The sequence below is a fragment of the Cryobacterium sp. PAMC25264 genome (assembly GCF_019443325.1).
GTDB lineage: Bacteria > Actinomycetota > Actinomycetes > Actinomycetales > Microbacteriaceae > Cryobacterium.
Map to the genome: position 1 here is coordinate 1,546,068 of NZ_CP080383.1, position 115,343 is coordinate 1,661,410.

Genomic DNA, 115,343 nt, shown 5'->3' on the forward strand with positions numbered 1-115,343 from the left:
GTTGACGGCGCTGGCCCTGCCCACCTACCTCCTGTTCTCCCAGGCCGGGCTCACGGACACCCCGTGGGCGGTCATCATTCCGTCGTTGGTGAGCCCGTTCGGGGTCTACCTCATGCGGGTCTACGCCGCCGACGCGATCCCCGACGGGCTGATCGAGGCTGCACGGGTGGACGGCGCGGGCGAGTTCCGGATCTTCTGGCAGGTGGGCCTGCGCCTGCTGGGCCCCGGCCTCGTGACGGTGTTCCTGTTCTCCCTCGTGGCGACCTGGAACAACTACTTCCTGCCGCTGATCATGCTGAACAGTTCCAGCCTGTACCCCATCACCGTGGGGCTGGCCCAGTTGCAGTCCGCGGCCTCGGCCGGCGGCGGGTCCCAGGCGTTGTTCTCCACCGTGATCACCGGGTCGTTCGTCTCGATCCTCCCGCTGGTCATCGCGTTCCTGTTCCTCCAGCGGTACTGGCAATCCGGACTCGCCAGCGGCGGGGTGAAAGGCTGATCATGACAATTTGGTATGGCGGGGACTACAACCCCGAGCAGTGGCCGACGGACATCTGGGACGAAGACGTGCGGCTGATGAACCGGGCGGGTGTCTCCCTCGCGACGGTGGGAGTGTTCTCCTGGGCCCGCCTCGAGCCCCGTCAGGGAGAGTACGACTTCGCCTGGCTTGACGGGGTGCTGGACCTCCTGCACGCCCACGGCGTGCGGGTCGACCTGGCCACCGCGACGGCCTCGCCGCCGCCCTGGCTTGCCCTGCGGCATCCGGAGACCCTGCCGGTGACCGAGGAGGGCGTGCGGATGTCGGTGGGCAGCCGGCAGCAGTACTGCCCGAGCTCGCCGGTGTATCGGGAGCGAGCCCGAGAACTCGTGCGGCGCCTGGTCGAGCGGTACGCCGACCACCCCGCCTTGGAGTTGTGGCACGTCAACAATGAGTACGGCTGCCACATCAGCCACTGCTACTGCGACGTGTCCGCTGCGGCGTTCCGTGACTGGCTGCGCGCGAAGTACGTCCGGATCGAGGAGCTGAACCGGGTCTGGGGAACGGCGTTCTGGTCGCAACGGTACGACTCGTTCGACGAGGTCTCTCCGCCGCGCGCGGCGCCAACTTTCCGCAATCCCACGCAACTGCTCGACTTCGACAGGTTCTCCAACGACGAGCTCCTCGCCTGCTACCGATCGGAGGTGGCGATCATCCGGGCCGGCTCGACGGTGCCCCTCACCACGAACTTCATGGGGTTCTTCAAGGCCGTGGACTACTGGGCCTGGGCGCGCGAGGTGGACATCGTCAGCGACGACACCTACCCCGACCCCGCCGACCCCGATTCGCCGGCCTACGCCGCCATGGTCCGCGACCTCATGCGCTCCCTCGGCGACGGGGCGCCGTGGCTGCTGATGGAGCAGGCGCCGAGCGCCGTCAACTGGCGGCGTCGGAATGCCGCCAAGTCCCCCGGGCAGATGCGGGCCTGGTCGTACCAGTGCGTGGCCAGGGGCGCCGACGGCATCCTCTTCTTCCAGTGGCGGCAGTCAGCGGTGGGCTCCGAGAAATTCCATTCCGGCCTCGTGCCGCACGGCGGAACCGACACCCGCGTGTGGCGGGAGGTCGAACAGCTGGGCCAGGAACTGGCGGCGTTGTCCGGTCGTACGGGAGACGCGGCCATCGCCGGGACCCGGGTGCCGTCCAGCGTGGCCATCGCCCTGGACTGGGACAGCTGGTGGGCCATCGAACAACCGGCCTCCCCCACCGAGGTGTCCTATGTCCGGACCCTGTTCGCCTGGCACAGCGCCCTGACCTCGGTGGGGCTGACGGTGGACTTCGTCAGGGCGGATGCCGACCTGTCCGGTTACCGCCTGGTCGTCGTTCCGGCTCACTTCACCGCCACCGACAGTCAGGTGCGGAACCTGGCTGCTGTCGCCGAAACGGGTGCCCTGGTCGTGGGGTTCGGCACCGCGATCACGGACGAGAACCTGCACGTACGACTGGGCGGCTACCTGGGCGAACCGCTTCGGCGGACACTGGGCGTGTGGATCGAGGAGTTCGCCCCGCCGGCCGCCCCTGATCTGAGCAATCTGGGCGCCGGTGCGCCTCCCGAGCTCGTCCTCGACGGTGAGGTCTTCGGCGGCCCGGCGGCCGGCGGGGTATGGGCCGAGTACGTACGGGTCGAGGATGCCGAAACCATAGCGACCTTCGCCGAGGGGGCGTTGAGCGGCTGGCCGGCCGTGACCCGGCGGGGAACGGGCTCCGGAGCCGCCTGGTATGTCGCCACCCTCCCCGACCCCGGGGCCCTGCGCCGCCTGGCCGAACGAATCGTCCGGGACGCTGGTCTTGACCTGCCGGCCCCGGTGGCCCGAGGCAACGGGGTGGAAACCGTGCGCCGAGGCGGCTATGTCTTCGTGATCAACCACGGTGCCCATGAGGCCGAAGTCCTGGTCGACGGCACCGACGCCCTCACGGGTGCGCCCGCGCTCGGGCTGAAGCTGGCCCCTCAGGGCGTGGCCGTCATCGGCGTTGAGTGAGCCGCAGCAGGAGGCTTGGTGGCTCCGGCATCCTGCTGCTAGAGTCGACGCAAGCGGTCGTGAGAGCGCTCTCATTTAGACTAGGTCCGGCTGCGACGGAGCATTCACGATAGTGGTGCAGCGCTGCAGGCGGTCCGGGATACCGAAAAGGTGCACGCATGAAGTTCGGCCACTTCGACGACGAAGCCAGGGAATATGTCATCGAGACCCCGTTGACCCCCTACCCGTGGATCAACTATCTCGGCAGCGAGGATTTCTTCTCGCTGGTCTCCCACACGGCGGGTGGTTACACCTTCTACAAGGACGCCAAGATGCGGCGCCTCACCCGTTACCGCTACAACGACATCCCCACCGACTCGGGCGGACGCTACTTCTTCATCAAGGACGGCGACGACGTGTGGACGTCCAGCTGGCTACCGATGAAGAAGGATCTCGACTTCTTCGAGACCCGACACGGCATGGGCTACACCCGCATCACGGGTGAGCGCGGCGGCCTGCGCGTCTCGACCCTCTACTTCGTTCCACTGGGCGAGACCGCGGAGGTGCAGAAAGTCACGATCACGAACACCTCCGACACGGTCAAGACCTTCTCGCTGTTCTCCTACCTCGAGTTCTGCCTGTGGAACGCCCAGGACGACCAGACCAACTACCAGCGCAACCTCTCCATCGGCGAGGTCGAGGTAGACGGCAGTGCGATTTACCACAAGACCGAGTACCGCGAACGTCGCGACCACTACGCCGTTTACGGCGTCAACGCCGAGATCGCCGGGTTCGACACCGACCGGGAGACCTTCGTGGGCCTCTACGAGACCCTCGCCGAGGCGAAGGTGCCGCACGCCGGGAAGGCCGCGAACTCGATGGCCTCCGGCTGGTACCCGATCGGCTCCCACCAGGTCGACTCCACCCTGCAGCCCGGCGAGAGCCGTGACCTGGTCTTCGTGCTCGGCTATGTCGAGAACACGCCGGAGAACGGCCAGGAGAAGTGGGCCGACGACGCCAAGCAGGTCATCAACAAGACCCGCGCCCACGAACTGCTGGCCCGGTTGTCCACGACCGAGGCCGCCGACGCCGCCTTCGACGCGCTCGGCGTGTACTGGACCGACCTGCTGAGCGCCTATACCGTCACCTCCCCCGACGACAAGCTCAACCGCATGGTCAACATCTGGAACCAATACCAGTGCATGGTGACGTTCAATATGAGCCGCTCGGCCTCGTACTTCGAGACCGGCATCGGCCGGGGTATGGGGTTCCGCGACTCCACCCAGGATCTGCTCGGCTTCGTGCACCTGATCCCGGACCGCGCCCGCGAACGCATCCTCGACATCGCCGCCACCCAGCTGCCGGACGGATCGGCGTACCACCAGTACCAGCCGCTCACCAAGCGCGGAAACAACGAACTCGGCTCAGGCTTCAACGACGACCCGGCCTGGCTGATCATCGGGGTGGATGCCTACCTCAAGGAGACTGGCGACTACACGATCCTTGACGAGATCGTGCCGTTCGACAACAACGACGCCCTGGCCGAGACCCTGTACACCCACCTGACCCGGTCGTTCGAGTTCACCCTGAACAACCTGGGCCCGCACGGGCTGCCGCTGATCGGCCGGGCCGACTGGAACGACTGCCTCAACCTCAACTGCTTCTCCACCACCCCCGGCGAGTCCTTCCAGACCACCGAGAACCAGGCCGGCGGGGTGGCGGAGTCGACCTTCATCGCCGCCCAGTTCGTGCTGGCGGCCGGGCAGTACGCCACTATCGCCGAACGCGGCGGCGACACCGTGCAGGCCGGCAAGGCCCGTCAGGCCGCCGCCGACATGACCCAAGCGCTGCTGACCGACGGATGGGACGGCGACTGGTTCCTGCGCGCATACGACTTCTACGGGAACAAGGTCGGCACATCCGAAGATACCGAGGGCCGGATCTGGATCGAACCGCAGGGCTTCGCCGTTCTGGCCGGCGTCGGCGTGGAGCACAACGCGGACGGCACGCCGGTACAGACCAGCCCGGCGTTCAGGGCCCTCGATTCGGTGGACCGGCTGCTCGGTTCCGAACACGGTCTGGTGCTTCAGTACCCTGCCTACCGGAGCTATCGCATCGAACTCGGCGAGGTATCGACCTATCCCCCGGGCTACAAGGAGAACGGTGGCATCTTCTGCCATAACAACCCCTGGGTGATCATCGGCGAGACGGTGCTGGGCCGCGGCGCCAAGGCGTTCGACCACTACCGCAAGATCACGCCGGCGTACCGGGAGGAGATCTCCGAGGTGCACCGTACCGAGCCGTACGTCTACGCGCAGATGATCGCGGGCAAGGAAGCTGTCCGGCACGGCGAGGCCAAGAACTCCTGGCTCACGGGCACTGCTGCGTGGAACTTCGTGACCGTCTCGCAGTACCTGCTGGGCGTGCGCACGGACTACGACGGCCTCGTCGTGGACCCGCAGATCGGTCCCGACGTCACCGAGTTCACCGTCACCCGCCAGGCGCGCGGCGCGACCTACGTGATCACGGTGGCCAATTCCGGCCGAGAGGGATCCCGCGCGAGTCTGACGGTCGACGGAGTCCCCATCGAGGGTCGTACCGTGCCGTACGCCCCGGCCGGCGCCACCGTGCAGGTGCACGCCACTCTCTAGCAGCCGCGCACGCCGAGGGCCGGGTCGGAAGACCCGGCCCTCCCGCGAACCTGGCGCGACCCATCCGGTGGTTGAGCCTGTCGAAACCTGGCGGGGTCAGGCGACGGCGACCTCGACCTCGCCCGGCTCGGCACCCGCACTACCGAAGATCAGGCGGCGGTTGGCGATCTTGTCGGTGAAGAACCTGTCGTGGCTGACCACGACGACAGCCCCCGGGAAGTGCAGCAGCGCGCGCTCCATCACCTGCGTGCTCGACATGTCGAGGTGGTTGGTGGGTTCGTCGAGCAGCAGCACCGAGGCGCCGGAGAGCAGGCACTGGGCCATGGCGACCCGGGCCTTCTGGCCGCCGGAGAGGTTGCCGATCTTCTGCTTGAGGTCGGCCTCGGAGAACTGGAACATGGTGAGGAACCGGTTGACCGACTTCTTGGTGGCGGTGAACGCGAGGCTGCCCTCGAGCGCGTTGACGGCATGGCTGACGGTGTCGGCGTCGTCGAGTTCGGCCAGCACCTGGTTGTACGACACCATGCCGGCGCCCTTGGCCCAGTCGACCTCGCCGTGATCCGCGGCCTCTTCCCCCGTGAGCACCCGCAGCAGAGTGGTCTTGCCGCTGCCGTTGGCGCCGAGCACCACGATGCGGTTGCCGCGACGGATCTCGAAGCTCAGGTCGTTGAAGAGCACCTTCTCGCCATAGGCCTTGCTGAGCATCTCGACCCGACAAAGCACATCCTTCACGTGCAGGCCGCCGTAGATCTCGGTGATGATCTTGTCGACCGGCCGCGGAGTGCGGGACTTCTTGATGGTCGCCAGCTGGGTGCCGAGCTTCCGGCTCGCGGCCTTCTGCGCCTCCCGCCGGTCGGCGATGCCCTCGGACTCGAACGCGAGCAGTTCGGACTCGTGCACGAACTGCGCCTCGAGGGTCTTGAGCCGGAACTGCTTCTGCACGACGTACTCGCCGAAGTTGCCCGGGTACTCGTGCAGATGAAAGTTCTCCAGCTCGATGATGCGGGTCACGACGGCGTCGAGGAAGGTGCGGTCGTGGGAGACGATGACGGCCGCGCCCCTGAAGTCGCGGAACCAGTTCTCGAGCCATTCCACCCCGGCGACGTCGAGGTAGTTGGTCGGTTCGTCCAGCAGCAGCACGTCCGGTGCCTCGAGCAGGATCTTGGCCAGGGCGGCGCGGTTGCGCCAGCCGCCGGAGAGCTCATCGATCGCGCACGTGCGGTGGGCCTCGTCGAAGCCCAGGATGGTGAGGGCCGCGTCGATGCGGCGCGGGTAGTCCCAGCCGTCCAGTCGGTCCATGTCCGCGAAGAGCTCTGACTGCCGGTGGATCAGGCGGTCCAGCTCCGCGCTGGCCGAGGAGTCGGCGGCGATGGCCGCGTCGATCGAGGCGAGCTCGGCCTCGACGGCCTTGATCTCGACGAACAGGGCGTCGAGCACCTCGGTGATCGTCGACGTGCCGTTCAGCTCGGAGAACTGGGAGAAGTAGCCGATCTTCACGCCGTCGTCGACCGTGACCGTGCCGGTGTCCGGCGTCACCTGGCCGAGGATCAGCTTGATCAGGGTGGTCTTGCCCGAGCCGTTGCGGCCGATCATGCCGACCCGGTCCCCCGGTTCGAGCCTGAAGAAGGTCTCGCGAAGCACCTGGGTGTTCTCGAAACGCACGGTCACGTCGTTCAGCCGGATCAAACTCATGAGAGCTGCTCTCCGCTGTCCGTGGCGTCGACGATGCCGATGAACCGGCTGCCGATGCCATCGACCTCGCGGCGGCTGAGACCAGGCTCAACCTCGGGGAGTTCGTCGTAGCCATGGTGGTCGCAACTCATGTAGGTGAACTCCGGCCACCACTTCTTGGGCCGGACCGCCTCGGTGAAGCCGCAGACGCTGCAGGTCAGGGAGACCCAGACGGGCTTCTTGCCGGTGCGGTTCGATCGTGACTGCACCAGCCAGGCCGGCGGGTTCGCCTCGATCTCGGCGAGCTGGGCCTCGGTCATGCGGCTGGGAAGGTCGTGGCGCTGCGCCATCTCGAGGGGTATGTCGAGGCGAAGCGCTGCTTCTCGTCTGGTAATCATCAGGTTCAACGATAGGTGCTGGGCGCCGTCACCGGGCACAGCAGTCGGCGCAGCGAGTGAGGAACTGGTTCAATGAACCATGCCTGAAACCGTTTCTCCCCTCGGCCTGCTCCTGGATGTCGACGGTCCGATCGCCAGCCCGGACACCCGCACCATCAGCACTCCGAGCATCATCACCGACCTCATCGCCCTCGCCGGCGCCAATGTGCCGATCGGCTTCATCACCGGGCGCTCGGCTCAGTTCATCAGCGAACAGGTCGTGACGCCGCTGGTCGCGGCAGGCCTTCCTCAGGAGATGCGCATGTATGGCGTGTGCGAGAAGGGCGCGGTCTGGTTCCCGATCACCGCAGCGGGGATGGGCGACATCGTCGTTGATGCCAGCGTGGCGCTACCCGAGGTCGTGGCCGGCCGCATCCGGGATCTCGTGGCCTCGGACTACGCCGACAGCATGTTCTTCGACGAGACCAAACTCGCCATGATCTCCGTCGAACAGCGCACGGATGTGGACCGGTCCCGCTACCACGTCGCCCAGGCGTCCTTCGAGGCGGCGGCCTATGCGATCCTGGTCGAGCATGGCCTCGGCGTGCGGTTCGGGGATCTGGTCTCACCCGATGCCACCGGCGCGGTGCCGTTCCGCATCGACACCACCATCATCTCCACCGATATCGAATCGGTCGACCTCGACAAGGACCACGCCGCCGAACGGGCCGTGGCGTTCTTCGCCCAGGGCGGGCCACTCCCCCGGGTGTGGCGCTCGGTGGGCGACTCGCGCAGCGACTACAAGATGGCCGACCACCTGCATGCGGCCGGCTTCGATGTCGCGCACGTGGATGTGCGGCCCGCAGACGGCATTCTCGACCGGGGGTACCCCGTGATCGTGGAAGGCGACCTCGTCCACGACGAGGCGGGGGCGGCCTTCCTCGGCTACTGGGTGCAGAAGCTCGGCCTGGCTGAGCCGGTGTCCGACTAGTCTTCGACGAACCGGATACCGTTCTGCAGGGTGCTGCGCAGCTCGAAGACCTTCTCGAAGCTGCCGCGGTCCATGCCTGCGATGCCGTCCCGAAGCACGCCGACCAGGCGAGACCGCGGGATGACGACGATCATGGCCCGACGGCCGCGGCTCGGCAGCGAGAACGGCTCGGTCACGGCTTCGTCGGGAGCGACCACGATGAGGGCCGTGAAGCGTACCCGCAGGGACTTGGCCAGGATGCGCGCGGCCGCCGCGAAGTCGGCCAGTGGCTCCTCCCCGGGTTCGAGGGCGTCGCCCACGAGCTCACCGCGGCGCAGCTGCACGGGCGCACCCCAGTCCTCCGAGAGGATCGCGAACAGGCCGGCCGGGCCGAGCACGACGTGGTCGATCTTCTCCACGTCGTCCCGGGTGGCCACATCATGCCAGGCCGTGTAACCGATGCCGAGACCCGCGATGAGCTGCGCGGTGGACTCCTCGGCGAGGGCCTTGGCGAGGCGATGCCGGATCTCCCGCGGAGCGGAGCGGATCAGGTCACTGGCGTAGGGGTCGTCGATGGTGGTGCCGCGCCCGGCCCACTCGCGAAGCAAGGATAGGTACCGTTGCCGGGAATGCCCGCCCGGGTGTCCGTACATGCGAGCCTTCACGCCGCTGGACGCCGAACGCGCGGTGGCCGGTCCTGCGGCTCGCCCGGATCCCCCGGCATCCGTGGCGCCGGGGTACCGGGCGCCGTCGTACGCGGCCCGGCTCGCCGGGCTACCGATGCGTTCCCAGGCCAGCTGCACGGCGTGGAAAGAGGCCGCGGAGCCACCGACGTCGGGGTGGGATTGGCGTAGCTTTCGCCGGTAGGCGCGCCGGAGTTCTTCGTCGGTCGCCGACGGGGTCACGCCCAGCACCTCGTACGGGCTGGCCGCAGCCGGGCTCTCTGACATTCGTGCGGTCTCTTTCGGCCTGGATCGGGTGAAACGGTTCTGCTTCAGCCTAGCCAGCGTTTCTGGCATCTCGCCGACACGGTGGGAGCAGCCGCCCTGACGCGGATTCCGTGCAACGATCAGCGGGTGAAGACTTCAGCTCTCGTTCCGCGGGTGCGCCGCTCCAGCACCCGACTCATCGCCATGGTCGTGGTCGGCGCAGCCGCCGGCCTCGTGACGGGTTTGACCGGTGCCTGGCTCCTGGCCCCGGCGATCGGCTGGTGCGCCGCCGCCGTGTTCTACATCGGCTGGGTCTGGCTTGTCGTGGCGCGGATGGACGCGCCGACGACGGCGGCGCATGCCACCAGGGAAGACCCGTCGCGCGGTATCACCGACGTCCTGCTGATCCTGGCCAGCCTGGCGAGTCTGGGCAGCATCCTCATCGTGCTCCTGCAGGCCCGCGCGGCCCAGGGGGCGGGTCAGGCCCTGCTCGCCGCCCTCGCTGTGGTGAGTGTCGGGCTGTCCTGGGTGCTTGTGCACACCCTCTTCACCCTGCGTTATGCCTCGCTCTATTACGCCGAGGAGGACGGCGGGGTGGATTTCAACCAGGCCGAACCGCCGCGCTACTCGGACTTCGCGTACCTGTCGTTCACGCTGGGGATGACTTTCCAGGTCTCCGACACGTCGCTCACGACCACGGTCATGCGCGCGGCGGCCCTCCGCCACGCACTGATGTCGTTCCTGTTCGGCTCGATCATCCTGGCAACCCTGATCAACCTGGTCGCGGGTCTCTGAAGCCGGACCGGCCGCGGACCGGCGGAAGGATCAGCCGGCGAAGGTCCTGACCGGCAGGCCGGTGACGCCAGGGACGGCCGTGAAGACCGACCCAGCGAGGAGGTCCTCACCGTCGGCGACGCCTTCGCGAGAGGTGGTGATGTAGAGCCGGTCGAGGGCCTCACCACCGAACGTGCAGGCCGTGACCCGGTCGGCGTCCACTTCGATGACGGTGTCGAGAACGCCGGCTGCGGTGTACCGGTGCACGGCTCCCCCGGCGTACAGGGCGACCCACACGCCGCCGTCGCTGTCGACGGTGAGACCGTCGGGGTACCCGGTCTCCTCGGGGATGGTGACGAACGGCCGGAGATTCGTCAGGCCGGTTTCCGGGGACCAATCGAAGACGCCGACCTGCCCGGTGGGCGTGTCGTTGTAATAGGCGAGCGACCCGTCGGGGCTCCACTCGAGGCCATTGGAGATCGTCACCCCGCTCAGCGCGACGGTGACCGACAGATCGGCGGCCAGACGGTACAGTGACCCGGCGCCGGTGCGCTGGTCGTAGCCCATGGACCCGCAGTAGAACGATCCGTCCGGAGCGCAGCCGCCATCATTCATCCGCACGGACTCGTCCTGCCAGACCGGGGGCAGCGCCCGCAGGGTGCCGTCCGCGGCTTCCAGGGTGAACCCGCGCTCCGTGGCGATCACGGCGCCGCCGGCCGCGCGCGGCCGGAGTGCTGCGGCGATGGCGTCGACGTGCCGGCGCGAGACGGTTCCGTCCTCCGCCAGGGTGAGGACGTCACCGCCGAACAGGTCCACCAGGCGGAGTCCCTCCCAGGCGGGAGACCAGACCGGTCCTTCGCCGTGGAAGGTGATCGGGTCGGTGAGCTGGTCCGCGCGCACGATCGTGGCCTAGTCGCGCAGCACGTGCACCGGAATGGCGATGGCGGCGCTGACAGCCAGGATGCCGCCGAAGAAGATCGGACCCTGCCATGCCGTGACCGTGAAGGCGAGGCCGAACAGCCACAGGCCGACGACGAAGGCGGCCATCGCGATGACGAAGGAAAGAATGTGCATGGGAGGGTTCCTCTCAAGGGGGCGCCGCGAAGGCGTTCCGGGCTCGCTTCGAGAGTACTAGCTCGCGCAGCCGGTGTCGCCTCGGCTACGCGCTGTAGCCGACCTCGGTCTCCGGCCCGACGGCGTCGATTAGCTCCGGGGCGTCGCCAGTGATCGGCGCGACCTCGTAGAAGGCCAGTCCGGCGGCGGCCTCTGCGGATGCCGCGACCGCCGCGTCGACGAGGGCCTGGTCGCCGTCGGCGTGCGGGTCCAACCACCGGTCCCAGGTCTCCTCGGGCAGCACCACGGGCATCCGGTCGTGGATGCCGGCCAGGGCGCCCTGCGCCGGTCCGGTGAGGACGGTGGCCGTGAGGACCCAGCGGGCGGGATCGTCGTTGGCGAGGGCCGGGTTGCGCCACCAGGAGTACAGGCCGGCCAGGGCGAGCGGCAGTCCGTCGTCGGAGTGCACGAAGTATGGCGTTTTCATGGTGCCCACGGTGTGCCACTCGTAATAGCCGGTGGCCGGGATGATCGCGCGCGTCTTCGCCAGCGCGGTGCGGAAGGTGGGCTTCTCCGCCACGGTCTCTGCCCGGGCGTTGAAGGTGGCGAAGGCCGCGTTGAGTTCTGGAGAGAACGTGGGAACGAGCGACCAGCGCGCCGACTCCAGGCGCCGCACCGCCGGATCGGTCTTCATCGACTCGAGCACGATGGGAATCTGCTCGGTCGGTTTGACGTTCCAGGACGGCTCAGGCAGGTTGTCGCCCTCGTGCTCCACGTCGAACATGGCGGCGAGGTCAGGCGCCGAATCGGTCATGATGAATCGCCCACACATAGCCTCAGGGTACAGGGCGGCGCCGGGACCATCCGGTTATCCACACCGGTTGACTATTTCGAATCTCTGTTCGAAACTTAGAGGATGTCCATCCCGTTGATTTCGCACTCCCCGGAGGAGTCGACCGCGCCAGACCGGCCCGGCGACCGGCTGGGTGAGCGGGTCAGCGAGCTGCAAGCGCGGATCCAGGGCATGCAGCGCGACCGCTGGGAGGCCCCGGGCCGACCCGTCAGCGCGGGACTTGCCAGGCTCCTGCCGCAGGGCCGCCTGCGCACCGGAGCGGTCTACACGGTCGACAATTCCACGTCGCTCCTGATGTCCTTGCTCGGTGCGGCTGCAGCCGACGGGGGCTGGGCCGGCGTGGTGGGGCTGCCCGACTTCGGGGCGGAGGCCGCCACCGGCTTCGGGATCGACCTCGCCCGGCTCGTGCTGGTGCCTGCGCCCGGTGACCAGTGGCTGGCCGTGACCGCCGCACTGGTCGACGTGCTCCCGTTCGTGGTCGTGCAGCCGGCCCGGCCCGTGGGTGACGCCGAGGCGGGCCGCCTCGGCGCGCGCCTGCGCCAGACCGGGTGCACTCTCCTCGTCGCCGGCACCTGGCCGCAGGCCGAGGCATCCCTGCATGTCACCCGCACCCGCTGGCAGGGGGTGGGAGCCGGGCACGGCTACCTCTCCGGTCGGGACCTCACCGTGGAGACGGCCGCGCGCGCGGGCAGCGGTCGCCGGACGCCGGCGCTCCTGCACCTCCCGGAGGGCCCCGCCGCTCCGGAGCGCGCGGGCTCACGTCGCGGGCCGGTCGCCGTACCCGTTCGCGTCACGGATACCCCGACGCCGCATGGAGCAGCACGGCATCCGGTGGCGGGGTGAGGCCGTGAACCGGGAACGAACCATCGTGCTCTGGATCCCGGACTGGCCGGTCGTTGCGGCCAGGTCCGCCGCGGCGCTGGGAATCGACATTCCCCTCGCCCTGCTGCAGGGCAGTCTCGTCTTCGCCGCCTCCGCAGCGGCCCGCCACCAGGGCGTGCGCCGCGGCCTGACCGTGCGGGAGGCGCAGTTCCGCTGCCCAGACCTCGTCGTGCAGCCCTACAACCCGGTGCTCGACCGCCGCGCCTTCGACCCGGTTCTCGACGGCATAGAGGCCGTCACTCCGGGTGTCGCCGTGCTGCGCCCGGGTACCTGTGCCATCCGTGCTCGCGGGCCGGTGCGCTACTACGGCAGCGAGAACGCCGCCGTCCAGGCCCTCCTGTCTCACCTGCAGGGCGTCGGATTCCGCGACGCCCGGGCGGGCATCGCCGACGGTCCCTTCGCCGCAGAACAGGCCGCCCGCCACGGCGCGCCGGCCGAGCCGATCCACACCATCGCGCCCGGCGGTGCGGCCGCGTTCCTGGCCCCACTCCCGGTATCCACGGTGGCCGATGCCGTGCTCGGTACCCTGCTCGCCCGGCTCGGCGTGCACACGCTCGGCCAGTTCGCCGCCCTACCGGCCCAGGATGTGCACCGGCGGTTCGGAGCGGCTGCAGCCCAGGCCCACGCCAGGGCCGGTGGGCAGGAGCGCGAGGAGATCGTGCCCCGCACCCCCGCTCCGGTGTTCGACCAAGCGAGGGAGTTCGAACCGGCGCTGGAGCGCATCGACCAGCTCGCTTTCGCCCTGCGCGAGACCGCGGACCGTTTCGTCCGCATCCTGCGGGAACACACCCTGGTCTGCACCGTCGTCACGATCCTGGTCGGCACCGATGACGGCCTGCTCACCGAACGCACCTGGCGGCATCCGCGGTGGTTCACGGTGACCGACCTCATCGACCGGGTGCGGTGGCAGCTGCAGGGCGAGGGGCGGGCCAGCTCCGGCCTGTCGGCCGGGGTCGTGCGAGTGGTGTTCTCCCCCGACCGGCTGGACGACGTGGCCAACCACGAGGCGGGCCTGTGGGGAACCGGCCCCGACGAACGCATCCACCATGCCCTCACCCGGGTGCAGGGGCTCGTCGGGCACGAGGGCGTCGTGACGGCCTCGCTCGGCGGCGGGCGAATGCTCACGGACCGGCAACGCTGGGTGCCCTGGGGCGACGACGCGCCGGCGCCCGCACCCGGTGGCGCCGGCGTCCGGCCCTGGTCGGGAAGCCTCGGCGGACTGCTTCCATCGACGGTGTTCACGCGGCGGGTCCCCGTCAGCCTGGTGGCCGCCGACGGGCAGGACGTCGCCGTGGACGAGCGGGGGGCGGTCGCCCACGTCCCGGTCCGGTTCAGCGACCGGCCCGACGGCGGCGACCCGCGCCGGGTGGTCGCGTGGGCCGGGCCTTGGCCCGTCGAGGAGCGCTGGTGGCACGCCGGGTCCTCCCGGCGGGTGCAGCGGATGCAGATCGTCGAGGACACCGGGGAGGCCTGGCTGCTGGCGCTCGATGACGACGGATGGCGTGCGGAGGCCCGATATGACTGAGCCTCGCCCGACCAGCCCCGCCGCAGCGAAGGAGACCCACCGTGGGATTCGATAATCCGCCCATTCCCTGGTCTGAGCTGGAGCGCAAGCTCTCCGACCGGCGCCCAGGTGGTCCTCCGCCGGCCGCCGACGGCGGCGACAGCCCGGCCTGGTCCCGGCATCGTCAGCCCTACGTTCCGGTGGGCCCCGTGCGGTCCAGCGAGCCGGTAGTCCCCTACGCGGAGCTGCACGCACACTCCAACTTCAGTTTTCTCGACGGCGGCAGCTCCCCGGAGCAGCTGCTCGAGGAGGCCGCAGGGCTGGGCCTTGGCGGCCTGGCGCTCACCGACCACGATGGCCTCTACGGGGCGGTGCGCCTGGCGGAGACAGCCGAGAGCTACCCCCAGATCCGGACCGTCTTCGGTGCCGAACTCTCGATCGACCTCACCCGGCGGCAGAACGGAGTTCCAGAGCCCGAGGGCACCCACCTGGTGGTGCTGGCCCGCGGCCAGGAGGGCTACCACCGGCTGGCCGCGGCCCTCACCGAGGGCCAGCTGGCCGGCGGCGAAAAGGGACGACCCCGCTACGACCTGGAAGACCTTGCGGCACGGTCGGCCGGGAACTGGACGATTCTCACCGGTTCCCGGTCGGGAGCGGTGCGGCGAGCCCTCGCCCACGACGGGGAGAGAGCCGCCGCCCGGGAGCTAGACCGCCTGGCCGCGCTCTTCGGACGGGACAGCGTGCAGGTGGAACTGGTCGACCACGGGCAGCCGCAGGACACCGTGACCAACGACATCCTGGCCGGCCTCGCCGAGCGCGCCGGGCTGCCGGTGCTCGCGACCAACAACGTGCGCTACGCCCGTCCGTCGGATTTCCGACTGTTCTCGGCGCTGTCGGCCGTGCGCGCCCAGCGCAGCCTCGACGACATGGACGGCTGGCTGCCCGCCGGACCCACCCGGCACCTGCGGAGCGGTTCCGAAATGGCCGAACGGTTCCGCCGCTACCCGAATGCCGTGGCGGGCACAGTTCCCCTAGCCGACGAACTCGCCTTCTCCCTGCGCCGGGCCAAGCCCCGGCTGCCCCAGCAGCACGTCCCGGACGGGCACACCCCGATGAGTTGGCTGCGCGAACTCGTCTGGGCCGGCGCCGAGCGGGCCTATCCGGGCTACAACGCCAATGTGCGGGATCGCCTGGAGAAGGAACTGGCCGTGATCGAGGCCAAAGACTTCCCCGGCTACTTCCTCATCGTGCACGACATCGTCCAGTTCGCCCGCGGGCGCGGCATCCTCTGCCAGGGGCGAGGCTCCGCCGCGAACTCGGCGGTCTGTTTTGTCATCGGGATCACCGCCGTCGACTCGATCTTCTACCGCCTTCCTTTTGAAAGGTTCCTGTCCAGCCTGCGCGAAGAGGAACCCGACATCGACGTCGACTTCGACTCCGACCGGCGCGAAGAGGTGATCCAGTACGTGTACGAACGCTACGGACGGCTGAACGCCGCCCAGGTCGCCAACGTCATCACGTACCGGCCCAAGTTCGCCGTGCGCGACATGGCCAAGGCGCTGGGTTACAGCACCGGCCAACAGGATGCCTGGTCCAAACAGGTGGAACGCTGGGGCGGCACCGTCAGCAGCGCCGACCACGACATCCCGGAGCAGGTCACCGACCTGGCCGGGCAGGTGCTGGGCTTCCCCCGCCACCTCGGCATCCACTCCGGGGGCATGGTGCTCACCGACCGCCCGGTCGGCGAGGTGTGTCCGATCGAACACGCCCGCAAGTCCATGCGCACCGTTCTGCAATGGGACAAGGACGACTGCGCGTGGATGGGTCTGGTGAAGTTCGACCTGCTCGGTCTGGGGATGCTCGCCGCCCTGCAGTACACCTTCGACCTCGTCACCGAGTCCCTGGGCGAGACCTGGACGCTGGGCAGCATCCCCCGCGAAGAGGCGGGTGTGTACGACATGCTCTGCCGCGCCGACTCCATCGGCGTGTTCCAGGTCGAGAGCCGGGCCCAGATGGGCACTCTCCCCCGCCTGCAACCGCGCCGGTTCTACGATCTGGTCGTCGAGATCGCCCTCATCCGGCCGGGCCCCATCCAGGGCGGTGCGGTGCATCCGTACATCCGGCGGAAGCTCGGCCAGGAACCGGTCACCTACCTGCACCCCAAGCTCGAACCCGTGCTGGAGCGCACGCTCGGGGTGCCTCTGTTCCAGGAACAGCTCATGCAGATGGCCATGGCCGTTGGTGGATGCAGCGGCGAGGACGCCGACCTGCTGCGCCGGGCCATGGGGTCCAAGCGCGGTGTCGAGAAGATCTCCACCTTGCGCGCCACCCTTTACGAGGGCATGGCCGGAAACGGCATCACGGGCGACCTGGCCGACGAGATCTACGAGAAGATCGAGGCCTTCGCCAACTTCGGCTTCGCCGAGAGCCATTCCATCAGCTTCGCCCTGTTGGTCTATGCCAGCGCCTGGCTCAAGCTGCACTACCCCGGAGCGTTCCTGGCCGCCCTCTTGCGCGCCCAACCGATGGGTTTCTACTCGCCTCAATCCCTCGTGGCGGATGCCCGCCGGCACGGCGTGCAAGTGCTTCGACCGGATGTGCAGCTCTCGGGTGTGTCCGCCGGCCTGGAGCGGGCGGCCGATCTCCCGGCCGGCGGCGGCCGGGAGGCGTGCCTGGACCCCGAGCAACCGCCGGTTCCCGAATACGACCGCGGCCGACCGGTCGAGGACCTGGCCCACCGGCGGGACGGCGGCTGGGCGGTGCGGCTCGGCCTGGCCGAGGTCCGCTCCATCGGCACGAAGGTCGCCGAGCGGATCGTGGCGGAGCGGGAACGTTTCGGTCCGTACCGGTCGATAAACGATCTGGCCCGGCGGGCCGGCCTGTCCGCAGAACAGCTCGAATCCCTGGCCACCGCCGGCGCGTTCGAGGGTCTGGGGCTCGAGCGCCGGCAGGCACTGTGGAGCGCAGGCGAGGCCGCTCACGACACCGACGCGCACCTCGCCGGTTCGGTCGAAATGGTGCAGCCACCGCTTCTGGCCCTGATGACCCCCGTTGAACAGGTCGCCTACGACCTGTGGGCCACCGGGGTCTTCACGGACGACCATCCGATCCGCCACGCCCGGGCCGCGCTCGACGCCCGCGGCGCCGTGCCCGCCGACCGGCTGGCCCGCGCCGAGAACGGCCGGCGGATCGAGGTCGGCGGCATCGTCACGCACCGCCAGCGTCCCGCGACGGCCAACGGGGTCACCTTCATCAACCTCGAAGACGAGACCGGCAATGTCAACGTCGTGGTCAGCGTGGGCGTCTGGAACCGTTTCCGGGTGATCGCCCGGGAATCTCCGGCCCTGATGATCCGGGGAATCCTGGAGCGCTCCCCCGAGGGCGTCGTCAACCTGATCGCCGACCGGTTCGAAACGCTCACCGTGGCGGCCCACACGTCGTCGCGAGACTTCCGCTAGCGTCGATCCAGTGACTGATGACCGCTACTCGAATGACGTGCTCGCCGACGGATGGCGGGAGGCCGGCCGCCGGGTCGTGCCGCAGCAGGAGGCCGTGCGCGACCTCGTCGTGGAGGAAGTCGCCACGGGGTTCTGCGGCGCAGTGATCCGGGTGGAGAAGAAGGTCGTCACCCTGGAGGACAGGTTCGGCAAGCTCCGCCTCTTCCCCTCGGCGCCGGCTTCCTGCTCGACGGAGAACCCGTGGTCCTCGTGGCGCGCCGCGCGAGCGCTCCGGCCGGCCGCGGCCGCACAGCGTCGGGTTCCCTTGCGGTGGCCGATGCCCCGGCGCGGGTGGCCAGGGCCAGTCGGATCTTCGTGGAGGGCCGGCACGATGCTGAGCTCGTGGAGAAGGTCTGGGGCGCTGACCTGCGCATCGAGGGTGTCGTCGTCGAGTACATCGAGGGCGTGGACAACCTCGCCGAACTGCTCGCCGAGTTCAAGCCGGGCCCGACACGCCGAGTGGGCGTTCTCGTCGACCACCTGGTCCCGGGTTCAAAGGAGAGCCGGATCGCCGAGGCCGTCGCCCGTGGACCGCACGGGCGACACGTTCTTGTGGTCGGCCATCCGTACGTGGACGTGTGGCAGTCGGTCAAGCCCGCACGGCTGAATCTGACGGCCTGGCCGCAGATCCCCCGCAGCATCGAATGGAAGCACGGTATCTGTCAGGCACTGGGCTGGCCGCACGAGGACCAGGCCGACATCGCCCGTGCGTGGCAGCGGATCCTGGGCCAGGTCCGCACCTACGCCGACCTCGAACCGGCGCTGTTGGGCCGGGTGGAGCAGCTCATTGATTTCGTCACCGTCGATTGATCCGGCGCATCCGTAACATTTGGGCATTTCGGCCAGAATTCGTAACACTTTGATCCTTTTTTGGCACAGAACTCCACGGGGACCGAGCGATGTGGGCTAGTGTGGACGAAGTAGTTGTAGTGCTTGCACGTCTAAAAAACGTATCGACTTCGGTCGGTACGGGCTTATTCCTTTCGGAAGCGGACGACGAATACCGCGACGAACGGCCTCGAAAGTCGGGGCCTTTCTAACACTCCTGGAGGAGTTTCATAATGGCAACAGGTACCGTGAAATGGTTCAACGCTGAAAAGGGCTTCGGATTCATCGCTCCCGACGACGGAAGCGCCGATGTCTTCGCGCACTACTCTGCGATCGCTTCGAACGGCTACAAGTCGCTCGACGAGAACCAGAAGGTCGAATTCGAGGTCACCCAGGGCCCCAAGGGTCCCCAGGCTGAGAACATCCGCGCCCTCTAAATAGAGCCGCGTCAGCTCAACATAAGCTGCGATAACGCCCCCGCTTCGGCGGGGGCGTTATTTTTTAACTCCCAACGCACACAACTGGTCCCCGTTCGGACATCTGCTCCCGGTGTGCCGGGTGCAAATGTCCGAACGGGGACCAGTTGGAGTGCAGTGCGCGCGTGCGGGTGCCCTGGGGACGCTACTTGACCAGGTCCTGCCAGCCGTCGCCGTCCACGTACTCGAAGATCAGGTTTGTCTCCGTGTGGGCCACAGCCGGGTGCTCCGCCAAATGCTCAAGCACGAAGTCCCTCAGGTCGGAGGCATCCGCCGCTGCCACGTGCAGCAGGTAGTCGTCGGCGCCGGCTGTGTGGAACAGGCCGATCACTCCGGGCCAGTGCGGGGCAGCACTGCGGAAGTCGTCGATCTGTTCGCGGGCGTGCTTGGCCAGACGCACCGAGATCAGCGCCTGCAGCGACGCGCCGAGCGCGGCCAGATCGATGTTCGCCCGATAGCCGCGGATGTGGCCAAGCTGCTGCAGTCGGCGCAGCCGCAGCGACACCGTCGACTCGGCCACGCCGATCTCGGCGGCTAGGGCGGCACCCGATGCCCGGGCGTTGACCGAGAGTGCGCGGAGCAGCGCCCGATCCACTCGGTCCAGGTCGGCTTTCTTGGAATCCATACACGCCCTCTTTCGTTGCGCGCCAGTTTATCGACCATTCTTCGACGCCAACAGCTCCCCCTGCATCAACTGCGTCACAACTGGGTTTCGGTCGGATTTCGCCGCCCCTTCTGCGATCCGGCCCGCCGGCCGGCAGGTCAGCTGCGGCCGAGGCGCTGCCGGAGCAGATCGATGCGCTTCTGGATCTGGGTGACGCTGGCCTGGGCCACGGCCGGACCCCCGCACAGGCGGCGCAGTTCCGCGTGCACCATGGCGTGCGGCTCCCCCGAGAGCTTCGACCACATGCCCACGAGGCTGCCGAGCAGCGTCCGCTGCTCCTTGAGGGTGCGATAGAGCGGAATGGGCTCCGGAGGGGCTCCTTCCACCGCGGCGGCGGCGGTGCGGCGCTCGGAGCCTCGCTTGGACTGCTTCTGCTGGCGCTGACGCAGGAGCTCGGATACCTGCTCGGGTTCGAGCAGGCCGGGGATGCCGATGAAGTCGAATTCCTCGTCGGTGCCGGGCTCGGCGAGCTCGCCGTACTCGTCGCCGTTGAACATCACCATGTCGAAGGTGGCCTGGGAGTCCAGCGCCTGCCAGGTGAATTCCTCGCCGAGTTCGTCGGAGGCCTTCTCCGTCTTGTTCGCGGCCGCCACCATGGCGTCCTCGGGGTTGTACATGCCGTCGTCGCCGTCGTCCCGGTTGCTGCGGTCGAGCGCGTGGTCGCGCTCCAGCTCCATGGCATTAGCCAGGCTCAACAGACCGGGCACATTGGGCAGGAAGATCGACGCCGTCTCGCCGCGGCGGCGGGCGCGCACGAAACGGCCGATGGCCTGCGCGAAGAACAGCGGGGTCGAAGCGCTCGTGGCGTAGACGCCCACGGCAAGCCGCGGCACGTCCACACCTTCGGACACCATCCGCACCGCGACCATCCAACGCCGGGTGTTGTGCGAGAACTCGTCGATCCGGTCGCTGGACTCCTTCTCGTCGGAGAGCACCACGGTGGCCGGCTCTCCGGAGATCTCCTCGAGGATCGCGGCGTAGGCGCGTGCGGTGGTCTGGTCGGTCGCTATGACCAGGCCGCCGGCATCCGGGATGCCGTGCCGCACCTCGGTGAGGCGGCTGTCGGCGGCCCGCAACACGGCGGGGATCCACTGCCCACTGGGCTCGAGGGCTGTGCGCCAGGCCTGAGAGGTGATGTCCTTGGTGTTGCCCTCGCCGAGCTTGGCTTCCATCTCGTCGCCGGCCCTGGTGCGCCACTTCATGTGACCGGCGTAGACCATGAACATGACGGGGCGCACGACGCCGTCCTCCAGGGCGCGACCGTACCCGTAGTTGTAGTCGCTCTGGGAGAGACGGATGCCGTGCTTGTCGGGCAGGTAGGTCACGAACGGGATGGGCGAGGTGTCCGAGCGGAACGGGGTTCCGGTCAACGAGAGGCGCCGGGTGGCCGGATCGAAGGCTTCCCGGATCGCGTCCCCCCAGCTCAGGGCGTCCCCGCCGTGATGCACCTCGTCGAGGATCACAAGCGTGCGACTGGCCTGGGTGAGTTCGCGGTGCAGCGCGGCGCGGGTGGCGACCTGCGCGTAGGTGACGGCGATGCCGTGGAAGTGGCTGCCGTAGCGGCCATGTGCGTTCTTGAAGCCGGGGTCAAGTCGGATGCCGGCGCGGGCTGCGGCGTCCGCCCACTGGCGTTTGAGGTGCTCGGTGGGCGCGACGACAGTGATCCGGTCGATGACCCGGCGCGCCCGGAGCTCGGCGGCCAGGCGCAGGGCGAAGGTGGTCTTGCCTGCCCCGGGGGTGGCGGCGGCGAGGAAGTCGCGCGGCTGGTGCTGGAAGTACGCCTCGAGGGCCTCGGCCTGCCAGGCCCGCAGCTTGCTGGCGGTACCCCAGGCGGCTCGTTCGGGGAAGGACGGCGAGAGATGCTCGGCGGCGCTCGTGCCGGCCGGGCCGCGGGCCGGCCCGTAAACGGGCGGCGTGTCGACGACCTCGGCCAGGAAACTGCCGGCCGGGGCGCTGCCGGCCCACTGGGGATCTGAGGAGGGGGGCAGGAACAATCCGGGTTCAGTGGTCTCCCGATGCGAGGGTTCCCGGAAAGCGGATCCGAAGTCAGGTGGAGTAGTCACTTCATAAGAACTTACCAACTCGCGCCGACATTCGCCCGACGGGGCAGAATGAATGCATGACGAAGCAGCAGCATCCGTGGTCCCGCTACGTCGCGCTCGGCGACTCGTTCACGGAGGGGGTCGGCGATCCCGAACCGGCCAGCCCGGGCGGTAACCGCGGCTGGGCGGACCGGGTCGCCGAGATGCTCAGCCTGGGCTCCGACGACTTCGCCTACGGCAACCTCGCCGTACGCGGCAAGCTGATGAACCAGATCCTCGCCGAGCAGGTGCGCCCGGCCCTCGCCCTGCACCCGGACCTCATCACTATTTCCGCCGGCGGCAATGACGTGCTCCGGCCGGGCAGCGACCCGGATGCGATCGCGGCGCGGTTCGACGAGGCCGTCACCTTGCTCCGCTCGGAGGGAGCCACGGTTGTGGTCTTCACCGGCATCGACGTGCGCTTCTCCCCCGTGCTCAAGGGGCTGCGTGGAAAGGTGGCCATCTACAACGAGAACATCCGGGCTGTCGCGGCCGCGCACGACGCCATCGTGGCGGACATGTGGTCGTTGACCGAGACCCAGGATGCCCGCATGTGGGCGCCGGACCGGCTGCACCTCAACCCGCTCGGGCATCACACCGTGGCCCGGATGGTGCTGGACGTGCTGAACGTCGCGAACCCGCTCGAGCCCCTCGTGCCCGAGCCCATGCCGGGCATCACCTGGCGCCGGGCCCGCACCGAAGATCTCGCCTGGGCGCGGGAGTACCTGGTGCCGTGGGTGCTGCGCCGGGTGCGGCACCAATCCTCCGGCGACCACATCCTGCCCAAGCGTCCGGCCGTGGAACCGGTCACCCGGTTGGACGAGCCGGAGGAACCCGTGCGAAAGACCGGTTAGACCCGGGCGCCAGGGCGGACGCGACAGGCTGAGGTCAGACCTGGCCGGGGTGGGTCCAGCGCCAGAACGGGCCGGGGTCGGTGATCGTGCTGTCCAGGACCAGTGGGACCGAGACGGTGGCGCTGCCGACGGTCACGTCGACGCTGCCGACGGTGTCGCCCTCGGAGCCCACGGTGAGGGGCTCGACCTCGACGTCGGTGTTCACCGGGGTGTCGGACCACAGCACGGCAGACTGGGAGCTCTCGGCCACGGCCTGCCCTGACTGGCCCCACGGCGTCGTGTAGCTGCCGTAGACGGTTCCCTCCTCCACCAGGGTGACCTGCCGGAATCCGGGACTCACACTGGCGATGAGGGTGCGGACGGTCTTGTTCAGCTCGGGGTGCGTGTCCCCGCCGAGCACGACGCCCACGAGGGTGACCGTCGTGTCCCCCACCGGGACCTCGACGGCGAAGAGCAAACAGGCGCCGGCCTCATCGGTGGTCCCGGTCTTGATGCCGTCGACGCCGTCGACGCCGAGCAGCTTGTTCGTGTTCGTGACGGTTCCCACGGTGGGGATCTCCGCGGAGGGCATGGCCACGATCGAGGGCAGCACGGGGTCGGCCATGACCAGCTTGCCGATCGCCACCAGATCGGCGGGACTGCTCACGCTCTGGGCGGAGATGCCGCTGGTGTCGGCGACGGTGGTGCCCGTCAGGCCGTGTTCGCTGAGGTAGGCGGAGGCCGCGGCTAGGTAGGCGTCGACGGAACCGAATGCCCACACGGCCAGCGAGACACTGTAGTTGTTCGCGGACGGGATGAGCATTGTCTCCATGGCCTGACGTTGCGTGAGCACCATTCCGGCGGAAACCGGGGCCACTGAGCCGTTCTCGGCGACGGCGTCGTAGTAGATGTCGACGTCGGTGTCGGTGAAGGCGATGTCGGGTCCTTCCTCGTCGCCGGTGAGAGGCTTGGCGTCGAGGACGACCAGCGCGGTGACCATCTTGGTGATGCTGGCGATGGGCACAGAGGACTGGTCTCCGCTGCTGCCCAGCACGCCGTCGAAACCGACGGCTCCGATCGCTCCGGCACCCTGCGACGGCCAGGTGGGTGTCGCCGCCGCCTGCGTGAGGGCAGCGGGTTCGCTGACGCTCGCGTCCAGTGCGGACACCGGGGCGAGGCCCGTGCTGGTGAGGTAAACGGCGGACGCGAGCACCACGGCGAGAGCACCGAAGAAAGCGAGTCGCCGACGGCGGTAGACCTGGCGTCGGGTGGGAGACATCCGTCGATTCTAACGACGAGAAGTGTCCGGGCCGCGCAGCGGGGCCGCGCGCCCCGAAGCGGCCTACACGCGCAGGGCGTATAGGGCGACGGCGCTGGCGGAGGCCACGTTGAGCGAATCCACGCCGTGCAGCATCGGGATCGTCACGATGGTGTCCGCCGCGGCCAGGGCGTGACGGCTCAGCCCGTCACCCTCGGTACCGAGGACGATGGCGACCCGTTCCGGCGCCTGCCGGGCGAAGACGTCGAGGGAGACGGCGTCGTCGGCCAGGGCGAGGGCGGCCAGGTGGAAGCCGTTCTCGTGCAGCACCGGCGTCGCCTCGGACCATTCCGGAAGTCGTGTCCACGGCACCTGCAGCACCGTTCCCATACTCACGCGAACGCTCCGACGGTAGAGCGGGTCGGCGCACCGGGGAGTGATCAGCACAGCGTCGGCGCCCAACCCGGCCACTGACCTGAAGATCGCCCCCACGTTGGTGTGGTCGACGATGTCCTCGAGGATCACTATGCGACGGGCGTCCCGGATGATGTCGGCCACCGACTGCAGGTCGGGGCGGTGCATGGCCGCGAGGGCGCCACGGTGCAGGTTGTACCCGGTGAGCTGTTCGAGCAGGGCGGCGGTCCCCACGTAGATGGGCACGTCGGGCCAGTCCTTCAGGAGCCGGGTGGCGTCGGGCAGCCACTGCTCCTGCACGAGAACCGAGCGCGGGCGGTGCCCGGCGTCGAGGGCGCGGCCGATCACCTTGGCCGATTCGGCGATGTACAGGCCGTTCGCCGGTTCGCTCACCCGGCGCAGGGCGACATCGGTCAGCCGGGAGTAGTCGGCGAGTCCCGGCTGGTCGAGGTCGGTAATCGGGACGATCTGCACGGCGGAGGCCGCCTTTCCGGGAGTGTTCTGCTGTGTGGGAGGTTCTCATCGGGCCGTTGTGCGGGCCGCGCCTCCGCGAACCGTAACACAGTCGAAAACTGACCAGTTTAGACTCAGAGGACATCTCTGCCGCGCCAGGGCCCCTCCGGGCGCCGGTGGTGACGCCGTGATGAGGATGGAGCACGATGACGGCCGAGACTGTCCTGACGACACCGGCGGTAGCCGGAAAAGACCTCGACGCGATTGCCGCGATCCTGCGCGGTCGCCGCACCGCCGTCCTGACCGGCGCCGGCGTGAGCACGGACTCGGGCATCCCGGACTACCGGGGTGCCGGCGCACCCGTGCGGGTGCCGATGACCTTCCAGACCTTCCTGGCCGACGAGCGGGCCCGCAAACGGTACTGGGCCGGCAGCCACCTCGGCTGGCACCGCTTCCGGGCGGCCGAGCCGAACCTCGGCCACCGCTCCCTCGTGACCCTGGAGGGCGCCGGACTCGTCAGCGGGGTCGTCACCCAGAACGTCGACGGCCTGCACACCAGAGCCGGGTCCCGGCACGTCGTCGACCTGCACGGCTCCATGGACCTGGTGGTGTGTCTCTCCTGCGGGCAGGCCTTCGGCCGGGACAGCATCGCCGCCCGGCTCGAGGCGCACAACCCGGTTCTCGCCGACCCCGACCAGGTGGAGATCGCCCCGGACGGCGACGCGATCGTGGTCGATATCGACGACTTCGTCGTTCCGGACTGTTCCGTCTGCGGCGGCCTGCTCAAGCCCAATGTGGTCTTCTTCGGCGAGCTCGTCCCGACGGGCAAGTTCACGGCTGCGTCGGCGCTGGTGAGGGCTGCGGATGCCCTGATCATCGCCGGTTCGTCGCTGGCGGTGAACTCCGGGATCCGGCTGCTCGAATTGGCCAGGCGCCGCAAGCTGCCCATCGTGGTGATCAACCGCGGTGTGACCAAGGGCGACGGCCGTGCGCAGATCAAACTGGAGGCGGGCACGTCGGAGACCTTCGCGGGACTGGTGACCAGGCTGATCGAGTCATGACCAGGCTCACGATCGTACGCCACGGCCAAACCGACTGGAACCTGCAGACCCGCATCCAGGGCAGCACCGACATCCCGTTGAACTCCACAGGCCGCGCGCAGGCCGCGGAGACCGGCCTGCGGCTCAGCGCCGCACGCTGGGATGCCATCGTCACCAGTCCGCTGCTCCGGGCGCACGAGACCGCCCGGATCATCGCGGGTGAGCTGGACCACGCCGCCCCCGTGGTCGTCCCCGAGCTCACCGAACGCCACCACGGGGAGATCGAGGGGCTCACGTTCTCCGAGCGCCAGCTCCGGTTCCCGGACGGCTCCCGGGTACCCGGGCTGGAGAGCCGGCAGGCCGTGCTGGACCGGGTACTGCCCGCGCTTGAGCGCGTGGCCCTGGCCTACGCCGGCCAGGAGGTGATCGTGGTCTGCCACGGCGGGGTCATCGGCACGCTGGTGCGCTACGTGACCAACGGGGAACGCCCGGCGGCCGGTGAGCTGATCCCGAACGGTTCGGTGCACGACTTCCGTTGGCAGGACGGCCGCCTGGTTCTCGAACGCTTCGTGTCGGTACGCTGAGCTTGCTGCCGCCGGGTACGGCGGGCTCTATCAGTCGCGCCGGCTCGCTGCCCTGGTGCCGTGCAGCACCCGGAGGAGACGCTCGGCCGATCCGGCCCAGGTGAAGCGCGCGGCCTGCTGGACCGAGAGCCCCGAGAGCCGGGCCCACTCCCCCGGCCGTTCGAGGGCGAGCACCGCAGCCGCCACGGCGTCGGGGTCCCGCGGGGCCACGTAGCTCGCCGCGTCTCCGCCGATCTCCCGGAAAATGGGGATGTCGCTGACCACGACGGGGATGCCGAGGCCCATGGCCTCCACCAGCGGGATACCGAACCCTTCGTCGAGGGAGGTGCTCACCAGCGCGGTCGCGCCGGCCAACAACTCCACGTACTCGTCGTCGCTGACCCCGTTGTGGAACACCAGGGTCGCCTGCGGGGCGAGGGCGCTGAGCCGGGCCCGCTCGTCGTCGCTCACCCGGCTGAGCAGGTGCAGCTCGTAGCCGGGCAACGCCGCCGCGGCGCGCACCAGGGTGTCCACGTTCTTGTACGGCATGAACGAACCCATGTAGATCAGCCGCTTCGCGGCGGGTTCGGTCCGGGCTGCCAGGGCGTCGGGTTGCGCCACGGCATCCGCCGCATTGGGCACCACGGACACAGGCCGTCGGGTGAGGCGGTGCCGGGCGATCAACGCACCGGTGGTCTCCGACACCGTCACCACGCCGTCTGCCCGGTTCAGGAGCATCCGCTGCGGCGCCCAGGACAGGTGGTACAGCCGCCAGAGCAGGCGGATGGCGGCGGAGAATTCCCGCGGAGGTGTGCGGTTGCTGTAGTAGATCAGGTCGTGCACCGTGAGCACCAGGCGGTACCGGCGACCCCACGAGCCCATGGTCTGCATGGGGCTGAAGACGATATCGGGCTTCAGCCGGTTCACGGTCAGGGCGACGAGGGGCTCAAGCGCACTGGTGGGCGAACGCACCAGCTGCCAGGGCAGGTCGGGCAGCAGGGCCAGCTGACGGTGGTCGCTGATCAGCATCGTGACCGGGTGCAGACGGCCGAGTTCGGTGACCAGGCCCGCCGTGTAGCGGCTGATGCCATCGTGCCGGTCGGTCCGCGTGTAGCGGCAGTCGAAGACGATGCGCAGGGAACGCTCGGGTGTGGCGGTCATGCCGGCGTCACCGCCAGGAAACGGCGCAGCGCGCGCGCGGCGGCCTCCGGGACCTCGTAGTGGATGAGGTGGCCTACGCCCGGCAGCACTTCGAGCTGCGCGTCGGCGAACTGGGTGACCAGCCGCTCCTGGGCGGCCACGGGGGTGATGTCATCCTTGTCGGCAGCGATCAGCAGCGTGCGGGTGGGGATGGCAGACGCATATTCGCTGACATCGTGGCTCACCGACGCCCGGAACGCCTCGAGTACCACGGTGCGGTCGGCGAAGGCGGAGAAGTAGCGGTCGTGCTGATTGTGGATCCAGCGTCGTCGTTCCCGGTTGCGGGTCTTGGCCATGGTGATGCTCATCACCCGCACGATCACCCGGTTCCGCAGCAGGCCGAAGCCGAGGCGCTCGGGCAACCGGGCGGCCAGCCAGTAGTAGAACACGGCGAGCCGGGTCAGGATGCCGCGCGGTCCTGAGAGTGCCGGTGCGGCGATCGGGTTCACCAGGACCAGGTCCTGGGCGGGGAGCCCGGACGGGGCCGCCGCGGCGGCCGCGACGACGATCGACCCGAAGGAATGGCCGAGCACCACGAGCCGGCCGGGCACCGCCAGGACGCGCAGGAACTCCGCCAACCAGGCGGAGTAGCTCTCGATGGTGTGCGGCAGGTCTCTGAAGGCTGAGGATTCGCCGAAACCGGGCAGGTCGGGTGAGACGATCCGCAGGCCGTCCAGCTGCGCGACCACGGCTTCGAGGCCGTGGTGGTCTCCCCGGAAGCCATGCACCAGCACGATCGTCGTCGGGGATTCGGGGTCGCCGTACTCCCAGTACCGGGTGTCGCTGCCGAGTACCGTGACGGTGGCGGCGCGGGCGTCCATCTGGCTGAGCAGGTCGGCGAAAGGCGAGGGAACGATCATCCGTCCCAGTTTAGGGCGGCGACGTGCACGGGGCTGGACAGAACCCGTGCCGATCGACTTAGACTCGGTCACATCTGCACCATCCACAGCCGCCGCTGAACGGAAGGAACGCCGTGAGCTTCGCGCGCGGTGTTCTTCGAGGTCATGGTGCGCTCCTTCGTAGACAGCAACGCGGACGGCGCCGGCGACCTGTCCGGGCTCATCTCGAAGCTGGACTACCTGCAGTGGCTGGGCATCGACGCGCTGTGGATCCCGCCGTTCTTCACGTCACCGTTGAGCCGAACGCGTTAAACAACACAGGGCGACCAGCCGAAGCCGGTCGCCCTGAAGCGTGGTGGAAGGGTCGGACTACTTGCCGAAGCCCTTGTACCGCGAGTTGAACTTCTCGACGCGTCCGGCGGAGTCCATGATGCGCTGCTTGCCCGTGTAGAAGGGGTGCGACTCGGAGGAGATTTCCACGTCGATGACCGGGTACGTGGTGCCGTCTTCCCACTCGATGGTCTTCGAGCTGGAGACCGTCGAACGGGTAAGGAACGTCGCACCCGACGCGAGGTCGCGGAAGACCACGGGAGCGTATGTGGGGTGAATGTCAGACTTCATGGAGACTTCCTTGTTGCGTGTCGATGGGTGGGTTCTGGCTCGCCGGTTGCGGCAGAAAAGTATTCCGGTCTTAAGGACCAGCTATGGAGTTTAGCAGAATCTGAGGGCCTCGGGTGGCCGGCGGCCTGGAGGGCTCAGATTGCCCGGGCGGAGAAGCGTCCATCGGTCTCGGTCAGCTCGATGGGCAGGCCGAAGGCGCGGGTCAGGGTGTCCGAGGTGAGGGACTCCGCCAGCGGGCCGGCGCTGACGACGCTACCGCCGGACAACAGCAGCACGTGGGTGAATCCGCGCGGGATCTCTTCCACGTGGTGGGTGACCATGATGATGGCCGGGGAGTTCGGTTCGCTCGCGAAGCCGCTCAGTAGGCGGAGCAGTTCTTCCCGGGCGCCAAGGTCGAGGCTCGCGGCGGGTTCGTCGAGAAGCAGGATCTCGGGGTCTGTCATGATCGACCGGGCGATCTGCACGCGCTTCTGTTCGCCGTCACTCAGGCTGCCGAACTTGCGGTCGGCCAGGTGGTCGAGCTTCCATTCGGTGAGCACCCGCTGCGCGCGGCGCTCGTCGATCTCTTCGTACTCCTCGTTCCAGCGGCCGGTGACCGAGTAGGCCGCCGTCATCACGACGTTGAGCACGGTCTCGTTGGCCGGCACCCGGCGGGCCATGGCGGTGGAGGCGAAGCCGATCCGCGGACGCAGCTCGAACAGGTCGCTGCCGCCGATGGGCTCCTCGAGCACCTCGGCGGTCCCGGAGGACGGGTGCATGAGCGCGGCGGCGATCTGCAGTGTCGTGGTCTTCCCCGCACCGTTCGGTCCAAGGATGACCCAGCGCTGATCGCTGTCTACACTCCAATCCACTGAGTCGAGGATGGTTGTGCCACCCCGGACGACGGAGACTCCGGTGAAGTGAAGAACGTTGACCATGCACCCATGTTATCGGGCGGCGCTGGGCCCCTCGGTCACGCTAGAGCAGTGCGGCGTAAATCTCTCGCGTGCTCGCGGCGATCTGGCCCCAGCTGAACATCTCTTCGGCCCGGACCCGGCCGGCGCGGCCCATCCGGGCGGCCAGATCGCGGTCGGCGAGCACCTCGGTGAGTGTGCGGGCCAGATCGGCGACGAAAACCTCGGGGTCGGTCGGGGTGCCTGTCCCGTCGCTGAGCTGGTCGATGGGGACCAGCCGGCCGGTGACGCCATCCGCAACGACCTCGGGGATGCCGCCGGTCGCGGTGCCCACCACGGGCAGGCCGCAGGCCATGGCTTCGAGGTTGACAATGCCGAGCGGCTCGTAGACCGAAGGGCAGACGAAGACCGTGCCGGCCGTGAGCACGGCGGAGAGCTCGTGCTGCGGCAGCAGCCGGTCGATCCAGACGACACCGGATCGTTCCTTCTGGAGTTCTTCGACCAGGCCGGTGACCTCGGCGAGGATGCCGGGCGTGTCAGGGGCGCCCGCGCAGAGCACCAGCTGAACCTCAGGCGGAAGCATCGCGGCTGCGCGCAGGAGGTACGGGAGGCCCTTCTGTCGGGTGATCCGGCCGACGAACACCACCGACGGCCGGTGGGGATCGATGCCGAGCGCGCGCACCACGTCGGTGTCTGTCGTGGGCTTCCACCGGTCAAGGTCGATGCCGTTGTACACCACGTGCACGCGGGACTCGTCCAGGGCGGGGTAGCTGCGCAGGATGTCGGCACGCATGCCTCCGCTCACGGCGATGACGGCGTCGGCGGCTTCGAAGGCGGTCTTCTCGATCCAGCTCGACACGCGGTAGCCGCCGCCCAGCTGCTCGGCCTTCCACGGGCGCAACGGCTCGAGGCTGTGGGCGGTGACCACGTGCGGCACACCGTGCAGCAGCTTGGCGATGTGCCCGGCTCCGTTGGCGTACCAGGTGTGCGAGTGCACCACATCGGCGCCCTGCACGTCCTGGGCCATCTGCAGGTCGACTCCGAGAGTGGTGAGTGTCGCGTTAGCCTCGGTCAGTTCGGCGGGCACGCCGTACGCAAACGTGTCGGCCTCCGTCCGGGGGGCGCCGAAGCACCGCACCGTGACATCGATGTCGGTGCGGAGGGCCTTCACGAGCTCGGCGACGTGAACGCCGGCCCCTCCATAGATCTCGGGCGGGTATTCCTTGGTGAGCAGATCGACGCGCATGCAGTAAAACTAGCGCAGGGCGATGGGCTGACACACCCCCGCACGCTGGTCCGAAGCACCGGATGGCCCTAATCTAAAGTTATGAAGGCCCAGAAGATCTTTGGAATCGTTCTCGCAGGCGGCGAGGGAAAACGGCTGATGCCGTTGACCGAAGACCGCGCCAAACCAGCAGTGCCGTTTGGAGGGCATTACCGGTTGATCGACTTCGCATTGTCGAATCTGATCAACTCCGGTGTCACCCAGATCGTCGTCCTGACCCAGTACAAGTCCCACAGCCTCGACCGTCACGTGTCCCAGACCTGGCACGTGTCCGGTGGGCTGTTCAACTCCTACATCGCCTCCGTGCCCGCGCAGCAGCGGCTCGGCAAGCGTTGGTTCAGCGGGTCGGCGGATGCCATCCTGCAGAGCCTCAACCTCATCCACGATGAGAAGCCCGACATCGTCGTCGTGGTCGGTGCCGATCACGTCTACCGCATGGACTTCAGCCAGATGATCCAGGCGCACATTGATTCCGGTGCGCAGGCCACCGTGGCGGCCATCCGGCAGCCCATCGGCCTGGCGGACCAGTTCGGGGTCATCGAAGTGGATGCCGCAACGCCGGACCGGATCAGCGATTTCCGGGAGAAGCCCAAGGACGCCATCGGCCTGGCCGACGCGCCGCACGAGGTGTTCGCCTCGATGGGCAACTACGTCTTCAACGCTGACGCGCTGATTGAGGCCGTTCGCCGTGACGGCGAACGCACCGACTCCAGCCACGACATGGGCGGCGACATCGTCCCCGACTTCGTCTCCCGCGGCGAAGCCGGCGTCTACGACCTGCAGCGCAACGAGGTGCCGGGGTCCACCGACCGCGACCGGTACTACTGGCGCGATGTGGGAACCATCGACTCGTTCTTCGAGGCTCACCAGGACCTGATCAGCGCCCTGCCGGTGTTCAACCTGTACAACCAGAGCTGGCCGATCTTCAGCCAGCAGCTGAACTCGCCGCCGGCCAAGTTCGTGCGTGACGCCAAGGGTTCGCTGGGCACCGTGATCGATTCGATCGTCTCGCTCGGCTGCGTCATTTCCGGCGCCCACCTCGAGCGCAGTGTCGTGGGCCCTTGGGCCGTCATCGACTCTGGCGCCCACGTGGTCGACTCGATCGTCTTCGACCGGGTGCAGATCCGGCCGGGAGCCGTGGTGCACCGCGCCATCCTCGACAAGGACGTCATCGTCGCGGAGGGCGCCAACATCGGCGTCGACCGTGACCGTGACCTCGCCCGCGGTTTCAGTGTCACCGAGTCCGGGATCACCGTGGTGGGCAAGGGCGTGCACGTACACCCGTGAACGCCCCAGCTAGGTTCCTCGTCGTCCTGGATGCCGACTCCACCCTGATCGAGAACGAGGTCATCGAGCTCCTCGCTGACGCGGCCGGTTCTCTCGCCCTTGTGGCCGAGGTGACCGACCGCGCCATGCGCGGCGAACTCGATTTCGCGGAGAGCCTCCGGCAACGGGTTGCCACCCTGGCCGGGTTGTCCACTGACGTCTTCGCCCAGGTCGGCGCCCTGATTCGTCCTACCGCCGGCGTGCACGACCTCATCAATGGTCTGCATGCCGGCGGCAGCAGGATCGGCGTCGTCTCCGGCGGCTTCCACGAGCTCCTCGACCCGCTGGCCGCCAGCCTGGGCCTCGATCACTGGCGGGCCAACCGGCTCGAGGTCGAGGACGGCCACCTCACCGGCAGGCTGTCCGGACCGATCATCGACGCGTCGGCGAAAGCGGCCGCCCTGACCGAATGGGCGGCGGTGGACGGCGTTGACCTCTGCTCCACGGTGGCGGTGGGTGACGGGGCCAACGACCTCACCATGATGCGCATTGCCGGTCTCGGAGTGGCGTTCAATGCCAAGCCCGTCGTGCGCCGCTCGGCCGACCTGGTGATCGGCACGACCGACCTCAGCCAGGTACTGCCCCTCCTGGGCCTGCGCGGCTGACCCCGGGCGCTTGCGGCGAACGCACAGAAGAACCGAAGAAGCCCGGCGGGACCACTGGTCCGGCCGGGCTTCCGTTTGTGCGGTGGGGCTGCCTAGTGGCCCATTCCCAGTCCGCCGTCGACAGGGATGACGGCGCCCGAGATGTAGGACGCGTCGTCGCCCGCGATCCAGGTGACCACCCGTGCGACCTCGGCCGGGGAGGCGAAGCGTCCGGCCGGGATGTTCCGCTTGTACTCGGCCTGCTGCGCCTCGGGGAGCGCTGCGGTCATGTCGGTCTCGATGAAGCCGGGGGCGACGACGTTCGCCGTGATGCCCCTGGCACCGAGCTCGCGGGTGACCGAACGGGCCAGGCCCACAAGTCCGCTCTTCGAGGAGGAGTAGTTGACCTGGCCGGCCGACCCGTAGAGGCCGACAACGCTGGAGATCAGGACGATCCGGCCGAAGCGGGCCTTGAGCATGCCCTTAGAGGCGCGCTTGACCACGCGGAAGGCTCCGCTGAGGTTCGTGTCGATCACGGACGTGAAGTCCTCTTCGCTCATGCGCATCAGGAGGGTGTCCTTGGTGATGCCGGCGTTGGCCACGACGACCTCGACGGGCCCGTAGGCGGCTTCGATCTCGGTGAATGCCGCATCGATCGAGGCGTAGTCGGTGACGTCGGCGCGCACGGTGAGGCTGCCGGCGGGGCCCTGGCCTGAGCGGGCCGTGATGGCGACCCGGTGCCCCTGGGCGATGAATTCCTCGGCGATGGCGTAGCCGATGCCGCGGTTGCCTCCCGTTACCAGAACTGTTCGAGCGGTCGCCATGGCGCGGTCCTTTCGGTGAGCATGCCCGCATTCAGCGCGGGCACAGATTCATTTAGCTTAGAGCGTTCCGGGATGTGACCCACGGGGCGGGCCGGGGACGTAGGCTTGTTTCAGAGCGTGGACAGGCGTATTTGGATCCCTGAGCGATGGGCACGATGAAGCAGCAGCAGTCGATCACGACGCTCCCCCCGTCACCGGACGAGGAGCGGCGCAGCCGCATGATCAAGTACACGGTCACCATGGGCATCCGCATGGTGTGCATCGTGTTGATGCTCTTCGTGCACGGATGGTGGCTGCTGGTGTGCGCCCTCGGCGCCATCCTGCTGCCGTACTTCGCCGTCATCGCCGCGAACGTGCACGGTGAGCAACGGACGACGCCCGTCCTGCGGCCGGGCGCCATCGTACGCTCCCGTGCGGAGGCGCCGGACGACACGTCGGCGCGGCCTCACACCGTCACGCCCGACGACACCCGCCCAGCGGCCGGCGGCGAGGACGCCCGGTGATCGGATTCGGTGCCGCCCCCGAGACCACCAACTGCTCGCGAGCGGGATGCCGGGAACTGGCCTCTTGGCGCCTGGACTGGCGGAATCCGCGTATCCACGCCGAAGACCGGGTGAAGACCTGGCTGGCCTGTGACGAGCACGTCGACTTCCTCCGGGACTTCCTGTCCACCCGGGACTTCCCGCTGCGCGTGAGCCACCTGGAGGCCACTGAGGCTACCGGCACTGCGCTGACCGGGACGGAGCTCACGTGAGCGGCTGGCGTTTCCTGATCTCCCGGCAGTGGGCCGGCTACCTCGCCCTCACCATCGTGTTCGCCGTCATCTGTTCCGGCCTCGGGGTGTGGCAGCTCGCCCGACGCGCCGAGGCTCAGGCCGAGATCAGCCGGGTGGAGACGAACTTCGACGCAGAGGCCGTGCCGGTCACCGAGGCCCTTCCGAACCTGGATTCCTTCGAGGAGTCGCAGAAGTGGCTGCCGGTCGAGCTCACGGGAACCTACCTCAGGGACGAGGAGATCCTGGTGCGCAACCGCCCATTGAACATCAACCCCGGTTTCGAGGTGCTCACTCCCCTGCTTTTGAGCAACGGGGATGTGTTCATCGTGAACCGCGGCTGGGTTCCCACCGGTGAAGACCAGAACGCACCGGACTCCGTTCCGGCCGCTCCCGCCGGGGAGGTCACCGTGATCGCCCGGCTCAAGCAGGGCGAACCGTCACTGGCCGGGCGCAGCGCCACCGGCAACCAGATTGCCACAATCAACCTGACCGAGATCGCCGAACGGCTCGGTACCGACACCTACACCGGCGCCTACGGCCTGATGAAGTCAGAGGACCCGGCGACAGCCGACCGGCCGACGGCCGTGACCCGGCCGGTCCGCGACGAGGGACCGCACCTGTCGTACGCGTTCCAGTGGTTCGTGTTCGCTCTGATGGGCTTCATCGGCCTGGGCTGGGCAGCCCGCCAGGAGTACCGCACCATCAACGCGGAGGACCCCGACGAGCGCGTCAGGGCCGCAGACCGGGCTCGCCGCCAAGCGGCCAAACCGCGCAGCGACGCCGACATCGAGGACGAGCTGGTCGACCAACACTCCTGACCGGCACCGGCCGGCGTGAAACGCCGGCACGCACCGGCGGGGCGTGCCGGCCGGGCGTACCGGCCGGGCGTACCGGCCGGGCGGCTAGGCCAGCGTGATCAGATCCAGGTAGTCCTTGTTCCAGTGGTCCTCAGTGCCGTCGGGCATGATGAGCACCCGCTCGGGGTTGAGCGCCTCGACGGCGCCCTCATCGTGGCTGACCAGGACCACGGCGCCGGTGAAGTGAGCCAGGGCGTCGAGGATCTCTTCACGGCTGGCCGGGTCGAGGTTGTTGGTCGGTTCGTCGAGCAGCAGCACGTTGGCTCCGGAGACCACGATCATGGCCAGAGCCAGACGGGTCTTCTCGCCGCCGGAGAGGACCCCGGCGGGCTTGTGCGAGTCGTCGCCGGTGAACAGGAACGAACCGAGGACCCGGCGGGCCTCCATCTCGGTGATGTTCGGCGAGGAGGAGATCATGTTCTGCAACACGCTGCGCTTCACGTCGATCGTCTCGTGCTCCTGGGCGAAGTAGCCGATCCGCAGGCCGTGACCGGCCACGATCTCCCCGGTGTCCGGCTTGTCGACTCCGGCCAGCATCCGCAGCAGGGTGGTCTTACCGGCACCGTTGAGGCCCAGGATGACGACCTTGGAGCCGCGGTCGATTGCGAGATCTACGGCGGCGAAGATCTCGAGCGAACCGTAGCTCTTGGACAGGTCACTGGCCATCAGCGGGGTGCGGCCGCATGGAGCGGGCTCGGGGAAGCGCAGTTTGGCGACCCGGTCGACGACACGCACGGCATCCAGGCCGGACAGGAGCTTCTCGGCGCGCGCGACCATCTGGTGCGCGGCAGCGGCCTTGCTGGCCTTGGCGCCGAATTTGGCGGCCTGCAGCTGCAGGGTCGACGCCTTCTTCTCAGCGTTGGCGCGTTCCTTCTTGCGACGGTCGGCGTCGGCGACGCGCTGGCGCTGATAGTTCTTCCAGTTCATGTTGTAGATGTCGATGACCATGCGGTTGGCATCCAGGTAGAACACCCGGTTGACCGTATCGCCGACCAGCTCGATGTCGTGACTGATGATGATGCAACCGCCGCGGTAGTTCTTCACGAACTCCCGCAGCCACACGACTGAATCGGCGTCGAGGTGGTTGGTGGGCTCGTCGAGGATCATGGTCTCGGCGGCGGAGAACAGGATGCGGGCCAGTTCGATGCGGCGACGCTGGCCACCGGAGAGGGTGCGCAGGGGCTGGTCGAGGATCCGGTCGGGCAGGTTGAGGTTGCTCGCGATCGACGCGGCCTCGGCCTCGGCGGCGTATCCGCCCAGCGCGTTGAACTCGTCGGTGAGGGTGCCGTAGCGTTTCATGGCACGTTCGCTGATCTTGCTGTCGGAGCTGCCCATCTCGATACCGGCCTGGGTGAGACCGAGCGAAATGGTGCCGAGACCGCGGGCATCCAGGATGCGGGTGCGGGCCAGCATGTCCGGGTCACCGGAGCGCGGGTCCTGCGGCAGGTAGCCGATCTCGCCGGAGCTTTCGATCTTTCCCTTGGTGGGGAGCGTCTCCCTGGCCAGGGTCTTCGTCAGCGTCGTTTTGCCGGCACCGTTCCGGCCGACCAGGCCGATCTTGTCGCCGGCGGACACGCGGAAGTTGACGTCCTCCATGAGCACGCGCGCCCCAACTCGGATTTCGAGATCTTGCACACTGAGCACAGCAATAGTCCATTCGAGGGAGTCGTGGGAGGTCGGCCGAACATGGCCAATTACCCAGTATATTTGCTCGCGCCGCCTTTCCGACCCGAAGTGCTGGAATGAGCACTGCCGGGCCGGTTCTACGGGGCTGGAAAACGATCCGGTGAGAGCACCCCGGCAAGGCCGGCCCCGAGCCAGTCGGTGTAGGTCTCCCGCGACCAGCCGAGGTCGACCACCAGTGTCTGGAATGCTTGGGGGTGGGCCAGAGCCCAGATCGACGCGGCAGCTTCGTGGTCACTGAGTCCGGCGCGCAGACCGAATCGGGACCGGAGCGCCTCGACGGCCTCGCTGCATGCATGCAGGCTCCGCGCAGCCCCTGAGCGCTCCAGTTCCCGGATCTCCGGGTCGATGCCGGCGGCCTCAGTGAGCACCCGCCGGATCGGGGCTGCGCGCTCGTTGCCGTCGGCCAGCCAGCCGGCGAGGAGCTCGAGCGCAGTCGCACCGGACGTGGCCTCGGTGAGCCGTGACACGAGCTCGGCTACCGCCCGGCCGGAGCCCGAGCGCTGGTCGACGGCGGCGAGCACCGCGGCCAGGACCTCAGCCTTCGACCCGACGGTGTTGTAAATCGTCTGCACGGCCACGCCGCCGTGGTCGGCGATGGCGGCGATCGAGGTGCCCACATAACCGCGTTCGCGCATGAGCGCCGCCGCGGCCGCGATGATCTCGGCGCGGGTGCCAGCGGTGTGGGCGTCACGGCGGGCCTGGCTGCGGGAACGGGGCGTATCCATCCGCTTAGAATACCGGTCCAATCGATGGACGGGGATTACATCGGGCCCAGATGACCATTAACGCAGACCGCGCCGGCTGCGGATGCGTGTGCATCCGGAGCCGGCGCGGATCGGTCGTGCCGAGCGATCGGTCAGATGGAGAAGCCCAGGGCCCGCATCATGTCCCGACCGTCGTCGGTGATCTTCTCCGGGCCCCACGGCGGCATCCAGACCCAGTTGATCCTGAACTGCTCGACAACGCCATCCAGAGCCTCGGCGGTCTGCTCCTCGAGAACGTCGGTGAGGGGACAGCCGGCACTGGTCAGAGTCATGTGGATGATCAGAGCGTCGTTCTCGTCGTCCCAGCCGAGGTCGTAGATGAGGCCGAGGTCGACGACGTTGATGCCGAGCTCGGGGTCCATGACGTCCTTGAGCGCCTCTTCGATCTCGTCGAAGCGCGCCGGAGTGAGTGTCGAAACCATGGTTCTAGCCTACGGGCGTCTCGGCGAGGAAGCGATCGTAGCCTTCGTCTTCCAGACGGTCGGCGAGCTCGGGTCCACCCTGCTCGGCGATGCGGCCGTCGACGAACACGTGCACGAAGTCCGGCTTGATGTAGCGGAGGATTCGCGTGTAGTGCGTGATCAGGAGCAGGCCGAGCCCGGTGTTCTCCTTGGCACGGTTGACACCCTCTGAGACGATCTTCAGGGCGTCGACGTCGAGACCGGAGTCGGTCTCGTCCAGCACGGCGAACTTCGGCTTGAGCAGTTCGAGCTGCAGGATCTCGTTGCGCTTCTTCTCGCCGCCGGAGAAGCCCTCGTTGACGTTGCGCTCGGCGAAGCTCTTGTCCATGCGCAGCTTGGTCATGGACTCGCGAACGTCCTTGATCCAGGTACGGATGGGCGGTGCCTCACCCTCGATGGCGGTCTTGGCGGTGCGGAGGAAGTTGGTGACCGTGACCCCGGGGATCTCTACCGGGTACTGCATGGCCAGGAAGAGACCGGCGCGGGCGCGCTCGTCGACGGTCATGGTGAGCACCTCGGCACCGTCGAGAAGGATGGAGCCGCTGTCGACGTGATACTTCGGGTGGCCGGCGATGGTGTAAGCCAGGGTGGACTTGCCGGAGCCGTTGGGCCCATGATGGCGTGGATCTCACCTTCGTTGATGGTGAGGTCGACGCCGCGCAGGATCTGCTTGGTGCCCTGGTCGGTCTCGACGCTGACGTGCAGGTCTTTGATCTCAAGAACAGACATTATTCGGTATCTCTTTCGTTGTCCGCGATGTCGCGGGCGTTCAGTATGTGGGGCCGGCTGGTGCGTACGTGCCGAAGGCGACGCGTCAGACGGCGATGGTGACCAGAGGATCGATGAACACGTCACCGTCGATCAGGTCGACCTGGTAGACGGGGACGGGCTCGTAGGCCGGCAGCGTGAGCGGCCGGCCGGTCTTCAGGGAGAACTTGGAACCGTGCGCCCAGCATTCCAGGGTGTCTCCTTCGACAAAACCTTCCGACAGCGAGATATCGCCGTGGGTGCAGGTGTCGCCGATAGCGAAGACAGCACCGTGGGAGTCGCGGACGACGGCGATGTTCACGCCGCCGATCTCAACCTTGATGGCCTCGTTGGGTTCGAGGTCGTCGAGCGCGCAAATCTTGGTGGACGCCATGTTCAGTTGCCTTCTGTTCCGCGGAGCTCGTCTTCGATGGCGCCCTGCAGGCGTTCTTCGAGCGGCTTCGATCCGATGTGTTGCACAATTTCGCTGAGGAATCCGCGCACGACGAGACGTCGCGCCTCGAGCTCGCCGATGCCGCGCGACTGCAGGTAGAACAGCTGCTCGTCGTCGAAGCGACCCGTGGCGCTGGCGTGGCCGGCCCCGAGGATGTCGCCGGTCTCGATCTCGAGGTTCGGGATCGAGTCGGCGCGGGTCCCCTCGGTGAGGACCAGGTTGCGGTTCTGCTCGTAGCTGTCGGTCCCGGGAGCGTCGTGGCCGATGAGCACGTCACCGATCCATACGGTGCGGGCGCCGGCGCCCTGCAGGGCGCCCTTGTAGTTGACCCGGCTTCGGGTGTTGGCCGCGTCGTGGTTGACGTAGACCTGCTGCTCGAGGTGCTGGCCGGCATCGGCGAAGTAGAGCCCGTACAGTTCGGTGTCGCTGCCCGGACCGGCCAGCTGCACCGACGGGTTGACCCGGACGATGCTGCCGCCGAGGGAGACGACGACGTGCTTGAGGCGGGCATCACGGCCGATGGTGGCGAAGTGGTTGGCGAGCTGCACAGCATCCGCGTCCCACTCCTGCAGCGTCACCACGGTGAGGTTCGCGGATTCCCCGACGATGATCTCGACATTCTCCGAGAGCCGGGCGGTGCCGGTGTTCCGCAGGATCACGACGGCCTGGCTGAACGGCCGGGCCTCGATGAGGGTGTGCGCGGCGCGCGGGGTGGAGCCCAGCCCTGAGCGGGTGATCGTGATCTCCTTGGCCTCCTCACCGCTGACGGTGATGGCGAGGGCCTTGTCGAAGCTGCTCCAGGCATTGGCGGCGGCGCGCTCCTCTGGGGCGCCCGCAGTGCCGATGCGGGCATCCGTGCGGTCGACCCAGGACACGTCGACGTCGGCGAGCGGCGTCGAGTCGATCTCATAGGCCGCACCGTCAAGGGTGCCTGCGGTGAGGTCCGTGAACTTGGCGACGGGCGAGAGCTTCCACACCGCTTCCCGGCCGGTGACGGCGGGGAAGTCGGCGACGTCGAAGCTCTTGAACCTGGCGGACCGGGTCTGCACGGGGACGAAGCCGAAGCGTCCGTCCGAGTGCTCCTTGATGCCGTGCTGTTCGGCAGTGGGCAGGGCCTCCGACGATGATGCGGATGTGGGTGCTGTTGAAGTCGAGGCGGCGGACATTTAGCCGACGGATCCTTCCATGCCCATTTCAATGAGCTTGTTGAGTTCGAGGGCGTACTCCATCGGGAGCTCCCTGGCGATGGGTTCGATGAACCCGCGCACGATCATGGCCATGGCCTCGTCTTCGGGCATACCGCGGCTCATCAGGTAGAAGAGCTGCTCTTCGCTGACCCGGGAGACGGTGGCCTCGTGGCCGAGCTGCACGTCATCGACACGGATGTCGATGGCCGGGTAAGTGTCCGAACGCGACTGGGTGTCGACGAGGAGGGCATCGCAACGCACGGTGTTGGCGGAGTGGTGCGCGGTGGCATCCACCCGTACCTCACCGCGGTACCCGGCGCGGCCGCCGCCGCGGGCGATCGACTTGGAGACGATCGAGGACTGCGTGTACGGGGCCATGTGGATCATCTTGGCGCCGGCGTCCTGGTGCTGGCCGGGGCCGGCGAACGCGACGGACAGGGTCTCACCCTTGGCGTGTTCCCCCATCAGGTAGATCGATGGGTACTTCATGGTGACCTTGGAGCCGATGTTGCCGTCGATCCACTCCATGGTTGCGCCCTCGGCGGCCGTGGCGCGCTTGGTGACCAGGTTGTAGACGTTGTTCGACCAGTTCTGGATGGTCGTGTAGCGAACGCGGGCATTCTTCTTCACGATGATCTCGACGACCGCGGAGTGCAGCGAGTCGGACTTGTAGATCGGGGCGGTGCAGCCCTCGATGTAGTGCACGTAGCTGCCCTCGTCGGCGATGATCAGCGTGCGCTCGAACTGGCCCATGTTCTCGGTGTTGATCCGGAAGTAGGCCTGCAGCGGGATCTCGACGTGCACGCCGGGCGGTACGTAGACGAACGAGCCGCCGGACCAGACCGAGGTGTTCAGGGCGGCGAACTTGTTGTCGCCGGAGGGGATGACACTGCCGAAGTACTCTTCGAAAAACTCCGGGTGCTCGCGGAGCGCCGTGTCGGTGTCCATGAAGATGACGCCCTGGGCTTCGAGTTCCTCGTTGATCTGGTGGTAGACCACTTCGGATTCGTACTGGGCGGCGACGCCGGAGACGAGGCGCTGACGCTCCGCCTCGGGGATGCCCAGCTTCTCGTAGGTGTTCTTGATGTCGTCGGGCAGGTCTTCCCAGGTCTGGGCCTGCTTCTCCGTTGAGCGCACGAAGTACTTGATGTTGTCGAAGTCGATCTCTGAGAGATCGGCGCCCCAGGTGGGCATGGGCTTGCGCTCGAAGAGGGCCAGCGCCTTCAGACGGCGCTCCAGCATCCAGGCCGGTTCCTTTTTCAGGTTCGAGATATCGGTGACGACCTCGGGTGAGATTCCGCGGCGAGCGGAGGCCCCAGCGGCGTCGGAATCGGACCAGCCGAATTCATAGACCCCCAGCCCCTCGAGCTCGGGTCGGTCCAGTAGAACGTCAGACATCTTTACCTCTTCTCCTACCCACATCAACCCGGATATCAGTCCGGTCATTCCCGCCACGCGTGCGTGTCCGACCGACTGGTCGAACGTGCAGCGCCTGGTGAGGCTGAGTTGTGTGGATGGCTACGTTGCGTACCTAAGATGATCACGGGCCGGTCATGCCGCGTAGTGCGAATGCACGTGGCGGGCACTGGGCCCGTGAAACACCTGATTCTACAGGCTAGAGATGTTATTAGTAGTGCGACCCGGCGTATTCACATGCGCACGCACCAGCAGGGAGCAGAACCCGTGAACCGGATAGTCCAGTGGTTGCCCACGAACGTGGACCGACGCCTCATCGTGCTCGGCTGGGTGTACCTGGCGGCACAGATCTTCCTGGTCGGCACCGGAGGCCTCGTCCGGCTCACCAGCTCGGGCCTCGGCTGCCCGACCTGGCCCAAGTGCACCGCCGATTCGCTCGTGAACACGCCCGAGATGGGTATCCACGGCGTGATCGAGTTCGGCAACCGCCTGCTCGGCGTTCTGCTCGGACTGGTCGCCATAGTCGCCTTTGTGGCGGTGCTGCGGATGCGTCGCAGCCGCCCCGACCTCTTCCGCCTCACCCTGCTGGCCGGCCTGGGCATCCCGGCTCAGGCCGTGATCGGCGGCATCAGCGTACTCACCCAGCTGAACCCCTACGTCGTGGGGCTGCACTTCGTGATCTCGGTGATCCTGGTCGGGCTCTGCACAGCGTTCCTCTACCGGCTGTACACCGTCCCCGGGTCCCGGGAGCGTGTGGTTCCGCTCTGGTACCTCATCGTCACCCACCTCACCACCTTCGCCGTGGCCGTGACCATCGCCGTGGGTATCCTCACGACCGGCTCCGGGCCGCACGCCGGTGACGCTGATGCTCCCCGCAACGGTCTGGACTCCGAGTTCCTCCAGCACGTGCACAGCTGGCCGGCCTACGTGACCCTGGCCTTGACACTGATCCTGGTGGTCGGCGCCGTGTCGCTCCACCTGCCCGTGCGCCGTTGGGTCCTCCTGCTCCTGGCCGTCGAGCTGGCGCAGACCGTCGTTGGGCTCACCCAGGCGAACCTCGGCTTGCCGGCGGTGCTCGTGGGCATCCACATGGTGCTCGCCTGCGTGCTCGCCGCTGCCATGACCGCCGTGGTCCTGAACCTCAAGCAACCCGTCCTCGTGGCCGCTCCCCCGGCCGAGCGCACCACCACCGAGACCCTGGCGCGCTGACCCGGACCAGCGTCGGGGTCGCACCCATCCGTTGGTCGAGCGCTGAGCCGAACCGGCGTCGGGGTCGCACCCATCCCGTTGGTCGAGCGCTGAGCCGAACCGGCGTCGGGGTCGCACCCATCCCGTTGGTCGAGCTCGTCGAGACCCCGTGAGTCGATACGGGAACGGGAGGCGCTTGCCCGCAGTGCCTCACCAGGTTTCGACAGGCCCAACCAGCGTCGGTTTCGACAGGCTCAACCAGCGTCGGTTCCGACAGGCGCGACTAGCGTCGGGACTGTGAACGAGGCCGCGGCCGGCCGGCGATGCGAGTCAGCTAGAAGGGAAGCAGCGGGTCGACGCCGACGGCCACGAACACCAGCGTGAGGTACGCGATCGAGCCGTGGAAGACGCGCATCGGCGACACGTGCTCGTGCCGGATGGTGAGGTTGTACAGGCGGTGGGTCTCGTAGATGAACCAGGCGCCGGATGCGATGGCCACGACGCTGTAGACAATCCCCATGTTTGCGATCGGGATGAGCAGCAGTGAGCAGGCCACGGTCGCCCACGCGTAGAGGATGACCTGCAGTCCCACCTGGGCGCGGCCGCGCACCACGGCGAGCATCGGAACGCCGGCCGCCTGGTAGTCGTCGCGGTACTTCATCGACAACGGCCAGTAGTGCGGCGGGGTCCAGAGGAAGATGATCAGGAACAGGATGAACGGGGGCCAGGACAGGTCCCCGGTCACGGCGGCCCATCCGATCAGCACCGGCATGCAGCCGGCCACGCCGCCCCAGACGATGTTCTGCGCCGTGCGGCGCTTGAGGATCATCGTGTAGAACACCACGTAGAGCAGGATGGCGCCGAGCGAGAGGAGCGCGGCCACCCAGTTCGTGAAGATCCACAGCCACGCGATGGACACGGCGCCCAGAACCCAGGCGAACACCAGCGCCTGCCGGTCCGAGAGTTCCCCGGTGACCAGGGGGCGCCCCTGGGTGCGGTTCATCAGCCGGTCGATGTCGCGATCGAGGTAGCAGTTGAACGCGCCGGCCGATCCGGCACTGAAGGCACCGCCGATCAGGGTGGCCAGCACCAGCCACAGGCTGGGGATACCGCGCTCGGCCAGGATCATCGTCGGGGCAGTGACAACAAGCAGTAATTCGACCACTCGAGGCTTCGTGAGCGACAGATAGGCGCGGAAGGTGTTGCCCGCCCGCTGGAATCGGTCAGGCCGGTTGAGGGTGGGCGTCTGTTCGGCGGTATCCATAACTCCTCGTGCGCTTCGCATATTGCCCTAATTCTAGATCATTCCGCCACCTCTCACTCCCGGCCCGCCCGTGCGAGCCTGGCGCAATGCCGGCGAAACAACACCGGCAATTCGGGTTCCCTATACTGGAATGGCTCGCCAATCTAAGGTGCATGCATCCGTGAGCCACCTGATACGGGCACTCTCTTGCGCATCTTGATGCCGATAACGATGTCGGCGGGCAAACACTCTCCAGCGGCGCGGGATAAAGACGTGCCGCCTTTGACGGATTCAGAAGGGTCAGTTCACGTGGCAGCATTGCAGTGGGATTCCATCGACAACCGAGCGGTAGACACCGCTCGCATCCTCGCGGCGGACGCCGTGGAAAAGGTCGGCAACGGCCACCCGGGAACGGCCATGAGTCTCGCACCCGCGGCTTACCTGCTGTTCCAAAAAGTGATGCGTCGCGATCCCGCTGACAACGAGTGGATCGGCCGCGACCGGTTCATCCTCTCGGTGGGCCACAGCTCGCTCACCCAGTACGTGCAGTTGTACCTCGGCGGCGACGGCCTCGAGCTCGACGACCTCAAGGCCCTGCGCACCTGGGGCTCAAAGACCCCCGGCCACCCGAGTACGGACACACCGACGGCGTCGAGATCACCACCGGCCCGCTCGGCCAGGGCCTCGCCTCCGCCGTGGGCTTCGCCTACGCCTCCCGCTTCGAGCGTGGCCTGTTCGACCCTGAAGCCGAAGCGGGCACCAGCCCGTTCGACCAGTTCGTCTATGTCATCGCCGGAGACGGCGACCTGCAGGAGGGCATCACCTCCGAGGCCTCTTCGCTCGCCGGACACCAGCAGCTCGGCAACCTGATCGCGATCTACGACTCCAACCAGATCTCGATCGAGGACGACACCAACATTGCTTTCACCGAGGATGTCGCGGCACGCTACGACGCGTACCACTGGCACGTGCAGACCGTCGACTGGAAGAAGACCGGCGAATACGTTGAGGACGTCGCTGCCCTCAACGACGCCATCGAGGCAGCCAAGGCCGTCACCGACAAGCCGTCGCTGATCATCCTGAAGACCATCATCGGCTGGCCGAGCCCGAAGAAGCAGAACACCGGAAAGATCCACGGCTCCGCCCTCGGCGCCGAGGAACTCGCCGGAGTGAAGGAAATTCTCGGTTTCGACCCCGAGAAGACCTTCGAGGTCGCCGACGACGTCATCGCACACACCCGTAAGGCACTGGACCGCGGCGCTGAGGCCCACGCAGAGTGGAACGTGCGCTTCGACGCCTGGGCCGCCGCGAACCCCGAGCGCAAGGTCCTGCTGGATCGCATCCTCTCCGGCGACTTGCCCGACGGCGTCGAGGAGGCCCTCCCGGTCTTCCCCGCCGGCACCGAGGTCTCCACCCGTGCGTCCTCCGGCAAGGTGCTCAATGCCCTCGGCCCGGTCATCCCTGAACTGTGGGGCGGCTCCGCAGACCTCGCCGAGTCGAACAACACCACGATCAGCAACTCCGCTTCGTTCATCCCGAGCGAGCACTCCACTCACGAGTGGACCGGCAACGAGTATGGCCGCGTGCTGCACTTCGGTATCCGCGAGCACGCCATGGCCGCGATCCTCAACGGCATCGTCCTGCACGGAAACACCCGCCCGTTCGGCGGCACGTTCCTGATCTTCAGCGACTACATGCGTCCGGCGGTGCGACTCGCCGCCCTGATGAAGGCCCCGTCGATCTTCGTCTGGACCCACGACTCCGTGGCCCTCGGCGAAGACGGACCGACCCACCAGCCGATCGAGCAGCTCGCGACGCTCCGCGCGATCCCCGGACTCGACGTCGTGCGCCCCGGCGACGCCAACGAGGTGTCCTGGGCCTGGAAGACCATCCTTACGCGCCGCAACGGCCCGGCCGGAATCGTGCTGACCCGCCAGAACATCCCCGTCTTCGAACGTGGCGACGGTGACGCGATCGGCGAGACCTTCGCGTCGGCCAAGAACGTCGCCAAGGGCGCCTATGTTCTCGCCGAGGCCCCGAACGGAACGCCCGACGTGATCCTCATCGCCACCGGCTCCGAGGTGCAGCTGGCCGTCAACGCCCGCGAGGCCCTCAAGGCGGATGGCATCAACGCTCGCGTGGTGTCGGTGCCGAGCCTTGAGTGGTTCGAAGAGCAGTCCGCTGAATACCGTGAGGCAGTTCTGCCGAGAGCGATCACCGCTCGGGTATCGGTTGAGGCCGGAATCGCGTTGACCTGGACTAAGTACGTTGGCGACCGCGGCCGCAGCGTCTCGATCGAGCACTTCGGTGCATCGGCCGACTACAAGACTCTGTTCCGCGAATTCGGCATCACCACGGAGGCCGTCGTCGCCGCCGCCAAAGAATCCCTCGCCGCGCTCTAAGCGCGACACCTACAAGCGCAGCATTCAAGGAGATTTGATTTTCATGACTGAAACAACCCCCACCGCCGCACTGTCCGCCGCGGGCGTCAGCATCTGGCTCGACGACCTGTCGCGTCAGCGCATCCAGTCCGGCGGGCTGACGACCCTCATCGAGGAGAAGAACGTCGTCGGCGTCACCACCAACCCCACGATCTTCGCCGGTGCGCTCAGCAAGGGCGAGGCATACGCCTCCCAGGTGGCCACGCTGGCCGCCGCCGGCACCACCGTCACCGATGCGGTCTTCGAGATCACCACCGACGACGTCGCCTCCGCCTGCGACATCTTCCGCCCGATCTACGACGCCACGAAGGGCTTCGACGGCCGCGTGTCGATCGAGGTCGAGCCCGGCTTCGCCCACGACGCCGAGAAGACCCTCGCCCAGGCCCAGCAGCTCTGGAACAAGGTCAACCGGCCCAACGCGATGATCAAGATCCCGGCGACCATCGAGGGCCTCGAGGCGATCACCGAGACCATTGCGCTGGGCATCAGCGTCAACGTCACCCTGATCTTCAGCCTCGAGCGCTACCGCGCCGTGATCAACGCGTACCTGAGCGGTCTGGAGAAGGCCAAGGCCGCTGGGATCGACCTGTCGACCATCCACTCGGTCGCCTCGTTCTTCGTGTCGCGTGTCGACACCGAGATCGACAAGCGCCTCGCCGAGGTCGGAACCGACGAAGCCCTCGCCCTGCAGAGCAAGGCCGGCGTCGCCAACGCGCAGCTCGCCTACCAGGTCTTCGAGCAGTCCTTCACGACCGAGCGCGCGTCCGTGCTGCTCGCAGCCGGCGCCAACAAGCAGCGTCCACTCTGGGCCTCCACCGGGGTCAAGTCTGCCGACCTGCCCGACACCCTCTACGTGACCGAACTGGTCGCCCCCGAGGTCGTCAACACCATGCCGGAGAAGACCCTCGAGGCCACCTTCGACCACGGAGTCATCGTCGAAGGCGCCGTCACGGGCTCCTACGACGCCGCGAACGCCGTGCTCGACGCCATCGCTGCGCAGGGCGTTTCCTACGACGACGTCACCCGCGTGCTCGAAGAGGAGGGCGTTTCGAAGTTCATCATCTCCTGGAACGAACTCCTGGACACCGTGACGGCTGCGCTCGAGTCCGCCAAGTGAGTTTCCGGATCTCGGTGAGCGGTGCGGCGGCAGAAGCCGTCCGCACCGTGGTTCCCACATTGGTCGCCGACCTGATCGCCTCCGGCATCACGTCTCTCGACCCTGCCCTGTGGGGACCCGAGGCGGAGGAAGAGGCAGGCACGCGACTCGGCTGGACCGAGTCAGTGGCCACCTCCCGTCCCCTCGTCGCCGAGATCTCGGCCCTGCGCGAGGAACTCCACGCGCGGGGCGTCACCCACATCGTCCTGGCCGGTATGGGCGGTTCGTCGCTCGCCCCCGAGGTCATCACGCTCACCAGCGGTGTCGACCTCACGGTGCTCGACACGACCGACCCCGGCCAGGTGCGGGCGGCGCTCAGCGACCGGATCGAGTCCACCGCCCTGGTGGTGTCGTCGAAGTCGGGCGGCACCGTGGAGACCGACAGCCAGCGTCGTGTCTTCGAACGTGCCTTCCAGGACAGCGGAATCGACCCCGCCGAACGCATCATCGTGGTCACCGACCCCGGCTCACCGCTCGAGGCGTCGGCCAGGGAAGCCGGCTACCGGGTGTTCACCGCCGACCCCACCGTTGGCGGACGCTTCTCGGCCCTGACCGCCTTCGGCCTCGTGCCGTCCGGCCTGGCCGGGGTGGACGTCGGACAGCTCCTCGACGAGGCCGAGGCCGTGGCACTGAGCCTTGCCGTCGACTCCGAGGACAACCCCGGTCTGATCCTTGGCGCGGCGATCGCCGCAGCTGCTCCGCGGCGCGACAAGCTGGCCATCGTCTCCGACGGCACCCACATCGTGGGTTTCGCCGACTGGGCCGAGCAACTCATCGCCGAGTCCACGGGCAAACGCGGCACCGGTATCCTGCCCGTCGTGCTTGACGCGGATGCGCCTGAGCTCACGACGTCGCTACCCGACCTGCAAATCCTGCGCGTGGTGGCGGATGCCGGCGACGAGGTCTTCGGAGCCCTCGACGGCACGGACCGTGACAGTGGCGACGAGATCCGGGTCAGTGGCACCCTCGGAGCCCAGTTCCTGGTGTGGGAGTATGCCACCGTCGTCGCCGGACGGCTGCTCGGTATCAACCCGTTCGACCAGCCCGACGTCGAATCAGCCAAGAACGCCACCCGCGGCCTGCTCGATGCCCGTCCGGCTCCCGAACCCGCTGCGTTCATCGCTGACGGCATCGAGATCCGCGGTACGCCGCATGTCATCGGCGCGGCCAGCGACCTCGCCGGCGCCGTCGACGCGTTGCTCGAAGAACTCGGCCCGGACGGGTACGTCGCCATCCAGGCGTATGTCGACCGTGTGGCACTCCCCCAGCTCGCCGAGCTGCGTGCGCTCCTGGCGACGCTGTCACGTCGTCCGGTCACCTTCGGCTGGGGCCCCCGGTTCCTGCACTCGACCGGCCAGTACCACAAGGGTGGCACCCCCACCGGCGTGTTCCTGCAGATCCTCAGCTCCCCCGCTGAAGACCTTGAGATCCCGGGCCGTCCGTTCACCTTCGGTGAGCTCATCCAGGCCCAGGCCGCCGGCGACGCCGGCGTCCTCGCCGAGCACGGTCGTCCGGTCCTCACCCTCACGTTGACCGACCCGACTGCGAACATCAGTACTCTGTTCGCCGCAGTCCGGTAAGTCACGCCCCCGCTTCTGTTCACTGTCACCCTCTAAGGAGCCGCATGTCCCCGGTGGAAATCACCCCGGAGTTCAATCCGTTGCGTTCACCCTCCGATTACCGCCTGAATCGAATTGCAGGGCCCTCGAGCCTCGTGATCTTCGGCGTCACCGGAGACCTGTCGCGGAAGAAACTCATGCCCGCCGTCTATGACCTCGCCAACCGGGGCCTGTTGCCGCCTGGATTCGCTCTCGTCGGGTTCGCCCGCCGGGACTGGGACAACCAGGACTTCATGCAGGTTGTGCACGACTCCGTCAAGGAGTACGCCCGTACCGAGTTCCACGAAGATGTCTGGGCGCAGCTGGCCGAGGGAATCCGGTTCGTCCCGGGAACCTTCGACGACGACGCGGCCTTTGAGCTCCTCAAGGAGACCATCGAGGAACTGGACCGGGAGCGGGGAACGATGGGCAACCATGCGTTCTACCTGTCGATCCCACCCAAGGCGTTCCCCCAGGTCACGGAGCAGCTGCGCCGGTCCGGCCTGGCAGAGCAGAAGAACGGCCAGTGGCGCCGCGTCGTCATCGAGAAGCCCTTCGGCAGCGACCTGAAGACGGCCCGCGAGCTCAACGACGTCGTCGAATCGGTCTTCCCGGCCGACTCCGTCTTCCGCATCGACCACTACCTGGGTAAGGAGACGGTGCAGAACATCCTCGCGCTGCGCTTCGCGAACCAGTTGTACGAACCGATCTGGAACGCCAACTACGTCGACCACGTGCAGATCACCATGGCCGAGGACATCGGTGTCGGCGGCCGGGCCGGGTACTACGACGGCATCGGCGCGGCGCGCGACGTGATCCAGAACCACCTCCTGCAGCTCCTCGCGCTCACCGCCATGGAGGAGCCGATCTCCTTCGACGCCGCGGACCTCCGCACCGAGAAGGAGAAGGTGCTCGCTTCCGTACGGTTGCCGGAGGACCTGGCCACGGGCACCGCCCGCGGACAGTACGCCGGTGGCTGGCAGGGTGGCGAGAAGATCCTCGGTTTCCTGGAGGAAGACGGCATGAACCCGGAGTCCCTGACGGAGACGTACGCGGCCCTGCGCTTGGAGATCGATACCCGGCGCTGGTCCGGGGTGCCGTTCTACCTGCGCGCCGGCAAGCGCCTGGGCCGGCGCGTCACGGAGATCGCTGTGGTGTTCAAGCGGGCACCCCAGTACCTCTTCGAGAAGAGCCAGACGGCCGCTCTCGGTGAGAACGCCCTGGTGATCCGGGTGCAGCCTGACGAGGGCGTCACTATCCGGTTCGGATCCAAGGTTCCCGGTGTCGGCATGCAGGTGCGCGACGTGACCATGGACTTCGGTTACGGCCACGCGTTCACCGAGGCCAGCCCCGAGGCCTACGAACGCCTGATCTTGGACGTCCTGCTGGGCGACCCGCCGCTTTTCCCCCGCCACGAAGAGGTCGAGCTATCGTGGAAGATCCTCGACCCCATCGAAGAATTCTGGGCAACCCAGGGTCAACCGGAACAGTACCGACCCGGAACCTGGGGGCCCGCATCAGCCGACGAACTGCTGTCACGAGACGGCCGGAACTGGAGACGCCCATGATCGTCGATCTGCCGGACACCACCACGTCCAAGATTTCCAAGGCGCTCGTGCGCATCCGGGAAGAGGGCGGCGCAGTCGCCCTCGGCCGGGTGCTCACCCTCATCATCGCCGCCGAACTGGGCCATGAGGAAGAGGCCATCGAAGCGGCCAACGACGCGTCCAGGGAACACCCCATGCGCGTGATTGTCCTGTCGACCCAGCCCGACGGCGCCGCTGCCTGCGACCCGCGTGTCGACGCGGAGATCCGGGTCGGCGGAGACGCCGGCGCCAGCGAGGTCATCGTGCTGCGCGCCTACGGTGACGCCGCCAGCGACCCGGAGAGCCTGGTCACCGGTCTGCTCCTGCCCGACGCTCCCGTTGTGGCCTGGTGGCCCGGTGAGGCGCCAGAGGTGCCGGCTGAGTCGCCCCTGGGTCGCATCGCGTACCGTCGCATCACGGATGCGTCCGCGCAGGACGACCCGCAGGCCGCCCTCACCCGGATCTGCTCGACGTACCGCCCGGGCGACACCGACTTCGCCTGGACGCGTCTGACCCTCTGGCGGGCCCAGCTCGCCGCGGTGCTCGACCAGCCTCCCTACGAATCCATCACCGCCGTATCCGTGACCGGGGCGGCTGACTCCCCCTCCACGACCCTGCTCGCGGCCTGGCTGCAGCTGCAGTTGCAGGTACCCGTGGACTACGATCTCACCACAGGTGAGAACTCGAACGGGATCCGCGGCGTGCACCTCACCCGCGCATCCGGTGTCATCTCCCTGGAGCGCGAGGTCCCCGGAATCGCCACGCTGACCCAGCCGGGCCAGCCGGTGCAGGATCTGACGCTCAAGCGCCGTAGCCTGCGGGATTGCCTGAGCGACGAACTCCGTCGCCTCGATCCCGACGAACTGTACGGGGAGGTCATCACGCGTGGCCTGCCGCAGCTGACGGACGCCACCACACCGACCGGAGGTCACTCATGACACACGACAGGCGTGTACTCGTACACGACGACAAGGCGGCGCTCATCGAGTCCGTCGCCACGCGCTTCCTCACCAAGATGGCCGACATCCTGCACGAACAGGGCCACGCCCATGTGGTGCTCACCGGAGGAAGCGTCGGGACGGGTGTGCTGGAGGCCATCAACGCCTCCCCCGACCGCGACAGTGTGAACTGGTCCAAGATCGACGTCTGGTGGGGCGACGAGCGTTGGGTCCCCCGGGGCCACGCCGACCGCAACGAGGGGCAGGCCCGCGCAGCCCTGCTCGACCACATCGATATTCCGGCCGCTAACGTTCACGCGTACCCCGCGTCCGACGAAGGCCTCGACATCGATGCGGCCGCGGATCGGTATGCGGCCGAGCTCCAGTCGATGGCCGCCCCTGAGTCCACGGTGCCGCAGTTCGACGTCACGTTCCTCGGCGTCGGTCCGGACGGTCACATCGCTTCCCTGTTCCCGCACATGCAGGGTATCCGGGAGAACGACCTCACGGTCATCGCGGTGCTGAACTCACCCAAGCCGCCGCCCGAACGTCTGAGCCTCACCCGCTGGGTGATCAACTCGTCCGAGCGCATCTGGCTGGTGGTCTCCGGTTCCGACAAGGCGTCTGCCCTTGGCCTCGCCCTCGCCGGTGCCAGCCGTGACGAGGTGCCCGTCGCGGGCATCCGTGGTCGGCATTACACGGACTTCTTCGTGGACGGTGAGGCGGCCGCGGAGGTCCCGGAGAACCTGATCGAGCAGCCGCAGTAGGCGACTCCAGGCAGAGCAAAAGCGCATCGGTTCCGAGGAACCGATGCGCTTTTTGTGTTGCCTGTGCGCTGTGCGCTGTGCGATAGGCCGTGGCCTACCTCAGTCAGTTGGTGGCGCTGAGCTTTCCGCGACGCACCCTGAGCTGCTGGAGGGCTTCCTCGAGGAGGGACTCGGCCTCTTCCTCGGTGCGACGCTCCTTGACGTAAGCCAGGTGGGTCTTGTACGGCTCGAGCTTCACCACCGACGGCGGGTTCTCCTTGTCCCGGCCAGCGGGCAGACCCGAGGACGGGCAGTCGATGGTGTCGGGAATTTCCTCGTCGGGCAGGTTCGCGGCGAAGTATCGCACCGTCTCGTTGCCGAGGGCGTCCCAGTAGGAGACCCGGATGCGATCGGCGTGGAAACCACGGTCCTGCTCGCCCATGGGGCCCGCTCCGACTCGCGAGCCGCGAATAGCGCTTCCGCCAGATGCCATTGTGTTCCTCCGCTTGAAAACTGTTCGGCTGGTTCAGGTTGTCTGCTGCTGGTCCGGTCGCGCCGTGGTTGACCGAATGCGACGGTGTCGCGAGCTGGTGCCGTAGCCCCGGTTGCCGGCCCGGTCCGCTGGTGAGCGGGCGGGCGGCAGCCGTCAGGCTACGCGCCGGTATCGAATTTGGTGATCAGGCCGAGCACGACGATGCAGGAGATCCACAACACGGCCAGGATGATGGTGATGCGGTTGAGGTTCCGTTCGGCGACGCCGGAGGCGCCGAGGTTGGAGGTGACGCCGCCGCCGAACATGTCGGACAGCCCGCCGCCGCGCCCCTTGTGGAGCAAAATGAGCATAGTGAGCAGGAGGCTCGTGATACCGAGCAGAACCTGCAATACAACCTGGAGAATCTCCACGCGAAACCTTTCACAAAACGATGGGCGCTAGAGCTCCACCAAGACCACTGGCAATTATAGCCTGACGGCAAAACGAAACCCGCCGCACCCCCGAGTAGGGGATGTGGCGGGCGATCGTTACAGTCCGACGTGCTTCTGGAATCGGACGATGCTCGAGAACTCGGTGATGTCGAGGCTCGCACCGCCAACCAGGGCGCCGTCGACGTTCGGTTCCTTCATGAAACCGGCGATGTTGACTCCCTTGACCGAACCACCGTAGAGGATCCGGGTCTTGTCTGCGACGTCCTGTCCGAGCACCTCGGCGAGGGTCGTCCGGAGCGCTGCAGCGACCTGTTCGGCCTGCTCGGGCGTTGCGGCCTGGCCGGAGCCGATGGCCCAGACCGGCTCGTACGCCACGACGATGTCAGCGGCGTTGTCGACACCCGCGAGGGCTGCCTTCAACTGTGCGACGGGAACGGCGCTGGGGCCGTGCAGCTCGAGGTCCGCGGCGGTTTCGCCGACGCAGATGATCGGAACCAGGTTGTGCTTCAACGCTGCGGTCACCTTGGCGGCGACGACCTCGTCGGTCTCGTTGTGCAGGGTGCGTCGCTCGGAGTGACCGATGAGCACGTACTGGCACTCGAGTGCGGCGAGGAACGCCGCCGAGATCTCACCCGTGTAGGCGCCGGACTCCTGGGTGGAGACGTCCTGTCCGCCGTACGCCAGCGGCAGTTTGTCGGCCGCCACGAGCGTCTGCACGCTGCGGAGGTCGGTGAAGGGCGGGAACACGGCAACCTCGGTGGAGGTGAAGTCGTGGCCGGCGTCCTTGAGGCTCCAGGCCAGCTTCTGGACGAACGCGATGGCCTGGAGGTGGTCCAGGTTCATCTTCCAGTTGCCCGCAATCAGTGGGACACGCGTGTTTACTGCCATCCGAGGACCTCCAGTCCTGGCAGTCGCTTGCCCTCGAGGAACTCGAGGCTGGCGCCACCGCCGGTAGAAATATGACCGAACTGGTCATCGTTGAAACCGAGGATGCGAACTGCGGCGGCGGAGTCTCCTCCACCGACGACGCTGAGTCCGTTGACCTCGGTCAGAGCGGCGGCAACCGTGCGGGTGCCGTCGGCGAAGGGTGCCAGCTCGAACACGCCCATGGGGCCGTTCCAGAAGACGGTCTTCGACTCACGGATGATCGCTGCGAACGCAGCGGCCGTGTCCGGTCCGATGTCCAGGCCCAGGCCGGCAGCGCCGAACGGGGTGTCCTCGATCTGATCGGCCGGCGTGGTGACGTATTCGGCGTCTGCCCCGAACTTGGAGGCGACGACGACATCCGTCGGCAGCACGATCTTGACGCCGAGGCGCTCTGCCTCGGCAAGGTAACCGCGCACGGTTTCGATCTGGTCGACCTCGAGCAGGCTCGCGCCGACCTTGTGGCCCTGGGCCGCGAGGAAGGTGAAGAGCATGCCGCCGCCGATGAGCAGCGAGTTCACCCGCGGAAGCAGGTGGCCGATGACTCCGAGCTTGTCCGATACCTTCGAGCCGCCGAGGATCACCGTGTACGGCGCCTCCGGCTTCTCGGTGAGGCGGTCGAGCACGTCGAGCTCTGCAGCGATGAGCAGTCCGGCGGCGCTCGGCAGGATCTGGGCCAGGTCGAAGACGCTGGCCTGCTTGCGGTGCACGACGCCGAAGCCGTCGGAGACGAGAGCATCACCGAGGGCGGAGAGCTCGGTGGCGAACGCCACCCGCTCTGCGTCGACCTTGCTGGTCTCCCCGCGTTGAAACGGAGGTTCTCCAGAACGACGATGTCGCCGTCGGCCAGGGCCGCGACTGCGGCCTGGGCGGATTCGCCGACGGTGTCCGTGGCGAATGCCACGGGGGAACCGATCAGTTCAGCCAGGCGTGCCGCTACCGGCGCGAGGCTGTACTTGGGGTTGACCTGGCCGTCGGGGCGCCCGAGGTGAGAAACGATCACCAGACGGGCGCCCTGTTCGACCAAGGCCTTGAGGGTGGGCAGGGACGCCCGCACACGGCCATCGTCGGTGATCTGGCCGTCTTTCAACGGAACGTTCAGATCACACCGAACGATGACGCGCTTGCCGTGGAGCGATCCCAGCGATTCGATAGTGCGAAGCGTCACTGCGAGTCCCCTAGTTAGAGACGCTCGGCGACGAACTCGGTGAGGTCAACCATGCGGTTGGAGTAGCCCCACTCGTTGTCGTACCAGGAGGACAGCTTGACCTGGTCGCCCAGGACGCGCAGCAGGCCGGCGTCGAAGATCGAGGAGTGCGGGTCGGTGACGATGTCGCTGGAGACGATCTCGTCTTCGGTGTACATCAGGATGCCCTTGAGGGGGCCCTCTGCTGCTGCCTTGTAGGCGGCCTTGATGGCCTCGACCGTGACCGGCTTCTCGGCGACGACGGTGAGGTCGGTGATAGAACCGGTGGGCACGGGTACGCGCAGGGCGAAGCCGTCAAGCTTGCCGGCGAGCTCGGGGAGCACGATGCCGAGGGCCTTGGCGGCACCGGTCGACGTCGGGATGATGTTGACGGCGGCGGCGCGGGCACGACGGAGGTCGCTGTGCGGGCCGTCCTGCAGGTTCTGGTCTGCGGTGTAGGCGTGGATGGTGGTCATCAGGCCGCTCTTGATGCCGAAGTTGTCGTTGAAGACCTTGGCCAGCGGTGCGAGGCAGTTGGTGGTGCAGGAGGCGTTCGAGATGATGTCGAACTTCGCGGAGTCGTACGTCTCCTCGTTGACGCCCATGACGATCGTCGCAACATCGCCGGTGGCGGGAGCGGAGACGATGACCTTCTTGGCGCCGGCGGTGATGTGCTTGCGTGCGTCGTCGGCCTTGGTGAAGCGACCAGTGGACTCGATCACGATGTCGACGCCCAGGGCGCCCCAGGGCAGGTTGGCCGGGTCGCGCTCGGCGAGAACCTTGATCGGCTTGCCGTTGACGAGGATCGAGTCGCCCTCGACGGAGACGGTGGCGTCCAGACGACCCGTGATGGAGTCGTATTTGAGGAGGTGGGCCAGCGTCTTGGTGTCGGTGAGGTCGTTGACTGCAACGATCTCGATGTCGCTGCCCTGGGCCAGTGCGGCGCGCAGGTAGTTGCGGCCGATGCGGCCAAATCCGTTAATGCCAATCTTTACAGACACGAATGACTCCTGTTATTGATGGCGCATGTGGCGCCGGTGGTGGGATGAAAAAAGCGAAAGTGGTGGGTGCGGCCGGTGGGCCGATGAGCGCTACGAGAGTAGCAGCAGGCCGTTGGTCTTCTCCCGGGCGGCGACGAAGCGGGCCTGCACGTTGTCCCAGTCGACGATGTTCCAGAACGCTTTCACGTAGTCGGCACGCACGTTCTGGTAGTCGAGGTAATAGGCGTGCTCCCAGACGTCGAGCATGAGCACGGGAACGGTTCCAGCAGCGAAGTTGGCCTGCTGGTCGAAGAATTGCTGGATGATCAGGCGCTGCCCGATCGAGTCCCACGCGAGCACCGCCCAGCCTGAGCCCTGTACGCCCATCGCGGTCGCCGCGAAGTGCGCCTGGAACTTGTCGAAGGAACCGAAGAAGTCATCGATGGCGCTGGCGAGTTCGCCGATGGGCTTGTCGCCGCCGTTCGGGGACATGTTGGTCCAGAAGATCGAGTGGTTTACATGTCCGCCGAGGTTGAACGCGAGGTCCTTCTCCAGCTTGTTGACGTAGCCGAGGCTGCCGGAATCGCGGGCCTCCGCCAGTTGGGCCAAGGCAGTGTTCGCGCCGGTGACGTATGCCTGGTGGTGCTTGCTGTGGTGGAGTTCCATGATGGTGCCGCTGATGCTCGGCGCGAGAGCCGAGTAGTCGTAAGCCAGTTCAGGCAGGGTGTATTCGGCCATAGCTCATATCTCCTCATTTGTGTGGCGGCGGCAGGATTTCTCCCGCCACCTGCACTGTAAGTGACCTTTTTAGTCTACTCAGGTGGATAGGGGACGTTAGTCCCTCACACGTCGTCGAGGTCAGCGGGCAGGTTCGCGTCGGTGCCGGGGATCCCGAGGTCGACGGCCTTCTTATCGGCCATCGCGAGCAGCCGGCGGATGCGTCCGGCGACGGCATCCTTGGTCATGGGCGGGTCGGCGTGGTGACCGAGTTCGTCGAGGCTGGAGTCGCGGAACGACAGCCGCAGCTCCCCCGCATACCGCAGGTGCTCCGGGATATCGTCACCGAGGATCTCCATGGCCCGGTCCACGCGGGCGCAGGCGGCGACGGCGGCCTGCGCGGAGCGGCGGAGGTTGGCGTCGTCGAAGTTGACCAGGCGATTGGCGGTGGCGCGCACCTCGCGGCGCTGCCGCAGGGCCTCCCAGTTGAGCACGGTCTCCTGGGCGCCCATCTGCACGAGCATGGCACCGATGGCGTCACCGTCACGGATGACGACGCGGTGCACACCGCGCACCTCGCGCGCCTTCGCGACGATGCCGAGGCGTCCGGCCGCGCCGACGATGGCCATGGCGGCCTCGTTTCCCGGGCACACGACCTCGAGCGCGGCCGAGCGGCCGGGATCGGTCAGTGAGCCGGCGGCGAGGAACGCGCCGCGCCAGACGGCCGCGATCTCGTCCTTGGACCCGGTGGTCAGCCGGTTGGGCAGGCCGCGGATCGGGCGGCGTCGGGCATCGAGTAGGCCGGTCTGTCGCGCGAGGGTCTCGCCGCCCTCGAGCACCCTGACCAGGTAGTGGTTGGTGCGGCGCAGGCCTGAGGCCGTGATCACGGAGACGTCACTGCGGACGCCGTAGAGCTCGGCGAGGTCCTTGCGTACCCGCCGGGCCAGCAGGGCGGTATCGAGTTCCGACTCGATGGCGATGCGGCCGGAGATCATGTGCAGACCACCGGAGAATCGCAGGATCGTGGCCAGTTCGGCCGCCCGGACCGTGGTCTTCGAAACCTCGACGCGTGCTAGTTCATCTTTGACGTCGATGGTGAGTGCCAATCGTCATTTCCATTCTGTTGTTCGGGCCTGCCGTCGTGGTCGACGGCTGGCCTGCCGTTATTCTCGTCCGAGGTCGCGGTGCTTGAGGCTCACCGCTACGCCGGGAAATTCTTGGAGCAGCCCGGCCAGTTCCCGTGCCATGGCCACCGAGCGGTGCTTGCCGCCCGTGCAACCGATCGCGATGGTGGCGTGACGCTTGTTCTCCCGCTGGTATCCGGCCAGGACCGGGCGCACGGCGGTGGCATACGCGTCGATGAATTCCCGCGCGCCTTCCTGGCCGAGCACGTAGTCGCTGACCTCGGGGTCGAGCCCGGTGTGCGGGCGCAGTTCGGGGATCCAGAAGGGGTTGGGCAGGAAGCGGGCGTCGGCGACCATGTCGACGTCGGTGGGGAGGCCGTACTTGAAACCGAAGCTCATCACGGTGAGGTGCAGCCCGGCCGCGTTCTCCGCGGCGAAGCGTTCGGTGATGGTGGTGGCCAGCTGGTGGATATTGAGATCGGAGGTGTCGATGACGATGTCGCAGGACTCCCGAACGACGGCCAGGCGGGTGCGTTCGGCGGAGATCCCGTCGAGGATCGTCCCCTCCCCCTGCAGCGGGTGTGGGCGTCGCACGGCCTCGAACCTGCGCACGAGCACGTCGTCGCGAGCCTCGAGGAAGATCACCCTGACCTGGGTGCCGCTGCGCAACGCTTGGACGAGTTCTTGGAAATCGCCGAAGAAGTCGCGGCCGCGGATGTCGACGACGGCGGCGATCTTAGGCAGGTTGGTGCCGGCCCGGCCGACGAGCTCGACGAGTGGTCTGAGCATCTGCGGAGGCAGGTTGTCGACGACGTACCAGCCCAGGTCTTCGAGCGCGTTTGCCACGGTCGATCGTCCGGCGCCTGACATGCCCGTGACAATGAGCATCTCCTGCTTCTGGGTCTCCGTGCTCATGCTGGATTGCGCCTTCGGTCGAAGTGAGTGAATGTCCAGCTTATCGACCGGTGGCCTGCTCAGGCGCGCAGGTGCCGGTGGATACCCGCCGCGAGGGCCGGTCCGATCCCGCGGATCTCGGCAATGGAGTCCACCGAGGCCTCCCTGAGCTTGGCGACCGAACCGAAGTGAGCCAGCAGGACCTTGATGCGGGCGGGGCCGAGGCCGGGGATTTCGCCCAGAATGGTGTTGATGTCCCGTTTGCGCCTGGCCCGTTGGTGGGTGATCGCGAACCGGTGCGCTTCGTCCCGGATCCGCTGGATGAGGAACAGGGCGTCGCTGTTGCGGGGCAGGATGACCGGGTAGTCGGAGTCCGGCAGCCAGATCTCCTCCAGCCGCTTGGCGATGCCGCACAGGGTGATGCCTTCGACCCCGGATTCCCGGAGGGCGCGAGCGGCCGCGGCGACCTGCGGCTGGCCGCCGTCGACAATGAGCAGGTTCGGCTGGTAGCGGAATTTCTTCCGTTTCGCGGCGCCGCCGTTGCCGGCCGCGTCCTCTGCCTCATCAGGGGACGCAGCTTCGGCGGGAGGGGTGAGGCCTGCCGCCTCGCCGTCGACCGTGATGACCCCGCCCGTCGGCAAAGCCTCCGGGGTGCTGCCGTCGGGCACCAGGTAGGCCAGTCGCCTGGTGAGTACCCGGTAGAGCGAGTCGGTGTCGTCGGTCGACTCCGGCACCCCGAACCGGCGGTACTCGTCCTTGCGCGGCAGGCCGTCTTCGAACACCACCATGGACGCGACGATGTTCGTGCCGCCGAGGTGGGAGACGTCGTAGCACTCCATGCGCAACGGCGCCGACTCCATGCCGAGGGCCTCCTGCAGGTCTTCGAGCGCCTTCGACCTGGCCACGAAGTCCGAGCTGCGCCGCGTCTTGTAGAGCATCAGCGCCTGCTTGGCGTTCTGGGTCGCCGTGGCCAGCAGCGCCGCCTTCTCGCCACGCTGGGCGGCCACGAGCCGCACCTTGCGGTCCGCGATACCGCCCAGCCAGCCCTCGAGGGCGTCGGCGTCGTCGGGCAGCTCCGGCACCACGATCTCCCGGGGCGGCCGGGCGTCGCCCGTGTAGGCGGTCTGCATGATCGAGTCGATCAACTCGCTCATGCTCAGGTCGAGTTCCTTGTCGACGACCCAGCCGCGCACACCGCGGATGCGTCCGCGGCGCACGATGAACAGCTGCACGGCCGCGGCCAGTTCGTCCTGCTCGATCGCGAACAGGTCGATGTCGACGTTGTCGCGCAGCACGACAGCGCTCTTTTCGAGCACGGCGTCGAGCGCCTTGACCTGATCGCGACGCCGGGCGGCCAGTTCGTAATCCTGGGCGAGCGAGGCCTCCTTCATCTGCGCTGTCAGGCTGTTGATGAGTTTGCGGTCCTGGCTGCCCATGAAGCTGACGAAGCCGTTGACGATCGTACGGTGTTCTTCGATGCTGACCGTGCCAGAGCAGGGGCCGAAACAGCGACCGATCTGACCGGCGAAGCAGGGCTTGCCCGACTGCATGGCGCGTTTGTAGTTGGCGTTGTTGCAGGTGCGGATCGGGAACGCCTTGAGCATCAGGTCGATCGTCTCGTGCACGGCCCAGACCTTGGGGTACGGACCGAAGTAGCGTGCACCCTTGATGCCCGTGGTGCGGGTCACCAGGGCCCTCGGGGCCTCGTCGGCCAGCGTGACCGCTAGGTACGGGTAGGACTTGTCGTCCTTGAACTGCACGTTGAACGGCGGATCGAACTCGTTGATCCAGGTCCACTCCAGTTGCAGGGCCTCGACCTCGGTGCCGACCGTCGTCCATTCGACGCTGGTCGCCGTGGTGACCATCCGGCGGGTGCGCTCGTGCAGGCTGCTGAGCGGGGCGAAATAGTTGCTCAGCCGGGCCCTGAGGTTCTTGGCCTTGCCCACGTAGAGCACCCGCCGGGAGGCGTCGCGGAACCTGTACACACCGGGTTCGGTGGGAATCTCCCCGGGCTTGGGGCGATAGCTCAGTGCGTCAGACATCGTGTTCCTCTGCCTACCGTGCGGCGAGGACCTCCTTCAGGAACATTCCGGTGTGACTCTTCTTGACCGAGGCGACGTGCTCGGGGGTGCCGGTGGCCAGCACCTTGCCGCCGCCGGACCCGCCCTCCGGACCGAGGTCGATGACCCAGTCCGCCGACTTGATCACGTCGAGGTTGTGCTCGATCACGATGACGGTGTTGCCCTTGTCGACGAGGCTGTTCAGCACCAGCAAGAGCTTACGCACGTCCTCGAAGTGCAGGCCGGTGGTGGGCTCGTCGAGAACGTAGACGCTGCGCCCGTTGGAGCGGCGCTGCAGTTCGGTGGCCAGCTTGACCCGCTGGGCCTCGCCGCCCGAGAGGGTCGTGGCGCTCTGGCCCAGCCGCACGTAGCCCAGGCCCACCTCGACCAGGGTCTTGAGGAAACGGTGGATCGCGGAGATCGGCTCAAAGAACTCGGCCGCCTCGCTGATCGGCATGTCCAGGACCTCGGCGATGTTCTTGCCCTTGTAGTGCACGGTGAGGGTGTCGCGGTTGTAGCGCGCTCCCCGCAGACCTCGCAGGCCACGTACACGTCGGGCAGGAAGTTCATCTCGATCTTGATCGTGCCGTCGCCCGAGCACGCTTCGCAGCGGCCGCCCTTGACGTTGAAGCTGAAGCGGCCGGGCAGGTAGCCGCGCGCCTTGGCCTCCATAGTCTCGGCAAACAGCGTGCGGATCTTGTCGAAAACCCCGGTGTAGGTGGCGGGGTTGGAGCGGGGCGTGCGCCCGATCGGAGCCTGGTCGACGTGGATGACCTTGTCGAGCTGGTCGAGACCGGTCACCTTGCTGTGCTTGCCTGGCAACTTGCGGGCTCCGTTGAGCCGGTTCGCGAGCACCCGGTAGAGCACATCGTTGACCAAGGAGGACTTGCCGGATCCGCTCACGCCGGTGACGGCGGTGAAGACGCCCAGCGGGAACTTGACGGTGACCTTGCGGAGGTTGTTCGCCTCGGCGCCGACGACCGTGATCTCCCGCTCGGGGTCGAGGGGGCGACGGGTCGCAGGCGTGGCGATCGACTTGCGGCCGGACAGGTAGTCGGCGGTGAGCGACTTGGTGTTGGTCAGCAGGTCCGCATACGAGCCGGAGTGCACCACATGGCCCCCGTTGACGCCGGCGCCGGGTCCGATGTCCACGACCCAGTCGGCCGTCTTGATGGTGTCCTCGTCGTGTTCGACGACGATGAGGGTGTTGCCGAGATCGCGCAACGCCACCAGCGTCTCGATCAGGCGCCGGTTGTCACGCTGGTGCAGCCCGATGCTGGGCTCGTCGAGAACGTAGAGCACGCCCGTCAGGCCCGACCCGATCTGGGTCGCCAGGCGGATGCGCTGCGCCTCGCCGCCGGAGAGCGTTCCGGCGGCGCGGGCCAGGCTCAGGTAGTTCAGCCCCACCCGGAGCAGGAAGTCCAGACGCACCTTGATCTCGCGCAGCACCTGCGCGGCGATTGTCTTCTCACGGTCGGTCAGTTCGAGCTTGTCCATGAAGTCACGGGCGTCGCTGAGGCTGAGGCTGCAGATGTCGGCGATGCTCATGTCGTGAACGAGCACGGCGAGGACCTCGGGCTTGAGCCGGGTTCCGTCACAGACCGGGCAGGCGACCTCGCGCAGGTATTCGCCCCAGCGCTGACGCTGGCTGTCGGTCTCGGCTTGGAGGAACTGGCGCTCGATGTAGGGAACGACGCCCTCGAAACCGGAGGTGTAGCTCATCTCCCGGCCGTAGCGGTTCTTCCACTTGACCTTGACCTCGAAGTTGTCGCCGCGCATGACGGCGGTGCGCACCTCGTCGCTCAGCTTCTTCCAGGGGGTGGTGAGCTTGAACTTGAGGTCGCGGGCCAGGCCGTCGAGAAGCTTCTCGTAGTACTGGAACAGGCCTTTGCCCTGGGTGGTCCAGGGCAGAACGACACCCTCCGCGATGCTGAGATCGGGGTCGCCCAACAGCAGGTCCTCGTCCACCGACATGCGTGTGCCCAGACCGGAGCACTCGGGGCAGGCGCCGAACGGGGCGTTGAAGGAGAAGGTGCGGGGCTCGATCTCGGTCAGCTGCACCGGGTGGTTGTTCGGGCAGGACAGCTTCTCGGAGTAGCTCTGCCAGGCCTCGTCACCGGTGAGGTCGACGAAGTTGATCTGCACGAGCCCGTCGGTGAGCTTGAGGGCCGTCTCCAACGAGTCGGTGAGCCGGCTGAGCAGGTCGGGGCCGGCGACCAGGCGGTCGACGACGACGGAGACGTCGTGCTTGAGCTGCTTCTTGAGGATCGGCGGTTCGTTGAGCTGGATCTGAGTGCCGTCGACCATGGCGCGGGAGTACCCGCCGGCGGCGAGCTCCTTGAACAGGTCGACGAACTCACCCTTCTTCTGCGAGACGACGGGGCTGAGGATCTGGTAGCGCACCCGGTCTCCAGCTCCATGAGCTGGTCGGCGATCTGCTGCACGGTCTGGGACTGGATGACCTCGCCGCAGACGGCGCAGTGCGGCACGCCGATGCGTGCCCAGAGCAGCCGCATGTAGTCGTAGATCTCGGTGATGGTACCCACCGTGGACCGCGGGTTGCGGTTGGTGGACTTTTGGTCGATGGACACCGCGGGGCTGAGGCCTTCGATGAAGTCGACGTCGGGCCGGTCGACCTGACCGAGGAACTGGCGGGCGTAAGCCGACAGTGACTCGACGTACCGACGCTGCCCCTCCGCAAAAATAGTATCGAAGGCGAGCGATGACTTCCCCGACCCCGATAGACCTGTGAACACCACGAGCGAATCGCGCGGGATGTCCAGGTTGACGTTGTGCAGATTGTGCACGCGAGCACCACGGACGCTGAGTTGAGAGCCGTGCTCTACCTCTGAAATTGACACCATTCGAGTCTATGCAGTGCCACTGACACTCCAGTGCCACCCGCGCTCCTGCCAGGCCCCACCGGGGCTCCTGCAGGGCCCGGGCGGCCCAGGTGAGGCCCGATCAGGCCAGGTGCCCGGCCTTCTCCATCTGGCGGAGTTCGCGCTTGAGTTCGGACACCTCGTCGCGAAGTCGTCCGGCCAACTCGAATTTGAGTTCGCCGGCCGCCTCGAGCATCTGAGCGTTGAGGTCGGCGATAATCGACTCGAGGTCGTTGGCCCCGTTCGCGGCCAGCCCCTTGCGCATCGAGGGAGTGGGGCTACGACGCCGGGCGTCGCGACCGGCCAGGAGCTCCGCGGTGTCGGCCTCTTCGCGGGCGAGGACATCCGTTATGTCGGCGATGCGCTTGCGGAGCGGCGTGGGGTCGATACCGTGCAGGGTGTTGTATTCCACCTGCTTCTCGCGCCTGCGGTCGGTCTCGTCGATGGCCCTGGCCATCGAGTCGGTGATCCGGTCGGCGTACATGTGCACCTCACCGGACACATTCCGGGCGGCACGGCCGATTGTCTGGATCAGCGAGGTCGACGACCGCAGGAAGCCTTCCTTGTCGGCGTCGAGGATGGCCACCAGGGACACCTCGGGCAGGTCGAGACCCTCGCGGAGCAGGTTGATGCCCACGAGAACGTCGTAGACTCCCTGGCGCAGTTCGGTGAGCAGCTCCACCCGGCGCAGGGTGTCGACGTCCGAGTGCAGGTACCGCACGCGCACGCCGGCTTCGGTGAGGAAGTCGGTGAGCTCCTCGGACATTTTCTTAGTCAGCGTGGTGACGAGCACCCGCTCGTTGAGACCGACGCGCACCCGGATCTGTTCGAGCAGGTCGTCGATCTGGCCGGCGGAGGGTTTCACGATGATCTGCGGGTCGACCAGACCGGTCGGGCGGATGATCTGCTCGACGATGCCGTCGGCGATGCCCATCTCGTACTTGCCCGGCGTGGCCGAGAGGTACACGGTCTGGCCGACCCGGTCCTTGAACTCGTTCCATTTGAGCGGCCGGTTGTCCAGCGCGCTCGGCAGACGGAAGCCGTGCTCGACGAGAGTGCGCTTCCGGGACGAGTCGCCCTCGTACATGGCGCCGATCTGCGGCACGGTGACATGGGATTCGTCGATGACGACGAGGAAGTCGTCGGGGAAGTAATCGAGCAGGCAGTGGCCGGGCTCCCCCGCGCTCCGCCCGTCGATGTGGCGTGAGTAGTTCTCGATGCCGGAGCAGAAACCGATCTGCTCCATCATCTCCAGGTCGAACGAGGTGCGCATCCGCAGGCGTTGCGCCTCCAGCAGCTTGCCCTCACGTTCCAGCTGACCCAGTCGTTCGGCCAGTTCCTCCTGGATGGTGCCCATCGCCCGCTGCATCACATCAGTGCTGGCGACGTAGTGCGACCCGGGGAAGACCGAGACGGCATCGAGTTTCTTGACGACATCGCCCGTGAGCGGATGCAGGCTGTACAGCGCCTCGATCTCATCGCCGAACATCTCGATACGGATGGCGAGTTCTTCATACATCGGGATGATCTCGATGGTGTCGCCGCGCACCCTGAAGTGCCCGCGTGAGAAGTCGACGTCGTTGCGCTGGTACTGCATGGCCACGAACTTGCGGATCAACCAGTCCCGGTCGACCTTCTGGCCAACCTGCAGGGCCACCATCGCCTCGAGGTACCCCTCCGGGGTGCCGAGGCCGTAGATGCACGACACCGTAGAGACGACGATGACGTCGCGACGGCTGAGCAACGAGTTGGTCGTGGAGTGCCGGAGCCGCTCCACCTCTTCGTTGATCGAGGAGTCCTTCTCGATGAAGGTGTCCGTCTGCGGAACGTAGGCCTCGGGCTGGTAGTAGTCGTAGTAGGAGACGAAGTATTCGACGGCGTTGTTGGGCATCAGCTCGCGGAACTCGTTGACGAGTTGGGCCGCGAGGGTCTTGTTGTGCGCGAGAACCAGCGTCGGACGCTGCACCTGCTCGATCAACCACGCCGTGGTCGCGGACTTTCCGGTGCCGGTGGCACCGAGCAACACGATGTCGGTCTCACCGGCGTTGATTCGGCCGGCCAGCTCGGCGATGGCACCGGGCTGGTCACCACTGGGGGTGTATTCGCTCACGACCTCGAAAGGGTGAACGGAACGGGTAGCTTCCATGCTTCCAGTCTAAGGAGCCCCACCGACACTCGGGTCGGCGGACGCCTCGGTCGCCTCAGGGTGGGCGTCGTGGTGGGACCGCAGTTTGCGTTTCCACAGCCTGTCCACCTGGCTGAGGGTGGCGTCGAGGGACCCGGTCGAGTCGATGACGGCGTCGGCCACGGCCAGGCGCTCGTCGTCTCCGGCCTGAGCGGCGATGCGGCTCCGCGCGTCGGCCTCGTTCATGCCGCGCAGCTCCACCATGCGGCTTACCCGGGTTTCGGCATCGGCGTGCACGACGACGATGAGGTCGAACGGGTGGCCGACGGAGGCCTCGACCAGCAGGGGCACGTCGTAGACCACGACGACGTGCGGGTTGGCCCGCTCGGCCGCGTCGATGGCCTGCGCGGACAGGGCTCGAACGGCGGGGTGCACAATCTGGTTGAGCAGGTTGAGCGCGGCCGGGTTTCCGAAGACGATGGCGCCCAGGGCCGCCCGGTTGAGGCTACCGTCGGCGTTGGCGACCTCGTCGCCGAAGACCTCGATCACGTGCGCCAGCGCATCCGTGCCCGGTGCGACGGCCGCTCTGGCCAGCTGATCGGCGTCGATCACCACTGCTCCGTGCTCGCCGAAGCGCTTGGCCACGGTGCTCTTCCCCGATGCGATCCCGCCGGTCAACCCAATCAAGTACACGGCCCCATGCTAACGAACGCACCGGAACGTCAGCCGTGGGGCCCGCCGCAGTGGGCGAACGTGCACAGCGGGAAAGGCCGCGGAGCTGCGGCGGACACGACGGTTAACCGGCACAGGCCGGACCCCGACGGGTCCGGCCTGTGCGGCTCCGGCCAGAGCCGGAGGGATACTGCTAGTTGTTGCTGCTGAGCTTCTCGCGCAGGGCGGCAAGCGCCTCGTCGTCCGCGAGGGTGCCGGCTCCGGCGGTCTCGCTGGAGAACGAGTTGCCAGCGGCGGACGCGACATCGCCGGGGGCGATGATCTCGTCGTTCGCGGATGCGACCTGCTTCTTGTGAGCTTCCCAGCGAGCCTGGGCTGCAGCGTAGTCCTGCTCCCACTTCTCGCGCTGGGTCTCGAAGCCTTCGCGCCACTCGTTGGTCTCCGGGTCGAAGCCCTCGGGGTACTTGTAGTTGCCCTGGTCGTCGTACTCGGTGAGCATTCCGTAGAGTGCAGGGTCGAACTCGGTGCCCTCGGGGTCGACACCGTCGTTGGCCTGCTTGAGGCTCAGCGAGATACGGCGACGCTCCAGGTCGATGTCGATGACCTTGACGAACACCTCGTCGCCGACCGAGACAACCTGCTCGGCGAGCTCAACGTGCTTGCCGGACAGCTCGGAGATGTGCACGAGGCCCTCGATGCCCTCTGCGACGCGAACGAACGCACCGAAGGGAACGAGCTTGGTGACCTTACCCGGTGCAACCTGGCCGATGGCGTGGGTGCGGGCGAAGACCTGCCACGGGTCTTCCTGCGTGGCCTTGAGCGACAGGGACACGCGCTCGCGGTCCAGGTCGACCTCGAGGATCTCGACGGTGACTTCCTGACCGACCTCGACGACCTCGCTGGCGTGCTCGATGTGCTTCCAGCTGAGCTCGGAGACGTGAACCAGACCGTCAACGCCACCCAGGTCGACGAACGCACCGAAGTTGACGATCGACGAGACGACGCCCTTGCGGACCTGTCCCTTCTGGAGGTTGTTGAGGAAGGTGGTGCGGCTCTCGGACTGGGTCTGCTCGAGCAGTGCGCGACGCGACAGGACCACGTTGTTGCGGTTCTTGTCGAGTTCGAGGATCTTGGCCTCGATCTCCTGGCCCAGGTACGGGGTCAGGTCGCGAACACGGCGAAGCTCAATGAGCGACGCGGGCAGGAAGCCACGCAGGCCGATGTCGACGATGAGACCGCCCTTGACGACCTCGATGACCGATCCGGTGACAACTCCGTCGGATTCCTTGATCTTCTCGACGTCGCCCCATGCACGCTCGTACTGAGCGCGCTTCTTCGACAGGATGAGACGGCCTTCTTTGTCTTCCTTCTGAAGTACGAGGGCCTCGACCAGGTCGCCGACCTTGACAACCTCGGAAGGGTCAACGTCGTGCTTGATGGAAAGTTCGCGGGAGGGGATGACACCCTCGGTCTTGTAGCCGACGTCGAGGAGGACCTCGTCGCGGTCGATCTTCACGACGGTGCCCTCGATGAGGTCTCCGTCGTTGAAGAATTTCAGAGTCTTTTCGACCGCGGCAAGGAAGTCTTCAGCAGATCCGATGTCGTTGATGGCGACCTGCTTGGGTGCCCGTTCGGTCGTTGCGATTGTCATGTAGTAGTTGCTCCAGGATGGACATATTCGGGCCAGAAGGGAGGTTAGTGCGATTTACTATGATGTTTCCGCGACTGGCAGCGGCTAATTCGTCACAAGCGTGACAGTAAAGCTTAGCTGTTTCGGGGCGGGCCGGGCAACCCGCCCAACCAGGTATCTCCCCCGACTGGAGAACGCGCGCCAGACCCTCCGATTCCTCGCCCGTCGCGACAGAACTCGGGAACGTCCCCATCCGCTGGTCGAGCCTGTCGAGACCCGGTGACCCGATCCGCGGTCCGTGGATGCGTCAAACCCGCAGGTCGGCCCACGGGGTCTCGACGAGCTCGACCAACGTGAGGCCGCGACCCGCGGGTCGCGGCCAGGCGCGGGTCAGGGCTGCAGGGCCGAGCGGAGGGTGTCAAGGCCGACGCCGCCGAGGTCGAGCGCGCGGCGGTGGAATTCCTTGATGTTGAACGCCGCACCATCCCTGGCTTGTGCCTCGTCGCGCAGCTGCTCCCAAATCCGCTGGCCGATCTTGTACGACGGTGCCTGGCCCGGCCAGCCCAGGTAGCGGTTCACCTCGAACCTGACGAATCCCTCGTTCATGTTGACGTTCCGGGCGAGGAAGTCGAAGGCGTAGTCGGCCGTCCACACCCCTGAGCCGTCCGGGACGGTCTTGCCCAGGTGCACACCGATGTCCAGCACCACCCGCGCCGCACGCATCCGCTGCCCGTCGAGCATGCCGAGCCTGTCGGCGGGGTCGTCGAGGTAGCCCAGCTGCTCCATCAGGCGTTCGGCGTACAGGGCCCAGCCCTCGGCGTGGCCGGAGGTGCCGGCCAGCTGCCTGCGCCAGGTGTTCAACTTGGCCCGGTTGTACACCGCCTGGCCGATCTGCAGGTGGTGACCGGGGATGCCCTCGTGATAGACCGTGGTGAGCTCGCGCCAGGTGTCGAATTCGGTCACACCGACGGGCGCGGACCACCACATCCGGCCGGGCCGGGAGAAATCGTCGGTCGGGCCTGTGTAGTAGATCCCGCCCTCCTGGGTGGGTGCGATCATGCACTCCAAACGGCGGATCTCCTCCGGGATGTCGAACTGGGTCTCGCCCAGCTCGGCGACGGCACGGTCGCTGGTCTCCTGCATCCAGCGCTGCAGGGCGTCGGTGCCGTGCAGCTTGCGGGCCGGATCGGTGTCGAGGAACTCGATGGCCTCCAGCACCGTGGCGCCCGGTGTGATCTGCCTGGCCACGCTCTCCTGCTCGGCCACCATACGACCGAGTTCCTCGATGCCCCACTCGTAGGTCTCGTCGAGGTCGACGGTGGCGCCGAGGAAGCGGCGTGAACTGAGCGCGTAGAGGTCGCGGCCGATGCCGTCGACCTCGGTGGCGCGCGGCGCGAGGTCGTCGGCGAGGAACGCCGCGAGTTTGTCGTAGGCCGAGGCCGCCCGACTGGCCCGTGCTCCGAGGTCGGTGGCCAGGGTGGCCGGAAGCGAGCCGTTCTCCAGACCGGCCTCGGCGACGAAATGATTGAAGAACCCGTCGTTGGCGGCTGTGCGCCGTACCTGACCGAGCACCTCGACCACCTGGCGCCTGGCCGGGGTGATGCCCTGTTCGATTCCCACACGCAGGGTCTGGATGTAGCCGTCGATGGCCGAGGGTACGGCCTGCAGCCGCTCGGAGATGTTCTGCCAGTCGGCCACGGTACCGGTGGGCATCAGGTCGAAGACCTCCCGGATCTCCTGCACCGGGGAGGCGATCACGTTGAGGTCGCGCAGGTGCAGCCCGGCCGCCGAGCTCTCCAGGTCGAGCGCGAGGGTGCTGCCGAGGTCCGTGCGGGTGACGACGTCGACGGCATCGACCGGGCTCGCGGCGTCCAGGGCCGCGATGACCTCGGTGGCCGCCTGCACGTACCTGGCGTGCCCGTCGGGCGAGTAATCCGCAAATCCCGACCCATCCGCGGCCCGGCCGATGTAGGTGCCCACTGTCGGATCGAGGGCGACGAGGGTGTCCACCCACTGCTCGGCGATCTGGTCGACGGGTGTGGGAGTCCGGTAATCGTTGACAGTCATGCACAGAGCCTAGAACACGCACCCACCCCAGGACACGGCCGTGACGCCGGCGTCAGTGTGCGGCGGCGTCCCAGTCGGCCCCGCGCCCGACCTGCACGTCCAGCGGCACCAGCAGCTCGGCGGCGGTCTCCATCCTGTGCGTGACGACGGCGCGCAGGGCGTCCCACTCCCCCGGGGCGACCTCGAAGATCAGCTCGTCGTGCACCTGCAGCATCATGCGGCTGGCCAGGTCCTGGTCGCGCAGGTCAGCGGCGATCCGGTTCATGGCGATCTTCATCAGGTCGGCCGCCGAGCCCTGGATCGGGGCGTTGAGCGCGGCGCGTTCGGCATTGTCGCGCAGCACCCGGTTGGGGCTGTTCAGCTCGGGGAACGGCCGGCGCCGGCCGAAGATCGTGGTGGTGTAGCCGTCGATCTTGGCCTGCTCCACGACGCGGCGGAGGTAGTCCCGCACGGCGCCGAACCGGGCGAAGTAGTCGGCGATGAGCTGCTTGGCTTCCCGGGATTCGATCCGCAGCTGGCGGGACAGGCCGAAGGCGCTGAGCCCGTAGGCGAGGCCGTACGACATGGCCTTGACCTTGTTGCGCATCTCCCCCGTCACGTCCTCCGGCGCGACGCCGAAGACCCGGGCGCCGACGAACCTGTGCAGGTCCTCGCCGGCGTTGAACGCCTCGATGAGACCGGCGTCCTCCGAGAGGTGCGCCATGATCCGCATCTCGATCTGGGAGTAGTCGGCGGTGAGCAGGCTCTCACTGCCGGGTCCAGCCTGGAACGCGGCGCGGATGCGGCGGCCCTCCTCGGTGCGGACGGGGATGTTCTGCAGATTCGGGTCGGTAGACGAGATACGCCCGGTGGCGGTGCCGATCTGCACGTAGGTGGTGTGGATGCGCCCGGTGTCGTCAATGGCCTTGTCGAGGGTTTCCACGATCTGGCGGAGCTTCGTCGCGTCGCGGTGCTTGAGAAGCAGGTCGAGGAACGGGTGCGGGTTGCTGGCCTGCAGGTCAGCCAGGGCGCCGGCGTCCGTGGTGAAACCGGTCTTGTTCGCCCGCGTGCGCGGCATACCGAGCTGGTCGAACAGGACCTCCTGCAGCTGCTTGGGCGAGCCGAGATTCACCTCCCGGCCGATCTCGGCGTATGCGCCGGCGGCGAGGGTTGCGGCCGTGTCGCCGAGCTGGGTGGACAGGGCGGCGAGTTCGTCGTGGGCGACCGCCACACCAGCCAGTTCCATGTCGGCCAGGGTCATCAGGGTGGGCATCTCGATGTCGGTCAGCACCGAGCGGGAGCCCGCGTCGAGCTGGGCGACCAGGGTCGCGGCGAGGCGCACGGTATACCAGGAGTCCACGGCGATGCCCCCGGCGACGCTCTCGTCCGGCACGAGCTGGTTGGGGTCGACCACGGGCAGGGTCTCGTCGAGGTAGCGCTTGACGAGGTCGGCCAGGGTCTTGTCCGGGCCGCCGGGCCGTAGCAACCAGCCGGCCACGAGGGTGTCGATGGCCAGTCCGTCCATACTCAGGCCGGCTCGCGTGAGCGCCTTCACCTGCGGTTTGGCATCGTGCATGACCTTGGGGCTCGGGCCGGCCAGCCATTCCTCGAGGGGAAGGTAGTCGGCACGGTCGGGCTGCCAGGCCACTGTCGCGATCTCGGTGACCGTGGCCAGGCCGAATCCGATCGGCAGACCGTTCTGCATGTCGACGGTGACGGAGATCGCGGTGCCCGCGCGGGTCACCCGGTCCAGCCAGGTGGCCAGTTCCTCGTCCAGCAATTCGCGCTCGACGGGTGCGCGGGCCGCGTCGGGGGCCTCGGGGGCGGCAACGGCCGCAGCCGGAGTGGCGTCGACACCGTTGCCGTTCCCGGCCTCGATCTTGATCACCCGGTCGAGCAGGGTTCGGAACTCCAGGCGTCCGAACACGTCGCGCACGGCGTCCTCGTCGATGGGTCCGCGCGCCAGGTCGTCCAGCTCGACGGGCAGGTCCAGATCGGTCACGAGCCGGTTGAGCCGGCGGTTGCGGATCGCATTGTCCTTCTGCTCGCGCAGGTTGGCGCCGACCACGCCGGTGATCTCGTCGGCGTGCTCGAGGATCGCGTCGAGACTGCCGAATCGGTCGAGCCACTTCACGGCGGTCTTCTCGCCGACCTTGCTGATGCCGATCAGGTTGTCGCTGGTCTCCCCCACCAGCGCGGCGACGTCCGGGTACTGCTCGGGGGCGATGCCGTACTTCTCGCGCACCTTCGCGGGGTCGTACCGGGTCAGAGCCGAGACACCCTGGCTGGCCGGGTAGAGCAGGGTCACGGTGTCGTTGACGAGCTGGATGGTGTCGCGGTCGCCGGACACGACGTACACGTCGTAGCCCTCTGCTGTGCCGCGCACCGACAGGGTCGCGAGGATATCGTCGGCCTCGTAGTCGTCCTTGGTGAGCGTGGTGATGTTCATGGCCTTGAGGGCCTCCTGCAGGAGCGGCACCTGGCCCTTGAACTCGGAGGGAGTGATGGCTCTAGTGCCCTTGTACTCGGGGTAGTCCCTGGTACGGAACGAGAAGCGGGAGATGTCGAAGGCCACGGCGATGTGGGTCGGCTTCTCATTGCGGAGCAGGCTCAGCAGCATCGACAGGAAGCCGTGGATGGCATTGGTGTGCTGCCCGTCCCTGGTCTGGAAGCTGTCGACGGGGAGGGCATGAAATGCCCGGTAGGCCAACGAGTGGCCGTCGATGATCATCAGGGTAGGCTTTTTGGATTCCGACACGGACCCAGCCTACAAGCCGCATCCCGGCCTGGCTGAGCCGGCACTCAGAGGGTGGTTATGACCGAACACGACATGCCCGACAGCGGCGCCGACTACCTCGCCTGGACGAAGGCGCGCGGCGCCGGCGACCTCGCCGACAAGATGGGCATCGAGTTCACCGAGTTCTCGCTCGACCGCGCGGTGGCCAGGATGCCCGTCGAGGGCAACACCCAACCGGCCATGCTGCTGCACGGCGGCGCGTATGTGGTGATGGGCGAGTCGCTCGGGTCGATGTCGGCGAATCTGCACGCCGGGGCCGGCAAGATCGCGGTGGGTATCGAGATCAACGCCAGCCACACCGGCTCCGCCACCTCCGGGTGGGTCACTGCGGTGTGCACGCCCATCCACCTCGGCCGCACGCTCACGACGCACGAGATCGTGGTCACCGACGACCGCGGCCGGCGCTGCTCCACCATTCGCATCACCAACCTGATCATGGACCGTCCCGCCGGGGCGTGACCCGGCGGTCGAACCGCGGACGGGCACGAAAAAGCGGGTCCCTCACCGAGGGACCCGCTTTTTTCGTGACGGGGGTTGGTGCGTCGTGGTCCGGGTTACTTCTTGGCGCTGAGCTGTTCGATGATGGCCTGGGCCACGTCGTGCATGGTCAGCCGGCGGTCCATGGACGCTTTCTGGATCCAGCGGAACGCCTCGGGCTCGGTGAGGCCCATCTTCTCGTTGAGCAGGCCCTTGGCGCGGTCGACGAGCTTGCGGGTCTCGAAGCGCTCGACGAGGTCGGCGACCTCAGCCTCGAGGGTGATGATCTGGCTGTAGCGCGAGAGGGCGATCTCGATCGCAGGCAACAGGTCGTTGGGCGTGAACGGCTTGACGACGTACGCCAGGGCGCCGGCCTCGCTGGCGCGCTCCACGAGCTCCTTCTGGCTGAACGCGGTGAGCAACACGACGGGCGCGATGTGGGCCTTGGTGATGCGCTCAGCGGCCGAGATCCCGTCGAGGTGAGGCATCTTGACGTCCATGATCACCAGGTCTGGGCGCAACTCGGTGGCCAGGGCCACGGCGGTCTCGCCGTCACCGGCTTCACCCACGACTTCGAATCCGTTGTCACGGAGGATCTCGACGATGTCGAGCCTGATGAGGGATTCATCCTCCGCTACGACGACGCGGCGGGGGGGTACTGGAGTTGTCTCTTGGTCGGTCACAGGCAAAAGCCTACGGTATTCTTGTGCAGGTGTTGTGAGCCGGTGTGGCGGAATGGCAGACGCGGAGCACTCAAAATGCTTTGTTCGAGAGGACGTGTGGGTTCGAGTCCCACCACCGGTACCACATCACCGCATGCCCGCCCCGGTTGAACCCCGGCGTCGGGCATGCGGTGTTTAACCCGCCGGGCCGCTGCGCGGCCGCCTGCGCGTCACATCACGCCCCTCCCGCTCGCTGTCCGTCTGTGGCCTGCACAGGCGTCCACCGGGCGTGCACGGCCGCTCAGGGGTCGTCTGCCGGCCTGTCGTTCCGGGGGAAAGACAACAGCCCCGCGGATTCCTCCGCGGGGCTGTTGTCGTTCTGCCGACTACCGGTACTGCTGGTTACTGCTGGGCGTACGCCGGAGCGACACCGTTGTGGGCGTCACCGATGCGGTGGACCCGGATGTCGTTCGTGGAGCCCGCGATTCCGGGAGGGGAACCGGAGATCACAACGACCTTGTCGCCGATCTCGGCCAGGCCCTGGCCGAGCAGGATGTCGTCCACCTGACCGAACATCGAGTCGGTGTGGGTGACCGGCTCGACGAGGTACGTCTGCACGCCCCAGGTCAGAGCCAGACGGCGACGGATGCCGGCGTCCGGGGTGAAGGCCAGCATCGGGATGCTCGAGCGCAGCCGCGACATACGGCGCGCAGAGTCGCCGGACTCGGTGAAGATGCAGAGGTACTTGGCCTCCACGAACTCGGCGACCTCGATGGCGGCCAGCGTGATGGCACCGCCCTGGGTGCGCGGCTTGTTGGTGAGCGGAGCGATCCGCTCCAGGCCGTGCTCCTCGGTCGAGGACACGATCCGGGCCATCGTCTGCACGGTGACCACGGGGTACTCGCCGACACTGGTCTCTCCACTGAGCATGACCGCGTCCGCCCCGTCGAGAACGGCGTTGGCGACGTCGGACGTCTCCGCGCGCGTCGGAACGGGGCTGTGGATCATCGATTCGAGCATCTGCGTCGCGACGATGACGGGCTTCGCCATGCGGCGGGCCAGCTCGACGGCGTGCTTCTGCACGATCGGCACGGCCTCGAGCGGAAGCTCCACACCGAGGTCGCCACGGGCGACCATGATCGCGTCGAAGGCGTCGACGATTCCCTCGAGGGCCTCGACGGCCTGGGGCTTCTCGATCTTGGCGATGACGGGAACCTTGCGTCCCTCCTCTGCCATGATCTCGTGCACCCGGTCGATGTCCGCGGCGTTCCGCACGAAGGACAGCGCGATGAGGTCGGTGCCGAGGCGAAGGCCCCAACGCAGGTCTGCCTCGTCCTTTTCGCTCAGGGCGGGCACGTTGACGGCAACGCCGGGCAGGTTGATGCCCTTGTTGTTCGACACCGGGCCGGCGACGATGACCTTGGTCGTAACGACGGTGCCGTCGGTTTCGACGACCTCGACCTTGACCTTGCCGTCGTCGATGAGCAGGAAGTCGCCCGGCTTGACGTCGTTCGGCAGGCCCTTGTAGGTCGTGCCGGACAGTTCTTTGGTGCCGAGGATGTCTTCGGTGGTGATCTTGAAGATGTCTCCGACGGCCAGATCGTACGGGCCGCCCTCGAACTTGCCGAGGCGGATCTTCGGGCCCTGCAGGTCGACCATGACGGCGACGGCGCGTCCGGAGTCGTTGGCTGCCTTACGCACATTGGCGTAGACGCCCTCGTGCACGGTGTAGTCGCCGTGGCTCAGGTTCATGCGGCAGACGTCTACGCCGGCGTCGATAATGGCGCGGATCTGTTCGTAGCTGGATGCTGCCGGCCCGAGGGTGGCGACGATTTTCGCGCGTCTCATTCTGGTGGATCTCCGGTTTCCGCGCCGGTCTGGCGCATTGGTACGTTCGGTTGAGTGGAGAAATGGGCAGCGGAATTCACGTCGTTCGCTCAGATGGCAAACGAATGATCCGTCGGCTTCACCGGGGCGGGCAGTTGAGTCTCGCCTTCGAGAAACCGATCGACGGCTGCCGCAGCAGCGCGCCCTTCGGCGATCGCCCATACGATGAGCGACTGACCTCGGCCTGCATCTCCGGCAACGAAAACACCCTCGTGGCTGGTCTGGTAATCACTATCACGCACGACATTACTCCGGTCGTCGAGCGGTAAGTGCAGCTCATGGGTCAATTCGGTGCTGTCGGGGCCGGTGAAGCCCAACGCCAGCAACACCAAGTCCGCCGGAATCTCGCGCTCTGTGCCGGCTTTGGGAACCCGGCGGCCATCGAGATATTCGGTCTCGGCAACCCGGATCGCCCGCACTTCGCCGGCCTCGTTGGCCAGGAATTCGATCGTGGAGGCGAGGTACTGGCGGGTGCCACCCTCTTCGTGGGCACTGGAGACCTCGAACAGGGTGGGCGACAGCGGCCACGGCTGGTGATCCGGGCGGCTGTCACCGGGCTGCTTGCCGATGGCCAGGTTGGTCACGGATGCCGCCAGCTGGCGATGCGCGGTGCCGATGCAGTCCGCACCGGTGTCGCCGCCGCCGAGGACGACGACGTGCTTGCCCTCCGCGGTGATCTGGTTGTCGACGGTGTCGCCGGCGCCCACCTTGTTCTGCTGCACGAGGTATTCCATCGCGAAGTGGACACCGGGCAGGTCGCGCCCGGGATCGGTAGGTCGCGGGGCACCATGGCACCGGTGGCGACGACCACGGCGTCATAGCGAGCGCGCAGGTCGGCCCAGGTGATGTCCACGCCGATGTTCACTCCGGCGCGGAACCGGGTGCCCTCAGCGGTCATCTGTGCGAGCCGCCCGTCGAGGTGCTTCTTCTCCATCTTGAAGTCGGGGATACCGTAGCGAAGTAGGCCGCCGATGCGGTCGTCACGCTCGAACACGGCCACGGTGTGACCGGCCCGGGTGAGCTGCTGTGCGGCGGCGAGACCGGCCGGGCCGGAGCCGACGACGGCGATGGTCTTGCCGGTCAGGCGCCCGGGGGGCTGCGGGACGACCCAGCCCTCCGCGAAGGCCTGGTCGATGATCGACACCTCGACCTGCTTGATCGTGACCGCGGGCTGGTTGATGCCCAGCACGCAGGCCGATTCGCAGGGCGCGGGGCAGAGACGGCCGGTGAACTCGGGGAAGTTGTTCGTGGCGTGCAGACGTTCGATGGCCTGCCGGCCCTCGTCGCGCCAGGTGAGGTCGTTCCATTCGGGGATCAGGTTGCCCAGTGGGCAGCCCTGGTGGCAGAACGGCACACCGCAGTCCATGCAGCGGCCGGCCTGACGCTTGAGCACGGCCGAGTCGCCGGCCTCATAGACCTCTTTCCAGTCCATCAAGCGGATGGATACCGGACGACGGGCGGGAAGTTCCCGATCCGTGGTCTTCAGGAATCCCTTCGGGTCAGCCATTGGTTACCTCCAAGATACGGTTCCAGACCACGTCGCCGTCGGGGTCGAGACCCTCGGCGACAGCGCTCTGCCTGGTCGCCAGGACGGCCGCGTAGTCCCGCGGCAGTACCTTGACGAAGTTCTTCAGTGTGGTGGCGCGGTCGGCCAGGAGCCGTGCGGCCAGATCGGAGTCGGTCTGCGCGAGGTGCTGTTCGAGCAGGTCGGTGACGATCTCGATGTCGGCGCTGCCGAGGGGCAGCAGGGACAGTTCACCGGATTCGAGCGAGTCGCGGTTGACCTGTTCGGTGCGCAGGCCGTACACGTACGCGGTTCCGCCGGACATACCGGCACCGAGGTTCCGGCCGGTGCTGCCCAGGATCACGGCGAGTCCACCGGTCATATACTCCAGGGCGTGGTCGCCCACGCCCTCCACGACGGCGGTCGCGCCGGAGTTGCGCACCAGGAATCGTTCACCGACGATGCCGCGGATGAACATGCTGCCCAGGGTGGCGCCGTAGCCGATGACGTTGCCGGCGATCACGTTGTCCTCGGCGGCGAAGACGCTGCCGCGGTCGGGGCGCACGATGATCTCTCCGCCGGAGAGACCCTTGCCGACGTAGTCGTTCGAGTCTCCCTCGAGGCGCAGTGTGATCCCGCTGGGCAGGAAGGCCCCGAAGGACTGTCCGGCCGAACCGGTCAGCGTCACGTCGATCGAGCCGGCGGGCAGGCCGTTCTCGCCGTGCCGGAGGGTGACCTCGTGACCGAGCATGGTGCCGACGGCGCGTTCGGTGTTGCGGATCGGCAGGGCGATCTTCACAGTTCCGCCGTGCTCCCGGCCGTGTTCGAGCACGCTGGCGCTCTGGCGGATGAGTTCGACGTCGAAGTGCTTGTCGAGCTCGTGTTCCTGGGCGCGGCCGGACTGACGGGGCTCGCCGGCGGAGAAGTCCGGACCCACGAGGATCGGGGCCAGGTTGAGACCGGACGCCTTCCAGTGGTTCAGGGCACCGTTGACGTTCAGCAGTTCCTTGCGCCCGGTGGCCTCCTCAAGGCTGCGGAAGCCGAGCTCGGCCAGGTACTCGCGTACCTCCTGGGCGATGAACTCGAAGAAGTTCACCACATAGTCCGCCTTGCCGCTGAAGCGCTTGCGCAGCTCGGGGTTCTGGGTGGCGACGCCGACCGGGCAGGTGTCCAGGTGGCAGACCCGCATCATGATGCAGCCTTCCACGATGAGCGGTGCGGTGGCGAAACCGAACTCCTCGGCTCCGAGCAAGGCACCGATGACGACGTCCCGGCCGGTCTTGAGCTGGCCGTCGACCTGCAGCACGACGCGGTCGCGCATGCCGTTGAGCATCAGGGTCTGCTGGGTTTCGGCAAGGCCGAGTTCCCAGGGCGTGCCCGCGTGCTTGAGCGAGTTGAGCGGGCTCGCGCCGGTGCCGCCGTCGTGCCCGGAGACCAGGATCACGTCGGAGAGCGCCTTGGCGACGCCGGCCGCGACGGCACCGATACCGGACTGGCTGACCAGTTTGGTGTGGATGCGCGCGGTCGGGTTGGCCCGTTTGAGGTCGAAGATGAGCTGTTTGAGGTCTTCGATCGAGTAGATGTCGTGGTGCGGGGGCGGCGAGATCAGACCGACGCCGGCGGTGGCGTGACGAGTGCGGGCCACCCACGGGTAAACCTTGGTGGGCGGCAGCTGGCCGCCCTCCCCCGGCTTGGCGCCCTGGGCGAGCTTGATCTGGATGTCGTCGGCATGCGTGAGGTACATGCTCGTCACGCCGAATCGGCCGGAGGCCACCTGCTTGACGGCGCTGCGACGCTCGGGGTCGAGCAGTCGGTCGAGGTCCTCGCCGCCTTCACCGGTGTTGGACTTGCCGCCCAGCCGGTTCATGGCGATGGCCAAGGTCTCGTGCGCCTCCTGCGAGATGGAGCCGTAGCTCATCGCGCCGGTGGAGAATTTCTTCACGATCGACGCCACGGACTCGACCTCGTCGATGGGAACGGCCTTGCGCTGGCCCACGTTGAAGGTGAACATGCCGCGCAGCGTCATCAGGCTCTCGGCCTGATCGTCGACGAGTTTGGTGTACTCCTTGAAGATGTCGTAGCGGCGGGTGCGCGTCGAGTGCTGCAACCGGAAGATGGTCTCCGGGTTGAACAGGTGCGGCGAACCGTCGCGGCGCCACTGGTACTCGCCACCGGTCGCGAGGCGCTCGTGCACCGTGACGGCCGCATCCTGCGGGTAGGCACCCACGTGTCGTTCGAGGTTCTCCGCGGCGATCACGTCGATGCCCACACCGCCGAGCTTGCTCGTGGTGCCGGTGAAGTACTGGTCGATGAACTCCTGGCTGAGTCCGACGGCTTCGAAGGTCTGAGCGCCGGCGTACGACGACACCGTGGAGATGCCCATCTTGGACATGATCTTGAGCACGCCCTTGCCGAGCGCCTTGATGACGTTCTTGACGGCCTTCTCGGGCGTGACGGTGGTGATGAAGCCGCTGCGAACGAGATCCTCGCAGGTCTCCATCGCCAGGTACGGGTTGACGGCGCTGGCGCCGTACCCGATCAGCAGGGCGACGTGGTGCACCTCGCGCACATCGCCGGCTTCGACGACGATGCCCACCTTGAGGCGGTTCTCGGTGCGGATGAGGTGGTGGTGCACGGCCGCGATCATCAGCAGCGACGGGATCGGGGCCAGGTCCTTCGTGCTGTCCCGGTCGGACAGCACGATGAAGAGCGCGCCGGCCTCGATGGCCGCGTCGACCTCGTGGCACATCTCCTCGATGCGGGTGGAGAGCGCGCAGGGGCCGTCGTCGAAGCGGTAGAGACCACGGATCGTGGTGGTCGTGCGGCTTCCCGGTGAGGTGTCGATGTGCTGGATCTTGGCCAGCTCGTCGTTGTCGATCACAGGGAAGTCGAGCACGACTTGGCGGGCGTGCTCCGGACCGGCTGAGAGCAGGTTGAGCTCAGGGCCCAGGCCGAGCTTCAGGCTCGTGACGACCTCTTCGCGGATCGAGTCCAGGGGCGGGTTGGTGACCTGGCGAACTGCTGGGTGAAGTAGTCGAAGAGCAGCCGCGGGCGCTCACTGAGCACGGCTATGGGCGTGTCGCTGCCCATGGCACCGAGCGGCTCAGCGCCGGTACGTGCCATCGGCGCGAGCAGGATGCGAACCTCTTCTTCGGTGTACCCGAAGGTACGCTGGCGGCGCACGACGGATGCCGGCGGGTGCACGATGTGCTCCCGGTCGGGCAGGTCCTTGAGGTTGATCCGCCCGGCATCCAGCCAGGAGCCCCACGGCTCGCTCGCGGCGAGCTCGCCCTTGATCTCCTCGTCCTCGATGAGGCGACCAGCCTCGGTGTCGACGAGGAACATCTTTCCGGGCTGCAGCCGGCCCTTCCGCACCACGCGCGCGGGGTCGACGTCGATGACGCCGATTTCGCTCGCGAGCACGACGAGGCCGTCGTCGGTGATGACGTACCGGCCCGGGCGCAGTCCATTGCGGTCCAGGGTGGCGCCGACGAGCGTGCCGTCGGTGAAGACGATGGCGGCCGGGCCGTCCCACGGCTCCATGAGCATCGAGTGGTACTCGTAGAAGGCACGACGGTCACGGTCGAGGTCGGGCTGGTTCTCCCAGGCCTCAGGGACCATCATCATGACGGCGTGCGGCAACGACCGACCGGACAGGCTGAGCAGCTCGACGACCTCATCGAAGGAGGCCGAGTCGCTGGCACCGGGGGTCACGATCGGGAAGAGCGGGTTGAGATCGCCGAGCAGTTCGGATTCGAGCTGGGACTGGCGTGCGCGCATCCAGTTGCGGTTGCCCTGAACCGTGTTGATCTCGCCGTTGTGCGCGATCATGCGGAACGGCTGGGCCAGAGGCCAGGACGGGAACGTGTTGGTGGAGTACCGGGAGTGCACCAGGGCGAGCTTCGAGGTGAAGCGCTCGTCGGAGAGGTCCGGGTAGAACGGTTCGAGCTGCAGCGTGGTGACCATGCCCTTGTAGACGATGGTGCGGCAGGACAGCGACGCGAAGTAGGTCTCGAGTTCCCGTTCGGCGCGCTTCCGCAGCCGCACGGCCTGGCGGTCCAGGTCGATCCCGGAGGGCAGCGAGCCGTCTTCGGTGGTGCGGGTGCTGGCTACATAGAGCTGCTGGATGGCGGGCATGGCTGCCCGGGCCAGGTTGCCGACCTCGTCTGGCCGCACGGGGACCTCGCGCCAGCCGAGGATACTCAGGCTCTCCTGGCGCGCGATGGCCTCGATGGCGCCCTTGACGGCGCTCCGTGCGGTCGGCTCTGTCGGCAGGAACACGTTCCCGACGGCGTACTGTCCGGCGTCGGGCAGCGCGAACGTCGAGACGGCGCGGAAGAAGTCATCGGGAATCTGGGTGACGATTCCGGCGCCGTCACCGGTACCGGCGTCGGATCCGACCGCACCACGGTGCTCGAGGTTGCGGAGAGCGTCGAGGGCACGCGTGATGATGTCGTGCCCGGCCGTACCCCGGAGGGTGGCGACCATGGCGAGACCACAGGCGTCGCGTTCGTCGTGCGGGTTGTAGAGCCCCTGGGCTGGGGGAACACTACTGAACCGCGAGAAGAGAGGTTGCTGCGTCATTAGACCGTCCTCACGAAATGACTGGCAGGTGGGGACGCCGTTGGCCCGCTGGAAGAGGAGATACCGGCCGCCCGGTATGTGGGGCGAAAAACCGTGGACCGGGTGGGATGACCGCGGTTAGGGGCGTGAGTCGGTGGTGCTTGTGGCGTCGACCTCGCGTGATTCAACGGGTTCAGCAGCCTCATTGCCGTGATCCTCGATGTCGGAATCGGATTCACCAGATTCTACCTCAGGGTTCACCGGCTTCCACTCGCGGCCCGGCCGGTAGGGGCTGAGTTCGGCGCCGGTGTGCCGGCGGCTCTGCACCAGGATGATGACCAGGCCGATCACGATGGCGAACAGCGCGGCCCACACATTGGTGCGGAGGCCGAAGAAGATCTCGCTGGGGTCGACCCGGATCGACTCGAAGACGCTGCGGCCGACGCCGTACCAGATCAGGTAGACACCGAAGGCGCTCCCCCAACGCAGGCGGAAGCGGCGCTCGAGGATGAGGATGACGGCGACGCCGACCAGGTTCCAGACGATCTCGTACAGGAAGGTCGGGTGGAACAGAGTGCCGGCGGGCAGGCCGACCGGGAATGCGGCGTTGGTGGGCTCGATCTCGAGGCCCCAGGGCAGCGTGGTCGGCAGACCGAACAGCTCGTGGTTGAACCAGTTGCCGAGGCGTCCCATGGCCTGGGCGAGCAGCATGCCCGGAGCCAGGGCGTCGGCGAAGGACCAGAACCGGATGCCTGAGCGACGGCAGCCGATGTAGGCTCCGACCGCTCCACCGAGCAACGCTCCGAAGATGGCGATGCCGCCCTTCCACACAGCGAAGACGTCCCAGAGGTTCGCGCCGTCGTAGAAGTAGTCATTGGGGTGCGTGAGAACGTGGAAGATGCGAGCTCCCACGATGCCGAGCGGAACGGCCCAGAGGATGATGTCGAGCACCACGCCCGGCTCGCCACCTCGCTTGGTCAGTCGACGGCTGGTCAACGCGGTGGCCGCGAAAATGCCGATCAGGATGCAGATCGCATAGGCGTGGATGCGGAGCGGCCCCAGGTCGAAGTAGCTCCACTCGGGGCTCGGAATGCTCAAGGGCATAGACACGACAACAACCTTTCATCGTGACCCATCGGTCACTGGGAGCCGGTCGAATGACCGCCTCGGACAATTTACCCTAGAACACCGCTGTCGATGATCGTGAGGCGATCATCGTGCGCCGGAGAGTGGAGAGCAGGGGGACGGGTTAGACGGCGGCTCGGATGTCGCGGGCGCCGGCGGCGAGTTCGGCGGCGAGGGTCGCGACGGCGGCTACTCCTCCGTCTGAGAGCGCCTTGACGAGGGCGGAGCCGACGATGGCGCCGTCCGCGTACTGCAGGACCTCGCGCACCTGGGCGGGCGTGGAAATGCCCAGGCCCACGCAGGCGCTGGTCGAACCGGCCTCACGCAGGCGGGAGACGAGCACGCGCGCGGCCGAGTCCACGTCGGAGCGGGCGCCGGTGATGCCCATGGTGGACACGGCGTAAACGAAGCCGCGGCTGCGGGTGACGGCCTGCACGAGGCGTTCGTCTGAGGACGACGGCGCGGCGAGGAACACCCGGTCGAGGCCGGCCCGCTCACTGGCGTCGAGCCAGGCCTGCGCGTCATCGGGGATCAGGTCGGGCGTGATCAGCCCGGCTCCCCCTGCGGCGGCCAGGTCGTCGGCGAACCGGTCGACACCGTACTGCAGCACGGGGTTCCAGTAGGTCATGATGAGCACCGGGGTATCCACTTGCGCGGTGATCGCGGCAACGGCTTCGAAGCCGTGCCGCAGGCGGAAGCCGTTGGCCAGCGCCTGTTGCGTGGCGGCCTGAATGACCGGGCCGTCCATGACGGGGTCGGAGTACGGCAGGCCGAGCTCGAGGATGTCCACGCCGTTCGACGCGATCGCGACCGCAGCGTCGATGCTTCCCGTGAGGGTGGGGAAACCGACCGGGAGGTAGCCGATCAGTGCGCCGCCACCGGCTGCGCGCCGCGCGGCGATGGTCGCCTCGACAGTGCTGGTGCTGGTGCCGGTGCTTCCGGTGCGGATGGGAGAGGTCGTCACAGTTGCTGCGCTCCAGCGTCGAGGAGGTCGAAGTACCGACCGGCGGTTTCCATGTCCTTGTCGCCGCGCCCACTGAGGTTGACCAGGATGGTGGAGTCGGGTCCGAGCTGCTTGCCCAGTTCGAGTGTTCCGGCGAGGGCGTGCGCGGATTCGATGGCGGGGATGATGCCCTCTGTGCGGCTGAGCAGGCGGAGCGAGTCCATGGCTTCGGCATCCGTCACCGGCAGGTACGTGGCCCGGCCGATGCTGGCCAGCCAGGCATGCTCGGGTCCGACGCCCGGGTAGTCCAGTCCGGCCGAGATGGAGTGGGACTCGACGGTCTGGCCGTCTTCGTCCTGCAGCATCATGCTGCGGGCGCCGTGCAGGATGCCCGGGCGGCCCTTGGTGAGGGTGGCGGCGTGGCGCAGCCCTGAGGTTCCCTCCCCTCCGGCTTCGTAGCCGTACAGGGCCACACCGGGGTCGTCGAGGAAGGCGTGGAAGATGCCCATGGCGTTGGATCCGCCGCCGACGCAGGCGGTGACGGCATCGGGCAGCCGGCCCGTGAGGTCGAGGACCTGCTGGCGGGCCTCCTCCCCGATGATCTTCTGGAAGTCGCGCACCATGGCCGGGAACGGGTGCGGGCCTGCGACGGTGCCGAACACGTAGTTGGTGGTTTCCACGTTGGTGACCCAGTCGCGCATGGCGTCGTTGATCGCGTCCTTGAGCGTCCGAGAGCCGGTCTTCACCGAGACGACCTCGGCCCCGAGCAGGCGCATCCGGGCGACGTTGAGCGCCTGGCGTTCGGTGTCGACCTCGCCCATGTAGACGACGCAGTCCAGGCCGAACAGAGCGGCGGCCGTGGCCGTGGCGACGCCGTGCTGGCCGGCCCCGGTCTCGGCGATGACGCGCTTCTTGCCGATGCGCTTGGTGAGCAGAACCTGGCCGAGCACATTGTTGAGCTTGTGCGAACCGGTGTGGTTGAGATCCTCGCGCTTGAGGATGATGCGGGCGCCGCCAGCGTGCTCAGCGAAGCGGGGAACCTCGGTGATGAGGGAGGGGCGCCCGGTGTAGCTGCGGTGCAGCTCCGTGAGCTCAGCGGCGAAGGCCGGATCGGCCTTGGCCAGGGCGTACTCGGCCGAGAGCTCATCGAGCGCGGCCACCAGGGACTCGGGGACGAACCGGCCACCGAAGTCGCCGAAGTACGGACCGGCCTGGGCGCGGAGGGATTCTGTTTCGAGGGACATTCAGACCGCCAAGAATTCGCTGAGGGTGAGGATCGGATCGCGCGTCACGAGGGCTTCGCCGACGAGGACGACGTCGGCTCCTGCGGCGCGGTAGTGGGCGACATCGGCGGCAGTCTTCACCGCAGACTCGGCCACCCGGATGACGCCGGCCGGGATACGGTCGGCGAGGCTGGCAAACAGGTTCTGGTCGAGCTCGAAGGTGCTCAGGTTCCGGGCGTTCACGCCGACCAGGTTGGCGCCCACGTCGAGCGCCCGGTCGACTTCGTCAGCACTGTGCGTCTCCACGAGCGGGGTCATGCCCAGTTCGAGGACGAGGGTGTGCAACGACGTCAGGGTGGCCTGGTCGAGCGCGGCCACGATGAGCAGCACGAGGTCTGCTCCGGCCGCCCGGGCCTCGAGCACCTGGTACGGGTTGCCGATGAAGTCCTTACGCAGCACCGGGAGCGCCACGGCGGACCTGACCTGTTCGAGGTCGTCCAGGGAACCGAGGAACTTGCGCCCCTCGGTGAGCACGCTGATGGCGCTGGCGCCGCCGAACTCGTAGGAGACAGCAAGTGCGGCCGGGTCGCTGATTTCGGCGAGGGCTCCGCGGGACGGGCTGGCGCGTTTGACCTCGGCGATGATCTTCACCCGGTCGGCTGGTGCAAGCGCGTGCAGCGCGTCGAGGGCGCCAGCCCGGGCGAGGGCATCGGCCTCGACAGCCGCGAACGGCTTGTCGATGCGTCGCGTCTCGGCGTCAGCCAGCGAGCCGGCGAGCAGTTCTGCGAGGAGGTCGCTGCTCACGTAGTCAGTGACTTCCGTCGACCGACGCCACGCCGTAGCCGGCCTTGGCCATGGCCCAGCCGGCGACGAGGCCGAGCAGCAGCAGGGCGGCGGACGCCCAGACGAGCCAGGCCACCTCGAAGAAGAAGGCGACGGTGCCGATGCTGAAAGCGATCAGCATGATCGTGACTGCGGTCCAGGCCGCCGTCGAGTGGCCGTGGCCGGGGTCTGCCGACTCGAAGCTCATGGTTCTCCTAAGGTCAAGGGGCGTACGGGTCAATTCTAGCTTGCCGGTGCGGTCCGGCTTGCCGGTGTGCTCTAGCGCTCAGGCGCGGTCGGGTCGTCCCCGCGGGTCAAACCGTCCCAGTCGTCCACGGCGTCGCGTGGCCGGGTCTGCCCGCCCGGTGTTTCGGCAGCCGTGCCGGGAGTGGGCTCCCCCGCACCATCGGCCGGTGCGAATCGGGTGGTCTCGTACCGCTTGGTCGGGCCGGGCCACCGCCGGGCGGTGACGCAGACGGCCAGGCCGATGATCAGCATGAAGACGCCCGCCGCCAGAGCGAGGTACGGCCAGCCGGTCAGCTGCGCCTGACTCACTCCGGCGCGGGTGGATTCGGACCCGGCAATGCCGGTGGCGGCCGTGACGGCCGCTGAGCCCGCTCCGACCGGGTCACCGATGGCAAGCCCGGCGGAGAGGATCACACTGACGCCGAGGAGTATTTCCAGGAGGCCGAGGATGATACGGATCACCGGTCCGGCGATGGTGAGCGCCCCGGCCAGAGCCAAGCCGGCCAGCGCCAGGGCGGTGAGGCCGGGGGCGGCGATGGAACCGGTGACCTCGAGGGCCTGGGCGCTGGCACCGTCCAGCGTGACCTGCAAGGTGGCCCAGGTCTGGGTCCAGGCGAGCAGGGCCAGACCGCTGGCGGCGATGACCGCCAGGATCAGCAACGGCTTGATCCGTCGGCTGGACGCCTTCGGCGCGGGCGGCACCGGCGCGCCGGCCTCGTGGTCGGCGCTCATCTAGGACACCCGGGTCATGGCGTTGGCCACGGCAACGGCCCGCAACGGGGCGGCCGCCTTGTTCTGGGATTCCTGGTACTCAGAAGCCGGGTCGGAGTCGGCCACCAGGCCGCCGCCGGCCTGCACGTGGGCGACGCCGTTCATGATCGTTGCGGTGCGGATGGCGATCGCCAGGTCGGCGTCGCCGGCGAAGCCGAAGTACCCCACCACCCCGCCGTACACGCCGCGCTGGGCGGGCTCCAGCGAGTCGATGATCTCGAGGGCGCGAGGCTTGGGGGCACCCGAGAGCGTGCCGGCCGGGAATGTCGCCCGGAACACGTCGATGGGGCTCATCTCTGGCAGGAGGTCACCCTCGACGGAGGACACCAAGTGCATGATGTGGCTGAAGCGCTCGATGCGCATGAACTCGGTCACCTCGACCGAACCGGCCCGGCAGACCTTGAGCAGGTCATTGCGGGCCAGGTCGACGAGCATGAGGTGCTCCGCGCGTTCCTTGGGGTCGCCGGCGAGTTCGGTCTCGAAGTCGGCATCTGCCTCGGGGGTCGCACCGCGCGGCTTCGATCCGGCGATCGGATGTGTGAACACCCGGGTGTCGGCGACCTTCACGAGCGCCTCCGGTGAGGAGCCGACGATCCAGTACGGCTCGGCCGCCGTGGACTCGAGGCTGAGCAGGTACATGTACGGGCTCGGGTTGAGGCTGCGGAGCACCCGGTACACGTCGATCGGGTCGGCGGTGCACTCCTGGTCGAAGCGCTGGGAGATGACGACCTGGAAGATGTCGCCGTCGATGATGTGCTGCTTGGACGTGTCCACGGCGGCCAGGAAGTCGGCGCGTTCGGTGCGGTATACCGGGTCGGCCGGGGTGGAAAGGTCGACCTCGGAGACGAAGGCTTCGGCCGGCTGGGTGAGCCGGGCCTGCAGGGCGTCGAGGCGGCCCTGGGCGGCGTCCCACAGCGCATCCGTGGGGTCGACGCCGTCGTTGAGCACATTGGCGATGAGCTGGACGGTGCCGTACTTGTGGTCGATCACGACGAGGTCGGCGACGAAGCTGAACGCCTGTCCCGGCACGTCGTAGTCCGCCGGAGGTCGGTTCGGCAGACGCTCGATCTGGCGGATGGCCTCCCAGCCGATGAACCCGACGAGTCCGCCGGTCAGCGGCGGGTGCTCGGCCAGCCGCGGGGTCTGCCACCGCTCGTAGAGGTAGCCGAGCGCCGCCAGCGGGGCCAGGTCGGTGGCGCCGCCGAAGGCCCGCTCGGCTGAGATGCCGTAGTCGAGCCAGGCCGTGTCGTCGCCGGTCTGGGTGAGCACGCCGAACGAGGAGACCCCGACGAAGGAGAAGCGCGACCAGATTCCGCCCTGTTCGGCGGACTCCAGCAGGAAGCTGCCGGCGGTGCCGTGGGCGAGCTTGCGGTAGATGCCGACGGGTGTCTCGCCGTCGGCGAAGAGCTCGCGGATGACCGGGATCACCCGGTGGGCGCCGAGGAGCTCGGTGAAGGCCTCGTGCGTGGTCGAACCGGCGCTCATCGTTCGTCCTCCGGGATCAGGCCGGCCACGTCGATGTCGCGTCCGTCGAAGCACGTGCGGGTGCCGGTGTGGCAGGCGGCGCCGATCTGCTCGACCTGCACGACGAGAGTGTCGGCGTCGCAGTCGAGGGCGGCGGAGCGCACGAACTGGGCGTGGCCGGAGGTGTCGCCCTTACGCCAGTACTCCTGGCGGCTGCGCGACCAGAAAGTGACGCGTCCCTCGGTGAGGGTACGGCGGAGGGCCTCGCGGTCCATCCAGCCGAGCATGAGTACCTCGCGGGTGTCCCACTGCTGGATGACGGCTGGCAGCAGACCCTCGGCTGAGAAGAGCGCAGATTCCAGAGCGGCGTCGACGTTCATCGGCGCACCACCATTCCGGCGGCGGCAAGCTCTCGCTTGACGTCGCCAATCGTCAGGTCTCCGCTGTGGAAGACGGAGGCGGCCAGTACGGCGTCCGCGCCGGCCGCGATGGCGGGCGGGAAGTGCTCGACCAGGCCCGCGCCGCCGGAGGCGATCACGGGCACCGAGCTGAGTTCGCGCATGATCGTGATGAGTTCGAGGTCGAAGCCGGCCTTGGTCCCGTCGGCGTCGATGCTGTTGACGAGAAGTTCGCCCGCGCCGAGCTCGATGGCCTGGCTGGCCCACGCCAGCGCATCCAGGTCCGTCTCGGTGCGGCCGCCGTGGGTGGTGACGACGAAGCCGGATTCGGTGCGCCCGCTGCGCTTGACGTCCAGCGAGAGCACGAGCACCTGCGCTCCGTAGCGGTCAGCGATCTCGGAGATCAGCGCCGGCCGCGCGATCGCGGCGCTGTTGACGCCCACCTTGTCGGCGCCGCTGGCCTGCAGCCGGGACACGTCGTCGACGCTGCGGATGCCGCCGCCCACCGTGAGCGGGATGAAGACCTGCTCAGCGGTGGCACGCACCACGTCGTAGGTGGTGGACCTGTCATCGACCGTGGCGGTGACGTCGAGGAAGGTGAGTTCGTCTGCGCCCTGCTCGTAGTAGCGTTTGGCGAGTTCGACGGGGTCGCCGGCATCGCGCAGGTTCTGGAAGTTGACGCCCTTGACCACGCGGCCGTTGGCCACGTCGAGGCACGGGATCACTCTGACGGCGAGGCTCATGGGTGCGGTGCGCTTTCTGGTCGACGACCTGGGTTACAGCCGGGCGTTGTGGATGGACGTGACGAGGATGGCGCGGGCACCGAGTTCGTACAACCGGTCCATGACACTGTTGGTGTCCAGTCGAGGGATCATCACCCGCACGGCCACCCAGTTCGGGTCGCGGAGCGAGGAGATCGTAGGCGACTCGATGCCTGACGCGGCCTGGCAGGCGGCGTCGAGGTTGTCGACGTGCACGTCGTAGTCCACCAGGACGTACTGGCGGGCCACGAGAACGCCCTGCAGGCGGCGCAGCAGCGTGTTGATGCCCGGATTCACGTTTTCGGAGGTGATCAGCACCGCGGTCGACTCGAGGATGACCGGGCCGAAGATCTGCAGGCCGGCCTTCCGCAGCGTGGAGCCGGTGGAGACCACGTCGGCGACGGCATCCGCCACGCCCAGCTGCACGGCGGACTCGACGGCGCCGTCGAGGGTGACCAAGTGCACGTTGACGCCGTGGCCGGCCAGGAAGGTGCCCACGAGGCCGGGGTAGCTCGTGGCGACTCGGAGGCCCTCGAGGTCGGCGAGGTCGGTGAAGCGGCCGGCGGGCCCGGCGAAGCGGAAGGTGGAGCCGCCGAAGTCGAGGCTGGCGATCTCCGCGGCGCTCGATCCCGAGTCCAGCAGCAGGTCACGGCCGGTGATGCCCACGTCCAGTGCGCCGCTGCCGACGTAGGTAGCGATGTCACGGGGACGCAGGTAGAAGAACTCCACGTCGTTGCGCGGGTCGGCGACGACGAGGTCGCGCGGGTCACGGCGACCGTTGTAACCGGCCTCCGACAGCATCTGGGCGGCGGTCTCGGCGAGCGAGCCCTTATTGGGCACGGCGATTCTCAACATGTCACTCTTTCTGATGGTGGGCGGTACTCACGCTGAGTACTCACGCTGGGGGTGGTTTTCCGTGAGGGCGTCGACATCAGAGATGTCGGTAGACGTCCTCGGGGGAAAGACCCTTCGCCACCATCAACACCTGCAGGTGGTAGATGAGCTGCGAGATCTCTTCGGCAGTCTCGGTGTCGCTCTGGTACTCAGCGGCCATCCAGACTTCGGCGGCCTCTTCGACGATCTTCTTGCCGATGGCATGCACGCCGGCGTCGAGCTCGCGGACGGTGCCGGAGCCCTCAGGGCGGTCGATGGCCTTCTGGCTCAACTCAGCGAACAGGGCGTCGAATGTTTTCACTCGTACAGGTTACCGGTCCGGCAGGGCGACCGGGCGCGCACCGGTCGGTCGACGGCTCGGCTGGGTCGTTCAGCCGTGCCGGTGCGGGTGCGCCTGGGCGGCCGCCCGCAGGCGGGCGATCCGGTCGGCGGGGTTGCCGGTGAAGACGCTGGAGCCGGCCACGAAGGTGTCTGCGCCGGCCTCGGCGGCCTGCACGATGGTGTCTTCGGTGATGCCGCCGTCGACCTGCAGCCACACGTCGAGGCCGCTGGCCCTGACGGCGTCGGCGAGCACGCTGAGCTTGGGCATGGTGGAGGCCAGGAAACTCTGCCCGCCGAAGCCGGGTTCGACGGTCATGACGAGCACCTGGTCGAACTCGGCGAGCAGGTCCAGGTACGGCTCGACCGGTGTGCCCGGCTTGAGGGCGATGCCGGCCCTGGCGCCAATCTGACGCAGCCTGCGGGCCAGGCCGACGGCATCCGCGGCGGCCTCGGCGTGGAACGTGACCGAGTAGGCGCCGGCTTCGGCGTAGGAGGGAGCCCAGCGGTCCGGGTCCTCGATCATGAGGTGGATGTCCAGCGGGATCGCCGACACCTGCAGCAGACGTTCCACGATGGGCAGCCCGAGGGTCAGGTTGGGCACGAAATGGTTGTCCATCACGTCCACGTGGGCGAGGTCTGCGCTGCTGATGCGGCCGAATTCGCTTTCCAGGTTCGCGAAGTCTGCGGCCAGAATGCTGGGGTTGATCCGGGTAACCATCCACTCACCCTAGCGAATCGTCCCGAGCGGCCGGTCCTACGCCTCGGTGCGCTGCAGCAGGGTGATGAACATGGCGTCGGTGCCGTGGCGGTGCGGCCAGAGCTGCACGCTGCCGGGGTCGCCGGCGAGGTCGAGCGGATGCTCGGACAGGCTCTGCAGCACCGCGGCGGTGTCGAGAGGCTCGATCTTGTCGCCCCACGCCTTCCGCGCGGTGGCCACGATGCCGCGGGTCTCGGCGACGTGCGGCGAGCAGGTGACGTAGGCGAGAATGCCGCCGGGCTTGAGGGCGCCGAGGGCCGCGTGCAGCAGGGCCGACTGCAGGTCGGAGAGTTCGGCGACGTCCTTGGGGAGCTTCCGCCAGCGGGCCTCCGGGCGCCGCCGCAGGGCGCCGAGGCCCGTGCAGGGGGCGTCGAGCAGGATCCGGTCGAAGACCTCCGGCTGGTCCTCGCCCACCCAAGTGCCGTCCATCTCCCAGACAGGGACGTCGGCGGGGACGGCGGCCAGCGCGGCACGCACGAGCTGCGCGCGCGCAGGGACGACCTCGTTGGCGACGAGGCTGGCGCCGCCGTTGAGGGCTTCGGCGGCCAGCAGTGCGGCCTTGCCGCCGGGTCCGGCGCACAGGTCGAGCCAGCGCTCCCCCGACACGATCGGGCGGGCCCGGCTGAGCGCGAGCGCGGCCAGCTGCGATCCCTCATCCTGCACCCGCAGGCGCCCCTGGCTCTCCTTCATCAGGTGGTGGGGGTCTCCCCCGGCCAGAACGAAGCCGGTGGGCGAATACAGGTCGGCCTCGCCGAGTTCGTCAGTCGCTCCGGAGAGTCCGGGCAGGGCCACCATATTCACCCGGGGGCGGCATTGTCGGCGGCCAGCAGCTCCTCGAGTTCCTGCTCACGGCCCTCCTGCTTGAGCGCCTGGCGGAAGGCACGCACGACCCAGACCGGGTGCGAGTACAACACGGCTAGGGCGTCGTCGCCAGACCCGGCGTCGGCGAGGATGCGCTGGCGCCATTCGTCGGCGCTGACCCGGGCGATGGCGCGCAGCACGCCGTTGGTGAAGCCGGTGGCGGAGCGGGAGCCCACCTGACTGGCCAGTTCGACGGACTCGTTGACGGCGGCGTGGGTGGCCACGCGCGTGGCCAGCAGCTGGTGGGCGCCGAGTCGCAGCACATCGAGGATGGCGGGGTCGATGGCGCTCACGGGCCGGCCGGCGGCTTCGGCGATGACCCGGTCGTAGAAACCCTGCATGCGCAGGGTGCCGTAGGTGAGCTCGGTCGCCAGGGCGGCATCCGCCGTGTTGAGGGCGGCGCGCTGGATGCGGGTGGGTAACAGCAGGTTGGCATAGGCGTCGTCCTCGCGCACGGCGGCGATGACCTCGTACGCGACCCGGCGGGCCGGCTGGACGACGAAGTTGGGCCGGGTGGTGTCCCGCTGGGCGCTCATGAGGCGACCACCTCGGTTGCTGCCACTCCGCGCCACCAGTCGATTGCTTTCATTGGGGTTTTTCCTGCCGGTTGAACGGTGATGAGCTCAAGCGGATCCGTGCCGGTGCCGATGAGGACTCGTTTGTCGATTTCGCTGAGGTGTCCGGGCACGAGCCGGGGCAGGCCGTGCGCCGGAGCCACATCGTGAAGCTTGAGGCGGGCGCCGCCGATCTCCGTGAAGGCACCGGGCTCAGGGGTCACCCCGCGGATGATCGCGTGGATCCGATCGGCGTCGAGGGCCCAGTCGACCCTGGCGTCGTCCAGGGTGAGCTTGGGGGCGAGGGTGACCTCGCCCACCTGTTCGATGGCCTGGATGGTGCCTGCCGCGAGGCCGTCGACCACACCGCAGAGGAGCTCGGCGCCGCTGCGGCTCAGGTTCTCCAGCAGGGTGCCCGCCGTCGCGTGCCGGCCGATCGGGGTGGTGAGCTCGGCGAACACGGCGCCGGCGTCGAGTTCGGCGACAAGCTGGAACACGGCAGCACCGGTTTCGGCGTCGCCGGCCATGATCGCGCGCTGCACGGGTGCCGCGCCGCGCCAGCGCGGGAGCAGGGAGAAGTGCAGGTTGATCCAGCCCAGACGGGGAGCCGAGAGCAGTGGTTCGCGCACGAGGCCGCCGTAGGCCACGATCACGCCCAGGTCGGCGTCCAGCGCGGTGATGGTGTCCGTGGCGGCAGCGTCAAGCCGGTTGGCCTTGATCACGGGCAGGCCGAGACTGTCGGCGGCGGCGGCGACCGGGGACGGCGTGAGCACACGCTTGCGGCCCAGTGCGGCATCCGTTCGGGTCACGACGGCTGCGATCTCATGGCCTGACGAGGCCAGGAGGGTCAGGCTGGGCACGGCGACCTGCGGGGTCCCGGCGAAGACGAGTTTCATTTACAGCAGCTCCGGGTCGTCGAATCGTACTCTGAGTGTAGGCGCAGGGCGGAAGGCCGCGCCCTTGGGCTTGCGGCGGCTGGCGGCATTGCGCACGATCGCGGCCTTGAGCGTGCGGGCGACCTCGTCGCCCAACGGGTAGCCGAAACGCACGATCGCGCGCACTGACGGTGTCCCACCGGCCGCACGTGCGGGCCCGCTCGCGCTCGGGCCGGTGCTTCCGGGTTCGTGCGCCACCGGCCCGAGCACGTCCAGTCCGGGCAGGTCGTCGAGGGATTCGAGGGCTGCGGCCACCTCCGCGCTGGTCCCGGTGACGGAGGCCACCCGCACGGCGGGTGGGAAACGCAACTGCCGGCGGTCGGCCAGTTCCGCGGCAGCGTACGGGCCGGGCTGCCAGGTGTTCAGGGCTCGGGCGAGAGAACCGCCCACCCCGGCGAGCATGACCGAGGCGCCGGGGGCGGCCAGGGCGGCGGCGTTGGCCCACCAGCGCAAGCAGTCCTCCCCCACCCGCAGGGACTCGCGCGCGAGCATCCGTTCACCGTCGAGGATGAGGATCGCGCTGTAGCCGTTGCGGGGAATCGGTTCGGCGCCGCGGGTGGCGATCACCAGGGCCGGCTCCGGCCCGATCGTCTGCACGGTGTGCTCGCCGTCGGCGACGATGACCCGGGAGCCGGGGAAGGCCCGGCCGAGTTCTTCGGCGGTGCGGCCGGTGCCCACGGTGACCACCCGCAGCTGGGTTCCCTCGCAGTGTGAGCAATGCCAGCCGGCGGCCAGGTGGCCGCACCAGCGGCAGGCCGGGGTGGCGTTGGCGCTGGACTGCGCCAGCGGGCCCTGGCATTGGGTGCACCGGGCGGACTGCCCGCAGGAGCGGCAGGCCAGCATCGGGGCGTAGCCGGGGCTCGCGACCTGCACCAGTACCGGTCCGGTGCGCACGGCCTCCTTCGCGGCCAGCCAGGCGGCCGACGGGATGCGCGCGGCCCTGGCCTGGGCGTCGGGCTCGGACTGGAAGGTGGTGGGGATCACCCGGGGATGGACGTCCTTGGCGGGGTGAACGGCACGCAACCAGCCGATCTCGATCAAACGCTCGGTCTCCACGCTGCGCGAATGCCCGAGGAAGACCAGGGCACAGTCGGCCGCCTCCCTGCGGATCAGGGCCGCGTCCCTCGCGTGCACGTACGGGCTGAGCTGTTCGCCGTAGAGCGGGTCGCCGTCGTCCCAGATCACGATCAGGCCGAGGTCGTGAGCGGGGGCGTATACCGCCGACCGGTTGCCCACGATGATGCGTGGAGTGCCCTCGAGCAGGCTGAGGAAGCCGCGGTAGCGGTCCGGGTTTGCCTGGCGGGCGTCGACCCGCACGACGTCCGCCGCGGGCGCCAGCATCGCCAGGGCGGCCTGCAGCTGGTCCTGGTCGCGGAAGTCCGGGGTCACGAGAATGCTGCTCTTGCCCTGCCGAAGAGCCGACACGGCCAGTTCGGCCATGGTGATGGCCCAGGTGCCCACGGTGGTGCCGGAGTCTGCGCTCTTCTTCACGCTTGTCTTCACGTCCGTCGCCGCGACTGTCACCACGTCCGTCGCCCCTGCGGCGGCGTCCGCCTCGGCGCCGGGCAGCCGCACCAGGCTGGGCACGGCGGCGATGGCCACCCGCAAGCGTGCGGCGACGATGGTGCCCAGCGTTCCGGGCGGGTATTCGGCGAAGCCGGGCTCGGCCAGCTCGGCGGTATCCGTCGTTCCGGGTGACCCGGCACCGGCTTCGCTCGCTCGCGCGGCCAGCCAGGCCTTCTCCACTCGCACGGCACGCGGCGGGACACCGAGCCGCACGATGTCGCTGGCGTTGCCTGCGGCGCGGTCGGCCAGCCGGCGTGCGAGTTGCCAGACCGGAATGCTGAGCACCGGAACCGCGGAAACGATCGATTCGACCGGGCTCAGTTTGCCGCTGTATCCCGCGTCAGCCGCCAGGCCGTCCAGGGTGGACGTCGAGGTGGCCGGCCCGGACGGGGACGTCCGCGGCTCGGCCTGCGGGTCGATCAGGTCGATGACGTACCCGTCGGCCACCCGGTTCGCCGAACGCAACGGAACCCGCACCCGAACGCCGGGTTGCGCGAGATGGGCGAGTTCGTCGGGGATCGCATAATCGAACAGGTGGTCGAGCTGCGGGAGGGGCGAATCGATCAGCACCCGTGCGATGAGGCCGGTGCGAGTCATCTGCGGCCTCCCGTGTTCGGTTCTCGGCTAGTGCGTCCCCTGCGGTTCAGAGTCCGGCTGCGCTTCTCAGGTCATCGACTCTGTCGAGCCGCTCCCAGGTGAAGTCGGGCAGTTCACGCCCGAAGTGGCCGTAGGCCGCCGTCTGGGCGTAGATCGGGCGGAGCAGGTCGAGATCGTGGATGATGGCGGCCGGGCGGAGGTCGAAGACCTCGCGGATGGCCGCGGTGATCTCCTTGTCCGGCAGGGCGCCGGTGCCGAACGACTCCACGTACAGGCCGACGGGGGACGCCGTGCCGATGGCGTAGGCCACCTGGATCTCGAGGCGTTCGGCCAGGCCGGCCGCCACGGCGTTCTTGGCCACCCAGCGCATTGCGTAGGCGGCTGAGCGGTCGACCTTGGACGGGTCCTTGCCGCTGAAGGCGCCGCCGCCGTGCCGGCTGGATCCGCCGTACGTGTCGATGATGATCTTGCGACCGGTGAGGCCGGCATCGCCCTGCGGGCCGCCGATCTCGAACCGACCGGTGGGGTTCACCAAGGTGCGCAGGCTCCCTGCGTCCAGGTCGACGCGCTCGAGGACCGGCTTGATGACGAGCTCGGCGATGTCGGCGCGCAGTTTCTCGGTGGTCACGGCCGGTGAGTGCTGGGTGGAGAGAACGACGGTTTCGACAGTGCGGGGAACGATGCCGTCGTAGCCGATGGTCACCTGGGTCTTGCCGTCCGGGCGCAGGTAGTCCAGTTCGCCGGACTTCCGCACCTCGGCGAGGCGCTCCGCCATGCGGTGGGCGATCCAGATCGGGATCGGCATGAGCTCAGGGGTCTCGCGAGTGGCGTACCCGAACATGATGCCCTGGTCACCGGCGCCCTGGCGGTCGTAGTCGTCGAGGCTGTCCTGCTCGCGGCTCTCGTAGGCGTCGTCGACGCCCTGGGCGATATCCGGGGACTGTCCGCCGATGGAGATCTCCACTCCGCAGGAGCGGCCGTCGAACCAGACGTCGGACGAGTCGTATCCGATGTCGGTGATGCACTTGCGCACGATCGACGGGATCTCGACGTATCCGGCCGTGGTGACCTCACCGGCGACGTGTACGAGGCCCGTGGTGACGAGGGTCTCGACGGCGACCCGGCTCTGCGGGTCCTCCGTGAGCAGGGCGTCGAGGATGCTGTCGGAGATCTGGTCGCAGATCTTGTCCGGGTGGCCTTCGGTGACCGACTCCGAGGTGAAGAGGCGAAGATCGCTCATCGGGGTGATTCTCAATTCTGTGAGTAAAGGTGCTGCGGTTCTAAGAAAACAGGCTGTGACCTGCGGGTCCCCGGCTCAGACGCCGTGGGCCTGCAGGATGCTGTCGAGGATACGGTGGGCCACCGACAACTTCGTCCCGGAGGCCTCCATCACTATATCTCCGGCGCCGTTGAGCACCTCGATAGCGTTACCCTCTGTGGCGAAACCCTCGGTCCAGCCGACCCGGTTGAGCACGAGCAGATCCGCGCCCTTCCGTTGGATCTTGCTGCGACCGAGCTCCCGGCGCAGCGCGTCGTCGGGTTCGGTCTCGGCGGCGAATCCCACGATGACCTGGCCCGGACGCCGATCGACGACGAGGCCGGCGAGCACATCGGGGTTGCGCACGAGGTCCAGCGACAGCCGCTCCCCCGTGCTGTCCTTCTTGATCTTGTCCGCCCGCACCTCGGCCGGACGGTAGTCGGCCACGGCGGCGGCCATCACGATCAGGTCGGCGGAGGCGGCGGCATCCTGCATCGCCCGCTGCAGGTCGAGGGTGCTGCTGACGGTGCGCACCCGGATGCCCTCCGGCACGGCGACCTCGAGGTGGGCGGCGACCAGCGTGACGGTGGCACCGCGCGACAGGGCGGCCTGCGCCAGGGCGATGCCCTGGCGGCCGCTGGAGCGGTTGCCGAGGAAGCGCACCGGGTCGAGCGGTTCGCGAGTGCCGCCGGCGCTGATCAGCACGCGGCGGCCGGCGAGGTCCTGCACCGGGAGTTCGACGTCCGACCCTGTGGACCGGGACGACGTCCGGGCCTCGAGCGCGGCGAGGGCTGCGGCCACGATGGTCTCGGGTTCCTCCATCCGGCCAGGGCCGGAATCGGAGCCGGTGAGCCGGCCGGTGCCCGGTCCGACGATGGTGACGCCGCGTTCCCGCAGGGTGTCCACGTTGGCTACGGTGGCGGGGTTGTTCCACATCTCGGTGTGCATGGCCGGCGCGATCACGAGCGGGGCGGTGCTGGCCAGGATGGTATTGCCGAGCAGGTCGTCGGCCAGGCCGAGGGCGATCTTGGCGATGCTGTGGGCCGTGGCGGGCGCGATCACGATGAGGTCGGCCGACTGTCCGATGGCCACGTGGCGCACCTCGGCGACCCCCTCGTAGAGGTCGGTGTGCACGGTGTTGCGAGAGATGGCCTCGAGGGTCGGCTTGCCGACGAAGCGCAGCGCCGCCTCGGTCGCGACGACGTGAACGTCGTCCCCGAGCAGCACAAAAGCGCGCACGACGTTGACGGCCTTATAGGCAGCGATGCCGCCGGTTATCCCGACGACGATCGTGCGACCAGTCGACATCCTGCGCGCTTACGAAAGGCTGCGTCGAGTTACTCGACGATGGGCTTCGAGGTGAGCTTGTCCTCGTTGATTTCGCGCAGTGCCACGGACAGCGGCTTGTCGTCGACGGTGGAGTCCACGAGCGGTCCGACGTTGTCGAACAGGCTGCCTTCGTGCAGGTCCGCGTAGTAGTCGTTGATCTGGCGGGCGCGCTTGGACGCGAAGATCACCAGGGCGTACTTGGAATCGACCTTGGTCAGCAGGTCGTCGATGGGCGGGTCAATGATGCCAGTGGGCTTGTTGGGCACGCTGTCACACTCCTTCATGCAGTTCAAGCAAAATGTACGGGCTGCGCGGTGTCACGCTGGATGTTCCGTGGCCGGAAATCCCTGCGTTCGCCACGATGATGCGCCGAGTCGACGCGGGAAATTCACGTGCAGCGGGCGCTACGACGGCGTCGCTGACGTGCGAATCTTCATCAAGTCTACGACTTCTTCGGCCGCTTCGGCCACGTCGGTGTTCACGACACGATAATCGAACTCGCCCTGAGCGGCCAATTCGAGCTTTGCGGTCTCGAGACGGCGGCTCTGTTCGGCGGAATCCTCCGTGCCCCGGCCGATCAGGCGGCGCACGAGTTCGTCCCAGCTGGGCGGCAGCAGGAAGACCAGTCGGGCCTCCGGCATGGCCCGGCGCACGGCACGGGCGCCCTGGATGTCGATCTCCAGCAGCACGCTGTTGCCGTCCTTGATGGCCGCTTCGACGGGGCCGCGGGGCGTTCCGTACCGGTAGGCGTTGTGCACTGTGGCGTACTCGAGCAGCTCTTCGTCGGCGATCATGCGGTCGAATTCGGTATCCGACACGAAGAAGTAGCTCACGCCCTCCACCTCGCCGGCGCGCGGGGCGCGGGTGGTGGCCGACACCGACAGGTGCACCTCTGGGTGGTGTTCGCGGATGTAGGCAGCCACTGTTCCCTTGCCGACGGCGGTGGGCCCGGCCAGGACGATCAGGCGGGAGTCCGGGGCGCCGCGGCGGGTGGTGGGCCGGGCTGCGAGGAAGTCACGAAGCCGGTCGCGCTGGTGCTTGCCGAGGCCGCCCAAGCGCTTGGACGGGGAGATCTCGAGCCGCGTCATGATGCGCTGCATCTTGGTCACCCCGATGGCGGGGATGCTCACGAGCAGCTCGGTGACGCGCAGCCGACCCTCGACACCGTTGGGTTCCTTGACGGCAGCGGCGAGGACGTCGAGCGCGGTGCGCTCACCGGCTGCAACCTGGGCCTTCACGAAAGCGCGGGCTCGTCGGGCGGCGACGGCGGCGCGGGAAGCCGCGACGCGGTCGACGTCGGGTGGGGTAGGGCGATTGTCAGCCACGGGTCGCTCCAGCTTCGGTTACTCGGCGTGTTATCTCGTCGGCAACATGGTGTGGACCTGCCGATAACACGCTGCGCGATTCACTCACGATAACGCCTTGAGCGTATCCGCCAAACAAACTCGCCACATCGGCGGAATTCGCACCCTGATGGCCGAAGCCCGGGGCGAGCACCGGAGTGGTGACGGCGGTGGACGGGGCGTGGATGTCGATGCCGAAATCGGCCAGGGCGACGGTGGCGCCGAACACCACTCCGACCGAACCCATGCCTGCTGGGCCCGTCGCGGCCGAGTTGATGTCCTGCACCTGGTCCAGCACGGAGGCGGCCACGGTGCGGCCGGCCTGCGCTCCCCCGGCGAGCACCGCCTGCTGCAGGGCGGCGGCCTCCGGGTTTGAGGTCGCCGCGAGCAGGAACAGTCCTTTGTTCGCATCCGCGGCCAGGGCGATGGTGCTCGCGAGCGACCCCACGCCCATGTACGGGCTGAGGGTGATCGCGTCGGCCTCGAGCGGTGACCCCGGGCTGAGCCAAGCCTGGCCGTAGGCCTCAACACTGGTGCCCAGATCGCCCCGTTTGACGTCGGCGATGACCAGCAGCCCCGCGGCGCGTGCGTCGCCGAGCACTCGTTCGAGGGCGAGGTAGCCGGCGGAGCCGAACCGCTCGTAGAACGCCACCTGTGGCTTGACAATGCCCACCAGGCCGGCGGATGCCTCAACGACCAGCCGGCCGAAGCGCTCGGCTCCGGCGGCGGTGTCGGGCAGGCCCCACTCGGTGAGCAACCAGGAGTGCGGGTCGATCCCGACGCAGAGCCTGCCGAACCGGCCGAACGCCCCGTTCAGACGTTCTCCGAAGGAACCGGCGGATACGGCCGGTTCGGTCTGGCTCACGGCGTCGGCTGGGGTCACAGGGCAGCCATCCGTTTCGTGTGGTACTCCTGCAGGCTGGTGACGTCGAACCCCGTGCGGATGGAATCGATCGAGGCCACAGCGGCACTCAGCTCGGCGATCGTGGTGAACAGGGGCAGGTCGCCGGCCACGGCGGCCGCCCGGATCTCGTAGCCGTCGGCGCGTGCGGTGCGACCGTTGGGTGTGTTGATCACGATCTGCACCTCCTCGCGCCGGATCAGGTCGACAACGGTGTCCACGGACTCATCGGCCTTTTCGCTGAACTTTGCCACCACTGTGGCCCCGATTCCGTTTCGCTGCAAAACTTCGGCGGTTCCCTCGGTGGCCATGATCGTATAGCCGAGCTGCGACAGGCGCAGCATCGGCAGGATCACGGCGCGCTTGTCGCGGTCGGAGACCGAGACGAAGACGGTGCCGGTGAGCGGGATTCCGCCGTACGCGGCCAGCTGGCTCTTGGCGAAGGCCCGCGGGAAGTCGCGGTCGATACCCATGACCTCGCCCGTCGAACGCATCTCCGGGCCGAGCACGGAATCCACGATCAGACCCTCGCGGGTACGGAACCTGTTGAACGGGAGCACGGCCTCCTTGACGGCGACGGGCGAGTCCATCGGCACCCGCGAGCCGTCGATCAGCGGCAGCTGACCGCTGGCCTTGAGCTCGGCGATGGTGGTGCCCACCATGATGAGCGACGCGGCCTTGGCCAGGGTGATGCCGAGGGCCTTGGCGACGAAGGGCACCGTACGCGAAGCACGCGGGTTGGCCTCGAGCACGTAGAGCACACCGGCGCCGATGGCGAACTGCACGTTGAGCAGGCCGCGCACCCCGATGCCCTGGGCGATGGCCAGGGTCGCGTCGCGGACCCGGTCGATCTCGGCGCGGCCGAGGGTGACGGGCGGCAGGGTGCAGCTGGAGTCACCGGAGTGCACGCCGGCCTCTTCGATGTGCTCCATCACGCCGCCGATGTAGAGCTCGTGACCGTCGTAGATGGCGTCCACATCGATCTCGATGGCGTCGTCGAGGAAGCGGTCCACCAGCAGCGGGTGCGACGGGCCGATGATGCCCTGGCCCTGCATGCGGGTGAAGTAATCGGCCAGGCTGGCGCTGTCGTAGATGATCTCCATGCCGCGGCCGCCGAGCACGTAGCTGGGGCGCACGAGCACCGGGTAGCCGATCTCCTCGGCCACCACGACGGCGCCCGAGTAGTCGGTGGCGGTGCCGTTGCGGGGAGCGAGCAGGCCCGCGTCGGCGAGGATGCCGCTGAACAGGCCGCGCTCCTCCGCCAGGTCGATCGCGGTGGGCGAGGTGCCCAGGATCGGGATGCCCTCGGCCTCGAGGCCCTTGGCCAAGCCCAGCGCGGTCTGACCGCCGAGCTGCACGACGACGCCCACGAGTTCGCCGCTCTGGCTCTCGGCGTGGATGATCTCCAGCACGTCCTCCAGGGTGAGCGGCTCGAAGTAGAGCCGGTCGCTGGTGTCGTAGTCGGTCGAGACCGTCTCCGGGTTGCAGTTGATCATGATGGTCTCGTAGCCGGCCTCGGAGAGGGCGAAGGACGCGTGCACGCAGGAGTAGTCGAATTCGACACCCTGGCCGATGCGGTTCGGTCCGGATCCGAGGATGACCACCTTGCGGCGGTCGCTCGGGATCACCTCGGTCTCCTGGTCGTAGCTCGAGTAGTGGTACGGGGTGAGGGCGGGGAATTCGCCCGCGCAGGTGTCGACGGTCTTGAAGACCGGGCGCACCCCGAGGATGTGCCGGACCTTGCGCACATCCGCTTCGCCGAAGCCGCGGAGTTCGCCGATCTGGGCGTCGGAGAAACCGTGGTCCTTGGCTGTGCGCAGGATCTCGGTGTCGAGGGTGTCCGAGCCGGCGACGGCGTCGGCGATCTCGTTGATGAGCACGATCTGGTCGAGGAACCACGGGTCGATCTTGGTGGCCTCGAAGAGCTGCTCGATGGTGGCGCCCTTGCGGAGCGCCTGCTGCACGGTGACGATGCGCCCGTCGGTGGGGACCTCGGCGATCTCGAGGAGCTCCTCGACCGAGCGGTTCTCCACGCCCCAGTGGAAGGAGGAGCCGCGCTTCTCGAGCGAGCGGAGGGCCTTCTGCAGGGCGGAGGCGTAGTTGCGGCCGATGGCCATGGCCTCGCCGACCGACTTCATAGTGGTGGTCAGGCGCGGGTCGGCCTTGGGGAACTTCTCGAACGCGAACCGGGGCACCTTGACGACCACGTAGTCGAGCGTGGGCTCGAAACTGGCCGGGGTCACGCCGGTGATGTCGTTGGGGATCTCGTCGAGGCGGTAGCCGAGGGCGAGCTTCGCGGCGATCTTGGCGATCGGGAAGCCGGTGGCCTTGCTGGCCAGAGCCGACGAGCGGGAGACGCGCGGGTTCATCTCGATCACGATGATGCGGCCGTTGGCCGGGTCGATGGCGAACTGGATGTTGCAGCCACCGGTGTCGACGCCGACGGCGCGGATGATGTCGATGCCGATGTCGCGCAGCTTCTGGTACTCACGGTCGGTGAGCGTGAGGGCCGGGGCGACGGTGATCGAGTCGCCGGTGTGCACGCCGACGGGGTCGACGTTCTCGATCGAGCAGACGACCACCGTGTTGTCGGCGGTGTCGCGCATCATCTCGAGCTCGTATTCCTTCCAGCCCAGGATCGACTCCTCAAGGAGCACCTCGGTGGTCGGGCTCTGGTGCAGGCCATCGCCGACGATGCGGCGCAGCTCCTCCTCGGTGTACGCGAAGCCGGAGCCGAGACCGCCCATGGTGAAGGACGGGCGCACCACAAGCGGGTAGCCGAGGTCTGCGGCGAAGCCGACGGCTTCCTCCACGGTGTGGGCGATGTAGGACTTGGCCACGTCGGCGCCGGCATCCAGCACCAGTTGCTTGAAGATCTGGCGGTCCTCGCCCTTGTTGATGGCTTCGAAGCTGGCGCCGATGAGTTCGACGTTGTACTTCTCCAGGATGCCGCGCTCGTGCAGGGCGATGGCCGCGTTGAGGGCCGTCTGGCCGCCCAGGGTCGGCAGGATCGCATCCGGTCGTTCCTTGGCGATGATGGTCTCGAGGATCTCCGGGGTGATCGGCTCGATGTACGTCGCGTCGGCGAAGTCGGGGTCGGTCATGATGGTGGCCGGGTTGGAGTTGACCAGGATGACCCGGACCCCTTCCTCGCGCAGGACCCGGCAGGCCTGGGTGCCCGAGTAGTCGAACTCACAGGCCTGGCCGATGACGATCGGGCCGGATCCGATGACGAGGACGCTGTTGATATCGTCGCGCTTGGGCATTACTTGGCGTCTCCTGCTCCGGCGGCCGCGTGCGCGACAACCACATCCCTGAACCTGTCGAAAAGATAGTTGGCGTCGTGCGGGCCGGCCGCGGACTCCGGGTGGTATTGCACCGAGAATGCCGGGATGTCCAGGCATCTGATGCCCTCGACGACCTGGTCGTTGAGGCTGTAGTGGCTCACTTCCACCCGGCCGAAGCCGGTGCGGGACTCGCTGATGCCCTCGATGGGCATGTCCACGGCGAAGCCGTGGTTCTGCGAGGTGATCTCGACCCGGCCGGTGGCCTTGTCGAGCACCGGCTGGTTGATGCCGCGATGGCCGAAGGGCAGCTTGTAGGTGCTGAAGCCGAGGGCCCGGCCGAGCAGCTGGTTGCCGAAGCAGATGCCGAAGTACGGCACCCCGGCGCGCAGGACCTCCTGCAGGAGGGTGACGTGGGCGTCGCTGGCGGCGGGGTCGCCGGGGCCGTTCGAGAAGAACAGGGCGGACGGGTTGAGCGAGAGCACGTGCTCGGCGGTGACCGACTGGGGCAGCACGAACACCTCGAAGCCCCGCTCGGCGAGGTAGGTGAGGGTGGATGTCTTCACGCCGAGGTCGAGCACGGCGACGGAGCCGATGCGCTCACCCTGCGCGGGCAGGGAGTAGGGCTCGACGGTGGAGACCTCGTCGGAGAGGTTGCGGCCGCGCATGCTGGCGCCGCCGCGGACGAGTTCGAGCTGTTCGCCCTCGGAGATGTCGTAGCTCTCGCCCGAGAAGATGCCGCTGCGCATGGCGCCGAGTGACCGGATGTGCCGGGTGATCGCGCGGGTGTCGATGCCGCTGATGCCTACGACGCCGTTGGACTCGAGGTCGGTGTCGAGGCTGCGCTGGGAGCGGAAGTTGGAGGGCGTGCGGGCGGGCTCGCGCACCACGAAGCCGGAAACCCAGATGCGGGAGGACTCCATGTCTTCGTCGTTGGCTCCCGTGTTGCCGATGTGCGGGGCCGTCATGAGGACGATCTGACCGGCGTAGGACGGGTCGGTGAGGGTCTCCTGGTAACCGGTCATGCCGGTGGCGAAGACGATCTCACCGAGGGTCTGGCCACGGCTGCCGTAGGCGCGTCCCACGTAGCGGCTGCCATCTTCGAGGACGAGCACGGCCGGGGCCGGTGTGTTTGTTGGGTAGCTCACGGGCTACACCTCACTTTCTTCGGTGCCGAATGCAGTACTGCCGGGGGTGCCAGTGGCACGCCCGGTGAGAGTGGTGATGGCCTCGCTGATCGCGGTGCGATCGGCGGGGTCGCTGAAACGGAAGTAGCTGTCGACGCTGACGGGGGCGTCCGGGGCTGCGGTGCCGGCCGGACCGTTCTGGCCGTCCGTACGGTTCAACCGCCAGCCGAGCAGCAACAGCCCGCCGGGTTCGACGGCGCGGTCGATGGCCCAGGTGGCGTGGGTGACGAGCTCAACGGCATCCGCGGGGATGAAGAGTGCCGCAGAGCCCGCGAGCTCGAGGAGCACGCCCTGTTCGGTGACGGACACTCCCCCGCGCGCCCGGAAGCCGAGCCCGGGGATGTTGAGGCGCTCAAGCGGCTGGTCCCTGGGCGTCGTGGCCACGTAGAGGGCCGCGGCCGAGGCGAGCTCGCGGCTGCTGGCAGCCGGCTGCGGGTAGCCGGCGGGCAGGGCGGCATCCCGGCGGCTGCGGCGGCGCCAGGAGCGCAGCATCAGCAGCAGCACGACGACCAGGACCAGCGCGGTGATGAGCGTCGCGACGGTGCGGCTACTCATGCGCGCTCCGTGCCGCGTGGACATCGGCCGGGCTACGGAGCACACCATCCAGGACGGTGGCGTAGCCGTTGTGGAACGTCGCCATCACCTGTCCGGGCAGGGTCATCTCGAGGTAGGGCGAGTTGATGCCCTTGCCCACGAGGTTCTCGCGGCCGAAGACCCGGCGGGCGTTCGGGTCGTACAGGGTGATCTCGGCGGCAGAGCCGACCGTGAGCTGACCGGTGTGACCGGAGATCCGGCCGATGCGCGCCGGCGTGGTGGAGAATACCCGGACCAGATCGGCCCAGTTCAGGTAGCCCGACTCGACCACGGAGGCGTGGGCCACGGAGAGGGCGGATTCGAGCCCGACCATCCCGTTGGCGGCGGCATCCCACTCGCAGTCCTTGGACTCGGTGGGGTGCGGTGCGTGGTCGGTGGCGATGATGTCGATGGTGCCGTCGGCCAGGCCCTGGCGCAGCGCGTCCACGTCTTCCCGACGGCGGAGCGGCGGGTTGACCTTGTACCGGGCGTCGTAACCGGCGACCAGTTCCTCGGTGAGCAGCAGGTGGTGGGGGGTGACCTCGGCGGTGACGTTGATGCCCGGGCCTTGGCCCAGCGCACCACGTCGACGGCCCCGGCGGTGGAGACGTGGCAGACGTGCAACCGGGAGCCGACGTGTTCGGCCAACAGCACGTCGCGGGCGATGATCGATTCCTCGGCCACGGCCGGCCAGCCGGTGAGTCCGAGCTCGCCGGACAGGGCACCCTCGTTCATCTGGGCGCCGACGGTGAGGCGCGGTTCCTGGGAGTGCTGCGCGACGACGCCGTCGAAGGCCTTGACGTACTCGAGGGCCCTGCGCATGAGCAGGGGGTCGGAGACGCAGAATCCGTCGTCGGAGAAGACGCGCACCTGGGCGCGGCTGGCCGCCATGGCGCCGAGTTCGGCGAGTCGGTCACCTGCCAGACCGACGGTGACGGCTCCGATGGGCTGCACGGTGACGTAGCCGGCCCGCTCGCCGAGCGCGAGGACCTGCTCGACGACGCCGGCGGTGTCCTGTACCGGCGAGGTGTTGGCCATGGCGAACACCGTCGTGAAGCCGCCGATGGCCGCGGCCTGGCTTCCGGTGAGCACGGTTTCGCTCTGCTCGTAACCGGGTTCACGGAGGTGGGTGTGCAGGTCGACCAGGCCGGGGAGGGCGATCAGGCCGTCGGCGTCGATCACGGTCGCACCGGCATCCGAGAGTCCCAGGCCTGTTTCGGTGATGACACCGTCGGCCAGCAGCAGGTCAGTGCTGGTTCCGTCGCTGAGCTGGGCTCCGCGCAGGAGGTAGCGTTCGCTGGACATTCGTTCGCTCGACATTCAGTGATCCTCTCGGTCGCCCGATAACAGCAAGTACAACGCCGCCATGCGCACGGAGACCCCGTTTGCGACCTGTTCGCGCACGGTGGACCGTTCAGAGTCTGCCGCGGCGGAGGAGATCTCCAGGCCGCGGTTCATCGGTCCGGGGTGCATGACAATGCTATGCGACGACAGCCGGGCGAAGCGCTCGTCGTCCAGGCCCCAGCGGCGGGAGTACTCGCGGCTGTTTGGGAAGAACGCGGCGTTCATCCGTTCGGCCTGGATGCGCAGCATCATGACGACATCGGGGCCGGCATCGATGGCGGCGTCCAGGTCGTAGCCGATGGTGGCGGGCCAGGCGGAGGTGTCCGCCGGCACCAGCGTGGGCGGGGCGATGAAGGTGACCTGGGCGCCCAGGGTGTTCAGCAGCCACAGGTTGGAGCGGGCGACGCGGGAGTGCAGGATATCGCCGACGATGGTGACGGTGACGCCGTCGAGGCCACGGCCGCGGGACGCGCTGCCGTGCAGGCGACGGCGGATGGTGAAGGCGTCGAGAAGCGCCTGAGTGGGGTGCTCGTGGGTGCCGTCGCCCGCGTTGATGATGCCGGCGTCGATCCAGCCGCTGCCGGCCAACACCTGCGGGCCGCCGGAGGCGGGGTGGCGGATGACGACGCCGTCGGCGCCCATCGCGGCCAGGGTCTGCGCGGTGTCCTTGAGGCTTTCGCCCTTGGAGACGCTGGACCCCTTGGCGCTGAAGTTGATCACGTCGGCGCTGAGGCGCTTGGCGGCGGCCTCGAACGAGATGCGGGTGCGGGTGGAGTCCTCGAAGAACAGGTTGACCACGGTCTTGCCGCGCAGGGTCGGAAGCTTCTTGACCTCGCGGTTGGCCACATCCGCCATGTCCTCGGCGATGTCGAGCAGGCCGATGGCCTCGTCACGGCTCAGTGCCTTGGTGGAGAGCAGGTGCTTCACCGGGTGCCCCCGTCGCTTGCTGCGCCGGTGTCGGTGCTGTCGCTGTCGCCAGGGCCACCGTCGCCGCCGTCGCTGCCGCTGTCGATGCTCACGAACTCGTCGCCGTCGATCTCGGTGACGTGCACATTGATGCGTTCGTGGCTGGCGCTGGGGAGGTTTTTGCCCACGAAGTCGGCGCGGATCGGCAGCTCGCGGTGGCCGCGGTCCACGAGGACCGCGAGGCGCACCACACTGGGTCGGCCATGGTCGCCGAGGGCGTCGAGTGCGGCGCGGATGGTGCGGCCGGAGTAGAGCACGTCGTCGACGAGCACCACGGTGGCTCCGTCGATGCTGCCGGGCACCTGGGTGGGCGAGGGCGTGCGGGTGCGGGTGTGAGAGAGGTCGTCTCGGTACATCGTCACGTCGAGCGAACCGACCCGCACGGCTCCGGAGGTGGGCTCGATGCGTTGGATGGTCTCGGCGATTCGCCGGGCCAGGGCGACTCCCCTGGTGGGGATGCCCAGAATGACCAGGTTCTCCGCACCTCGATTGGACTCCAGGATCTCGTGAGAGATCCGAGTCAACGCGCGGGTGATGTCAGCCTGGGTGAGCACAGTGCGCTCCGTCAAACCAACCTCCTTTCCCGTCTCACAGGACGGCTCTTAAAGTAGGTCTTAATACCTCATGTACCCTAGCATCCCCGCCCCACCCCTCCCGCGAACTGTGACTTAAGCACCCAAAACTCCCGAATTCTGGGGCTTTTCTCACAGGTCGCGGATGCGTGTGGGTGGCACCACCGCCCGCTCCGGACGATGGTGAGAACTCACCGTCGCCCACTCTGGACGATCAGGTCCGGGCCGATCAGGCCCGCGCGTCCCAGTGCAGCCGCTGGAAAGACCACGAGGTCGCCCGGCGCACCATCCTGAGTGAGACCGCGTGCCTGACCCGCACCGCCGAACGCACCATCGATCGGCAGTTGGAGCAGGCACGCTACCTGTGCGAAGCCCACCACCGTCTCAAATACCTCTCGACCTGGCAGGTGCGACACGAGAATGGCGGGGTGCTGGTCTGGCCCTCATCCGGCACACCCAGCTACCGCACCGACCCCGCCAACCCGGTGGGGCCACCCCGGCCCCTGCCGCCGGTTGTCGGACCCCGGAAACGGAGACGCCCCGTCAAGGACAGCGATCTCACTCCGAGACCCCGGTCAACCCCACAGCCGGCACCGCGCGTGTCGGACAACCCACCCTTCCGACCACCGGCCGCACGACGAGCCACGAGGTCAGGACAAGCACAACCGACGAGGTGCGGAATTTCCGCGCAGATCTCGTTCGACTGCCGGGATCCTTCTGGTTGCTTAGGACGTGGCGCCGAGAACGAAGTCGGCGAACGCCTGTGGGTCGTCGATGGCTCCCAGGTACTGACGCCCGTCGACGAGGGCGGTCGGCGTGCCCTGCAGCGAGGGCAGGTCGGACCCGGGGATCGGGCCGTTCAGGGCGTTGTCGGTGTTCTGCTGCGACCAGGCCAGGTAGCGACCGCTCGTGACGCAATCGCTGATCGAGTCCGCGCCCACGGACAGGGCGATGAGCTCGTCGTCGGTGAGCCCGGTGGTTCCCTCGATGGGCTGGTCGCCGAACAGGGCGGTGAGATAGTCCAGCGTCGAATCCGGGTTGGTCGCGGCCACGCACGTGAGAGCGGCTGACGCCCGCGACGAGTACTCGCTGCCCGCGGATGCCTGGTCGAGGAAGGTGAGAGCGTGCAGGCGCAGCGTGATGGCGCCGTTGTCGACGAGGGCGGCGAGGGTGGCTCCGTTCGCGGCGTCGAACTGGCCGCAGTAGGGGCACATCGGGTCGATGTAGAGGTCCACGACGGTGTCGCCGGTACCCACCAGGAGATAGCCGTCATCGAGGTAGGCGGCGCCGACCTGTCCGGCGACGATGCTCGACGAGGGGCCGGTGTTGCCGGTGTTGCCGTTGATTCCACCGAGGACCCCGAACAGCGTGCTGAAAAGCGCGGTGAAGGTGAGGGCCAGCACCAGAATCAGGGTCGTGATCCCGATTCCGATGTAGCCGAGCACCAGTCCGGCGATCGCCAGGTTGCGGCCCCCCTCGCCCGTGCGCTTCACCTGGGCCAGGGCGATGTGCCCGGTGATCACGGCAGCGAGAGAACAGCAGAACCCGGTGACCAGCGAGACGATGGCGAGGGTGTTGGTGCGGGGCGGGATGGCCGGCACGTAGGAGGCTCCGAGGTATGTCACCGGTTGATTGCCGCCGCCGGTGTACCCGGCTTGGGCGTCTGCCTGGGCAGCGCGTTCAGCGCCAGTCTGTTGCGGATCAGTGTGCTCGGTCATGGTCTCCCCTCGTATGTCCGGACCGGCCGCGATAGCGGCCGGTCCGGCAGTGCGCTTCACGTGACGTGCCGTCACCCACCCGCCGTTCCCGCCGCGGGCGATCGAGCCTTCTGGACGGACGGTTCTAAACGGACGGAGCCGTCTGGGCGATCCGGCCGAGCAGTCCGTTGACGAACCCGGCGGAGTCATCCGTCGAGAGGACCTTGGCGGCCTCGACGGCTTCGTCGATCGCGACGGCGTGCGGCACGGCGTCGTTGTACAGGATCTCCCAGATGCCGATACGCAGGATGGCCCGGTCGATCGTGGGCATCCGCGAGAGCGTCCAGCCCTGCGAGTACGTCTCGATCAGTTCGTCGATCTCGTCGCGGTGGTCGACCACGCCGTCCACGATGTCCCTGGCGTACAGCCACGACGCCATGCGGGCGGGTTCACTCGCGGCACGTTCGGCTTCCATCGCCAGCGACTGCTGAATCGTCGACTGGCGGATGTCCGCGGCGTACAGGATGTCGATCGCGCGCTTGCGCGCCTTGGTTCGGGCGCTCACTAGTTGACGCGGCCGAGGTAGTCACCGGTGCGGGTGTCGACCTTGACCTTGGTGCCCTGCTCGAGGAACAGCGGCACCTGGATCTGGTACCCGGTTTCAACGGTGGCGGGCTTGGTGCCGCCGGTGGAGCGGTCGCCCTGCAGGCCCGGCTCGGTGTAGGTGATTTCGAGGGTCACGGAGGCAGGCAGCTCGACGTAGAGCGGGTTGCCGTCGTGCAGCGCGACAGTCACGGCCTGGTTCTCCAGCATGAAGTTGGCGGCGTCGCCGACCACGGTGGAGGACACGGTGAGCTGGTCGTAGTCCGCGACGTCCATGAAGACGTAGGAGTCGCCATCCGCGTAGAGGTACTGGAAGTCGCGGCGGTCGACGTTCTCGGTCTCGATCTTCGCGCCGGCGTTGAAGGTGCGGTCGACCGTCTTGCCGGTGACGACGTTCTTCAGCTTGGTGCGCACGAAGGCGCCACCCTTGCCGGGCTTGACGTGCTGGAACTCGATGACGGCCCACAGCTGCTTGTCGATGTTGAGGACGACGCCATTTCGAATGTCGGCGGTAGATGCCATGAAGAGGTGTTCCGTTCGATTCAATTGGGAAGGTGCATGGCCACAGGCCTCAGACGAGTGTAGCCGACACGCCGGGAATGGCCGATTCGAAACCGGCCGGTGGCTTCAGGCTCAGCCGAGCCGGACGATGTAGTCCACGGCCAGTCGGTAGGAATCGAAGCCGAAGCCGGCGATGACGCCGGTGGCCACGGCGCTGACCACGCTCGTGTGCCGGAAGGTTTCGCGGGCGTGCGGGTTGGAGATGTGTACCTCGACGAGCGGGATCCCCGCCTTGGTGACCAGGGCCGCGGCGTCGCGCAACGCGTAGCTGTAATGCGTGAACGCGGCGGGGTTCAGCACCACGGGGGTTCCGGTGTCCACGGCCTCGTAGAGCCAGTGGATGAGTTCGGCCTCGTCGTCGGTCTGACGGAGGTCCACGGTGACGTCGTCAGGGGTGGCCGCGGAGAGCAGCGCACGCAGGTCGTCGAGGTTGGCGGACCCGTAGACATCCGGTTCACGGCTGCCGAGGCGGCCGAGGTTGGGACCGTTCAGGACGAGGACTGTGCGCATGCACCCAGCCTAGGCCCGGCGCGCGGCCCGGCCTGTTGCAGGGTCAATCGGCGAAGGACTCCATCAGCTCCGAACGGATGATGAAGCGGACCCCGCGCGGAGCCTCGGCCGAGAATCCCCCGCCGCGACCGGGCACGGTGTCGATCAGCAAAGCGGTGTGGCTCCAGTACGCGAACTGTTCGGCGGAGATCCAGAAGTCGATGACCTGCTCGGGGCCACCGGCCGGCGCGATGTCCAACCGGCCGAGCAGGACGTCCTGATCGGAGGTGATGAACTCCCCCGCAGGGAAGCACATGGGTGAGCTCCCGTCGCAACATCCGCCGGACTGGTGGAACATGAGCGGTCCGTGTTCCTCCCAGAGGCTGCGCAGCAGATCGACCGTGGCCGGGGTGAGCGCCACCCGTGACCGGGTCTCGCCGGGGATGGTGATGGTGCCTTCGACGGCGCTGGCGGGCGTGGGCGGCGCATCGGGTTCGGGCGCGATGAGGTCGGTCATCAGGGGTCCCTCCGGAGGTGGTGCGTGCTGGGGGTGTGGGCGGGTGGTGGTGCCGACCGGGATGGTCTTCGGGTGGCCGTCCGGCCGGCACCGGGGTGTGGCTTAGAAGAAGCCCAGGGCGTCTTCGGAGTAGGACACGAGCATGTTTTTGGTCTGCTGGTAGTGCCCCAGGGCGAGCTTGTTGTTCTCCCGGCCGATGCCGGAGCTCTTGTATCCGCCGAAAGCGGCTCCAGCCGGGTAGTTGTGGTAATTGTTGACCCAGACCCGGCCGGCATGCAGGTCGCGGCCGGCCCGGTAGGCGATGTTGCCGTTACGCGACCAGACGCCGGCACCGAGACCGTAGAGGGTGTCGTTGGCGATGGAGATGGCGTCGTCGTAGTCCTCGAAGCTGGTCACGGCCACGACCGGGCCGAAGATCTCCTCCTGGAAGATGCGCATCTTGTTCTGGCCCTCGAAGATCGTCGGCTGCACGTAGTAGCCGCCGGCCAGGTCCCCGCCCAGATCGAGCTGTTCCCCACCCAGCAGCAGCTTGGCGCCCTCCTTCTTGCCGATGTCGATGTAGGAGAGGATCTTCTCGAGCTGGTCGTTGCTGGCCTGCGCACCCACCTGGGTGTCGGTGTCCAGCGGGTTGCCCTGGATCGCGAGCTTGGTGCGCTCGATGGCGCCGCCGAGGAAGCTGTCGTAGATGGGCTTGTGCAGGAGGGCCCGGCTCGGGCAGGTGCACACCTCGCCCTGGTTGAAGGCGAACAGCACGAAGCCCTCTTGGGCCTTGTCGTAGTAGCTGTCGTCCTTCTGGGCCACGTCGTCGAAGAAGATGTTCGCGCTCTTGCCACCCAGCTCCACGGTGGAGGGGATGATGTTGGCGCTGGCGTACTGCAGGATCAACCGGCCCGTGGTGGTCTCCCCGGTGAACGCGATCTTGCGGATACGGTTCGACGACGCCAGCGGCTTGCCGGCCTCGATGCCGAAGCCGTTGACGATGTTCAGTACGCCGGGCGGCAGGATGTCGCCGATCAGTTCGATGAGTACCAGGATCGACGCGGGGGTCTGCTCGGCGGGCTTGAGCACCACCGCGTTGCCGGCGGCGAGGGCCGGGGCCAGCTTCCACACGGCCATCAGGATCGGGAAGTTCCACGGGATGATCTGCCCGACCACACCGAGTGGCTCGTGGAACTGATACGAGACGGTGTCGTTGTCGAGTTCGGCGTGGTCGCCGTCCTGCGCGCGGATGGCGGCGGCGAAGTAGCGGAAGTGGTCCGCGGCCAGCGGCAGGTCGGCGTTCAGCGGCTCCCGGATGGGCTTGCCGTTGTCCCAGCTCTCGGCCACGGCCAGCAACTCGAGATTCTTGTCG

General features: G+C 67.7%; 93 protein-coding genes, 1 tRNA gene and 10 pseudogenes (2 of these 104 cut by a window edge). 29 read left to right on the plus strand and 75 right to left on the minus strand.

Annotated features, from left to right (window positions below; translation table 11 throughout):
- From KY500_RS07065 to KY500_RS07075, 3 genes are all read left to right on the plus strand, one after another.
- A protein-coding gene (locus KY500_RS07065) for a carbohydrate ABC transporter permease (protein WP_219902904.1) crosses the window boundary here: on the plus strand, window positions 1-496 show its 3' portion. Its footprint begins 440 nt before the window's first position; the window shows 496 of its 936 coding nt (coding positions 441-936); the start codon falls outside the window, past its left edge; the stop codon is at window positions 494-496.
- A gap of 2 nt (window positions 497-498) precedes the next feature.
- Entirely contained in the window at window positions 499-2,511 is a 2,013-nt protein-coding gene (locus tag KY500_RS07070; RefSeq protein ID WP_255579860.1) for a beta-galactosidase, read from the plus strand.
- A 158-nt stretch (window positions 2,512-2,669) separates the two neighbouring features.
- A complete protein-coding gene (locus KY500_RS07075; RefSeq protein WP_219902905.1) occupies window positions 2,670-5,141 on the plus strand; it encodes a GH36-type glycosyl hydrolase domain-containing protein in 2,472 nt (823 codons plus the stop codon).
- Between the two features lie 96 nt (window positions 5,142-5,237).
- Here KY500_RS07075 and KY500_RS07080 read toward each other — a convergent pair whose 3' ends face one another.
- Both KY500_RS07080 and KY500_RS07085 read right to left on the minus strand, forming a co-directional pair.
- A complete protein-coding gene (locus tag KY500_RS07080; RefSeq protein ID WP_219902906.1) occupies window positions 5,238-6,833 on the minus strand; it encodes an ABC-F family ATP-binding cassette domain-containing protein in 1,596 nt (531 codons plus the stop codon).
- Window positions 6,830-7,210: a hypothetical protein gene (locus tag KY500_RS07085; protein WP_219902907.1), complete on the minus strand. Its 381-nt coding sequence runs from the start codon at window positions 7,208-7,210 to the stop codon at window positions 6,830-6,832. The genes KY500_RS07080 and KY500_RS07085 overlap by 4 nt, the downstream gene beginning before the upstream one ends.
- A gap of 79 nt (window positions 7,211-7,289) precedes the next feature.
- On the opposite strand from KY500_RS07085, the gene KY500_RS07090 reads away from it, so the two are divergent.
- Window positions 7,290-8,180: a hypothetical protein gene (locus KY500_RS07090; protein WP_219902908.1), complete on the plus strand. Its 891-nt coding sequence runs from the start codon at window positions 7,290-7,292 to the stop codon at window positions 8,178-8,180.
- On the opposite strand, the gene KY500_RS07095 is transcribed toward KY500_RS07090, so the two are convergent.
- Complete coding sequence (locus tag KY500_RS07095; protein ID WP_219902909.1) at window positions 8,177-9,109, minus strand: DnaJ domain-containing protein; 933 nt, start codon at window positions 9,107-9,109, stop codon at window positions 8,177-8,179. The two genes, KY500_RS07090 and KY500_RS07095, sit on opposite strands and share 4 nt — an antisense overlap.
- A gap of 126 nt (window positions 9,110-9,235) precedes the next feature.
- On the opposite strand from KY500_RS07095, the gene KY500_RS07100 reads away from it, so the two are divergent.
- Complete coding sequence (locus KY500_RS07100; protein WP_255579861.1) at window positions 9,236-9,883, plus strand: DUF1345 domain-containing protein; 648 nt, start codon at window positions 9,236-9,238, stop codon at window positions 9,881-9,883.
- A gap of 30 nt (window positions 9,884-9,913) precedes the next feature.
- Here KY500_RS07100 and KY500_RS07105 read toward each other — a convergent pair whose 3' ends face one another.
- From KY500_RS07105 to KY500_RS07115, 3 genes are all read right to left on the minus strand, one after another.
- The gene (locus KY500_RS07105; protein ID WP_219902910.1) at window positions 9,914-10,762 is read right to left on the minus strand and encodes an SMP-30/gluconolactonase/LRE family protein; all 849 of its coding nucleotides are present in this window, start codon (window positions 10,760-10,762) and stop codon (window positions 9,914-9,916) included.
- Between the two features lie 9 nt (window positions 10,763-10,771).
- Window positions 10,772-10,936 (minus strand): hypothetical protein, encoded by a 165-nt coding sequence (locus tag KY500_RS07110; protein WP_157109166.1) that lies wholly within the window; start codon window positions 10,934-10,936, stop codon window positions 10,772-10,774.
- A gap of 85 nt (window positions 10,937-11,021) precedes the next feature.
- Window positions 11,022-11,747, minus strand: coding sequence for an SOS response-associated peptidase (locus tag KY500_RS07115; RefSeq protein ID WP_219902911.1), 726 nt, complete (start codon window positions 11,745-11,747; stop codon window positions 11,022-11,024).
- Window positions 11,748-11,831: 84 nt separating this feature from the next.
- On the opposite strand from KY500_RS07115, the gene KY500_RS07120 reads away from it, so the two are divergent.
- The 5 genes and pseudogenes from KY500_RS07120 (at window position 11,832) to KY500_RS07140 (ending at window position 18,916) form a co-directional block, all read left to right on the plus strand.
- A complete protein-coding gene (locus KY500_RS07120) occupies window positions 11,832-12,611 on the plus strand; it encodes a hypothetical protein (RefSeq protein ID WP_219902912.1) in 780 nt (259 codons plus the stop codon).
- Between the two features lie 4 nt (window positions 12,612-12,615).
- The gene (locus KY500_RS07125) at window positions 12,616-14,175 is read left to right on the plus strand and encodes a DNA polymerase Y family protein (protein WP_255579862.1); all 1,560 of its coding nucleotides are present in this window, start codon (window positions 12,616-12,618) and stop codon (window positions 14,173-14,175) included.
- A gap of 41 nt (window positions 14,176-14,216) precedes the next feature.
- The gene (locus tag KY500_RS07130; protein ID WP_219902914.1) at window positions 14,217-17,612 is read left to right on the plus strand and encodes an error-prone DNA polymerase; all 3,396 of its coding nucleotides are present in this window, start codon (window positions 14,217-14,219) and stop codon (window positions 17,610-17,612) included.
- A gap of 10 nt (window positions 17,613-17,622) precedes the next feature.
- A pseudogene (locus KY500_RS07135) lies at window positions 17,623-18,461 on the plus strand (DUF3097 domain-containing protein).
- Between the two features lie 251 nt (window positions 18,462-18,712).
- A complete protein-coding gene (locus tag KY500_RS07140; RefSeq protein WP_035840308.1) occupies window positions 18,713-18,916 on the plus strand; it encodes a cold-shock protein in 204 nt (67 codons plus the stop codon).
- A 184-nt stretch (window positions 18,917-19,100) separates the two neighbouring features.
- Here KY500_RS07140 and KY500_RS07145 read toward each other — a convergent pair whose 3' ends face one another.
- Both KY500_RS07145 and KY500_RS07150 read right to left on the minus strand, forming a co-directional pair.
- Window positions 19,101-19,580, minus strand: coding sequence for an Lrp/AsnC family transcriptional regulator (locus tag KY500_RS07145; protein WP_066595420.1), 480 nt, complete (start codon window positions 19,578-19,580; stop codon window positions 19,101-19,103).
- A 137-nt stretch (window positions 19,581-19,717) separates the two neighbouring features.
- Window positions 19,718-21,553: a DEAD/DEAH box helicase gene (locus KY500_RS07150; protein ID WP_219903337.1), complete on the minus strand. Its 1,836-nt coding sequence runs from the start codon at window positions 21,551-21,553 to the stop codon at window positions 19,718-19,720.
- A 185-nt stretch (window positions 21,554-21,738) separates the two neighbouring features.
- Here KY500_RS07150 and KY500_RS07155 point away from each other — a divergent pair, with 185 nt between their 5' ends.
- Window positions 21,739-22,554: an SGNH/GDSL hydrolase family protein gene (locus KY500_RS07155; protein ID WP_219902915.1), complete on the plus strand. Its 816-nt coding sequence runs from the start codon at window positions 21,739-21,741 to the stop codon at window positions 22,552-22,554.
- Window positions 22,555-22,588: 34 nt separating this feature from the next.
- Here KY500_RS07155 and KY500_RS07160 read toward each other — a convergent pair whose 3' ends face one another.
- Together KY500_RS07160 and KY500_RS07165 are read right to left on the minus strand one after the other, a co-directional pair.
- Window positions 22,589-23,812, minus strand: coding sequence for a D-alanyl-D-alanine carboxypeptidase family protein (locus KY500_RS07160; protein ID WP_219902916.1), 1,224 nt, complete (start codon window positions 23,810-23,812; stop codon window positions 22,589-22,591).
- A gap of 63 nt (window positions 23,813-23,875) precedes the next feature.
- Window positions 23,876-24,679: an RNA methyltransferase gene (locus KY500_RS07165; RefSeq protein ID WP_219902917.1), complete on the minus strand. Its 804-nt coding sequence runs from the start codon at window positions 24,677-24,679 to the stop codon at window positions 23,876-23,878.
- Between the two features lie 185 nt (window positions 24,680-24,864).
- Between KY500_RS07165 and KY500_RS07170 the strand changes: the two genes are divergently transcribed.
- Window positions 24,865-25,719: a Sir2 family NAD-dependent protein deacetylase gene (locus KY500_RS07170; protein ID WP_219902918.1), complete on the plus strand. Its 855-nt coding sequence runs from the start codon at window positions 24,865-24,867 to the stop codon at window positions 25,717-25,719.
- Complete coding sequence (locus KY500_RS07175; RefSeq protein ID WP_219902919.1) at window positions 25,716-26,282, plus strand: histidine phosphatase family protein; 567 nt, start codon at window positions 25,716-25,718, stop codon at window positions 26,280-26,282. The genes KY500_RS07170 and KY500_RS07175 overlap by 4 nt, the downstream gene beginning before the upstream one ends.
- 30 nt (window positions 26,283-26,312) lie before the next feature.
- Here KY500_RS07175 and KY500_RS07180 read toward each other — a convergent pair whose 3' ends face one another.
- A complete protein-coding gene (locus KY500_RS07180; protein ID WP_219903338.1) occupies window positions 26,313-27,398 on the minus strand; it encodes a glycosyltransferase family 1 protein in 1,086 nt (361 codons plus the stop codon).
- A gap of 20 nt (window positions 27,399-27,418) precedes the next feature.
- Window positions 27,419-28,321 carry an alpha/beta fold hydrolase gene (locus KY500_RS07185; protein WP_219902920.1) on the minus strand — a complete coding sequence of 301 codons (903 nt, stop codon included), beginning with the start codon at window positions 28,319-28,321 and terminating at the stop codon, window positions 27,419-27,421.
- Between the two features lie 123 nt (window positions 28,322-28,444).
- On the opposite strand from KY500_RS07185, the pseudogene KY500_RS07190 reads away from it, so the two are divergent.
- Window positions 28,445-28,597 (plus strand): annotated as a pseudogene (locus tag KY500_RS07190) (alpha-amylase family glycosyl hydrolase); the annotation flags it as partial.
- Window positions 28,598-28,669: 72 nt separating this feature from the next.
- Here the strand turns inward: KY500_RS07190 and KY500_RS07195 are convergent.
- The 3 genes from KY500_RS07195 to glgA form a co-directional block, all read right to left on the minus strand.
- Window positions 28,670-28,921 (minus strand): type B 50S ribosomal protein L31, encoded by a 252-nt coding sequence (locus KY500_RS07195; protein WP_066595443.1) that lies wholly within the window; start codon window positions 28,919-28,921, stop codon window positions 28,670-28,672.
- Between the two features lie 134 nt (window positions 28,922-29,055).
- A complete protein-coding gene (locus KY500_RS07200; protein ID WP_066595445.1) occupies window positions 29,056-29,838 on the minus strand; it encodes an ABC transporter ATP-binding protein in 783 nt (260 codons plus the stop codon).
- Window positions 29,839-29,878: 40 nt separating this feature from the next.
- Window positions 29,879-31,060 (minus strand): glycogen synthase, encoded by a 1,182-nt coding sequence (gene glgA / locus KY500_RS07205; protein WP_219902921.1) that lies wholly within the window; start codon window positions 31,058-31,060, stop codon window positions 29,879-29,881.
- Between the two features lie 81 nt (window positions 31,061-31,141).
- Here glgA and glgC point away from each other — a divergent pair, with 81 nt between their 5' ends.
- Together glgC and serB are read left to right on the plus strand one after the other, a co-directional pair.
- Window positions 31,142-32,386, plus strand: coding sequence for a glucose-1-phosphate adenylyltransferase (glgC, locus tag KY500_RS07210; RefSeq protein ID WP_066595453.1), 1,245 nt, complete (start codon window positions 31,142-31,144; stop codon window positions 32,384-32,386).
- Window positions 32,383-33,030 (plus strand): phosphoserine phosphatase SerB, encoded by a 648-nt coding sequence (gene serB / locus KY500_RS07215; protein WP_219902922.1) that lies wholly within the window; start codon window positions 32,383-32,385, stop codon window positions 33,028-33,030. The genes glgC and serB overlap by 4 nt, the downstream gene beginning before the upstream one ends.
- A gap of 92 nt (window positions 33,031-33,122) precedes the next feature.
- Here the strand turns inward: serB and fabG are convergent, their stop codons facing one another.
- Window positions 33,123-33,833, minus strand: a complete 711-nt coding sequence (fabG, locus tag KY500_RS07220) for a 3-oxoacyl-ACP reductase FabG (RefSeq protein WP_219902923.1) — start codon at window positions 33,831-33,833, stop codon at window positions 33,123-33,125.
- 146 nt (window positions 33,834-33,979) lie between these two features.
- On the opposite strand from fabG, the gene KY500_RS07225 reads away from it, so the two are divergent.
- Genes KY500_RS07225 through KY500_RS07235 form a run of 3 tightly spaced genes read left to right on the plus strand, consistent with a single transcriptional unit; the run spans window position 33,980 to window position 35,426 of the window.
- Complete coding sequence (locus KY500_RS07225) at window positions 33,980-34,336, plus strand: DUF3099 domain-containing protein (protein WP_255579863.1); 357 nt, start codon at window positions 33,980-33,982, stop codon at window positions 34,334-34,336.
- Window positions 34,333-34,587, plus strand: a complete 255-nt coding sequence (locus KY500_RS07230; protein WP_219902924.1) for a hypothetical protein — start codon at window positions 34,333-34,335, stop codon at window positions 34,585-34,587. The genes KY500_RS07225 and KY500_RS07230 overlap by 4 nt, the downstream gene beginning before the upstream one ends.
- On the plus strand, window positions 34,584-35,426 hold the full coding sequence (locus KY500_RS07235) for an SURF1 family protein (RefSeq protein WP_219902925.1): 843 nt from the start codon (window positions 34,584-34,586) through the stop codon (window positions 35,424-35,426). The genes KY500_RS07230 and KY500_RS07235 overlap by 4 nt, the downstream gene beginning before the upstream one ends.
- A gap of 84 nt (window positions 35,427-35,510) precedes the next feature.
- Here the strand turns inward: KY500_RS07235 and KY500_RS07240 are convergent, their stop codons facing one another.
- The 7 genes and pseudogenes from KY500_RS07240 to sufB all read right to left on the minus strand — a co-directional run bounded on the left by KY500_RS07240 (window position 35,511) and on the right by sufB (window position 42,162).
- Window positions 35,511-37,109 carry an ABC-F family ATP-binding cassette domain-containing protein gene (locus tag KY500_RS07240; protein WP_066595461.1) on the minus strand — a complete coding sequence of 533 codons (1,599 nt, stop codon included), beginning with the start codon at window positions 37,107-37,109 and terminating at the stop codon, window positions 35,511-35,513.
- Between the two features lie 119 nt (window positions 37,110-37,228).
- Window positions 37,229-37,876, minus strand: a complete 648-nt coding sequence (locus tag KY500_RS07245; RefSeq protein WP_219902926.1) for a TetR/AcrR family transcriptional regulator — start codon at window positions 37,874-37,876, stop codon at window positions 37,229-37,231.
- 131 nt (window positions 37,877-38,007) lie between these two features.
- Entirely contained in the window at window positions 38,008-38,337 is a 330-nt protein-coding gene (locus KY500_RS07250) for a metal-sulfur cluster assembly factor (RefSeq protein ID WP_066595469.1), read from the minus strand.
- Between the two features lie 4 nt (window positions 38,338-38,341).
- Window positions 38,342-39,105, minus strand: a pseudogene (sufC, locus tag KY500_RS07255) (Fe-S cluster assembly ATPase SufC).
- An 85-nt stretch (window positions 39,106-39,190) separates the two neighbouring features.
- Window positions 39,191-39,517, minus strand: a complete 327-nt coding sequence (locus KY500_RS07260; RefSeq protein WP_120336935.1) for a non-heme iron oxygenase ferredoxin subunit — start codon at window positions 39,515-39,517, stop codon at window positions 39,191-39,193.
- Window positions 39,518-39,519: 2 nt separating this feature from the next.
- Entirely contained in the window at window positions 39,520-40,743 is a 1,224-nt protein-coding gene (gene sufD / locus KY500_RS07265) for a Fe-S cluster assembly protein SufD (RefSeq protein ID WP_219902927.1), read from the minus strand.
- Window positions 40,744-42,162 (minus strand): Fe-S cluster assembly protein SufB, encoded by a 1,419-nt coding sequence (gene sufB, locus KY500_RS07270; protein WP_066595475.1) that lies wholly within the window; start codon window positions 42,160-42,162, stop codon window positions 40,744-40,746.
- Between the two features lie 285 nt (window positions 42,163-42,447).
- Between sufB and KY500_RS07275 the strand changes: the two genes are divergently transcribed.
- Window positions 42,448-43,389, plus strand: coding sequence for a heme A synthase (locus tag KY500_RS07275; RefSeq protein WP_219902928.1), 942 nt, complete (start codon window positions 42,448-42,450; stop codon window positions 43,387-43,389).
- Window positions 43,390-43,702: 313 nt separating this feature from the next.
- Here KY500_RS07275 and KY500_RS07280 read toward each other — a convergent pair whose 3' ends face one another.
- Complete coding sequence (locus tag KY500_RS07280) at window positions 43,703-44,632, minus strand: heme o synthase (protein WP_219902929.1); 930 nt, start codon at window positions 44,630-44,632, stop codon at window positions 43,703-43,705.
- 210 nt (window positions 44,633-44,842) lie between these two features.
- Here KY500_RS07280 and KY500_RS07285 point away from each other — a divergent pair.
- The 7 genes and pseudogenes from KY500_RS07285 to pgl all read left to right on the plus strand — a co-directional run.
- A pseudogene (locus KY500_RS07285) lies at window positions 44,843-46,497 on the plus strand (transketolase family protein); the annotation flags it as partial.
- Between the two features lie 195 nt (window positions 46,498-46,692).
- Window positions 46,693-47,013, plus strand: coding sequence for a transketolase C-terminal domain-containing protein (locus tag KY500_RS19215; protein WP_255579923.1), 321 nt, complete (start codon window positions 46,693-46,695; stop codon window positions 47,011-47,013).
- 43 nt (window positions 47,014-47,056) lie between these two features.
- Window positions 47,057-48,169: a transaldolase gene (tal, locus tag KY500_RS07290; protein WP_219902930.1), complete on the plus strand. Its 1,113-nt coding sequence runs from the start codon at window positions 47,057-47,059 to the stop codon at window positions 48,167-48,169.
- The gene (locus tag KY500_RS07295; protein WP_219902931.1) at window positions 48,166-49,788 is read left to right on the plus strand and encodes a glucose-6-phosphate isomerase; all 1,623 of its coding nucleotides are present in this window, start codon (window positions 48,166-48,168) and stop codon (window positions 49,786-49,788) included. The genes tal and KY500_RS07295 overlap by 4 nt, the downstream gene beginning before the upstream one ends.
- Before the next feature lie 44 nt (window positions 49,789-49,832).
- Entirely contained in the window at window positions 49,833-51,374 is a 1,542-nt protein-coding gene (gene zwf / locus KY500_RS07300; RefSeq protein WP_066595491.1) for a glucose-6-phosphate dehydrogenase, read from the plus strand.
- Window positions 51,371-52,330 carry a glucose-6-phosphate dehydrogenase assembly protein OpcA gene (locus tag KY500_RS07305; RefSeq protein ID WP_219902932.1) on the plus strand — a complete coding sequence of 320 codons (960 nt, stop codon included), beginning with the start codon at window positions 51,371-51,373 and terminating at the stop codon, window positions 52,328-52,330. Before zwf ends, KY500_RS07305 begins: the two co-directional genes overlap by 4 nt.
- The gene (gene pgl, locus KY500_RS07310) at window positions 52,327-53,097 is read left to right on the plus strand and encodes a 6-phosphogluconolactonase (protein WP_219902933.1); all 771 of its coding nucleotides are present in this window, start codon (window positions 52,327-52,329) and stop codon (window positions 53,095-53,097) included. Before KY500_RS07305 ends, pgl begins: the two co-directional genes overlap by 4 nt.
- Before the next feature lie 103 nt (window positions 53,098-53,200).
- Here pgl and KY500_RS07315 read toward each other — a convergent pair whose 3' ends face one another.
- The 15 genes and pseudogenes from KY500_RS07315 to polA form a co-directional block, all read right to left on the minus strand.
- On the minus strand, window positions 53,201-53,569 hold the full coding sequence (locus KY500_RS07315) for an RNA polymerase-binding protein RbpA (protein ID WP_066595496.1): 369 nt from the start codon (window positions 53,567-53,569) through the stop codon (window positions 53,201-53,203).
- Window positions 53,570-53,727: 158 nt separating this feature from the next.
- Window positions 53,728-53,979 (minus strand): preprotein translocase subunit SecG, encoded by a 252-nt coding sequence (gene secG / locus KY500_RS07320; RefSeq protein WP_066595498.1) that lies wholly within the window; start codon window positions 53,977-53,979, stop codon window positions 53,728-53,730.
- Window positions 53,980-54,096: 117 nt separating this feature from the next.
- Window positions 54,097-54,888 (minus strand): triose-phosphate isomerase, encoded by a 792-nt coding sequence (tpiA, locus tag KY500_RS07325; protein ID WP_120336926.1) that lies wholly within the window; start codon window positions 54,886-54,888, stop codon window positions 54,097-54,099.
- Window positions 54,879-56,092: pseudogene (gene pgk / locus KY500_RS07330) on the minus strand (phosphoglycerate kinase). Before pgk ends, tpiA begins: the two are co-directional and overlap by 10 nt.
- A gap of 14 nt (window positions 56,093-56,106) precedes the next feature.
- Entirely contained in the window at window positions 56,107-57,111 is a 1,005-nt protein-coding gene (gene gap, locus KY500_RS07335) for a type I glyceraldehyde-3-phosphate dehydrogenase (protein ID WP_066595509.1), read from the minus strand.
- A gap of 90 nt (window positions 57,112-57,201) precedes the next feature.
- Entirely contained in the window at window positions 57,202-57,828 is a 627-nt protein-coding gene (locus KY500_RS07340; RefSeq protein WP_219902934.1) for a superoxide dismutase, read from the minus strand.
- Window positions 57,829-57,932: 104 nt separating this feature from the next.
- Window positions 57,933-58,913 (minus strand): DNA-binding protein WhiA, encoded by a 981-nt coding sequence (whiA, locus tag KY500_RS07345; protein ID WP_066595520.1) that lies wholly within the window; start codon window positions 58,911-58,913, stop codon window positions 57,933-57,935.
- A gap of 57 nt (window positions 58,914-58,970) precedes the next feature.
- Window positions 58,971-59,846 (minus strand): RNase adapter RapZ, encoded by an 876-nt coding sequence (gene rapZ, locus KY500_RS07350; RefSeq protein ID WP_219902935.1) that lies wholly within the window; start codon window positions 59,844-59,846, stop codon window positions 58,971-58,973.
- A 59-nt stretch (window positions 59,847-59,905) separates the two neighbouring features.
- Window positions 59,906-61,867, minus strand: coding sequence for an excinuclease ABC subunit UvrC (gene uvrC / locus KY500_RS07355; RefSeq protein WP_219902936.1), 1,962 nt, complete (start codon window positions 61,865-61,867; stop codon window positions 59,906-59,908).
- Window positions 61,868-61,880: 13 nt separating this feature from the next.
- Window positions 61,881-64,749, minus strand: a pseudogene (uvrA, locus tag KY500_RS07360) (excinuclease ABC subunit UvrA).
- 100 nt (window positions 64,750-64,849) lie between these two features.
- Complete coding sequence (uvrB, locus tag KY500_RS07365; protein WP_219902937.1) at window positions 64,850-66,913, minus strand: excinuclease ABC subunit UvrB; 2,064 nt, start codon at window positions 66,911-66,913, stop codon at window positions 64,850-64,852.
- A 9-nt stretch (window positions 66,914-66,922) separates the two neighbouring features.
- Window positions 66,923-67,585: a dephospho-CoA kinase gene (gene coaE / locus KY500_RS07370; protein ID WP_219902938.1), complete on the minus strand. Its 663-nt coding sequence runs from the start codon at window positions 67,583-67,585 to the stop codon at window positions 66,923-66,925.
- Between the two features lie 172 nt (window positions 67,586-67,757).
- Window positions 67,758-69,215 carry a 30S ribosomal protein S1 gene (gene rpsA, locus KY500_RS07375; RefSeq protein WP_066595554.1) on the minus strand — a complete coding sequence of 486 codons (1,458 nt, stop codon included), beginning with the start codon at window positions 69,213-69,215 and terminating at the stop codon, window positions 67,758-67,760.
- Between the two features lie 369 nt (window positions 69,216-69,584).
- Window positions 69,585-71,261, minus strand: coding sequence for a DUF885 domain-containing protein (locus KY500_RS07380; protein ID WP_219902939.1), 1,677 nt, complete (start codon window positions 71,259-71,261; stop codon window positions 69,585-69,587).
- 52 nt (window positions 71,262-71,313) lie between these two features.
- On the minus strand, window positions 71,314-73,998 hold the full coding sequence (polA, locus tag KY500_RS07385; protein WP_219902940.1) for a DNA polymerase I: 2,685 nt from the start codon (window positions 73,996-73,998) through the stop codon (window positions 71,314-71,316).
- Window positions 73,999-74,055: 57 nt separating this feature from the next.
- Here polA and KY500_RS07390 point away from each other — a divergent pair, with 57 nt between their 5' ends.
- Window positions 74,056-74,496, plus strand: a complete 441-nt coding sequence (locus KY500_RS07390; RefSeq protein WP_255579864.1) for a hotdog fold thioesterase — start codon at window positions 74,056-74,058, stop codon at window positions 74,494-74,496.
- Window positions 74,497-74,591: 95 nt separating this feature from the next.
- Here KY500_RS07390 and KY500_RS07395 read toward each other — a convergent pair whose 3' ends face one another.
- The gene (locus KY500_RS07395; RefSeq protein ID WP_066595563.1) at window positions 74,592-75,197 is read right to left on the minus strand and encodes an ANTAR domain-containing response regulator; all 606 of its coding nucleotides are present in this window, start codon (window positions 75,195-75,197) and stop codon (window positions 74,592-74,594) included.
- Window positions 75,198-75,235: 38 nt separating this feature from the next.
- Between KY500_RS07395 and KY500_RS07400 the strand changes: the two genes are divergently transcribed.
- A tRNA-Leu gene (locus tag KY500_RS07400) sits at window positions 75,236-75,321 on the plus strand.
- Between the two features lie 257 nt (window positions 75,322-75,578).
- On the opposite strand, the gene pyk is transcribed toward KY500_RS07400, so the two are convergent.
- From pyk to KY500_RS07575, 35 genes and pseudogenes are all read right to left on the minus strand, one after another.
- Entirely contained in the window at window positions 75,579-77,024 is a 1,446-nt protein-coding gene (pyk, locus tag KY500_RS07405) for a pyruvate kinase (protein ID WP_066595565.1), read from the minus strand.
- 89 nt (window positions 77,025-77,113) lie between these two features.
- A pseudogene (locus KY500_RS07410) lies at window positions 77,114-78,570 on the minus strand (glutamate synthase subunit beta).
- Window positions 78,563-83,151, minus strand: a pseudogene (gene gltB / locus KY500_RS07415) (glutamate synthase large subunit). Before gltB ends, KY500_RS07410 begins: the two co-directional pseudogenes overlap by 8 nt.
- A 117-nt stretch (window positions 83,152-83,268) precedes the next feature.
- Window positions 83,269-84,234 (minus strand): prolipoprotein diacylglyceryl transferase, encoded by a 966-nt coding sequence (gene lgt, locus KY500_RS07420; protein WP_219903341.1) that lies wholly within the window; start codon window positions 84,232-84,234, stop codon window positions 83,269-83,271.
- A gap of 145 nt (window positions 84,235-84,379) precedes the next feature.
- The gene (trpA, locus tag KY500_RS07425; RefSeq protein WP_370626904.1) at window positions 84,380-85,219 is read right to left on the minus strand and encodes a tryptophan synthase subunit alpha; all 840 of its coding nucleotides are present in this window, start codon (window positions 85,217-85,219) and stop codon (window positions 84,380-84,382) included.
- Window positions 85,216-86,442, minus strand: coding sequence for a tryptophan synthase subunit beta (trpB, locus tag KY500_RS07430; RefSeq protein WP_219902941.1), 1,227 nt, complete (start codon window positions 86,440-86,442; stop codon window positions 85,216-85,218). The genes trpA and trpB overlap by 4 nt, the downstream gene beginning before the upstream one ends.
- Window positions 86,443-87,225, minus strand: coding sequence for an indole-3-glycerol phosphate synthase TrpC (trpC, locus tag KY500_RS07435; protein WP_219902942.1), 783 nt, complete (start codon window positions 87,223-87,225; stop codon window positions 86,443-86,445).
- A gap of 4 nt (window positions 87,226-87,229) precedes the next feature.
- The gene (locus KY500_RS07440) at window positions 87,230-87,451 is read right to left on the minus strand and encodes a DUF6704 family protein (RefSeq protein ID WP_219902943.1); all 222 of its coding nucleotides are present in this window, start codon (window positions 87,449-87,451) and stop codon (window positions 87,230-87,232) included.
- 71 nt (window positions 87,452-87,522) lie between these two features.
- On the minus strand, window positions 87,523-88,221 hold the full coding sequence (locus KY500_RS07445) for a Trp biosynthesis-associated membrane protein (protein WP_219902944.1): 699 nt from the start codon (window positions 88,219-88,221) through the stop codon (window positions 87,523-87,525).
- Window positions 88,222-89,745: an anthranilate synthase component I gene (locus tag KY500_RS07450; RefSeq protein WP_219902945.1), complete on the minus strand. Its 1,524-nt coding sequence runs from the start codon at window positions 89,743-89,745 to the stop codon at window positions 88,222-88,224.
- A complete protein-coding gene (hisI, locus tag KY500_RS07455; protein WP_219902946.1) occupies window positions 89,742-90,104 on the minus strand; it encodes a phosphoribosyl-AMP cyclohydrolase in 363 nt (120 codons plus the stop codon). Before hisI ends, KY500_RS07450 begins: the two co-directional genes overlap by 4 nt.
- Entirely contained in the window at window positions 90,101-90,865 is a 765-nt protein-coding gene (gene hisF / locus KY500_RS07460; protein ID WP_219902947.1) for an imidazole glycerol phosphate synthase subunit HisF, read from the minus strand. Before hisF ends, hisI begins: the two co-directional genes overlap by 4 nt.
- Before the next feature lie 33 nt (window positions 90,866-90,898).
- Window positions 90,899-91,738, minus strand: a complete 840-nt coding sequence (gene hisG, locus KY500_RS07465; RefSeq protein ID WP_066595598.1) for an ATP phosphoribosyltransferase — start codon at window positions 91,736-91,738, stop codon at window positions 90,899-90,901.
- A gap of 76 nt (window positions 91,739-91,814) precedes the next feature.
- A complete protein-coding gene (locus KY500_RS07470) occupies window positions 91,815-92,078 on the minus strand; it encodes a phosphoribosyl-ATP diphosphatase (RefSeq protein ID WP_066595600.1) in 264 nt (87 codons plus the stop codon).
- Between the two features lie 69 nt (window positions 92,079-92,147).
- The gene (gene rpe, locus KY500_RS07475; protein WP_219902948.1) at window positions 92,148-92,816 is read right to left on the minus strand and encodes a ribulose-phosphate 3-epimerase; all 669 of its coding nucleotides are present in this window, start codon (window positions 92,814-92,816) and stop codon (window positions 92,148-92,150) included.
- Between the two features lie 36 nt (window positions 92,817-92,852).
- Window positions 92,853-94,252 (minus strand): annotated as a pseudogene (locus KY500_RS07480) (RsmB/NOP family class I SAM-dependent RNA methyltransferase).
- Window positions 94,249-95,166: a methionyl-tRNA formyltransferase gene (fmt, locus tag KY500_RS07485; protein WP_219902949.1), complete on the minus strand. Its 918-nt coding sequence runs from the start codon at window positions 95,164-95,166 to the stop codon at window positions 94,249-94,251. The pseudogene KY500_RS07480 and the gene fmt overlap by 4 nt, the downstream one beginning before the upstream one ends.
- A complete protein-coding gene (locus KY500_RS07490; protein WP_219902950.1) occupies window positions 95,167-97,368 on the minus strand; it encodes a primosomal protein N' in 2,202 nt (733 codons plus the stop codon). It abuts the gene before it with no gap.
- Between the two features lie 46 nt (window positions 97,369-97,414).
- Complete coding sequence (gene metK, locus KY500_RS07495) at window positions 97,415-98,608, minus strand: methionine adenosyltransferase (protein ID WP_066595615.1); 1,194 nt, start codon at window positions 98,606-98,608, stop codon at window positions 97,415-97,417.
- A gap of 75 nt (window positions 98,609-98,683) precedes the next feature.
- Complete coding sequence (coaBC, locus tag KY500_RS07500; protein ID WP_219902951.1) at window positions 98,684-99,934, minus strand: bifunctional phosphopantothenoylcysteine decarboxylase/phosphopantothenate--cysteine ligase CoaBC; 1,251 nt, start codon at window positions 99,932-99,934, stop codon at window positions 98,684-98,686.
- 29 nt (window positions 99,935-99,963) lie between these two features.
- Window positions 99,964-100,221: a DNA-directed RNA polymerase subunit omega gene (gene rpoZ, locus KY500_RS07505; protein ID WP_066595628.1), complete on the minus strand. Its 258-nt coding sequence runs from the start codon at window positions 100,219-100,221 to the stop codon at window positions 99,964-99,966.
- Between the two features lie 138 nt (window positions 100,222-100,359).
- The gene (gene gmk, locus KY500_RS07510; protein WP_219902952.1) at window positions 100,360-101,280 is read right to left on the minus strand and encodes a guanylate kinase; all 921 of its coding nucleotides are present in this window, start codon (window positions 101,278-101,280) and stop codon (window positions 100,360-100,362) included.
- Complete coding sequence (gene pyrF / locus KY500_RS07515; RefSeq protein WP_255579865.1) at window positions 101,273-102,181, minus strand: orotidine-5'-phosphate decarboxylase; 909 nt, start codon at window positions 102,179-102,181, stop codon at window positions 101,273-101,275. Before pyrF ends, gmk begins: the two co-directional genes overlap by 8 nt.
- Window positions 102,178-105,465: a carbamoyl-phosphate synthase large subunit gene (gene carB, locus KY500_RS07520; protein WP_219902953.1), complete on the minus strand. Its 3,288-nt coding sequence runs from the start codon at window positions 105,463-105,465 to the stop codon at window positions 102,178-102,180. Before carB ends, pyrF begins: the two co-directional genes overlap by 4 nt.
- Entirely contained in the window at window positions 105,465-106,631 is a 1,167-nt protein-coding gene (carA, locus tag KY500_RS07525) for a glutamine-hydrolyzing carbamoyl-phosphate synthase small subunit (protein WP_255579866.1), read from the minus strand. The genes carB and carA overlap by 1 nt, the downstream gene beginning before the upstream one ends.
- 3 nt (window positions 106,632-106,634) lie before the next feature.
- Window positions 106,635-107,225, minus strand: coding sequence for a hypothetical protein (locus tag KY500_RS07530; protein WP_219902954.1), 591 nt, complete (start codon window positions 107,223-107,225; stop codon window positions 106,635-106,637).
- A pseudogene (locus KY500_RS07535) lies at window positions 107,218-108,563 on the minus strand (dihydroorotase). Before KY500_RS07535 ends, KY500_RS07530 begins: the two are co-directional and overlap by 8 nt.
- Window positions 108,564-109,514 (minus strand): aspartate carbamoyltransferase catalytic subunit, encoded by a 951-nt coding sequence (locus KY500_RS07540; protein ID WP_219902955.1) that lies wholly within the window; start codon window positions 109,512-109,514, stop codon window positions 108,564-108,566. It lies immediately after the preceding pseudogene.
- Complete coding sequence (gene pyrR / locus KY500_RS07545) at window positions 109,511-110,122, minus strand: bifunctional pyr operon transcriptional regulator/uracil phosphoribosyltransferase PyrR (RefSeq protein ID WP_219902956.1); 612 nt, start codon at window positions 110,120-110,122, stop codon at window positions 109,511-109,513. The genes KY500_RS07540 and pyrR overlap by 4 nt, the downstream gene beginning before the upstream one ends.
- Window positions 110,123-110,850: 728 nt before the next feature.
- Complete coding sequence (locus KY500_RS07550) at window positions 110,851-111,843, minus strand: DUF4190 domain-containing protein (RefSeq protein WP_219902957.1); 993 nt, start codon at window positions 111,841-111,843, stop codon at window positions 110,851-110,853.
- 124 nt (window positions 111,844-111,967) lie between these two features.
- Entirely contained in the window at window positions 111,968-112,387 is a 420-nt protein-coding gene (nusB, locus tag KY500_RS07555; RefSeq protein ID WP_066595658.1) for a transcription antitermination factor NusB, read from the minus strand.
- The gene (gene efp, locus KY500_RS07560) at window positions 112,387-112,947 is read right to left on the minus strand and encodes an elongation factor P (protein ID WP_066595661.1); all 561 of its coding nucleotides are present in this window, start codon (window positions 112,945-112,947) and stop codon (window positions 112,387-112,389) included. The genes nusB and efp overlap by 1 nt, the downstream gene beginning before the upstream one ends.
- Before the next feature lie 111 nt (window positions 112,948-113,058).
- The gene (gene aroQ, locus KY500_RS07565; protein WP_219902958.1) at window positions 113,059-113,496 is read right to left on the minus strand and encodes a type II 3-dehydroquinate dehydratase; all 438 of its coding nucleotides are present in this window, start codon (window positions 113,494-113,496) and stop codon (window positions 113,059-113,061) included.
- Window positions 113,497-113,539: 43 nt separating this feature from the next.
- Complete coding sequence (locus tag KY500_RS07570; protein WP_219902959.1) at window positions 113,540-113,992, minus strand: DUF779 domain-containing protein; 453 nt, start codon at window positions 113,990-113,992, stop codon at window positions 113,540-113,542.
- A gap of 102 nt (window positions 113,993-114,094) precedes the next feature.
- Window positions 114,095-115,343 carry the 3' portion of an aldehyde dehydrogenase family protein gene (locus KY500_RS07575; RefSeq protein ID WP_219902960.1) on the minus strand. The gene runs 275 nt beyond the window's last position, so the window shows 1,249 of its 1,524 coding nt (coding positions 276-1,524); the start codon falls outside the window, past its right edge; it ends in the stop codon at window positions 114,095-114,097.

What these genes read in the sequence shown, in the direction of transcription:
- tal (WP_219902930.1), top strand. Translation starts at nt 47,057, where the DNA reads ATGACTGAAACAACCCCCACCGCCGCACTGTCCGCCGCGGGCGTCAGC.
- uvrB (WP_219902937.1), bottom strand. Translation starts at nt 66,913, where the DNA reads ATGGAAGCTACCCGTTCCGTTCACCCTTTCGAGGTCGTGAGCGAATAC.
- KY500_RS07260 (WP_120336935.1), bottom strand. Translation starts at nt 39,517, where the DNA reads ATGGCGTCCACCAAGATTTGCGCGCTCGACGACCTCGAACCCAACGAG.
- KY500_RS07110 (WP_157109166.1), bottom strand. Translation starts at nt 10,936, where the DNA reads ATGCACATTCTTTCCTTCGTCATCGCGATGGCCGCCTTCGTCGTCGGC.
- KY500_RS07225 (WP_255579863.1), top strand. Translation starts at nt 33,980, where the DNA reads ATGGGCACGATGAAGCAGCAGCAGTCGATCACGACGCTCCCCCCGTCA.
- fmt (WP_219902949.1), bottom strand. Translation starts at nt 95,166, where the DNA reads ATGAAACTCGTCTTCGCCGGGACCCCGCAGGTCGCCGTGCCCAGCCTG.
- glgC (WP_066595453.1), top strand. Translation starts at nt 31,142, where the DNA reads ATGAAGGCCCAGAAGATCTTTGGAATCGTTCTCGCAGGCGGCGAGGGA.
- KY500_RS07315 (WP_066595496.1), bottom strand. Translation starts at nt 53,569, where the DNA reads ATGGCATCTGGCGGAAGCGCTATTCGCGGCTCGCGAGTCGGAGCGGGC.
- KY500_RS07490 (WP_219902950.1), bottom strand. Translation starts at nt 97,368, where the DNA reads ATGACTCGCACCGGCCTCATCGCACGGGTGCTGATCGATTCGCCCCTC.
- KY500_RS07120 (WP_219902912.1), top strand. Translation starts at nt 11,832, where the DNA reads ATGTCCATCCCGTTGATTTCGCACTCCCCGGAGGAGTCGACCGCGCCA.
- KY500_RS07200 (WP_066595445.1), bottom strand. Translation starts at nt 29,838, where the DNA reads ATGGTCAACGTTCTTCACTTCACCGGAGTCTCCGTCGTCCGGGGTGGC.
- pyk (WP_066595565.1), bottom strand. Translation starts at nt 77,024, where the DNA reads ATGAGACGCGCGAAAATCGTCGCCACCCTCGGGCCGGCAGCATCCAGC.
- KY500_RS07160 (WP_219902916.1), bottom strand. Translation starts at nt 23,812, where the DNA reads ATGTCTCCCACCCGACGCCAGGTCTACCGCCGTCGGCGACTCGCTTTC.
- uvrC (WP_219902936.1), bottom strand. Translation starts at nt 61,867, where the DNA reads ATGTCTGACGCACTGAGCTATCGCCCCAAGCCCGGGGAGATTCCCACC.
- carB (WP_219902953.1), bottom strand. Translation starts at nt 105,465, where the DNA reads ATGCCCAAGCGCGACGATATCAACAGCGTCCTCGTCATCGGATCCGGC.
- pgl (WP_219902933.1), top strand. Translation starts at nt 52,327, where the DNA reads ATGACACACGACAGGCGTGTACTCGTACACGACGACAAGGCGGCGCTC.
- zwf (WP_066595491.1), top strand. Translation starts at nt 49,833, where the DNA reads ATGTCCCCGGTGGAAATCACCCCGGAGTTCAATCCGTTGCGTTCACCC.
- KY500_RS07250 (WP_066595469.1), bottom strand. Translation starts at nt 38,337, where the DNA reads ATGGTTTCGACACTCACTCCGGCGCGCTTCGACGAGATCGAAGAGGCG.
- KY500_RS07450 (WP_219902945.1), bottom strand. Translation starts at nt 89,745, where the DNA reads ATGAGCGCCGGTTCGACCACGCACGAGGCCTTCACCGAGCTCCTCGGC.
- lgt (WP_219903341.1), bottom strand. Translation starts at nt 84,234, where the DNA reads ATGCCCTTGAGCATTCCGAGCCCCGAGTGGAGCTACTTCGACCTGGGG.
- coaBC (WP_219902951.1), bottom strand. Translation starts at nt 99,934, where the DNA reads ATGTCGACTGGTCGCACGATCGTCGTCGGGATAACCGGCGGCATCGCT.
- tpiA (WP_120336926.1), bottom strand. Translation starts at nt 54,888, where the DNA reads ATGGCAGTAAACACGCGTGTCCCACTGATTGCGGGCAACTGGAAGATG.
- hisG (WP_066595598.1), bottom strand. Translation starts at nt 91,738, where the DNA reads ATGTTGAGAATCGCCGTGCCCAATAAGGGCTCGCTCGCCGAGACCGCC.
- KY500_RS07115 (WP_219902911.1), bottom strand. Translation starts at nt 11,747, where the DNA reads ATGTGTGGGCGATTCATCATGACCGATTCGGCGCCTGACCTCGCCGCC.
- KY500_RS07170 (WP_219902918.1), top strand. Translation starts at nt 24,865, where the DNA reads ATGACGGCCGAGACTGTCCTGACGACACCGGCGGTAGCCGGAAAAGAC.
- KY500_RS07140 (WP_035840308.1), top strand. Translation starts at nt 18,713, where the DNA reads ATGGCAACAGGTACCGTGAAATGGTTCAACGCTGAAAAGGGCTTCGGA.
- KY500_RS07390 (WP_255579864.1), top strand. Translation starts at nt 74,056, where the DNA reads ATGACCGAACACGACATGCCCGACAGCGGCGCCGACTACCTCGCCTGG.
- rpsA (WP_066595554.1), bottom strand. Translation starts at nt 69,215, where the DNA reads ATGACAATCGCAACGACCGAACGGGCACCCAAGCAGGTCGCCATCAAC.
- KY500_RS07145 (WP_066595420.1), bottom strand. Translation starts at nt 19,580, where the DNA reads ATGGATTCCAAGAAAGCCGACCTGGACCGAGTGGATCGGGCGCTGCTC.
- KY500_RS07195 (WP_066595443.1), bottom strand. Translation starts at nt 28,921, where the DNA reads ATGAAGTCTGACATTCACCCCACATACGCTCCCGTGGTCTTCCGCGAC.
- KY500_RS07095 (WP_219902909.1), bottom strand. Translation starts at nt 9,109, where the DNA reads ATGTCAGAGAGCCCGGCTGCGGCCAGCCCGTACGAGGTGCTGGGCGTG.
- rapZ (WP_219902935.1), bottom strand. Translation starts at nt 59,846, where the DNA reads ATGAGCACGGAGACCCAGAAGCAGGAGATGCTCATTGTCACGGGCATG.
- KY500_RS07380 (WP_219902939.1), bottom strand. Translation starts at nt 71,261, where the DNA reads ATGACTGTCAACGATTACCGGACTCCCACACCCGTCGACCAGATCGCC.
- KY500_RS07440 (WP_219902943.1), bottom strand. Translation starts at nt 87,451, where the DNA reads ATGAGCTTCGAGTCGGCAGACCCCGGCCACGGCCACTCGACGGCGGCC.
- KY500_RS07280 (WP_219902929.1), bottom strand. Translation starts at nt 44,632, where the DNA reads ATGGATACCGCCGAACAGACGCCCACCCTCAACCGGCCTGACCGATTC.
- aroQ (WP_219902958.1), bottom strand. Translation starts at nt 113,496, where the DNA reads ATGCGCACAGTCCTCGTCCTGAACGGTCCCAACCTCGGCCGCCTCGGC.
- KY500_RS07185 (WP_219902920.1), bottom strand. Translation starts at nt 28,321, where the DNA reads ATGATCGTTCCCTCGCCTTTCGCCGACCTGCTCAGCCAGATGGACGCC.
- efp (WP_066595661.1), bottom strand. Translation starts at nt 112,947, where the DNA reads ATGGCATCTACCGCCGACATTCGAAATGGCGTCGTCCTCAACATCGAC.
- KY500_RS07085 (WP_219902907.1), bottom strand. Translation starts at nt 7,210, where the DNA reads ATGATTACCAGACGAGAAGCAGCGCTTCGCCTCGACATACCCCTCGAG.
- KY500_RS07080 (WP_219902906.1), bottom strand. Translation starts at nt 6,833, where the DNA reads ATGAGTTTGATCCGGCTGAACGACGTGACCGTGCGTTTCGAGAACACC.
- KY500_RS07070 (WP_255579860.1), top strand. Translation starts at nt 499, where the DNA reads ATGACAATTTGGTATGGCGGGGACTACAACCCCGAGCAGTGGCCGACG.
- KY500_RS07090 (WP_219902908.1), top strand. Translation starts at nt 7,290, where the DNA reads ATGCCTGAAACCGTTTCTCCCCTCGGCCTGCTCCTGGATGTCGACGGT.
- KY500_RS07570 (WP_219902959.1), bottom strand. Translation starts at nt 113,992, where the DNA reads ATGACCGACCTCATCGCGCCCGAACCCGATGCGCCGCCCACGCCCGCC.
- KY500_RS07550 (WP_219902957.1), bottom strand. Translation starts at nt 111,843, where the DNA reads ATGACCGAGCACACTGATCCGCAACAGACTGGCGCTGAACGCGCTGCC.
- fabG (WP_219902923.1), bottom strand. Translation starts at nt 33,833, where the DNA reads ATGGCGACCGCTCGAACAGTTCTGGTAACGGGAGGCAACCGCGGCATC.
- KY500_RS07155 (WP_219902915.1), top strand. Translation starts at nt 21,739, where the DNA reads ATGACGAAGCAGCAGCATCCGTGGTCCCGCTACGTCGCGCTCGGCGAC.
- KY500_RS07075 (WP_219902905.1), top strand. Translation starts at nt 2,670, where the DNA reads ATGAAGTTCGGCCACTTCGACGACGAAGCCAGGGAATATGTCATCGAG.
- sufD (WP_219902927.1), bottom strand. Translation starts at nt 40,743, where the DNA reads ATGTCCGCCGCCTCGACTTCAACAGCACCCACATCCGCATCATCGTCG.
- KY500_RS07305 (WP_219902932.1), top strand. Translation starts at nt 51,371, where the DNA reads ATGATCGTCGATCTGCCGGACACCACCACGTCCAAGATTTCCAAGGCG.
- hisF (WP_219902947.1), bottom strand. Translation starts at nt 90,865, where the DNA reads ATGAGCCTCGCCGTCAGAGTGATCCCGTGCCTCGACGTGGCCAACGGC.
- rpe (WP_219902948.1), bottom strand. Translation starts at nt 92,816, where the DNA reads ATGGTTACCCGGATCAACCCCAGCATTCTGGCCGCAGACTTCGCGAAC.
- metK (WP_066595615.1), bottom strand. Translation starts at nt 98,608, where the DNA reads ATGAGCGATCTTCGCCTCTTCACCTCGGAGTCGGTCACCGAAGGCCAC.
- KY500_RS07530 (WP_219902954.1), bottom strand. Translation starts at nt 107,225, where the DNA reads ATGAGTAGCCGCACCGTCGCGACGCTCATCACCGCGCTGGTCCTGGTC.
- KY500_RS07175 (WP_219902919.1), top strand. Translation starts at nt 25,716, where the DNA reads ATGACCAGGCTCACGATCGTACGCCACGGCCAAACCGACTGGAACCTG.
- KY500_RS07340 (WP_219902934.1), bottom strand. Translation starts at nt 57,828, where the DNA reads ATGGCCGAATACACCCTGCCTGAACTGGCTTACGACTACTCGGCTCTC.
- KY500_RS07245 (WP_219902926.1), bottom strand. Translation starts at nt 37,876, where the DNA reads ATGGATACGCCCCGTTCCCGCAGCCAGGCCCGCCGTGACGCCCACACC.
- KY500_RS07445 (WP_219902944.1), bottom strand. Translation starts at nt 88,221, where the DNA reads ATGAGCGCCGACCACGAGGCCGGCGCGCCGGTGCCGCCCGCGCCGAAG.
- sufB (WP_066595475.1), bottom strand. Translation starts at nt 42,162, where the DNA reads ATGTCTGACGTTCTACTGGACCGACCCGAGCTCGAGGGGCTGGGGGTC.
- hisI (WP_219902946.1), bottom strand. Translation starts at nt 90,104, where the DNA reads ATGAACGTCGACGCCGCTCTGGAATCTGCGCTCTTCTCAGCCGAGGGT.
- glgA (WP_219902921.1), bottom strand. Translation starts at nt 31,060, where the DNA reads ATGCGCGTCGATCTGCTCACCAAGGAATACCCGCCCGAGATCTATGGA.
- trpB (WP_219902941.1), bottom strand. Translation starts at nt 86,442, where the DNA reads ATGTCCCTCGAAACAGAATCCCTCCGCGCCCAGGCCGGTCCGTACTTC.